Source organism: Rhodococcus sp. IEGM 1381, from assembly GCF_030056795.1.
GTDB lineage: Bacteria > Actinomycetota > Actinomycetes > Mycobacteriales > Mycobacteriaceae > Rhodococcoides.
Window position 1 is genome coordinate 692,060 of sequence record NZ_JASHKQ010000001.1, and the last position, 110,722, is coordinate 802,781.

Genomic DNA, 110,722 nt, shown 5'->3' on the forward strand with positions numbered 1-110,722 from the left:
CCGAACTCGAGAGCGGCTTCGGCGGTGGCGTGCGGAACTGGCCGGGAGTCCGCGTCCGGGGCAGTGCCGGCGGCGACCGAGATGAATCCACCGGCCTCGATCACCCGGTCCAGGGCAGAGCGGTCTACCACCAGGTCGCGCACCACGGGAAACGCGCCGGAACGCAATGGCTCCAGCGTGATTCGGGCGCCATCGGCGAAGCTACGCAGGTGCTGGCGGCAGCTGGGGGTATTGGCCTCCGGTCCGTGCGGACGTCCGTCGACGGTGATGCCGCAGGAGCCGCAGATGCCCTCGCGGCAGTCCGAGTCGAAGACCACCGGATCGGTGCCGGCCTCGATCAGGCTCTCGTTGAGCCGGTCGAGTAGTTCCAGGAGCGACATGCCCGGCATGGCATCGGCGACGACGTACGTCTCGAAACCACCGGCCGCGGCAGTGTCGGCTTGGCGCCAGATTTCGAGCGTGAGTTTCATCGGTAGTCTCTCGTCTGTAGTGGCACGGCTGTGTAGGTCAGTGGTTCCGCATGTCGGATGTGATGCCCGTCGTCCCGGGTCTCCCACGCCGAGGCGAACGCCCAGTGCTCGTCGTCTCGCACCGCCTCGCCGGTGGCGCTCTGGTGTTCGACGCGAAAGTGAGCGCCGCAGGACTCGTCTCGGTCCAGCGCATCGACGCACATGAGCTCGGCGAGTTCGAGGAAGTCGGCCACCCGTCCAGCATGCTCGAGTTCCTGGTTGAGCTCGTTTCCGTCTCCCACGATCCGCAGGTCTTGCCAGAACTGGGCCCGCAACGCTCGGATCTCGCCGATGGCGGTGGTGAGTCCTGCCGCCGAGCGGCTCACCCCACAGCCTCGGTACAGGATCTCGCCGAGCTCGCGGTGGAAGTGACTGGCGCTCGCGGTGCCGTTCACCGCGAGGAGTGCGTCGGTGCGGGTGCGAACCCGCCCGAGCGCGGTCGTGACGGCCGGATCATCCGGTGAGAGTCGTTCCGAACCCAACAGCGGCGCAAGGTAACTCGGGATCGATCGGGGTAAAGTGAACCAGCCGTCCACCGATGCCGAGAGCAACGAGTTCGCGCCCAGTCGGTTGGCACCGTGGTAGCCCCAGCCCGCCTCGCCGCCGACGAAGAGCCCGGGGATCGACGTCATCAGGTCGTAGTCCGCCCACAATCCACCCATGACGAAGTGGGCCGCGGGGGCGATCCGCATCGGGGTGTCCAGCGGGTCGTCACCGGTGGCGTTGCGGTAGGTGTCGAAGATGTTGCCGTAGCGCTCCTCGAGTACCTTCCGGCCGATTGTCGCGACGGCGTCTCGGAAATCGAGATAGACGCTGTTGTGCTGCGGACCGACGCCGTGACCGGAGTCGATCTGCTCGAGTGCGGCCCGAGAGGAGACGTCGCGCGGGGCAAGGTTGCCGTACGCGGGGTATTTGCGTTCGAGGTAGTAGTCCCGCTCCGCGTCGGGCACCGCGGCGGGATCTCGGTCGTCGCCGGCTTCGGCAGGGACCCAGATGCGGGCGTCGTTGCGCAGCGACTCACTCATCAGTGTGGTCTTGGACTGCCAGGGGGAATCGACGGGCAAGGCGGTGGGGTGAAACTGCACGAACGACGGCGAGGCAACCAGCGCGCCGTGTCGATGCGCGCGCCACATGGCGGTGGCGTTGCTGTTCAGCGCCAGCGTCGAATGGTGGTAGACGGTGCCGTATCCCCCGGTGGCCAGTACCACCGCGTGACCGGTGGTGGCGGCGAGCTCCCCGGTGACGAGGTCGCGGGTGACCACGCCTTGCGCTCGGCCGTCGGCGATCACCAGGTCGAGCATTTCCCGTCGGGTGTGCACGACGACGTTCCCCGCGGCGACCTGCCGATGCAATGCTTGCGAGGCAGCCACCTGCAGCTGCTGACCGGTTTGGCCGCGGGTGTAGTAGGTCCGCGAGACCTGCACGCCGCCGAAGGAGCGGGTAGCGAGCTGACCGCCGTACTCACGGGCGAAGGGTGCCCCGATCGCGTCGAGATGGTCGACGACGCGGACCGACTCCTCACCCAACCGGAAGCCCTCTGCTTCACGACCCCGGAAGTCTCCGCCCTTGACGGTGTCGCGGACGAATCGCTCCAGGCTGTCGCCGTCGACCTTCCGTGCGCGGGCCGCGTTGATGCCACCTTGGGCGGCGACGCTGTGTGCGCGACGGGGGGAATCGTGGAAGGTGAACACTTCCACCCGGAACCCCAGCTCACCGAGGGCGGCGGCGCAGGCCGACCCGGCGAGACCGGTGCCGACCACGAGGACGGTGAACTGCTTGCGGTTGGGCGGACTGACCAGAGCGTGATCGAGTTGTCTTCGCGCCCAGGCGGTTGCGGGATCGCCGTCGGGAATGTTGCCCGACAACGGATCTCCGAGGCTACGTAAGGAATCGAGCGTCAGTGGGGATGTCGGTGGTGCGAGCATGTGCGGGGTCGTGGTCATGAGACCACTCCGGTGAGGACGGCGATGGGGATCGATGCGTTGCCGACGAAGATCAGCCCGGCCAGCGTGCCGCCGACTATCGTCGCGGCCCGTCTCCCCCGTTGGCCGGTGACACCGAAATCATTGACCACGCTCCACAATCCGTGCAACAGGTGCAGACCCAGGACCGTCATCGCGAGGAGATAGATCGAGGCGATGACGGGACGGTCGAGGCTCGCGACGAGGTTTTCGTAGGCTGCGCTGGTGGACGTGGTGCCGGGGTCGAAACCCGAGCTCGCGACGGGAGCGGTGCCGGTGGTCAGGTCGAGGATGTGAATGATGATGAACAGCCCGAGCACGATGCCGGTGACCGGCATCGTGCGGGCCGAGAACGTGCGAATGCCCCAGCCGAGGCGGCGACGCTTGAACGGGCCCCGCGCTTTCCTGGCGCGGAGCCACAGCATCACCCCGCATCCGATATGGCCGACCACGCAGAGCGCGAGTATCGCTCGCAGGATCCACAGCACGCCGCTGTACGGAAGCAGGGGTTCGCCGAGAGTCCGCAGCCAGTGCCCGTAGTCGTCGTAGTGCTCCGCGCCGAGGTAGACCTTGAGGTTCCCGAGCAGATGCACGATCACGAAGAGCGCGAACACCGTGCCCGTCGTGGCCATGACGAACTTCTCAGTCACCGTGGACGGCCGTGGCACCGGGCGGTGCTCTCGTGCTGCTGAGCTCCGCGCAGTATCGCGGGTGGGGGCGGACATCTCAGTGGCCTCCGGGGATGTGGGGGTGACGCAACCCGGGTGGCGGCGACGACCTCCCCAGTCAACGGACCTGGTGTGCCCTGCGACAGGGCCTTAGGTCACGTCGATACCGACCATTGGGCTCTGCCGCCGGCCCGTCAGCATCACGCAGGGTCTTGCAATGACCAATACTGTTGCTCCCGCGGTCCCGACCGTCCTCGACCTACCGGTGGGCCTGCACGAGAGGGGAACTCGCACCGAAACCGATCCCATGGGTTCCGTGGAGGTCCCCGCCGACCACTACTGGGGTGCGGAGACAGAGCGCTCGCTGGTGCACTTCGCTATCGGAGGCGACCGGATGCCCGTGGCGGTCTGCCGCGCCTACGGCTCGGTGAAGAAGGCCGCGGCACTGGTGAACGCGCGGCACGGATTGCTCCCGCAATGGAAGGCGGACCTGATGGCGCAGGTCTGCGACGAGGTCGCGAGCGGCGCGCTCGACGAGCAGTTCCCGCTCTACGTCTGGCAGACTGGCTCGGGCACGCAGTCGAACATGAACGTCGACGAGGTCGTGGCCAACCGGTGCATTCAGCTCCTCGGTGGCACGCTCGGCTCGAAGAGCCCGGTGCACCCCAACGACGACGTGAACCGCAGCCAGTCCTCCAACGACACCTTCCCCACCGCCATGCATCTGGCCGTGCTGACCGCCGTTACCGATGAGCTCGATCCCAGCGTCCGTGAACTCCACGCAGCCCTCGACGCCAAGGCGACGCTGTGGGCGGATGCGGTCAAGATCGGGCGGACGCACTTGGAGGACGCTGTTCCGTTGACCGTCGGCCAGGAATGGTCCGGGTACGCCCGTCAGCTCGAAGACGGCATCGCTCGCCTCATGGCTACGCTCCCTGCGCTGCACGAGATCGCGCTGGGCGGAACGGCGGTGGGTACCGGTCTCAATGCGCCGGATGGCTTCGACGTCGACGTCGCCGCGGAACTCGCAGACATCACCGGCTACCCGTTCGTCACTGCGCCCAACAAGTTCGCGGCTCTCGGCGGACTCGATGCGGTGGTGGCCGCCTCCGCGGGAATGCGGGCGCTCGCGGTACCACTGATGAAGATCGCCAACGACATTCGATGGGCCGCGTCCGGACCGCGCTGCGGAATCGGCGAGCTGATCCTGCCGGCCAACGAACCGGGCAGCTCGATCATGCCGGGCAAAGTCAACCCCACCCAGTGCGAGTCGGTGGTGATGGTCTGCATCCAGGTGCTCGCCGACGACACGGCAGTGGCCTTTGCCGGATCACAGGGGAATTTCGAGCTGAACACCATGCGTCCCATCGTGATTCAGAACGTGCTGCATTCGGCTCGGATGCTCACCGATGTATGCCGATTGTTCCGCGAGTATTGCATCGAGGGCATCACCTTGAACCGTGATCGCATCGACGAGGGTGTCGAACGGTCCCTGATGCTCGTCACCGCGCTGTCTCCCGCCATCGGGTACGACGCCGCCTCGCTGGTGGCTCAGCAGGCATCGCGCGACGGCACCACGCTGCGAGAAGCCGCCCTCGCGCAGCAGGTGGTGACGGCGGAGGAGTTCGATCGACTGGTCGATCCACGAGCGATGACCGGGACGACCACCTGACCGCACTCTGATCGGATTCGACGTGCGTGGCCGGACGCAGTGCCACCCAAATATCGATTGGGCCGGGGTGCGGTTCACTCAGCCAGTCGCACGTGTGTCGATCGAGACCCATCTGCCTGCTGGTGTGAGGTCGATGTCACCTTTAACGGGGACGACATGGCGCTGTTTGTCACGGCTCGTTCCTCGGGTGCGTTGGGGGAGAATCGAGTCTCCTGATTCGACTGCGAGCGAGTGGATTTCAGGTGTCACGGTGTGGCCTTGTGCAGCGGAAAGCTCTCGAGACGTAGGGAAGGCCAATCGTTGTCGAACCCTGCAGGCCCAATTCGTCGAACAGTGCGGCGAGATCCTGATCGATGCGGCTTCGCTCAGTGACCGATGCGGTGATGTAGAAACTGCGCGATCGAACCAGGTCGGTCAACAGCGATCGGTTCACCGTGCGAGACCACGCCCATCGTCGCTCTTCGAGATGATCGAAGGGCTCCGCTATCGGCGGCGGACCGTCGTCGAACATGGCCATCGCTCCGCCGCGTAAGACCACGGAGTTGAGGCGTCGAACCCAGGCCTGTGACTCGTCGCGAATGTTCCAGACCAAACCCAGCACACCGCCAGGACGCAGGACCCGTCCGATCTCACGTGACGCGGCCACCGGATCGACCCAGTGCCAGGCCTGTCCGAGCAGCACTCCATCGAGACTCTCGTCGTCTACTGGGAGGGATTCGGCAGTACCGACCAGGGTCGGGACACCCGGCACCGCGATGCGCAGGGCGTCGAGCATGGCGGTATCAGGGTCGACGGCAATGGCGTCGCAACCAGCGGCAACGATGCTGCGCGTGAGCTTGCCCGTGCCGGCACCGACGTCAGCGACTCGTGGCGTTCGACCCGACGCGAATGCAGGCTCCAGCAGCCACGCAACCGAGTCCGACGGGTATTCGGGACGAGCCGATTCGTACACCTCGGCGGCGGTTCCGAACGACGTGGAGCTGTTATCTCGGCTAACCATAAGGTCACGTTACCCGTCCGACTCGAGCTCGAGTTCGTAATAGAGAGCTTTCGGTCCCTCGCCGCGTCCTTCGTGGCAGTCGAAGCCTCGCTTCTCGTAGACATGGCGAGCTGCCTCGTCGTCTTCCGAGGTGTTGAGGTCCATGTAGGTGGCACCTCGGGCGCGGGCATGGTCGATGGCATAGTCGAGAAAGGTTGTGCCGTAGCCCTTCCCGCGATGATCTGGCTGAATGTAGAACTCGGCGAGATAGGCCTCCAGGTCGGCGCTCAGCGTACCGATCCGAAATCTCAGAACGGCCGCACCGATGGCGGGAGCTCCGAAGGTCAGCACGCTGGTGTCACCAGATGTGACCAGCCTGTTCAGATGGGCCGCAAGCCATTCGGGCTCGGGTGCCGGGTCGTCGTACTCGCGATTGAAATCGACCAACAGGTTTGCGGCCTCGAAGAGCCCGTCGGAATCTCTGACGTCACGTGTGCCGGACATATCGACTCCTCGAGCTGTCAATTTTCAGGTTGAACAAGTCTTTTCGCATCGAGCAAGCCGAGACCGGGATGCATTTCACGCAACGAACGAATGGCCTTGACGGTTCTGCCGGATTCTGCGACAACGGCTTCGACATCCTCGGCGGGTACGGACTCGGGTCCGATCTTGTTGGGTACGGGCGAGTGCCGACCTCCTCGGTACCAGAGCGCTGGGGCGGCTACTGCCAGCACCACCAGCTTCGACCAGTTCCAGCCAGAAGGATCGGACACGAGGTCGCTGATCGTCAGGAACGCGAGCGCGGCCAGCAAGGTGACAACCGCGTATCGGGTCCAGGGGCGCTCGCGGAGGTTCATGTCTTTCATGCTGTCATCGCCGGTCCATCGAGACAACGCGTCAGCGTCGCAATTCTGTATCGAGTTGGACGAGAAGTATGCCGAACTTCGTGCGCCCGGCGGCCGGTGACGGAAACCGACGCAAGATCGCTCGCACAATCGCATTGGACTGCGCGTCGATCCATTCGATTTGTTCTGCAACAACTTTGGAGTCCGTCAGCGCCAGATGCACGGCGGATCCAAGAATATGCGTGACCTGATGGGGGCTGTACAGCGGATGGAGGAAGGCGGCACCTGCTGCGTGCATGGCAGCAAGGGCGGCGTCGATCGCCGCGGATTCCGTCACCTCGCGGGCGGCCTTGTGCGCGTCCCAGGCGAGTCTGCGTAACTCCGCCGTTCGGTGGCCGGTCTCGGCGAATGACCCGGCACCGTCGATCGCCGAACGTGGACGGAGATCGTTCGGGTGCGAGGCCTCGAAAATCGGCAAGGCACGACGGGCACAGGTGGCTGCGAACGCCGCCACGTGCCGAATGTCGTCGAGACTCAGCTCCACTTCAGCGGGTTCGCCCACGTCAGGCCTCGCGGGTGCCGTTGCGATTCAACATGAATCCGAATCGTCCGAGAACCAATCCGGTCAGCGCGCCGAGAGCTCCGGTCGCCACCGGGACAAGGTACAGCCACGGAGGGCGAAGGATCAATGGATCGCTGTTGAGATCCCTATCCAAATCGATGGAATAGCCGCGGCTCATCGGCACGCCCTCGAGGGGCTCGTACGAACCTTGATAAACGACGTCGTCCAGGTCGGTGGTCCATTCACCGATCAAGTACCAGGAAAGTGGAGCCAATCCGACGATGAATCCGAACAGAAGCAGAAGGATGACGAGATTGCGCACCGTGTCAGGCTATTGCCCCCGTCAACCGTCGTACACCTCTGTGGTGATGCAGAAGGGGTGTCCGGCGGGGTCGAGGAGAACTCGCCACCGCGGGTCCGGTTGCTCCGCTGCTTCGGTTGCCCCACATTCGATTGCATAAGCGACGGATTCGTCGAGGCTCACTCCCGCAGCGAGATCGAAGTGCACGATGGACGCCGACGGCCATGTGGGCGGGATGTAGTTCGCCACCTTCTGCGCAACGATGTTCAGACCCGACTGCGTGCGAATCCCCGAGCTCGACGTGTTCTCCCACAACAGTTCTCCGCCGAGTAGCGCAAGGTAGAAGCGAGCGAGTTCTACCGGCTCGGGGCAGTCGATCGATATCCCTGCTACGTCGAGGTGTGGGCGCGACATGTCACGAGAATACGGTGGCTCCCAGCGTGACGACGACAATCACGAAGATGACCAGGAGGAGTCAGCCCTCCCAGGTGTGCGGGCTGATTCCCCAGCCGTACCGTTTCGGGCCGAACCACGTTCGGGGTGGATTGAAAGCCATAGCGCCGTCCTGAATGTTCGGAGTCAGGTCCACCCTACGAAAGCACCAGACTATTCGCAATGGTAATGACTTCGTAATGCACTCTCCGACTACGAACCCCGCCGCGAAGTCAGCTGTACAACCGCGCCGTTGCCGTCGCACGCTGAGCCATTTCGTCTCGAATTGTGCTCGGCTGCAGCACTGTTACCGCAGGCGCGCACTGCCACAGGGCTCCCACAGCGTGATTGTGGCCGGAAAACTCGATGACTGCGAGGCGTCGTCCGTCGTCCTGCACTTGTTCGCTGATCACTCGAACGACGTTCTTCGTCAACGAGACCCATGCCGATTCTTCTACGAGGCAGGTGATGTCGATGTGGGTCAAACTTGCGCGAAAGGATGTCCAATGCGCCGTGAATGCCGCTTCCAGATCCACGGCAGCACTGCGATGTGCAGGCTCGTCGAGGACGGTCAGGGTATCTATGCGGGATACTCTATAGACACGTTCGTTTCCCTCTCGGGCGGCGAGCTGGTACCAATGATCGCCGGCATAAACGAGCCCTACGGGGTCTAGGGTTCGATCGGATAATTCACCGCCGCGGTTGCGATACGACATCCGTACGCGCAGACCGTCGATGACGACTCGCTGCAATTCCGGTAGATGGACCTCGGGTTCGTGGGGATAGGCAAACCCGTCGGGTCGGACCAGAATCCGTTGTGATGCAGTGCTTGCCGCCGCTCGGTGAGCGTCGGGTATCGCGGCGACCACCTTGCGCATGGCGCTCGCAAACGCCGGGGTGGCGACGCGTCCCGCGCCGGAAGCGAGCAGTGCCGTCGCCTCGGCCGCCGTCAGACCGGTCAGCTCGGTGCGATAGCCCGGCAGCAGACTGATGCCACCACCGCGACCGCGATCGGTGTAGACCGGAATACCCGCCGAGGACAACGCTTCGATGTCACGCAATACGGTGCGCGTGGACACTTCGAGATGGGCAGCGATGTCGGCAGCATTCAATCTGCCCCGATGTTGGAGCAGCATGACGATGGACAGCAACCGGTCTGCGCGCACCCGAAAAGTCTCTCACCAAAACATGACAGAAGATGTCATGTTCACCCGATTTACTTCTATTCAGCAGGCCACAACCGGCGGCCGCGGAACGGAAGGCTCAACAATGAATACCATCGAGACCACGCAGCAGACGGATCCGCGCGAGGTGTACTTCACGTCCGCCGCATGGGTGAGCGGTCTGATCGGTGCGGTGCGCGCCGACCAACTGGACCTTCCCACTCCGTGCGACGAGTTCGATGTCCGGACGCTGGCCGGTCACCTCGTGGCAACGGTGGCCAGGCTGATTGCGATCGCCGAATTGGGTAGCCCGGACTCGGTCTCGCCGTTCTCTCCTGATCACGACGCCGCATCGTTCGACACTCTGGTGGAGCAGGCGCGCGCGGCCTGGGCCGACGACGCGGTTCTCGACGCCCCGGTCATCGTTCCGTGGGGTGAAGTCCCAGGGCGATCGGCTGTGTGGGGCTATGCGCGGGAGTTACTGGTGCACGGATGGGATCTTGCCGTTGCGACGGGACAACCGGCCCAGGCCGATCCAGCGCTCATCGATCCGGTCGCCGTGGAACTTCGAGCACTGCTGCCGGCGGAGAGCCGTGTTCCAGGAGTCCCCTTCGGGCCCATCGTGGAACCCCGATCCGAGGCAGGGCCGTTGGAACGCCTAGCGAACTTCGCGGGCCGGTCGTCGGACGGTTGGGTGTAGTACGACGCCCTTGACCTCGAGTGCACTCGAGGTTGCAGGGTGGTGTCATGCAGATGACCTTCGACGAGTTACCCCAACTCATGACACTGATGACCGGCGACGAAAAGCACGGTGCCAGTGCCACATCCACGCTGGACGTACTGTGGGTGCTGTACTCCGACATTCTTCGTCTCGATACGGCGAAGCCGGATGATCCCGATCGCGACAGGTTCTACCTCTCCAAGGGGCACGGCCCGATGGCGTACTACGCAGTGCTTGCCGCGCGGGGGCTCCTCCCGCCCAACGAGCTCGCGTCGTTCGGCAGTTACCACTCACCGCTGGGCAATCATCCGGACCGCACGCTGATTCCCGGGGTCGACATCGGATCGGGATCGCTCGGTCATGGTCTGGCGCTGGCAGCCGGAACTGCTGTGGCGCTGCAGATCCAGCGAAGCCAGGCCCAGGTGTTCGTACTGATCGGTGACGCCGAGCTCGACGAGGGCAGCAACATGGAAGCCATCCAATTCGCCGGGCGATCGCAGCTGGGCAACCTGAGCACAGTGGTGATCGACAACGATTCTGCTGGTTTGGGTTGGCCCGGCGGCATCGCATCGCGCTTCGCCGTCGAGGGATGGTCGACATCCGACGTCGACGGACGAGACCACAGTGCGCTCCGGCAGGCGTTTCGCATCGATCACGGCGACCGACCGCACGTGGTGATCGCCCACGTGGAGAAGAAGGAGAACTGAATGACGTCGACGATGAACAGGACCGCGGATCAACGCGAGTCCTTCTACCGGCTGGTGCCGGAGCTGTTGGCGCAGGACGAGCGAATTGTGCTGGTGTTGGCCGAGATCGGCGCTGCTTATCTCGAGCCGTACCTCACTCCTGACATCCGATCGCGGGTGGTCAACGTGGGTATTCGAGAGCAGACGATGATCGGTGTCGCGGGCGGAATGGCGCTCGCGGGCTTGCGTCCGATCGTGCATACCTTTCCGCCGTTCCTGATCGAAAGGCCCTTCGAGCAGGTGAAACTCGATCTGGGACATCAGGATGTAGGCGCGATCCTGGTCAGCTCGGGAGGCTCCTACGGTTGGCCGCAAGGCGGTGAGACGCACTTCGGCCAACGCGATGTCGCACTACTGGACACCCTGGACGGGTGGACGGTGCACGTGCCAGGGCACGTCGACGAGGTCGAATGGATGCTGCGCGGTGCGGCTGAATCCGACGATCGCGTCTACATCAGGCTCGACGGCGTCTCGAACGATCACTCGTACGGTCGACCCGGAGGTTCGATGGCCGTTCTGCAACAGGGTAATTCCGGCACTGTGATCTCGGTCGGTCCGATGACGGACCGGGTCCTGGCCGCGGCCCGTGGACGTGACGTGACCGTGCTGCACGCGTCGACGATCAGGCCGTTCGACGGTACAACTCTCCGAGAGACGCTGACTGCGCCGGACGTCATGATCGTGGAGCCTTACCTCGCGGGAACGTCTGTGTCACATATCGATCGGGTTCTATCGGATGTGCGGCATCGGGTGTTGGGAATCGGGGTGGAACCCGGAGAGCGGAGGAAGTACGGAACGGTGGCCCAACACGACCGAGCCAACGGTCTGGACATCGAGGGGCTGTCCCGGTCGATGGACGACTTCTTCGTGTGATCAGTGTTGGCGGCGCTCGTACCTGGCCTTGGCGACGCCGTAAGCAGACTCGACGAGTTCCCCGATCTGGGACTCGGTCTGCGAAGACGGATTGACCACCGACAACCAGCCCGCCGTGCCGTACTGAGGGTGTGCGGCAAGGGTGTCGTCGGTGTCGGCCTGGGGTGCGTGAGCTGCCTCGCGTGGAGGAACTCCCAGGATCTGCTCGAACTCGTGCTTTGCTGCAACGATATTGACGCGGAACGCGTCGGGCCGGTCCAGCCGGGACAACTCGTCACCCGGATAGTTCTTCGTCACGATGGTTGCGAACGGCTGGATGGACGTGGGAACAGTCCCGTCCGGCGAGTAGTAGAAGAACACATCGCCCCATGCGAGTTCGGGAGTTCCATCACCCTCTCGGGGCCGCTGCGCCAACGTGCCGTCGAAGCTGCCGACCAGATTCACGATGTCGTCGAGTGTCATGCATCGATGCTCACATGTTCGGCCGCTCTTGCCCAGAGTCATATCGTCGAAGTAGCTGTCGCGCGATGGATGATCTGTTCGATTCGATCGGCGTCGTCGGAATCTCTCGGTGCGTACAGGAAGACGTAGGTCTCGGGTAGTCCGAGTACGGGGCGTCCTGCCAGCGGGTGCAGTTCGCCCCATCCTGCGGATATGACGGCCTGCGCATCGTCCGGTTGCAGTACGACGTGCAACGAACCTTCGGTCTCGTGTACGTGCACGATTTCGCCTTTGGTTCGGAAGATCCAGGGCGAAGCAGAGCTGAGATCGGTTAGATAGAGCGCCTCACCTCTACGCTCGAATCGACTGCGCTCCAGATGAAACGGTCCATCCGACAACGCCTCGGCGGTGACGGCAGCAGTCAGCCGTTCGATCAGAGCATGGGTACCCCGATCGGTGAGCTGGCGATGGGGAATCGGGTACGGCGCGATCGACGGCCGTGGTCCGGGGCGATGTTCGAGCTGCCAGTGCAGACCGTTACCGGATGTGCCGTCGACACGAAGTGGGTCGCGTCGCGCAAATGGCCGCAGGGCGGTGGTGATCAGCCAGCCACCGACATTGGCGGGAAGTCCTCCCGGACCCAGTTCCATCCACGCGGCGTAGTCGTTCTTGACCTTCTGCACCGAGTCAATCTAGCTGCTGCGTCGACCTAGCTCGTTGCTGTTCGTCAGGGTCGCGTACATCTGCGGATGTACGGCGAGATACCCGCGCAGACCGATGTGCTGAGGAATACCGACTCGTAGCGTTGGTCAGGTCAACGAAACATCGAACGCGAAGGGACCATCATGCAGGTCGCAACTTTTCTTTCTCAGCAACCGTCGACCACCGAGCAGGTGCTCGGTGTGGGATTGGGAACCCTGGGCCTGGTGATCGCTCTGGTGCTGACGTTCGGTGCGCTGTTCTTGTTCATCGCAGCGCTGATCAGCATCATTCGTTCCCCCAACTACACCGCCGCCGGTCGGGCAGTGTGGATCTTCGTCGTACTGGCGTTCCCTTTCCTCGGTGCCCTGGTCTGGTTCGTGTGGGGTCGCAAGTCGACCTTCGCCATGGATGTTTCCCACAGCCTCAGATGATGGAACCGATCGTGCGCGCAGCATCGGGAAACTCGCCGGGGTTGGGACCGGCATAGTTGAGTCGAAGGTACTTACCGGTGGGTTCGGCGGGAAAGTAGTCGCTCCCGGCACCGACGATGACACCGGCAGATTTACATTGCTGCACAATCTGTTCCAGATCGACATCGTCGCGCAGGCGCATCCACAGATTGAGCCCACCGCGCGGGACGGCATCGAGATGGCCGCGAGGTGCGAACTCGATCAGGGTGTTCGCCAACAAGTCCCGGCGAGAGGCCAACTGTGTACGCAGATGCCGGAGATGGGTACGCCAGGCGGGTTGCGTCACCACGTCCAGTGCGACTGCTTGCAGGATCCCGCTGACGTACATCGACTCGGCACCGGTGTCGGCGAGGATTCGCTCGTGTGCGGGGCCGCGAGCGATCAAGCCTGCCAATCGAACCGACGGTGACACCGTCTTGGTGAGCGATCGTAGGTAGACCACATGCCCGGCGTCGTCCCGTGCAGCCAACGGATTCGGCTCGGCGGTGATACCGAAATCGTGGGCCGAGTCGTCCTCGATCAAGAACGCGCCGTGCCGGCGAACTGTGTCGAGAACCTGCTCGCCCAGCGCCGGCGACCAGTGGGCTCCGGTCGGGCTGGCAAACGTGGGTTGGGCATAGAACGCCCGAGAGCCGGTGCGCGCGAACGCCTGTGCCAGCGCATCGGGGTCAGGACCGTGTACGCCGCTGGGGACGGGTACGACGCGGACGCCCGCCTGGGTGGCAGCGAGAATCGCGCCCCAATATGTCGGAGATTCCATCAGTAGCGGACGGCCTGCACCGACGAGCGCCCGGAATGCGGTACTGAGGCCGGTCTGGCTGCCGGGAATGATGACGACATCGCTCGCCGACGGCGGAGTCACGCCCACTGGCGTCGATGCCCCCAACTCCGCTGCGAACCACGCCCGCAATTCGGGCAGTCCGGCGGTCGGGGGCCGAGCAATCACCGCGTCGGTACGGGATGCGCGAGTGAACGCAGCGTGAACGAGCCTCTCCGGCAGCAGCTCCCGAGCCGGGTAGCCCGAGTGCAGTGCAATCACATCGCTCGACGTGGACTGTAGCGCAGCCGGAAGTTGCAGTCGGTTGCCCGGCGCTCCCAGCGCCGCTGTCTGCCACCCGTAGTCGTTGGGCCGGGCCGTGCGTACCGTCCTGACGAATGTGCCGACACCAGGGCGACTTTCGATGACGCCTTGCGCGGTGAGGGTGCGCAGCGCCTTCTGCACCGTGACCGGACTGGCCGAATGCTGGGCCACCAGGGAGCGGGTGGACGGCAGCTTCGCCTCGGGGGGCGCGGTCGCGATCCACTGCTTGAGTGCGTCCACAATCCGTGAACTGCTATCGTCGGACATGACACAGCATAGTAGCGCTACTCGTTCTGGTGCGAGCCCGCTATCGCGCGCCGGATTGTTGTGGGGCTTGGCGGGCGTCACTGCATTCTCGTTCACCGTTCCGCTCACTCGCATCGCCGTCACCGGAGGCCTGTCACCGCTCTTCGTCGGTACCGGGCGCGCCGTGTTCGCCGCCGCATTGGCGGCAGTCGCGCTGGCGGCGACGAGACAACGGCTCCCCCAGGGTGGGCATTGGGGTCGGCTGGCCATCATCGCGGCCGGTGTCGTCATCGGCTTTCCGGTACTCACTTCCTATGCCCTCACCACGGCATCGGCGGGTCATAGCGCCGTCGTCATTGCACTGCTCCCGGCGGCTACGGCCGTTGTCGCGGTGGTGCGAGAACGGCAACGAGTCCGGCCGGTGTTCTGGCTGGTCGCGGCCATGGGCGCTGCCGTCGCGATCGGATTTGCGGCCGTTCAGGGCGGACGGCTGACCGGGCTCGAGTGGTCGGACCTGTTGCTCCTCGGGGCCGTTGTCGCAGCGGCGGTCGGCTACGCCGAAGGGGGCTTGCTGGCCCGCGAACTCGGGGCCTGGCAAACGGTGTCGTGGGCCCTGGTGGTGAGCATTCCGGTGACCGGTGCGTTGGCCGCTTTCTCGTGGTGGGAGCAGCCGTCGACAGCAGGTGCGCCCGAGTGGGCATCGTTCGCCTACCTGGCGGTGGTGAGCATGTACCTCGGATTCTTCGCCTGGTATCGGGGCCTGGCCATCGGCCCCATGTCCAGCGTGAGCCAGATTCAGCTGATCCAACCGGTGCTCACCATCTGTTGGGCCGCGATCATCCTGCGCGAGGGGTTGACGTGGCCGGTCGTCGGGGGAGGAGCAGCGGTCATTGCGTGTGCAACAGTGGCGGTCCGGACCCGGATGTCGCCGTCCGTTCGACAGGAGGAACTTCCGGCATGACGAAATCGATCGATCAGGCGCGCAAGCTCGAGAATGTTCGCTACGACATTCGCGGACGCATTCTGGACAAGACCGAGGAACTCGAGGAGCAGGGCCACGCGATCCTGCGTCTCAACGTCGGCAATCCTGCCCCCTTCGGTTTCGAGGCACCGGACGAGATCATGATGGCCATTATTCGCAATCTTCCGACAGCACAGGGCTATTCGGATTCCCGGGGCCTGTTCTCCGCCCGAACCGCGGTGGTGCAGTACTACCAGACCAAGGGACTGACCGATCTCGACGTCGGCGATGTCTACCTCGGCAACGGGGTATCGGAACTGATCACGATGACGATGCAGGCACTGTGCAACCCGGAGGACGAGATTCTGATTCCCTCGCCCGATTACCCGCTGTGGACGGGATCGGTAGCGCTCGCCGGTGGCACACCCGTCCACTATCTTGCCGACGAGAGTCAGGACTGGGCCCCGGACTTCGAGGATCTCGAAGCCAAGATCACCCCACGCACCCGTGCGATCGTGGTGATCAATCCGAACAACCCGACGGGGGCGGTGTATCCACGCGAGGCACTCCAGCGGTTCGTCGAACTGGCGCGTGAGCACGATCTGATACTGCTCGCAGACGAGATCTACGAGAAGATCGTGTACGACGGTGCGGAGATGACGAATCTCGCCACTCTGACCGGCAAAGATGTTCTGTGCTTGACGTATTCGGGCCTCTCGAAGGCATATCGAGTGTGTGGATTTCGGGCCGGATGGTTGGCGGTCACCGGGCCGCGTCGACGCGCAGCGAGTTTCATCGAGGGTATCACCCTGCTGTCCAACATGCGGATGTGCGCAAACGTACCGGCGCAACACGCGATTCAGACCGCGCTCGGCGGCAGGCAGTCGATCGAAGACCTCCTTCTTCCGGCAGGGAGGCTGACCGCGCAACGTGACCTCGCGCATCGCATGCTCAACTTGATCGATGGAATCAGCTGCGTCCAGGCAGCGGGTGCGCTGTACATGTTCCCGAAACTCGACACCGACCGCTTCGGGATCGTCGACGACGAGAAGTTCGTGCTCGATCTCCTCGAATCCGAGAAGATTCTCGTCAGTCACGGCCGTGCCTTCAATTGGGATGTGCCCGATCACTTCCGACTCGTCACGCTGCCCAACGTCGACGATCTCGCGACTGCGCTCGAACGTCTCGGCAATTTTCTCAGCTCGTATTCGCAATGACGTTCAGCTCGGATCCGGCTCGAACAACTCCTCGATGGTGCAGTCGAAGGCCGCGGCGAGGCGAAAAGCGACGGGCAGGCTCGGGTCGAATCGCTCCTTCTCGATGGAGATGATCGTCAGGCGCGTGACGTCTATCCGATCGGCCAGTTCGCTTTGAGACCAACCCTTCTGGGTGCGCCGCCGTCGAACGTCGTTCCTCATTCGGACAGGGCTCGGTAGCGCGCGAACGCATACCGCGCGGTGAACGATGCGAACGCAGCCAGCAACAGACCCGTCAGCAGCAGAGTGGCCGGGGGATCGACGCGGGTGATGGCCACCACCGCCAGAGTCAGACCGAGGACGGTCACAAGATCGGTGGCGGTGCCACTCGATGCTGCTGTTGTCCAATGGCTTTCGACGCTGTCACCCGAAGCGTAAGTTTGGTCGGCAGTGACCGGTGCGATAATCAGTATCCAGCCCAGCATTGCACCGAACGGGAGCGCGGTGAACCCGAACACCACCGCCGCGACCCCTGGGGCGACGGGCGAGACCAGCCAGGCGAGCAATGCCGTCGCCGACGCCGTGGCAAGGCCGACAGCGGCGACCGATATCCATCTGAGTGTCACGTGAATGCTCCGATCGTAGGTATAGCTCGCTATACGTATAGGAAACCATACATCGCTCGCCGATGGGTAGTCCGTGACGAGCTGCTGGCGGTATGGTTCGAGAATGTGGATCGCCGGATTTCGGCGTCGTACTCAGCCCTAGGAGCCTGACCGTGTATTCGTCTTCACTCGAAGGTCTGTGATGGCCGGCGGACTCGTAGCTCTGCTCGACGACGTGGCAGCGCTGGCGCGCCTGGCCGCGGCATCCATCGACGATGTCGGTGCCGCTACCGGCAAGGCGACGGCCAAGGCGGCCGGCGTCGTGATCGACGACGCAGCGGTGACGCCGCAATACGTTCGCGGTCTCGCGGCCGAACGTGAACTCCCCATCATCAAGCGCATCGCGATCGGCTCACTTCGCAACAAGCTGCTGATCATTCTGCCGATCGCGCTGTTGTTGAGTCAGTTCCTGCCGTGGCTGTTGACGCCGATTCTGATGCTCGGTGGTTGCTACCTCAGCTACGAGGCGGCGCACAAGATCTGGGGCGCGTTGTTCGGCCACGGAGAGCATCACGAGGCTGCCGAGGACGAACCGCGCGACGAAGACACTGTTGTCTCCGGTGCCGTGCGCACCGATCTCATTCTGTCGGCCGAAATCATGGTCATCGCACTGGACACCATTGCCGGCGAAGGCTTCTGGAGCCGTCTGATCATCCTTGCGGTCGTTGCCGTGGTCATCACGGTCGTCGTCTACGGTGTCGTTGCGCTGATCGTGAAGATGGACGACATCGGTCTGAAATTGGCCGAGGGTTCCACCGGATTCATCGAAAAATTCGGGCGAGGCCTGGTCAAGGGCATGCCCAAGGTCATGTCGGTGCTCTCGGTCGTCGGTACCGCAGCGATGCTGTGGGTCGGCGGGCACATCCTGCTCGTCGGTATCGACGAACTCGGATTCCACCCCATCTACGAACTCGTGCACCACGGCGAAGAAGCGGTGCGCGGCGTGGCAGGTATCGGCGGAGTACTGGCGTGGATCGTCAATACCCTCGCGTCGGCGGTCATCGGTGCAATCGTGGGTGCCATCATCGTGGTCGCGCAGTTGGGAATCTCGAAGATGCTCGCCAAGCGGGCTGCCGCGAAGTAGTGGCAGTATCTGCGACGTTCGCCGTCGTTCATCCGTCCTCGGAACCCGCACTGGACATTCTGTATCTCTACAACGTCGATATCGTCGGTCGGTTCTATGGCCGCGAGGCGTCGGACGAGGAAGTGCGCCGAGTCATGGTCGACGAGCCAAGCGACGATCTTGCCGGGGATTCGGGCACGTTCGTAGTGGCGTATGCGGAGCAGTCCGTCGTCGGCTGCGGTGGAGCACGTTTCATCTCCGGCGACATTGCTGAATTGACGCGTGTCTTCGTGGATCCGATCGGCCGGAGGGGTGGCGTCGGCGCATCGTTGATCGGGTATATCGAGAATATTGTTCGAGAGTCCGGCCGCCGCAGAATCCGACTCGATACCCGAGCCGATCTGGTCGAGGCCCGCCGCTTGTACTCGCGGCTCGGCTATGTCGACGTCCCCGCATTCAACGCCGAACCCTACGCCGAGGTGTGGCTCGAAAAGCAGCTCTTCTGAACGGCTTACGTCACCGACGAGCCAGCTCGAGGACCCGTCGCTCCGACACGGAGACATCGGCGAGCGATGCCGTCAACTCGTCCCACGCCTTCTGAACGCGGAGTTCGTCTCGGCGGAGGCGCTTCTGCGCAGCAGCGAGTCTGCGGCGCTCGGCCAGAAGCATATGCCGATCGCGATCCTGCCTGGCCATGAACAGGTACGTGTGCGGATCGAATGGATACATGCCAACTCCTATGGTGTAGTGGGGAATCCGTGCATCAGCACCATGACGTGTTCACGCTCCCCCGAGGTCGTGTTCTCGCCGTGTCGACGCCACTTATCCACGACAGCACGTAGTTCCGCGTCCATCTCAGCGGTTTCGCTTGCTGTCAGGCGGAGGACGTTGTCGGTGCTGAAGGCACCCGAGACCCATTCTTGCCCCCAGGACTCGGACGTCCGGTCGAAATCACGTAGCCGAGACCACTGGTGCGCCAACCAGGAGTCCTTGGACGCCTTGGCAACCGACAGTGACTCGGGAGAGTCGGCGAAGTCGTTCTCGGACCAGCTGAAGCCCTCCTCGTTGGCCTCCGACCACCAACGTTGGCGCTTGTCCGAGCCGTTCTCGACCTCCTTGACGAATCCGTGCTCGGCGAGTTTGCGCAGGTGATAGCTCACCGAGGCGGGTGACTCGTCCACCAGATCGCCGAGCTGGGTTGCCGTCATCGACTTGTTGGCGCGCAAGGCGTAGAGCAGGCGCAGCCGAATGGGATGCGTCAGCGCCTTCAGCTCGGACATGTCCGTCAGCTTCCGCGGCGTTCGGGGCGGAGGTGGTGGGGTCATGCACCAACCATACCCGAAAGAAATATTTCGCAATAGTCCTTTCGGATTTAGCTGCTGTGCACGGTGACGGCGTATCCATCCGGATCTTGCAGGACGAAGGTCTTTCCGAAGGGTCCGTCGAAAGGCGAGGTGAGGATCGGGACATCGGCCGCAACCAGTGTTTCGTGCAATGCCTCGGCGTCCGTGCACACGAGCCACAGCGCAACCCCGAGGCCGGGCTGCCCGCTGTCGAGATCGGTTCCGGGAGCGGGATTCCGGACAGCGAAAGGGATGGGCGAGGTTGTGAACACCACTGCTCCGGGTGGTGCCTGGGGTGCACGGACGAGGCCGAGTCGGGATTCGTAGAAGTCAGCGCTCGCTTCGAGATCGCGAACCTGTAAGGCGAGAAAGCTGGGGCCGGAGACGGTTGTGTCGTTCATGTCGATTCCTTTCGGTTTTTGTCAAGTTCTTGACGAGAAAGAATGTATGTCAAGCTGTTGACATGAGTCAAGTGGACCTCGACACCTCGATCGGATACGCCCTCAAGCGGGCGACCTCTGCGCTGCGCTCTGCGATGGACGAGCGGCTACGACAGCTGGGCATGACGGTCCCGCAGTATTCGAGCCTCGAACTACTCGCTCATCGCCCGGGGCTGTCCAATGCCGAGCTCGCGCGGGGGGTATTCGTGACCAGGCAGGCGACGCATCAGTTGCTGGCCGGGCTCACGCGCGAGGGGCTGGTGGAGATCGTCGGGACCGGGCGTGCGCAGCGGCTTCATGTGACTGCGCGAGGCGTGGAACGACTCGAACGCGCGTCGGCCGCCGTCGCCGAGGTGGAGCTGACGATGATCGCGTCGCTCTCCGAGCAGGACCGCCAGTCGCTGCGGCAGGGTTTGGCTACGTGCGCCCAGGCTCTGGACGAACACGTTGTGCCGTGACGTCAGTCGATCGAGTCGAGGAATTCCAGCATCGCCGTGTTGAACTCGTTCGGCCGGTCCATGTTCGCGGCGTGACCGCAGTTCTCCAAGACCACCGATCGACCGAGCGGATTGAGCTCCACCGACTCGGAAGCGTGTGCAGCAGGCCAGAACTGGCTGTCACGCCCGGCGACCATTAGGTACGGCCTGCCGGTACCGGCAATGGTTGCACGCCAATCCTGCGCTGCGTGATCGGCGAGCAGCGCCTTCATCGGAGCCGTGTCGGGTGAGGCCATCTTCGGCATCGAACGCAGTGCGAGCACCAGCTTCAGCAGCGACGGAATGGACTTCCACTGGGGCCGTCCATGACCGGTGTCGGGTATTCCTTTGTCGAAGAACGTCTTTCGATGTTCTTCGGTGAGTCCGTAAAAGCCGTTCGGCCAGTCTGCGCTGTTCACCATCTTCGGTGTCTGATCCACCGACACGACAGCCCGTACGTGGTCGGTGCCGAATTGCGAGACGTAGGACCAGACGGTGCTCGCTCCCATCGACCCACCGATCAATACGGCGTCGTCGACGCTCAGCGCTGCCAAAATGTTTGCGACATCACGCCCGTGCCGTTCCATGGATGCGCCGTGGGGCGGTGCTTCCGATGCCCCATGGCCGCGTCGATCGAGAGCCAGCACTCGATACCCGGCCGCCACCAACGCCTTCTGCTGCAGCGCCCAGGTGGTGGCGGGGGCGCAGAATCCCGCGATGAGTACTACGGCCGGGCCGGTGCCCTCGTCGATATAGCTCAGAGTGACGGCGTCGTCGGTGACAACTGTCGGCATAGTGAATCTCCCGTGTAAGAAGAACTCGGTCAGAAGAACTCGATCAGGCGAACTCGGCGTGCATTTCCCAGATCAGGATCTCGCTCGCTGACGATGCTGTCACACGGTGTCCGCCGGTACCGGTCAGTCGAACCGCGTCGCCTCGCGCGAGGTCTCCTATGTCCTCGAACACCGCTGAACCGTCGGCCATGAACACGTGACCGAACGGCGCGTCGGGAACAGTGACGGACTCCCCCGGTGCAAGTCGGGCGACATGCAGCGTGGCGTAGCGGTTACCGATCCGAATGCCGCCCCGGCGCGGCATACAGGATGCCACCGGCACCAGCTCGCCGGTCGCCAGCTGGTCCTGCACGTCCAGCTCTTCGTACGAGGGATCGGTTCCGTCGGTGTCGGGTGGAATCCACATCTGCACGACGCGCAGCTTCTCCCGGCTGGTCAGGCTCGACGCGTTGCGTTCGGTGTGGCGAATGCCGGTGCCGGCACTCATGCGTTGAAGGAGTCCGGGGTAGATGAGCCCCGAATTACCCTCGGAGTCCGTGTGTTTCAGCGTCCCTTCCAGTACCCACGTGATGATTTCCATGTTCTCGTGCTGATGGGAGTCGAAGCCCTCGCCCGGAAACACCGTGTCCTCGTTGTGCACCATGAGCAGCCCATGCGCGTTGGCCGCGAGGTCGTAGTTGCCGGTTGCGGGGAATGACTGCTTGGAGTCGAGCCATTCGTTCCACCAATGATGGCGTTGTTCACCGGGTATGTGAGTCACGGTCACGACGCGTGGTTCCGCATCGCTGTGAAAGTCCGGGTCAGCGCCGGGAGATCGTTCGGGTCCACGAGGTCGAACATGTTCTCTCGCACTGTCTCGACGTGGCCCGGGCTGGCGGCGGCGAGGGTGTTCATGCCGGCTTCGGTGAGCTCGGCGGACATTCCTCGTTTGTCGTCGTCGCATTTGACGCGAATGACCCATCCGTTGTCGACGAGTCGGCTGATGGCCCTGGTGACGCCGCTGCGAGTCGTGGTGACAGCGTCCGCAAGTTCGCTCATACGTCGGCGACGCTCGGGTGCCTCCGACAGAACGACCAGCAACTCGAAGTCGGTGAACGAGATTCCCGAGTCGCGTGTGAGTTGATTGTCGAGGTCGCGAAGCAGCAGCCGCGTCGCATCGAGGTATGCGCGCCAGGCCCGCTGCTCGTCGGTATCGAGCCACCGTGGTGAATCCATACCACCATGCTAGTTGACAACGCAACTAACTGGTGTACTGTTCTCAGTAGTTGACGAAGCAACTACTTGACCGGAGGGTGGAGCGATGACCGAGACCAACGAATTGACTGCCGACGAGGCACGCCGCGCGCAGGAACACGCCGAGCAGCGGGATCGCATTCGTGCGCAGCATCTGAAGCCGGGCGGCGAGCGGCCCGCGTCGTCCGCCCGCGGACTCCATCACACCGCGCTGGTCAGCAGCGACGTCGAAGCAACGGTGCGCTTCTACCAGGATCTGCTCGAATTCCCGCTCACCGAGCTCATCGAGAACCGCGACTACCCGGGCTCCTCCCACTTCTTCTTCGACATCGGCAACAGCAACCTGTTGGCCTTCTTCGACTTCCCGGGCCTCGACGTCGGTCCGTACGCGGAGGTGCTGGGTGGACTGCACCATGTGGCCATCAGTGTCGAGCCCACCCGTTGGGAGCACCTACGCGCCAAGCTGACCGACGCCGGAATCGAGTTGATCGAGCACAGTGACGTCTCGCTGTACTTCCGCGACCCCGACGGTGCGCGGCTGGAACTCATCGCCGATCCGCTCGGTGAGATGTACGGCTCGCACGTTCTCTGAGAACACACCTACTTCGAGATTCGAGGCAATGACATGACCTCTGCAGCAACCACACTCGACATCCGCCGGGCCGACGACAGATTCAAGACGAAGATCGGCTGGCTGGACTCCAAGCACTCCTTCTCCTTCGGCAATCACTTCGATCGTGGCAACACTCACCACGGCGTCCTCATGGTCAACAACGACGACATCGTGACCCCGGGAATGGGATTCGATACTCACCCGCATCGCGATATGGAGATCGTCACCTGGGTTCTGCAGGGATCGCTGGTGCACCAGGACTCGATGGGCCACTCCGGCGTCATCTACCCCGGTCTCGCGCAGCGCATGAGCGCGGGTACCGGAATTCTGCACTCGGAGAAGAACGATTCGTGGCGACTCGGCGATACCGCCGGTTCGTACTCGGGCAAGCACGGCGATCCTGTTCGGTTCGTCCAGATGTGGGTCGTGCCGGACGAGCAGGGCATCACCCCGGGTTACGAACAGCTCGAGATCGACGGCGAATTGCTCAGCGGTGGTTTGGTTCCCGTCGCGTCCGGCATGCCCGACCACGCCGATCATGCGGCCATTCGCATCAAGAACAAGTACGCGGCCATGCACGTGGCACGCCTGCAGGCCGGGCAGGCTCCTGTGGAGATTCCCGACGCACCGTTCGTGCACATCTTCGTGGCGGAGGGTGAGGCGATGCTCGAGGGCGTCGGACTACTGGCCGAGGGCGACGCCGTGCGCGTCAGCGGAGGCGGCGGCCAGAAGCTGAGCACCGCCAGCGGTGCCGAAGTGATCGTCTGGGAGATGCACGCCGCAATCGCCGGATAATCGGTCTCTCGGTGCGGACGGAAGGAGTGCTCCTCGTGGTCGAGTTCGTGCTCGAGGCTGCGCATGCTGTTGTCCGGTAGCCGGCCGGCATCTCGCCAGCACAGTAACTCCTCCCGCTCGACCGCCAGGATGCGTCTGCGGGTACTCATCGCGGCGATCTGCTCCGGTGAGATGACCGAGTCGCCGACCTCGGACTCGTCGAGATGATCGAGTCGGCGGTGGTACCGGTCAATGCGATGCTCCAATTCGTGTCGCAGTATCTCCCGCCCATCGTTGTCGAGATTTTCCTCGTCGGCGATGCGATCGAGCTGTGACAGTGCAGCTTTGGTCGATCCCTCACGTGCTTCGTTTCGCACACGCGCCTCTGCGGCGGGGTCCGCGACGACGTTCAGCTTTCGCACCAGTGGAGCGAACGTCAGGCCCTGTCCGACGACCGTCACCAGCACGACGAGAAATGCGCAGAACAGCAACAGGTCTCGGCTCTCGAACGACTCACCGGAGTCGATCGTCAGGGGCAGGGTGAACACGGCCGCGACGGTGATGACGCCGCGAGTACCGGCCCAGCTCATCACCACTGCCTCGCGTGCGGACAGCCCCGTGGTCAGCAACCACAGCGGCCGGAGCAGCAGGACGCCGGCGAGCGTGACCGTGACTGCGAGGGCGATGGTCGTCCCGGAGTATGCCGACAGGCCGCCGACCACGGTGGGCAACTGCTCGCCGATCAACAGAAACACGAAGCCCTCCAGCAGCAGATCTATCAGCCGCCACACCGCGCTGGTCTGCAGGCGGCTGGCTCCGGAGATGGCGTGGCGAGTGTGATGCCCGATCACCAGCGCCGCGACCACGACGGCCAGAACTCCCGACGCATGAACCTCTTCGGCCGCCAGGTACGCAACGAACGGCGTCGCCAGCGACACGATGTTGAGCAGCAGAGAATCGTGAACGTATCGCTGTACCAACCGGATCAGCAGGGCGACGACCAATCCGACGACGATTCCGCCGACTGCAGCCAACACGAACAATCCGCCGGCGTGAGCGAACGTCATGTCCTGGCTGGAGATAGCGGCGATCGCCACGGTCAGCATCGTCAACGCGGTGGCGTCGTTCAGCAACCCCTCCCCTTCGATGAGGGTGATCAGCTTCGGTGGAATGCCCGCGCGTCGACCGACGGCAAGGGCGGCCACCGGATCCGGCGGTGCCACGGCGGCACCGAGCGCCATACCAGCGGCCAGCGTGATGCCCGGAACGAGCAACCACAGACCGACGCCCACGAGGGCCGCTGTCGCCACCACGAGGGCGACCGACAAACTCAAGATCGTCCACACGTTGCGGCGGATGGCGATCAGTGACGAGTTCAGGGCAGCGCTGTAGAGCAGCGGTGGGATCACCAGGGTCAGAACGACTTCGGGGTCGAGGACGATGTCGGGCAACGCAGACGCGGAGACTGCCAGGCCGGCCAAGGTCAACAACGCTGCCGCGGGCAGCGTCGTCTTCTTCGAAATCACCTGCGCGGCGACGATCAGACCCGTAGCAGCCAGGACCAGGCCGAGAGTTTCTATCACCCGGCTGTATTCCACCAGGTCAGAGGTTCAAACTATCTCTTCAGCCCGAACATCTTCGCGATCGTCTTCTCCATGAACGTCGCCGGCAGCAACCGTCGCGCCAGAAACACGACCGGCGCGTTGCTTCCTCTGGCGTACAAGGGTTTCGGCTTGTCGGCCTCGATGGCCTTCAGTACCACGTCGGCGACGTCTTCGGCGGAGATGCCGGTTCCCTCCTTACGATCCAGGGACGAGATCGCTGTGTGGAAATCGTCTCGGTGGACCGAATCCGCGGCGATGTACTTGGTACGGCGTTCGCTGATTCCGGTGTTGATCGATCCCGGCTCGACGGTGGTCATCCACACGCCGAAGGGAGAGAGTTCCAGACGCGCCGCGTCGGAGAAGCCCTTGATCGCTGCTTTCGTCGACGCGTAGGACGAGCGATAGGCGAGGGGGAAGCTGGCCAACATCGAGCCGACCATCACGATGCGGCCGTAACCTCGCTCGCGCATACCAGGAATGACGTTCTGCGACAGCGTCACTGCGCCGAAGACGTTCAATTGGAAGAGTCGTTCGATGGCGTCGGTCGGCAGTTCCTCGAACGGTCCCGACTGGCTCTCGCCCGCGTTGTTGACCAGAACGTCGACGGCGCCCAGCTCCGCGACGAATGTGCCGATCGACGCGCTGTCGGTCAGATCGAGAGCTCGATATTCGACGCCCGCCGCCCTTTGGGCGTCGGTCATCGAAGCCGGGTTTCGGGAGGTGCCGATAACTCGGTAACCGCGAGCGACCAGCGCCGACGCGACAGCCTTTCCAATTCCTGACGAAGCTCCGGTGACCACTGCGGTGCGATTCATGCCCGAATGGTACCGGTGCGTTCGACCGACACCGCATGACGAATCTGCCCATACCGGTTAGTCTGTTACCTGTGCAAACGAACTCCGCCGCCCTGCTGCTCGAGCACCTGTGCATGGCCTTCGGCCCCAAGCCTGCGGTCGACGACCTGTCCTTGACAGTCCCACCCGGCTCCATGTTCGGGTTGGTCGGACCCAACGGCGCAGGCAAGACGACATCGCTGTCCATGGCCGTGGGGCTGCTGAGACCGCAGTACGGGCGGAGTCTGGTATTCGGCCGAGACGTCTGGGCCGATCCGATCGCGGCGAAAGAACTGCTCGGCGTGCTGCCCGATGGACTGACCTTGCCCTCACAGTTCACCGGCCACGAGCTCCTGACCTATATCGGTCGACTGCGCGCGATGCCGGAGGACGTCATCGCGCAGCGTCGAGACGAGCTGCTGGACGCATTGGACCTGACCGACGCCGGCGGAACCGTCATCGCCGACTACTCCGCGGGAATGACCAAGAAAATCGGGCTGGCCTCCGCGCTGCTGCACGGGCCCCGATTACTGGTGCTGGACGAGCCTTTCGAGGCTGTCGACCCCATCTCCTCCACCACGATTCGAACCATCCTCGTCCAGTTCGTCCGCTCCGGCGGGTCGGTGATTCTGTCGAGCCACGTCATGGCCCTCGTCGAGCAACTGTGCACACACGTCGGCGTCATCACCGGAGGCCGAGTGGTGGCGGCCGGAACCGTCGACGAGGTCCGCGGCGGCGGGACCCTGGACGATGCCTTCGTTCGGCTCGTCGGCACCCGCGATCAGAACCCGGACGGCCTGTCCTGGATGCGCTCGTGATGTCGGTCGGCCGCACGGTCCTGCAGATGCGAATCACGCTCTACCGCAGGCAGTTCAAGGGCGGACAAGCGGTGATCAAAACTGTGTTCGGATTGCTGGGACTGGCCTTCGCGGTTCTCGCATGCGTGATGGCGGCTCGAACCGACGCGTCGCAGGTACTGGTGGGCGGCACCGCAGGCCTCGGACTGACCCTCATGGGCCTGAGTTGGGTTCTCTTCCCGGTGCTGTCGGGCATCTCCGACGACAACATCCAGCCCCGCCACTTCCAACTGCTGTCCGTCGACCCCGTGCGACTGGCCCGTGCGCTGCTGACCACGTCGGTGGTCGGCATAGTGGTTCCACTGACGATCGTCGCGACAGCGTCCATTCCGATCTACGCACTATCCCACTCGGTCGCAGCACTGCCTCTGGCTCTGGTGGCCTGGCCCGCGACGGTGGTGTTCTTCGTGACGCTGTCGAGGGTGGTGACGCTGGCGATGTCGCAGCTGCTCAAAAGTCGACGCAGTCGTGAGTTCGCACTGTTGGCGTTCGGAGCCATCTTCGGTGGCCTGTACTTTCTTCAGTTCCCCATCACTCAGAATCTCGATCGTGTGCTGTCGGGTGAGGTGACGTGGCCGCTCACACTGGCCCATTCGATTCCCTTCAGTTGGGGTATCACCGGCGTCGATGCTGTGCTGGACGGCAATTGGCTGTTGGCGATCGGCGCGGTGGTGGGATTGCTGCTGCTGGACGTCGCACTGGTGTGGGCATGGCAGCGACTGGTGCTACGCCACTTCGAGGGCCGCATCACCACCTCGTCGGGATCGTCGCGAAAGCAGACAATCGCCGACGGCCGCGACGGAGCAACAGGGTGGCGGGTGACGCGAGTAGGCGCGATAGTGACCCGAGAGCTGACCCTGTGGCGCGGCGACATGCGTCGTCGAAGTCAGCTGCTATCGGTCCTGATCTTCTCGGTGCTGGCCGGCATCGGCCCGTTGGTGACCGACTCGATTCCGTTCAGCGCAGCCTGGGGCGCGTGGATCGTGATCTTCATGGCCATGGGTGCGGGATCGAATTCGTACGGTCTCGACGGTAGTTCGATGTGGCACCTGGTGATGATTCCGCAGGCCCTCCCCGACGACATCCGTGGTCGGCAGATCGCCTGGTTGCTGATCGCGGCCCCCTTTGCGATCGTGCCGGTCGTGGTGGTTCGCGTGTTCGGCGACCTCGGGCTCGACCGGCTGGAGATCCCGATCGCCGTGACGATCTCGATGCTCGGAGTCAGCGCCGGTCTGACCGCCCTGAATTCCGTACGCGGTGCCTACCCGGTGCCCGAAGCGACGAAGTCGTTTTCGATGAACACACGAGGATCGTTCACCGGCAATGCATTCGGATTCCTCGTACTCGGAATAATGGTTCTGGCCGTGTCGGTCGTGCCTGCACTACTGCTCGCGCTGCTCCTTCCGGGAGCGTGGGCGTATCTATCGATTCCGGTGGCCGTAGCAATCGGTTGGCTGGGGATGTGGTGGGGCGCGCGGATGGCAGTCTGCGCGCTGGTTCGTGACTCCGACAGAATCTTGAACTCGGTGATCTCACGGTAGCGCGCGGATTGCCCGACAAGGGTTACCCGCAGCAAAGGTGTGCGACGGTACGTCGCGGGTAACGACACTCCCGGCTCCGATCACCGAGTTCTCGCCGATGGTTACTCCCGGGCAGACGATGACACCGCCGCCCAGCCATACGTTGTTCCCAATGGTGATGGGAAGTGCGCTCTCCCAACGCGTCCGGCGAGCTTCGTGATCTTCCATGGGATGCAAGGCAGTCAGTAGTTGCGCGCGCGGGCCGATCGACACGTCGTTACCGATGGTGATGGGTGCGCAGTCCAGCAAAATTGCATCGTAATTGAGGAAGGTGTTCGAGCCTATGGAAATGTATGTGCCGTAGTCACATTGGAATCGGGGCATGATCCACGAATCCGCTCCGATGGATCCGAGCAGCTCGCCGAGCAGTTCACGCCGTTCTTCGGTCCGATCTGCCGCGGTCGCATTGAATCTGTCGAGCAGCTTTCCACACGAGATTCGAGACGCCACCAAGTCGGGATCACTGTCTCGATAGAGCTCGCCGCGCAGCATCCGGTCTCGATTCTCGCCCATACAAGTCACGCTACAAGCCGGTCGAGATCTCGAACAGTGCGACGCTGAACCACGAACTCCCATCGCCGAAATCGCGCCGATCGACGTAGCGAAAACCCTGACGCAAGTAGTAGCTGCGCAGGTCGATGTTGGTCTCTGCGCAGTCCAGACGTAGCAGCGCTCTCCCTTCCTGCCGGGTCCGCTGCGATGCCCACTCGAGCATCGACGTGCCCAGTCCCGTTCCGGATTCGCTTCTGTCGATCACCAATCCATGCACGTAGCCTGCGGCTTCGCCCTGCTCCGGCCAGATGAGAGGGTCGGCCCAGATCAATCTCACCGCACCGACAATCGGGCCACCGGGGTGGCGTCGAGCGATGTAGAACTCTCCTGCGTCTATCTGGGCAGCAACAGTCGACAGAGGTACCTCGCGCGGTGTCCACTGATCGATTCGCCGAGCGGCCAACCAGTCCTCGGCGGCGTGCCGGAGTGCGAGTATCGTTGCTGCGTCGGCGGCAGACGCGAGTTCTACGGTGAGCACGGTGCCATCGTACGGAGGTGGTGATTCCTGTGGTGAACGTGCTTGTAGTCGAAAGTGATTCGGATCGAAAGGCCTTTCCGTCGATTGCTGGAGTCCAGTTCCGGAGCTGCGCGATCGCTGAACTGGCCGATACGGTCTCCTGGGCCGAGGTGCTGCTGTTCCGCACGTTCGAGGCCGTCGATCTCCACACCGTCTGGCCGAATGCCGCCGAGCTCCAGTGGATCCATTCATCCAGCGCGGGGGTGGATCGACTGTTGGACCCCGGTCTGCGCGATGGGCCGTGGCTGCTGACCAACTCGGGAGGCATACTCGACCGCGCGATAGCCGAATATGTCGCAGCAGGAATTCTGGCGTCGGTGAAGAATCTGCCCCTGGCGATTCGCCGTCAGCGCGAGCGAGTTTGGGAGCATCGAGTCAGCAAGGGAGTTCGCGGCGAGCGTGCTCTTGTCGTCGGACCGGGCTCGATCGGACGTGAAATCGGCCGGTTGCTCGGCGCACTCGGTATGCGGGTCGATGCGTCGGGGACGTCCGAACGCCCGGGGGACGCGGAATTCGAGCGAATCCGTCACGTCGAACAATTACGTTCGTATGCAGGCGAATACGCCGTCATCGTGCTCGCTACACCGTTGACCGAGAGAACCCGTGGTCTTGTCGGTTACGAGGTGCTCTCGGCCATGAGTCCGGATGCGGGTTTGGTCAACATTTCGCGCGGTCCCGTTGTCGACGAGCAGGCGCTGTGTGCGGCCTTGGCTTCCGGGACGATCGGGTGGGCGGTGCTCGATGTGTTCGAGGTCGAGCCGCTTCCTGCATCGAGTCCGCTGTGGGACATGAACAACGTGATCCTGACCGCGCACCTGGCTGGGGACGCCGACGACTTCGCCGAGCGGTTGTGGCAGCTGTTCGAGGAGAACTTGGAGAGATATTTGCACGGTTCGCCGCTGGTCAACGTCGTGGACAAGCAGACGGGCTATGTCCAGCGGTAAATCTGACCGTCAAAGTGTGTGTAACAGCGCGTAGCGTGTACTAGGGTGCACGAGTGCGGGTAATCAATCATTCGGCGATCGCGTCGACCAGTCGGGAGGCGGCGTTCGCCTACCTCGACGATTTTCGTAACGTGCCGCAGTGGATGTTCGGCATCACACGGTTCGAGCCGAGGAGCGAGATCACATCCGGTCTCGGAGCCACGTATGACGCGACGATGCAAATCGGCCCCAAAGCGCTCAAATCCGTTGTGCACGTCACCGAATGGGTCCACAACGAGCGACTCACCCTCGAGTCGGTCGAGGGGCTGTCGAACTCGTCGACGTGGTCGTTCGAGGACGCCGGTGACGGCCGAACCCGACTGGTCGTCGTCTTCCGCTACAGCCTGCCCGGAGGTATCGCCGGTAAGGTGCTCGGAGCGGTAGTGGAACCCGTTGTGGGTCAAGCGATCCGGCACACCGAGTCGACCCTGCGGGGTCGGTTGGAAGCGGCCGGTCGGTACTCTGGCTAACATGGCAGAGGATGTGCGACCGGAACGTGGACTGACTTTTGGCCGAGTTGCGGAGGACTACGACCGCGCCCGACCCGGCTACCCCGCCGAGCTGTATGCGGACATCGCGACCGGAGGCAGGCTGCGAGTACTGGAGGCCGGAGCCGGTACCGGTAAAGCCACCGTTGCGTTGGCCGAGCTCGGCGCATCCGTGGTTGCGGTGGAACCGGATTCGGCTATGGCAGAGGTCGTTCGGCGTCGTACCGAGCACCTCGACGTCGAGGTGCAGGTGTCGCGATTCGAGGAGTGCGTAGTCGAGCGGGCGTCGTTCGATGTGGTCGTCGCCGCGCAGGCCTGGCATTGGGTGAACCACGAACAAGGAGCGGCGGTCGCGGCCCGCGCGTTGGTACCGGGAGGCGCACTCCGGCTGTGGTGGAACACGCCGGGCGACCTCGACGGGCCAGCGTGGGATGCCGTCAGAGCTGCCTACGACGCAACCGAACCGGAAGCGGCACCGCTGCTGGCACGTTCCCTCGGTGCGCAATCGGAATCGATCGTGCCTCGCGCCGACGGCTTCGGTCCCTGGTCGTCCTCGACGTACAGGTGGGTCCAGCGCTATACCGCGGACGAATTCTGCGCGATGGCTGCCACGTACTCGGGCCACCTGGTCCTCGACGACACGCGGCGTGCCGAGGTGTTGAACGCGGTGCACACAGCGATCTCCGAGCACGGACACTTGGACTATCACTACGTCACCCAGATGATGACAGCCAGGCGTGACAAAAAAGGCTAGGAGATCGTTGTGGTGCACACGACGAATTGTCTTGCGTCGTAGGCGTACCCACCCTCAGGGCAGTCGTTGGGGTCGGCGGTGCCGGTCTTGATCTCGGTGACCTGTTCGACGTCGGTGGCGCTGGGGTCGCTGCAGTCGACACGTGCGGGCTCGTCGATACCGCCGGTGGGAACACTCATGCATCCGTCGACGACCCAATCGACGTCGAGGCACAAAGCGCCCTGCTCCACACCGTCGAGCGTCTCGTAGTAAGTCTGATTGACGTCGGTGGGGCACTGCTCGTTCTGTTCGGCCTTCGCAATGACCTTGTAGTTCGACTCCATGCTGCCGCACTCGGCGTTGTCGATGGTGGCGGCGGTCATCGTGCCGCCGAGCTGGACGCATTGCCCGATCTCGACATCGATATCGGTGGAACCGCCGGCGTCGATGCCTTCCTGACCGGAGACGTCGTCGGTGGTGCTGGCAGCGGCCGACGTCGAGGACGAGGTGGTGGTGGTGTCTGCGGCAACGGCGTTGCCCGAGTCGGACGACGAGCAGCCTGCGGCGAAGAGCAGCGTCAATGTTGCACCCGCGGCAAGGAACCCTCTGGACAGTGCGTGCATCGTGGCGTGACCTTCTGGACTCATCCAGGCGAAGGAGTGCTCCTTCGTCGGTAACCCCGCGGGCTACCGAAAAAATATTCTTTACTATTCACGGAGATTTTGAAAGTCACGAACGGAACACGATCGACGAAACCCACTTGGTGTTGTGCACGCCCGGCAATGCAGGAACGATCACGCGCGCGGGATAGCCGTGATCGAGCGAGAGATCGACACCGTTGACTTTCAAGGCCAGCAACGAGTCGGGATGTACTGCTTGATTTCCCTGCAGCACTGCGCGCGTGAACGGACCGTTCTGTTCGACCGAGGTGATCTCGGCCGATCGCGGCGCGGGAACTCCGGCGAGGGCGGCGAGTTCGGCCAGTGGGACGCCGGTCCAGGTCTGAGTCGTCGACCATCCTTCGACGCAGGCGATCGGGAGTTCGGCAGTGCGCTGCGACATCGACAGCAGCCTGCCTCGGGTCAGCACCACCGGACCGGCATCGTCGGCTGCGCTGCTGATCGTCAGCTGCCAGTCGGCACCGGTCTGCGCCTCGGTGATCCCCGCCGCCTCGGCCGTTCGATTGACCTGAAAATCGTTGGGTCCGTCGCCGTAGGAGCGCCCGCGCGGCAGCAGAATCGCTGCCTTGCGTAGAACGCCCCCGACCGTCTGGCCGGCTGTCAGTACAGCGACGAAACCCATTCCTGCAGCAACCAATCCGATTGCGCCACGTCGATTCATGGTCGTCGTCGGTGCGTCGGTGGCAGCTTCGTTGCGGGCGCGCAGCACGTCCATCAGAGACTCGGACCGCAGGGTTCGCCACATCAACGGAAGCTTGAGACCGAGGTGGACGAGGAATCCGGCGATGAACACCCAAGCGCCGAAGTAGTGGGCGGCGTAGAAGTCGAAGCCGAACACGTAGTCGTACTGGATGTTCAGAACACCGGTGACGATCTCGAACAGCAGACCGCCGACGAGCGCCAGCAGAGACAGTCGTTCGAGTGCATGTGCAGGCGAACGAACCGGCGGCAATTCGACGAGCTTGGGCATCACCGACCACAGCTTCGCGATCACGAGCGGCACGATGATCAGACCCAACCCGACGTGCAGGCCCTGCGTCAGCTGGTAAAGCCAGGCTGGGTTCGTCGGCCAGTCGAAGAACGGCAATCGCAGCCACCCGACGGCTCCTGGCCTGGCCTGGCCGAACTGGGGCCCGTACGCGCTGTACGAGAGCAGCCCGGTCACGATGACGATCGGTAGAGCGACGAGCAGCACTGCGCCGAACAGTGACGTCAACCACGTCCCGCGCAGCGGACTGCGAAAGCGCACGAGTGAGTTGCGGGCGTCGGCCATGTAGGGCATTCGCTGCCCGGGCAGTATCGGATGTGTCGTGTCCAGCTCCCCTGCCTGTTTCATCGCCTCGAAGAAGGCCTGGGCATCGGCGGCGGTGGATACCTTCGGACGGCCGGATGCCCATCGGTGAAAGAGCTCGTCGTACTTCTCCCCCATCGCCGACGGCACAGCCGGGTACCGAGCCGCGATCTCGGCTGCCCGCTTGCGCAGGAGAGCTGTTCGAGCGGTGTCGATGGTGGCTGCATCGAACCCAGGTGGCAGCGATTCTCCCGCCACGAGCGCACGGATGAGCTCCTTCTGACGGCGTGCCAGGTCCTCGCTCACACCGTCGGACCCAGCACCCGGTTCGGCGTGATTCGTTCCAGGCCCGCCGAATCGGCGATCGCGTCGAGTTCGTTCAGCAGCTCGATCTCGGGTGGGTAGTCACCGTCGCGCTCGAGCATGAGTGGTGTGCGGTGCCCGGCTGCAGCGAACGTTTGGAGTAGCTCGAGTACCTCTTCGGGAACCGCCGCGCTGTGCGAGTCATGGTAGACGCCGTCGCGTACCGTGCCACCGGCAATGTGGCAGTAGGCAATTCGGTCCATGGGTAGCCGGGCCAGTTCGGTCCACGGGTCACGGCGTCGGTTGCGCGCGTTGGCATAGACGTTGGCGATGTCGAGCACCAAGTTGACGCCGGTACGCTCTACCAGCTCGCTGAGGAACTCTCCCTCGGTCAGCTCGTCATCGGGCCAATCGAACAGCGCTGCAATGTTTTCCACAGCCAACGGCACCGAAAGTCCGTCCTGCGTTCGCGCTATGTTGCGGGTCAGAACAGTCAAGGCCTCACGGGTCCGCGGCATCGGGAGCAGATGCCCGGCCTCGATACCGTCGGCACGAACGAATGCGACGTGTTCGCTCACGATCGGTGACCCGAGCAGCGAGGCCACTCGTTCCAGATGCGCTATGCGACGCTCCTCCACCGGCTCGGCACCGCCCAGCGACAGGCTGATGCCATGAGTGACGACGGGGACGCCAAGCGCGGTGAGGCGCTCCGGTGCGTACTCACCGATCGATTCGGCGATCACCTCACAGAACGCTAGCCCTGGCAACGTCGAGATGATCCCCGAAATCTCACTGCGCCAACCGATTCCGAGGCCGGCGGGCAGAGCCTCCACCGTCACCCTCCGCACCCACCGCCGCCCCCGCAGCCTCCACCCCCGCCTCCGCCTCCGTCGCCACCACTGCCACCACCGCCGTCGCCACCGAAACCGAACGACGCAGCTCCACCGGCGTGAGTTGATCCGTAGCTCAGCGCACCCGCCATTGCCGGATCGAGCACCATCAAGGCTCCCGCTCCGAAGAGGGCCGCCGACATGCCCGCGCGTGACGGACCGTACGCGGTGAACGACGGGCGAGCCCGTGGCTCGAGGTAGTTGTTCTCGGCGCGAAGGCGTCGGAGCGCTTCGTTTCCAGGGGCAGTGCGACGTGGTCGGCGAATGACGAACGGAAGCGCGACGTGCAGCAAGACGACGATGACGATGAGAAAACCCACCGGCTTCTCGTTGGCGATGCCTGCAGCAATGCGGGCGATGCCGACAGCCGCGACGAAGAGGATCGGAAACATCCGGGCCAGCATGGGACGCGCGTTCGCGCCGTGCATCAGGCCCTCGTCGACGAGGGCGCTGCGCAGCTGCGCACAAGCCCCGGACATGTTCGACACCAGGCGGGATCGAACCAGGGGTGCCTTTCCGGTGCCGAGTCGTTCGAGGACGGTGCGGGTGAACCAATCCAGCTGCACGCGCTCGGTATCGGTCAGGCCTCGCCGTGCGCGTCCGCTGGAATCGATCACGTTGGCACCGCGCAGGATGGCCAACGACGCCATCACCGCCTGCTCGTCGTTGGTGAGCACCCCGACCTCGGGCGGCGTGAGTACCCGGCCGGTCGGCGAGGCCGCAACGGTCCGGTGTGCGTCGAGCCAGTTGCCCACCAGCGTTGCAGCGACTGCGAGAACGGCTGCGAGCAGATACCACCGCAGGAACTCAGCGCTGGCAATCCCCCAGGTGTCGGTATTCCCCACGGCTGCACCACCCTTCGGTCGAAACCAGTATCTGGTGCAAGTATCGGGCCAAACAGCGAGAAAGCAAGCCCTGAAACGTCCCCCCGGGGACGCAACGTCTCAGCTGCCGCTGCCGCATCCGCCTCCACCGCCGCCTCCTCCACCACCGCCGCAGCCACCACCGCTGCATCCACTGTCGGTGACGCCGAATCCGAACGTACCGCCGAACCCGAACAACTTGGCCTGGCCGACCTGTGCGACGCCGTGACTCAATGCACCCGCCATCGCGGGATCGAGCACCAGCAACGCACTCGTTCCGAACAGCGCGGCTGACAATCCTGCGCGCGATGGACCGTACGCGGTGAATGACGGACGGGCGCTGGGCGCGAGGTAGTCGTTCTCCTCACGAAGTCGGCGAACTTCGGCCTCGCCGAGGGCGGTGCGTCGTGGCCGACGGTGCACGAAGGGGAGCGTCATCAGCAGTAGGACAATGATTCCGACGAGGAGCAGCACCGGGTCGCCGTTCCTGAGACCCTGCGTCACCCGTGCGACTCCGACGGCCACGACGAACAGTATGGGGAACACCCGGATGGTCGACGCGCCGAGCGTCGGCCGGCCGTGGAGCAGCCCCTCGTCGACCAGTCCTCGACGCAGTTTTGCGCAGGCCCCGGACGTGTCGGCGAAGAGTCGGGAGCGGACCAATGGCGCGGTGCCGCTACCGAGTCGCAAGAGGACGATGCGGGTGAACCAGTCGAGCCGGGTGAGTTCGGTGTTCGTTGGGGTTCGAAGGGAACGGCCTCTAGAGTCGATCACATCGGCCCCACGCAGGATGGCCAACGACGCCAGCACTGCCTGCCCGTCACTGGTGAGCGATCCGATCTGAGGTGGCGTGAGCACCCGCCCCGTCGAGGAAGCCGGAACGGACCGATGAACTGCAATCCAATTGCCCAGCACCGTCAGTACGACTGCGAGCACGGCTGTCAGCGAATACCACCGCAGAAAGTCTGCGCCAGCAATCCCCCAGGTATCGGTACCGTCCATTGCCGCACCACCCTCGCTCGGAAGAAGCGTCTGATGTGAGTATCGGGCCCACCGGCCAGAAAGCAAGCCCGAAAGCGTCCCCGCGGGGACGCTTTTGCTGTCTGCAGAAGGTTCTTGTCGGTGCCCCGTCGTATCGTTGTCGAACATGCATTCGATGAATGGGGGCGTTCATGAGCGACATGGCTGAGGCAGGATCGGAGGCGGGGCGGATCGAGATGGAAGAAATCGAGACCGAGATCTGCGCTCTGGCAGGTCAGATCGCTGCAGCGTCGGCGCAGTATCTGATCCTGGTGGGCGAATTCGACTCTCGACGCGGATGGGCGGGGTGGGAAGTGCGGTCTTGTGCGCATTGGTTGTCCGGGCGCGCGGGAGTCGACCTGCATACCGCTCGTGAGCAGGTACGGGTCGCCAAGGCTATGCGAGAGTTGCCGCTGATCACCTCTGCTTACCTGAGCGGCACCGTGTCGTACTCCAAGGTGCGCGCGATGACGCGTGTGGCCACAGCCGAGAACGAGGTATCGCTGCTGCAGAAGGCACTCGATGCACCTGCCGCGCACATCGAGCGCCTGTGCCGTGGTTTGAAGAAGGCGATGCGCCCGACTCGGCGAAACGGTGTGGACTTGGATCCGTGTCTGGGACGGTGGCGCTGGGACGAGGACGACGGCTCGCTCGTGGTCAGCGCGCGATTTCGGCCGGAGGACGGCAAACGGTTTCTGGCCGCGTTGACCAGGGCCGAATACGAGCGGACCCGAACCGACGACGAGGCGGACGCCGATCGGGCCGCCCCTGCGCCGCCCAATCCGGTTCCGGCGATGATCGCGATGGCCGAGATGGTGTGCGCTGCACTGGACTCTCCGGTCGTGTCGCCTGCTGCGGAGGTGCTGGTGCACATCGGTGGTATCGATGAAGCGGCTCACGATCATGCCCATTTCGATGACGGCCCAGCGCTCGATGACGAAACGCTGGCTCAGGTGCTGTGTTCTGCAGTCATGCGCACTGTCGGGCACGGCCGGCTTGGAAAGGTTGTGCGGTGGAGTCCGACTGCCAAAGCCCCGAGTCGAACCCAGTTGCGTCAGTTGATCATTCGAGACCGCTGCTGCGCGGTGCCGGGATGCGGTCGAACCCGCTTCATGCATGCGCATCACGTCACCTATCGCTCGCGCGGTGGTGAGACCACACTCGACAACCTGGTGCTGCTGCGCGGCGAGCATCATCGAGCGCTGCACGACGGTTACTTCTTCATCGAAGCCCTCGGAGATCAACGCTTCTCGTTCCGCCATCCCTCGGGAACCGAGAGCATCCACGCTCCCGCGGTGTCGGGAGACGTCAACGAGATCAGGCGACAGTACGGCGGCATCGCGCCCGACGCCATCGTCCCGAACTGGGGCGGGGAGGGCCTCGACCTCAGCTACGCGACCGACGTCCTGATCACAAATTGGCAGCAGGCTGCATGAAATGGGGTCGTCGAGGGCAAGTTAGTGTGACGAAAAGACTCGGACAAAGAATCGGTAGGGATATGAGCGTCGACAGATCATTCGGGGACGAAAAGCCCTGGCCGGTGGAGCAAGCACCGGGTCGGAGCGACGCGACCAGGCCCGAGGACGATCCGTTCTACGCCGCGCCTGCGGGTTACGAAGCGGCTCTGCCGGGCACGATTCTCAAGGTACGGCCGGTCGAGGTCGCGATGTTCGGTCGCGTACGCCAGCGAGTCGATGCGTGGCAGCTGCTGTACCGGACTGCGGATCTGGGCGGTCTTCCACAGGCCAGCGTCACGACGGTGCTTCGCCCGCGCAACGCCGAACCGGTCCTGCTGTCGTATCAGTGCGCCATCGACGGCGTCGCGTCCTCGTGCTTTCCGTCGTACGCGCTTCGCCGCGGCTCGAAGGCCTTCGGTGCAGCTCCGCAGTTCGAGTTCCTGCTGGTTCTGCATGCCCTGCGTCGTGGGTGGACCATCTCGATCCCGGACCACGAGGGCCCCGACGGGCACTGGGGTTCGCCGCAGGAACCCGGATTCTGCACGCTCGACGCCATCCGCGCGGCGTTGTCGTTCGAGCCGCTCGCGCTGAACGAGACCACGCCCGTTGCGCTGTGGGGTTACTCGGGCGGTGGCCTCGCGACGTCCTGGGCAGCGGAGATGGCACCGGAGTACGCGCCGGAGATCGAGTTGGTCGGTGCCGCGCTCGGCTCCCCCGTCGGCGATCCGGGCTCGGCGTTCATGCGGCTGAACGCGACGCTGCACGCGGCGTTGCCGGCGCTGGTGGTGGCAGGACTGCGGCGGACTTACCCCGAACTGGATCGGGTCATCCGCCAGTACGTCAACGAGGACGGAATGCGCATTCTCGATTCCGTCGAGTCGATGACTACCGTCCGAGCCGTCACCAAACTGGCTCGACACGATCTGGACAACTACATCGACGTTCCATTGGCCGATCTCCTGGCGCTGCCGGAGATCGTTCAGGTGTTTCAGGACATCCAGCCCGGCCGCACTGCTCCGTCGGCTCCGCTGCTGGTGATCCAGTCTGTGCACGACCAGATCATCGCCATCGACGACGTGGACGGGCAGGTCGAGCGGTACAACGAAGCCGGTGCTCACGTGACGTACCTGCGAGATCGGCTGAGCGAACACCTGTCGCTGCATCCGCTCAGTGCGCCCCTCACCCTGGATTGGCTGGCCGATCGATTCGCCGGTGTGCCGGTGCCCGGCCCCTCGACGCGGACGGTGTGGTCCACTGCGTTCTCGCTCGCGGCGGTTCGTGGTTTGGTGTCGCTGACCTGGACGACGCTGAGAGCATTCACCATCGGCGTCCGGGCGTAGCTACTCTCGGACCGATGCAGCGAACCTGGGTACGGATACTCACCGGCACGATCGCGACATTGGGCATCCTCACCGGGCTGGTGGCGATGGGCGTCTACTACACCGACACCCGCGTCAACGTGCTGATCGCACTGGCGTCGTTCGTACCGTTGATGTTCATCGCTGTCGTACTCGGCGCACTCGTGGCGCTGATCGGGCGGCGCTGGATTCTCGCGGGAATCTCGACGCTCGTGCTGGCGGCAGGCGCAGTGTCGTACGCACCGCTTTACGTGGCCGACGCGGCACCGAGCTCCAACGGTGTGCGGCTGCGCGTGATGCAGGCAAATTTGATGGTGGGACGCGCTGACCCGACGGCTGTGGTCGGTCAGGCGCGTGAGAACTCCGTCGACGTCGTCACGATTCAGGAATTGACCGACGCGTCGGCGATCGGTCTGCGTGACGCCGGTATGGAAGAGCTCTTTCCCTACAGTTACCTCCGGCCTTACGTGACGGGCGGCGGCGGGGCCGGCATCTACAGTCGGCTGCCGATATCCGACAGCCGCGAACTCGTCGGGTACGGTCCGGTGAATCTTGCAACCCGAATCGAGGTTCCCGATTCGGAGCCGATCTCGCTGCTCGCCGTGCACCCCGGACCCGCCTACATCACTCCGGCGGAAATCTGGACGGCTGAATTGGATACGCTGCGAGGCGATCTGGAGGCCGTGTCGGGCACCGGACCGGTGATCGTCAGCGGAGACTTCAATACGACCTACTCGCACAAGAAGTTCCGCAACCTCCTCGACGCCGGATACTCCGACGCCGCAGCGCAATTGGGGAAGGGTCTGGTGCCGACGTATCCCACGGACAAGGGCACGCCCGCTGTCGTCGGTATCGATCACATCCTGTCCAACAGCGGACACGCTCGATCACTGGAAAGAATCGATCTCCCCGGATCGGATCATCACGGATTGATCGGGGAGATCGAGTTCGACCGGTAGATCAGCGAAACGAGTGGACGTTGCGCTGTGCCCAGTGCGCGAATGTCGTAGCGGTGCCGGTGAGGTCGGTCAGCGTTCGGTCGACCTGCTGGGGGTTGTGCACCCAGGACTCGAGCCCGTCGACGTAGGTGATCGCAAAGTCCCCCATGCTGGGGGTCAAGTCGTCGATGGTCTCCTGTCGGCTGACCGTTTCGAAGGCCAAAGGGCAGCCGATAGCGTCGGCAATTCTGTCCAATAATTCGACGCGCGTGAGGGTTTCGGGTCCGGTGAGAACATGGGATCTACTGTGATGCCTGTGTTCGTCGATGAGGACGGCCGCCGCCGCCGCGGCGATATCGTCCATCGCTATCGGGGCATTGGCGGCGTCGGGGAACGGCTCACGGACGCAACCGGATTCGATGATTCGCTCCGCCCACATCGTCGAGTTCTCCATGAATTCGCCCGGCCACAGGTGAGTCCAGTGCATCCCGGATTTCTCGACCGCCACGGAGATCGGATACCACCAGTTCTCGGGTGGACCGGCGAGGTCGACGACGTGCCGTACCCCCGCGGCGCGGGCGAGCTCGAGGACCGGTTCGATCGTGCTCGGATACGGAGCCAGATAGATCTGATCGACACCGGCCAGGGCGTCGGGCAGAGAATCCACCCGACCGAGAAACCCCTCGGCGATCTCCACGCCCGCGGGCAACCGGGCGCGTTCGGGATGGTTGGTCAACGCTCGCACGTCGGTTCGTCCCGCAGTCAGAAGGTTGTCGACGAGCATGCGGCCGATATTGCCGGTGGCACCGGTTACCAGAATCGTCATACCGTACAGCGTACGGCATGACGATTCTTCGGAGGTATGCGAAGGTGCGCCGATCAACTCACGCGAGCTGATTGCTTCCGAGACTTGCCGCACTGCAACAGAATTCGCACCGCGGCAGGGGTGCCGTCCAGCGACGTCACGATGTCGTTGCGCGTCTGTGCTGCCGCGGCCGAGACCGTATCGAGTGAAGCCACAGTGGGATCGAGAGTTGCGGTGACCTCGACGACCCGCTCGCCGCGGTCGGACACCGAGCGACCGGATGCGGACACGACACCCTCATGGGCTGCCAAAGATTTCGCTGCACTCTTGGCGGCGGTGGTCAGATCGACACTGAGCCTGCCGTCCACGTCGGAATCCGGTGTGGAGGCGAACGCGACGGTGCCGACCGAACGGCGCGGCAGGTGCGCGAGGAGCCACCAGAGTCCGAGGAGAACGAGGACGATCGCGGCTGCTCCGAGGGCCCAGGGCCACCAGTCTGCATCGACGGTGGTGTCGACGAACGCGGCATCGATACGCTCGCGGCCGGGGAACTTGCCGCGTTCCCATGCGATGGCTCCGCCGCCGAGGGCGATGAGTGCGAGCCCGACGACCGCCGTACTGGTTCGATCGAGGGACGCGGTAGCGCGCTTCATGAGGCTTGTCCTGTCGTTCGCACTCGGGTGCGGACTTTCGGTGCCGACACGAGTGGGCGGAGGGCATCGTCCACGGAGGTGACGATCGAGGATTTCAGGGCCGAAGTGTCGGTGCCGGTCACGGTGGACGCGGCGACGGTGACCTTTTTGCTGCCGGCCTTGGCCGTCGCCGAATCGACTCCGACATTGTCGAGAGCGGCGGCGCGGGCCACTGCGGCGACGTCACCCTTGCGGAGCCAGACATCCTGTTCGGTGAGGGCGCGGTGGGTGCGACGGCGTGGACGTACGGCGACGAAAACAAGGATGAAACCGATGACGACGGCGGCGATCCCGCCGGGCAGCATCCAGCTCTGCGCGGTGAGTCCATCCAGACGCTTAGCTGCGGGGCCGACCCATTCGGAGCCGTCGAGCGCGCCGAGCTTCAGCAACGCCTCGCGGCCGAGGACCACTCCGGCCCCGATGAGGGCGAGTGCGAACAGAACAGCGGGGACAGCGGCGGTAGGGTTTGCTACCGGCTTCTTGCTCGGCTTCTCGCTCATTGCACTCTCCCTTCTTCGACGGTGGCTTCGGCGGGCACACATTGGACGGTGACGTCGACTCGGTCGACGGTGTAGATGCCAAGCTCGGACAGGTCTCTTGCCACTGCCGCGCGGACGTTCGCGGCGACCTTCGCCAGTGGCGACGGCCAGGTGACGGCCACCGCAACCTGCGCACGGACGCGTGTTCCGTTGATCGTCACGTCGGCCTTCGGCAGGTCACGTCCGCCGAGGACGCGCAGCCCGGGGTTGCGGTCGGTGACCGATTCGGTGCCGCGAGCAGCAAGAACGGCTAGGCGCTCGACGGCTTTGTGCTTGATTTCCAGTGAGCCTCGCTCACCGGGCTCCACCGCTGTCTCAGTCACGACCGCGACCACGCATGATCGAGTTCAGGTCCAGTTCGCCGTCGATGTAGCGTCCGACGAAGAAACCGAGGCCGCCGAGGACGATGGCGATGAGGAAGCCGGTGAAACCGCCGGCTGCTGCGGCGATGGCCAGCAGAAGTCCCACGAACAAACCGATGGTTGCAGTGGTCATGGTCTTGATCTCCAGTCAGAGGTATCAGATTCAGCAGTGTCAGATGTCGAAGTAGTTGCGCCGGGTGACGCGCTTGCGGATGCGAGCGATCCGCTTGGGCAAGGTTCGCAGTGGTGACGGGATCGGCGAGGCGCGGAACACGGTCGGCGCGCTGGCAGTATTGATCGGAGCTGACGGAAGAACAGCGAACCTGCGGTCGACCTCGGCGAGTTCGGCCATGTAGCGAGCCGGATCCCCGCCGATATCGGGGTGATGTTCACGTGCCACAGCGCGCCGAGCCGCCTTGTACTCGGCGGCTCGGTTGTGCGCTGGGTGCTCGTTCACCTGGTCAGACTCGCACAATGTCCTCGACGGTGACGTGCACGGGACCGTCGACCATGGCTGCCACTGTGCGACGCACGGCATCGGCGGTCTCGCGGACCGCGACACCGAACTCCAGGGTTACGTGAACCTCGGTTCCGTCTTCACTGCTTCGGACTCCGGAGACACGGCGCCCGGGCAGGTACGTCGCGGCCTCACCGAACATGCCGCCGTGCAGCCCGACGACACCGTCGATCGCCAGAACGGCATCGGCGATGTCCTCGGACTTGTCACGATCCGTCATGTGCGGCTCGGTCACTGCACTCGGGTGGTGGCGGGCTCGGTGGTGGTGTCGTCTTCGTCAGAGCCGTCGTCGAGGTAGATGTCGTGGACGACGATGTTGACCTCGGTGACCTCGAGACCGGTCATGCGCTCGACGGCGTTGATGACGTTGCGGCGGATGCCCGCTGCGAGGTCTGCGATGGACACGCCGTAATCGGCGACAATGTCGATGTCGACTGCTGCCTGACGCTCGCCGACCTCGACCGAGACACCCTGCGACTGGTTGACGCGGGCACCGGGGATGCGCTCACGGAGAGCACCGATCGCGCGGCTGGCTCCGCCGCCGACGGCGTGCACTCCCTGAACCTCACGGGTGGCGATGCCGGCGATCTTGGAGACGACGGTATCGGCAATGGTGGTGCGGCCCTGCGAGCTGACGAGTACGGAATCCGACTTGGTGGTGATGTCGGTCTTCCCTTCGCCTGCTGCGGATACGGTTGCCTTGGTGTCCGTCGTGGAGCTCATGAATGCCTCTCTTCGTTGAGTGTGTGGTGCAGAGTGTGTGTCAGGAGTTGGTCGTAGCTCGATCGGTGAAACGCACGTACAAATAAAGTGACCTACGTCATAGAATACGTTTGGGGGCTAGATGGAGTGGGTTGACGCGTCGGACCGCGTTCTCGTCGGCGCTGCGGCGCTCGGCGAGACCGATGCGTTCGAAGAGATCGTCCGGCGCTACGGCCCGGAGATGTTTCGGTATGCGCGCAACATGTTGTCCGATCAAGGTGCCGCCGAAGAAGTGGTGCAGGACGCCTTCGTGGCAGCGTGGAAGGGCCTCGACAACTTCCGCGGGGACTCGGCCCTGCGAACCTGGCTGTTTTCACTGTTGTCGCACAAGGTGATCGATCATCGACGACGTCGTAGCGTTCCTCCCGCAGAAGATTGGGTATTCGAGCGCAAGAGCACCGGCGCGGGCAGCGATCCCGGGGCGGATGTCGAGGCCGACAGCTTCATGACAGAGCTGGGCACAGCACTCTCCGAGTTGCCCTACCGTCAGCGGGCCTGCTGGCTGCTCAGCGAGGTGGAGGGTCTGACGCACCCGGAGATCGGCGCGATCATGACCCTGTCCGCCGGAGCAGTACGTGGTCAGTTGACCAGAGCACGAGCAACATTGAGCGAAAGGTTGGCAACATGGCGAACCCACTAGAGCCGGATTCGGTTCTCGCGCGTGCTGCCACCGAACTTCGGGACGCACCACAGGAACCGAATTGGGTGGACATCAGTGCGTCCATCCTCACGAAGGTACGCAACACCACCAGACGGACGTGGCCGATCGACAGCGCGTTCCCCTCTGGCTCTGCTGCCGGACCGGCGGACTCACTGCGGGTCAGCGACCACATCGTCAAGACGACGCTTCGTCGCGCACTGGCGGACGTTCACGGCGCACAGCCCACCGAGATCGACCTCGACCTCGACGACCATGCCTGCATCGGTCTGTTCGTCGCGGTGATCGGGGTGTACGGCGACGACCTGCAGGCCGCGGGAGACGAGCTGGCGACCATCGCGATCGATACTGTGTCGGACCTGCTGGGCGTCACCCTCGGGCGCGATGTGGTCGAGATACGCGTCGACGACATCGAGGAGCGCTAGCTGTACCGGCCGGGTGAGGAGACAGACCGTGGCGGACAGGGGTGAGCTGCGGATATACCTCGGCGCGGCACCGGGCGTCGGCAAGACCTTCGCCATGCTCGGTGAGGCCCACCGGCTGAGCAGCCGGGGCTGCGACGTCGTGGCAGCGGTCGTCGAGACACACGGCCGCGCTCGGACCATCGAGGCACTCGACGGTATCGAAGTGCTGCCGATGGCAACCGTCGACTATCGGGGGTCGTCGGCGCAGGAACTCGATCTCGACGCCGTCCTGGCGCGGAAGCCTCAGGTGGTGCTCGTCGACGAACTCGCGCACACCAACACCCCGGGCAGCGTGCACGGCAAGCGGTGGCAGGACGTCGAGGTGCTGCTCGACGCCGGCATCGACGTCATCTCGACCCTCAATGTCCAGCATCTCGAATCGCTCAACGACGTGGTGCAGCAGATCACCGGGGTACCGCAACGAGAGACGGTGCCCGACAGCGTCGTTCGTGCGGCCGACGAGGTGGAACTGGTCGACATCACTCCCGAGGCGCTACGCAGTCGGCTGCGGCACGGCAACGTCTACGCCGCCGAGAAGGTCGACGCGGCACTGAGCAACTACTTCCGGGGCGGCAACCTGACGGCGCTGCGGGAACTCGCACTGTTGTGGATCGCCGATCAGGTCGATGCGGCATTGGTGAAGTACCGCAAGGACAATCGCATCACCGAGACGTGGGAAGCCCGCGAGCGCGTGGTGGTGGCCGTGACCGGCGGACCGGAATCGGAAACCCTGCTGCGCCGCGCCAGTCGCATAGCCTCGAAGTCCAGCGCGGAGCTGATGGTGCTGCACATCGTCCGCGGCGACGGACTGATGGGTGTGTCGGCACCGCAGATGGGTTCGGTGCGCACACTCGCCGCCGGGCTCGGTGCCAGCGTGCACAGCGTCGTCGGCGACGACGTGCCAACGACGCTGCTCGACTTCGCGCGCGGGGTGAACGCAACCCAGCTGGTGATCGGTACCTCGAGACGGTCGCGCGCGGCGCGGATCCTGGACGAGGGCATCGGCGCAGCAGTGGTGCAGAACTCGGGAAAGATCGACGTGCACATGGTCACTCACGCCGAGCAAGCCCGCCGCAGGGGCATTCAGATCGATTCGGGGCGGCGACGCATTCTGGCGTGGGTCGCCGCTGTACTGGTGCCCTGCCTCGCCGCCGCCGTACTGAGCACGGTCGGACCGGACTTCGACTCCAGCGGCGAGAGTGCCCTCTTCTTCATGGTGGTGCTCTGTGTCGCACTGTTGGGAGGGGTTGCGCCGGCGGCACTCTCGGCGTTGATCGCGGGATTCCTGCTCAACTACTTCTTCACCACACCCCGGTACAGCCTGACCATCGCCGAGCCGGAAAACTTCGTGGTCACCGTCGTGCTGCTGCTGATGGCTGTTGCCGTCGCCGCGCTGGTCGATGCCGCCGCCCGGCGGACGCGTCAGGCGCGGAGGGCGACCCAGGAAGCCGAACTGTTGACGCTGTTCGCCGGATCGGTGCTCCGCGGAGCGGACCTGACGGCACTGCTCGAGCGCGCCCGTGAGACCTATCGGCAGAGTGGTGTGGCGCTGTGGGACAACCAGTCTCAGGCGATCGTGGGCAGCGCGGGTGAACAGGCCCCGATCGATCGAACCGGAGCCGATACCGAGGTGGACGCAGGCGACTTCACGCTGTTGCTCGTCGGTGAGCGCACACGCGCCCACGATCGTCGGGTACTCGCAGCGGTGGCGAACCAGGCCGCGGGCATGGTGCGTCAGGCCCGGCTCGCCGAGGAAGCCAGCCGGGCCAATGCGCTCGCCGAGGCCGACGCGCTGCGTCGAGCGTTGCTCTCGGCCGTCAGCCACGATCTGCGGACGCCACTGTCCGCCGTCAAGGCGGCGTCCTCGTCTCTGCGCAGCACCGACGTGCAGTTCTCACCCGAAGACACCGACGAATTGCTCGCCACCATCGACGAATCGGCCGATCAGCTGACCGCTCTGGTGAGCAATCTGCTCGACTCCTCGCGGCTGCAAGCCGGTGTGGTGCAACCGAGTCTGCGTCCTGTCTTCGTCGACGACGTGCTGAGCGGCGCACTGGTCCAAACAGACGATCGCGTGCGGGTCGAGGTGGGTGACGTCGAAGTATTGGCAGACCCTGGTCTGCTCGAACGGGTGCTCGCGAACCTGGTGGACAACAGCGCCCGGTATGCACCCACCGGCGACATCACGATCAGGGCCGTGGTGCACGGCGAGAGTGCAACCATTTCGGTCGTCGATCACGGCCCCGGCATCACCGAGGGAGCCGAGGAAACGATGTTCGACGCGTTCCAACGCCTCGGGGACCGCGACAACTCGGTAGGCGTCGGGCTGGGACTGTCGGTGGTGCGCGGATTCGTACGGGCCATGGGCGGTACCGTCACGGCATCGAACACCGTCGGCGGCGGGCTGACGATGACGGTCGAGCTGAAGGCGGCGAGTAGGTGAAGGTGCGGGTGCTCGTCGTCGACGACGAGCCGCAGATCGTGCGAGCGCTGCGGATCAATCTCAACGTGCGCGGGTTCGAGGTGGTGAGTGCCGCAACCGGCGGTGAGGCGCTGCGGGTGGCCGCGAACTTCCACCCGGACATCGTGATTCTGGATCTCGGCCTGCCCGACATCGACGGTATCGACGTCATCGCCGGTCTGCGCGGCTGGACCGAGGTCCCGATCCTGGTGCTCTCGGCACGGACCGACTCGGCCGATACCGTCGAGGCACTCGATGCCGGTGCCGACGACTTCGTCACCAAACCCTTCGGCATGGACGAGTTTCTGGCGCGATTGCGTGCGGCTCTACGGCGCGGACCGCAGACCGTGACCGAGCCCGTCGTCGAGACCGGGGACTTCACCGTCGACCTGGCCGCGAAAACCGTTGTCCGAGCAGGAGAGAACGTGCACCTGACCCGCACCGAATGGGGCGTGCTCGAACTGCTCGTGCGCAACGAAGGCAAGCTGGTATCGCAGAAGGACATACTGCGCACCGTCTGGGGCCCCGGGCACGAGCGTGAAACACATTATCTGCGAATCTATCTCGGCCAGTTACGGCAGAAACTGGAACGAGACCCGGCGGCTCCGGTGCATCTGATCACCGAAACCGGGATGGGCTACCGCTTCGTCGGCTAACCGCCCAGTACTTCACCCTCACGGCGCGGGTCCGCTCCCCCGATCCAGCCGCCGTCGGTGCGCTGCAATGCGCTCAGTCCGCTCGACTGGTCTGCGACCGAGACCTGATGGCCCATCTCGCGCAATTTCACCACCACGGGATCGCTCTCACCCGTCACGTTCGGATGCTCGCCGCCGTAATTGGTGGACGGGGTGTTGGCCGCACCGAAGTCGACCATCGATACCGCCTGCTGCGGGTCCATTCTCCAATCAAGCAGTCCCACCAACGTTTTGACGACGAACTGAATGATCACCGATCCGCCGGGAGATCCGGCGACAAGGACGAGATCTCCGCGTGCGCCGTCGTCGTCCCGGTCGAACACCAGCGTCGGGGCCATCGAACTGCGCGGGCGCTTCCCCGGCTCGACACGGTTCGCCATGGGAGTTCCGTCCTCGGCCACGGGAGCCGCGGAGAAGTCGGTGAGCTGATTGTTTAGCAGAAAGCCGTCGACCATGTGGAACGAGCCGAAAGCCGACTCGACGGTCGTCGTCATCGAGGCCGCGTTGCCCTCGCTGTCGACGATGGAGATGTGGCTGGTGCCGTGCTCGGGATCGGTGGACGAGGCGAACTGCACTGGGCCGAAATCGCCGGGCTGCGCGGTACCCATCGACTTGGACTCGTCGATGAGTCCTGCTCTGCTGCTCAGATATTCGGGGTCGAGCACGGCGTCGGGCGAACCGCCGGGCAGGGGTACGAAGTCCGGATCGGCAACGTATTTGTCGCGATCGGCGTAGGCCAGTCGCTCGGCCTCGGAGATCAGGTGCACGGCCTCGGCCGTCGGGGTACCGCCGTTGGCGTCCATTCCCGTCGGGGCGTACTGCGCCAGATCGAAGTTCGACAAAATGCCCATAGTCGACGCCACCGCGATACCGCCCGAGGACGGCCCCGGCATGCCGCAGATGTCGTGGTCGCGGTACTCGGTGCACACGGCGGTGCGGGTTTTGGGCTCGTATCCGGCGAGGTCGTCGAGAGTGATCTGCCCCGGGGTGCGGCCGGCGGTGGTATCGGCCGTCGCATCGACGATGGCTTGTGCGATGTCGCCGGTGTAGAACGCGTCGGCACCGTCGGTTGCGATGGTGGACAGTGTCTTCGACATTGCCGGATTGTTCAGCGCCGTCCCGGCGGGCTTTCCGGTGCCGTCGGGCTGCAGGAAGTAGTCCTTGGACGCGGGGTCGAGGGCGAGCTTCGGGGCCGAGTCCGCGATGGACGAGGCCATGCGCGGGCTGATCTCGATTCCGTTGTCGGCGAGACCGATAGCGGGCTGGAAGAGATCCCCCCACGGCTTGTCGCCGTGATCGTCGTGGGCCTGCTCGAGCATGCGCAGGACGCCCGGCACGCCGATCGAGCGACCACTGGACCGTGCATCGGGTTGCGGCACAGTGCGGTTCACATCGTCGATGTATCGCAGGTAGTCGCCGGTGGCGCTCATCGGGGCGGTCTCGCGGCCGTCGTAGCTCTGCACCTCGCCGGACGCGGCGTCGTAGTACATCAGGAAAGCACCACCGCCGATTCCAGAAGACTGCGGTTCGACGAGACCGAGCACCGTCTGCGCGACGATCAGTGCGTCGGCTGCGGTGCCGCCGTCACGCAGCACCTCGCAGGCCGCTTCGGTCGACACCGGGTTCGCCGTCGAGACCGAATACGACGCAGTCTCCACCGGTGCCATGTTCGACCGATATCCGGTCGCGACTTCCGGATTGGTGGAGATGTCGCCCGAACCCGCGCTGGGCGTCGCTCCTACCGGCGTTCCTCCGCTGGCACCGAGAACGCAACTGTTCTCGGCAGCGGATTCGGTGCCGGTGCCGTCATTGCTGCTGCACGCGGCGAGCGGTACCAGCAGGAGGGCACAGGCAAGAGCGGTCGAGCGGAGTGGGCGCATTCCGGTTGCAGACACCGCCCGACGCTAACACCGTGATCACCGTTGCTGCGCCGATTCGAGCAGCCAGTGTGCGATGGGTGCGGGTCTGCCGAACAGAAAGCCCTGCGCGAAGCGGCATTCGAGCGCCTCGACGATGGCGGCTTGTTCTTCGGTCTCGACACCCTCCGCAACCGTTCTCACCGATAGGGCCGACGCCATCGCGGTGATGGCGCGAATGAGCTGATTGTCCCAGTCGGAGTTGCCGATCTCGTGGATGAAGGACTTGTCGATTTTGAGTAGCGCGATCGGCATCGCGCGCAGCCGGTTGAGCGAGGAGTAGCCGATGCCGAAATCGTCGAGCACGACGAGGACCCCCGTGTCGGCCAGTCGATCGAGAACGCTGTTAGCCGTGCCGATGTCGTCGATCAAGACGCTTTCGGTGATCTCGAGGGCGAGGTCGGCTCCGACGAGACCGTACGTGTCGAGTAGTCGTCCGACGATGACCGGCAACGAATCGTCGCGCAATTGCATCGGAGACACGTTCACCGACATCGTGACGTCCTGCCCGTTGGCGCGCAGCGTCACCAGATCGGAGATAGCGGTGCGCAGCACCCATTCACCGATGTCCTTGATGAGGTTCGTCGATTCGGCGATCGGAATGAATTCGTTGGGAGTACGCACTCGCCCCTGCCAATTCCAACGCACGAGTGCCTCGTACACGACGGTTTTGCGAGATTTCGTTGCGACGATGGGTTGGTAGTACACCTCGAGCTCGCCGCGTCTGATCGCACCGCGCAGCGCGGTCGTGGTCTCCATCGCGGAAGTGGCACGTGCGCGCAAGGATTCGTCGAACAACGCATAGCGTGCGGCACCGAGAGATTTGGCGTGATACATCGCGGTATCGGCCTCGCGAATGGCGTCGTGCAATCGGTCTGCATCGGCGATGCCGACCGATGCCGTGACGTAGGCCGTCGCGGCGCTGAGCGGGAAGGGCTCGTTCATTCGGTCGATGATGCGACGGGCCAATTCTTCTGCGCCGAGACGATCACGCCGGGCAAGGACTATGAATTCGTCGCCGGCGTAGCGAACGACGGAATCGGCGGCACCGACGGCGGTGCGGATACGGCGCGCAGCGGCGACGATCAGTTCGTCACCGACGCGGTGGCCGTAGGAGTCGTTGACGATCTTGAAGTTGTCGAGGTCAACGAACAGAATGCAGGTGCGTCCAGGAGTCTGCGAGCGCTCGTGTCGGGCGTATTCCTCGTCCAGCATCGTGCGGTTCGGTAGGCCGGTCAACAGGTCGTGAGCCGCGAGATACTTGGCGTGCTCCTTGCCGAACTGAACTCTGGTGAGTGCGCGTTCGCCGCGTAGGAAGGCACCTACCAAGATCGACGCGAGTAGCAGCGAACGCACGACCAGGTCTCCGGTGGATACCGCCGAGCCCAGCAGGGGCACGGTGGCGCACACGACCAGCAGCGTCACCACGAACACGACCCGACGGTTGCTGTGGGCGGGTGCCGGATCCTGCCGCTGCGAGACGGTGCGCATGGATGGATCGAGCGCTGCCATCGCCAGGGAGAGGTATGCGAAGAGGTAGATACCGTCGAGCAGCCCCGAGGACGGCGCGTCGGCAGTCGTGGCAGCGAATGCGTAGGATACGTCGCCGACGAGCGTCGCAATCAGAGCGATCAGTGCCCACTGCAGCGCCGCTGTGCGGGGTTTGGACGAGTACAACAGGTAGGTGGTCAGCGTGATCAGCGCTGCGTCGATCGCTGGGTACGCGCCGTTCACCACAGTCGATGCCGACGAGTGCGAGGATTCGAGGGCCGGTGAGATGAACAGCAACCACGACAGAAACAGGGTGCCGAGGAAGATCAGGCCCGCATCGACCAGTGGTGTTATGTCGTCGATCGACTGGCGATCTCGAATCCACCGCGACAGTGCGTAGCCGACGAGCAGATACCCGGTGAGGGTGAACAGGTCGGGTAGCAACGTGAAGGAATGGGTCAGCGTGCTGGGATCGCTGCGGAGCGAGACGCCGAACATGAACAGCACCGAGGCTCCGAACAGTGCCCACCAGCACCGAGAGTCGTCGGGACGGTATCGGCGAATGGCTGTGCTGATGGCGAGCACCGAGCCGACGGCGACCGTGGCCAGGACGCCCGCCCGCACGTCGGCGTCGCCGAGAACGAAGAAAGTGGTCGCGATGACGACCACGGCGGCCAGTCCTGCTGTCCGTTTGGACTGGACGGCAAAGGGCGCAGCGACCTTCGTATTCATCGAAGGACCCACTTCCTTCTCGCTCGCGGCCTGCACACCGCTACTTTCTCGACGCCTCCATCGGTGAATATACGTCTTCGGTCAGTGGATTCGGTGACAGAACTGCACTCAGTAGGTCGCGGACGTGCTCCGCTCGACTGCGATGCGGACGTCCTCTTCGATCAGGTCGCCGTTGATCGCAGCACCCGCCTTCACTCCCGCCGCCGCCGCCGCGACCACCGTGTCCATCGGCGCAGCGACGTTCCCGGCCACCCAGACACCGGGAACAGAGGTAGCACCGACGGGGTCTGCCTCGATGTAGGTGCCGAGAACGTGGTCGTTCATCACCATCTCGGTGGTGCCGATTCCGAGCGAGACCAGGATGTCGGCGCGCGAGGTGAAGTTGGGTCCCACGACCACGGCGTCGAGCACGACCTGCCTGCCGTTCACGAGTGTCGCGCCGACGATGGCGTCGTTCTCGACGTCGATCCGAGCCAATGCCTCGTCGACGACGTCGATGCCCCGTGCGGTGAGCCGTTCGAGTTCCGCGGCGTGCAGTACCGGTGCCGTGTGAGCGAACACCGTGACCTGCTCGGTGAGCTGACGCCACATCTGTGCCTGGTGCCCGACCATGGCACTGCCGATGATCCCGATCCTGCGGTCCCGAACTTCCCAGCCGTGGCAGTACGGACAGTGCAGCACGTCGCGGCCCCACCGCTCGGCAAGGCCGGGAATGTCGGGGAGAACATCGGTGAGGCCGGTGGTGACCAACAGGCGACGGCCACGCACGACGGAGCCGTCGCCCAAGGTCACCTCGAAGCCAGATGTCACCTCGAAGCCGGATTCGGTGCGGGTTGCCGACCGCGCGGTGCCCTCGATGATGTGGGCCCCGTAGTGACGTGCCTCCTCGCGGCCGAGCCGTACCAGTTCGAGAGGCGACTCGCCGTCACGGGTGAGGTAGTTGTGCGAATGTGCGGCAGGCGCATTGCGGGGGTCGCCGGCGTCGACGACCACGACCGAGCGTCGGGAACGGCCGAGGGCCACGGCAGCGCTGAGACCGGCAACGCCGCCGCCGACGATGATCGCGTCGACCGGGGGGTGGTGAACAGTGTCTGAAGTCATGTACGAAGTGTGCGGCCGGCGGGCAGACATTGGCAAGAATTATTGCCAATCTGGCAAATTATTCAGGCGAAAAGTACCGATGGTCGTATTTCGGTAGGTCGAACAGGGAAATGGACTGATTCGACTTGGAATGGCCGTCCGCCGTGCTGCCACTGCCGCCGGTAAGCGCGGATGCACCGCTTGAACAGGTAGTTCACTCGAGGTCTACTGGTCGGTAAGAATCGAGCCGGGGGGGCAAATGGGGCATTTCGAGATCGGCGAGACCGTTGTGGCGGTCCGAAATCTCGGGCGCGTGCGATGGCGCAGCGGCATCCCGAAGGGCACCATCGGAATCGTCGTCGGCGTGGATTGGCTCGGCGACGCCCGGGTGAACTTCACCGTCGACGAATCGATGCGTGCCCGAGGAGACACGGTCGAACACATCGTCGCCGACGGCGATGTCCGCACGTTACGGGCCGCACCACGCCGTCTGACCGGCTAGTTGCTGTCGGTGCGCTCGTCCGCGGTCGCGGGGCCGGTTTCGATTGCGCCGCCTTCGCTGGACCAATCGTTGTCTGCGGCGGCCGCGGCCGGGTCTGACGTGACGTCCTTCTCGGCGTCGGGGGCAGAGTTCTCGTCGTGCTTGGGATCAGTCATGGGTGCCGTGTACCCGTGCGGTGTCGGACGAACCGTCGGCACCGCACGGGTGCTCGATCGGCCGCTCTCTACAGGCCGAAGGGCAGAGTGCCCGGGGCCAGCTCGAAGCCGCTGCTGCCTGCGGAGATGGAGCCGAAGCCGCCGAGGATCGCGTTGATGAAATTGGTGATCATGAAATGTTCCTGCCTTCGTTGTGTAGATGTTTCGTGCGAACAACCCGGTCGAGGTTACCGCGAGCTGTAGCGTCGAGGCTGTGAGACGCCAGGGAATCCTCGCCGGTGTTGCTGCGGCTGCCTGTGTGCTCACGGCCTGCACGACGGAATCTCCCGCGCCGACTGCGAGCGCTCCGGCCTCCCTCGACTACGTGGCCCTCGGGGATTCGGCCGCAGCGGGCCCGCGTATCCCCAACCAGGTCGGCGCGCCGGGATGCCAGCAATCCGACTCCAACTACCCGCACGTTCTCGCGGAAGAACTCGCTGTCGCTTCGTTCGTCGACGTCACGTGCTCGGGGGCAGTCACCGAGAACATCGTCTCCACTCCGCAGGGCACGTCCAGTGGGGAGGTTCCGGTGCAGCTCGATGCAGTGTCTGCAGACACCGATCTGGTGACGATCACGATCGGCGGAAACGACATCGGACTGGTGTCGACGGCCGTGGGCTGCCTGACCTTCACGGCGTCGTCGGCCACCAATGTCTGCAAGGACCGGCTCACTGCGGGCGGCGTCGACACCGTCGCCGCCGCCATCGCGGAGAAGACCCCAATCTGGGGAGCCATGCTCGACGCGGTGACCGAACGTGCGCCCGACGCGCGGATCCTGGTCGTCGGTTACGGCACGTATCTGCCGGACGGCGGATGCTTCCCCACTCAGCCGATGCTGCCCGAGGACGCCGACTTCATCCAGGGCAGCATCACCGCGATGAACGAGGCCTTGAAGACGCAGGCCGACGAACACGGTGCCGAGTTCGTCGACACCGAGGCGCTGAGCGTCGGCCACGACGTCTGTGTGGCTCCCGATCAGCGATACTTCGAGGGCGTCGTCCCGCAGAATCCCGCTGCGCCACTGCATCCGACGGCGGCCGGAATGGCGGCGATAGGTGACGCGGTCGCGGAGGCCGTGCGCGCCGGGTAGGTAACCACGACATGGCAACTGGCCATGGAGCCGTAGGCCCCGGTCGCCCATGCTCGACACCATGGTCTCGTATTCCGCTGTCTTCGGGGTGTTCGCGGTGGCTCTGGCGTTGGTTCTGACGCCGGGTCCCAACATGATCTACCTCGTCTCGCGAAGCATCTCGCAAGGCAGGCGGGCGGGAATGGTGTCGCTCGCAGGTGTGGCCGTCGGCTTCCTCGTCTATCTGACGGCCACCAATCTCGGCCTGGCAGCGGTGTTCACGGCCGTGCCCGCGTTGTACACAGTGGTCAAGCTCGCGGGTGCCGCCTACCTTGCCTGGTTGGCGGTGCAAGCGCTGCGCGGGAGCGTCTCGGCATTCGAACCGGCCGAGCTGCAACAGGATTCGACCCAGCGGCTGTTCACCATGGGTCTGGTGACCAACCTGCTGAATCCGAAGATCGCGATCATGTACATCTCCGTCATTCCGCAGTTCGTCGATCCCGCGTCCGGACGCCTTCTGCTGCAGGGCTTCACGCTCGGCGGCGTGCAGATCGCCGTGGCGGTGGCAGTCAACCTGGCGATCGTGGTGCTGGCCGGATCGATCGCCCGATTCCTCGCCGTCCGGCCCACCTGGCTGAAGATGCAGCGCTACCTCATGGGCACCGTGCTCGGGCTACTGGCGGTGCGTGTCGCCACCGATGGCGGCAAGCCCCTTCCCGTCTGAGCCCCGGCATGATTCAGCGCAGTGCAGTAGGCGCGCCAACCCCCGTACTCGGTGATATCGGTTCCTTTCTCGGCCGCATCGTGTGCGCAGCAGAACCCGGTGACCCAGCGTCCGTCCGACAACTCGACCGGCCCGAGGCCCATCGGCGCGGGCAACCCGGCGAGGAAGGTGCCGAGCGCGGCGGCGGACATTCGGTACAGCTCTCCGGCAATGGGTGCGCCGTCCCCTTCCCGCCGCACCAGTCCGGGCTTGGGCGGTGTGGTGTGCAGATCCACCAGTCGATAGTCCGCAGATGTGGTCACCTCCCCGCTGAACCGTGCGCCGCGTTCGGTCAACTGGTGGTGCACCGGAAAACCGCGCAGATGCGCTCCTACGGCCAACACCTCGATACCGTCGTCGATCAGCGACGGAGAAGCACTGCCACCCAGTCGAGCGGCGAGGTCGATCGCGATCTGATCCTCGAAGGCGGGGACGACGAACATGACTCCGAACGGACTGCCGTCGAGCGTCGGGGCACCGGGAACCGCCACCGCTGCCATGTCGAGCAGATTGCAGAAGTTGGTGAACGTACCGAGGCGACGATTGATGCCGATCGGATCCGACTGCACCGCAGCGATGGTCGGGTGTTCGGTCGTCGTGGGCAGCAGCAGACCGTCGACGCCGTTCAGCAGCGCCCTGGCCGCGGTCTCGGCTCTGGCGAGAGCATCGAGATCGTCCACGTACCGGTGGGCGGACGGCCCCGCCGCCGATCCGACGATCGCGGCCACCGTGGGATCGGCCCCGGCCGGAGCGGTGTCGAGGAACTTCCCGACGGCCGAATACCGCTGCGCCACAATGGCTCCGTCGTAGAGCAGCTTCGCCGCATCGAGCAGCCCCGAGATATCGACTTCGACGTGGGTGAAGCCCTTCTCGGCCAGGCCTGCGACCGTCTCCTCGAATGCCCGACGGTACGCCGGGCTCAACGACGCCAAGTCCTCACCTCGCGGGACGGCAACGCGGGGGTTCGGCGCCGCGGCCAGTCGAACGTCGGCGGGCCAGGCCCGGCTACGTGGATCGGTCATCGTGGGACCGGTCATCACCTTCATCGCCGCCGTGGCACTGTCGAGATCGTGAGCCAGCACGGTGACGCAGTCGTAGTCGGCGCACGCGGGAACCACGCCGGTGTTCGGCACGATTCCCAGCGAGGTCTTGATGCCCACCAAGCCGTGGAAAGCGGCGGGGACTCGTCCGGAACCAGCTGTGTCGGTGCCGATTCCGATGTCCACGATGCCCAGCGCCACCGCGGCAGCAGAGCCGGAGCTGGATCCGCCCGAGACCAGCGTGGGGTCCCAGGCGCAGCGCACTGCTCCGTAGGGGCTGCGGGTGCCGACCAGTCCTGTGGCGAACTGGTCCAGGTTGGTCTTGCCCAGCACCAGTGCGCCCTGGCTCGTGAGTCGCTCGATGACAGTGGCGGATTCTGTCGGCGCATAGGCGAATTCGGGGCAGGCAGCAGTAGTGGGCAGACCCGCCACGTCGATGTTGTCCTTGACCGCAACCAGCACGCCCGCGAGCGGCAGATCTGCGTCTGCCTCCAGAGCACGTTCGAGAGCCGTGGCCTCGGCCAGCACGTCGTTCTCGTCGCGCAGGGTGATCCACACCTCGGGGCGGTCCACCTCGGCAATACGTTTGTACGCCAGCAGAACTCGCTCTCGTATCTCAGGCCGCATCGGTTCTGCCCTTCGTCGTATCGAATTCTCCGGCTGCCGACCACGCGTCTCGCTCGGCTCCGAAGGCCACGGACTGCGTCGCGCGGAACTCGGCGATGGACTCGGCGTTGGTCTCGAGGAAGTTCTGGTGCTCGGCGAGTGAGAACTCACCGTCGGTGATCTCCACTCCACCGCCGCGGCCGGCCGCCAGATCGGCGCGCAGGTCCATCAGCTCCTCGGGTTCGACCGAGTACCAGGAGATTCGGTCGAAGAACCGCAACAGCCACGGCGTTCCTTCCTCGAACGGCCCGCCGCTGTACGTGGCACTGTGGTTCCACACCTGCGTGGTTCGGCCGACGAACTGGTATCCGCCGGGGCCTTCCATGCCATAGATGCACAGGTAGGCTCCGCCGATACCGACGGCGTTTTCCGGAGTCCACGTGCGTGCCGGGTTGTACTTCGTCGTCACCAGGCGGTGTCGTGGGTCGAGTGGAGTTGCCACCGGAGCGCCCAAGTACACGTCACCGAGTCCGAGCACCATGTAGTCGGCGGCGAACACGGTGTCGAATACCTCTGCCACGGAATCGAGTCCGTTCATCCGGCGGATGAACTCGATGTTCCAGGGACACCACGGGGCGTCGGCGCGCACACCGTGCATGTATCGCTGGATCGCTTCCCTGGTCGACGGGTCGTCCCACGACAGCGGCAGCCGAACCTGGCGGCTGGGCACCACGAGTTCCGAGGCCGCGGGCAGATCGTCCTCGACCTCGGCGAGCAGTCCCATCAACGAATCAATCGACAGCACATCGGGATTCACCTTGACCTGCAACGAGCGGATGCCGGGGGTCAGATCGATCAGGCCTCGGGGCGCGATGGCCTCGACCCGCTGATGCAGGGCGTGCACCCGGGCTCGCAGAGTGAGGTCGAGCTTCATGTCGCCGTACTCGACGAGCACGTTGTCGTCGCCCGACCGGCGGTAGGTGACGCACGTGTCGGCGTCGCGCCGAGCGATGACGCCGTCGTCACCGTCACCTCCGGCGGAGAAGACCGCGGGCAGTGATGCGCGCCGGGCGAGGCCGAGCGATCCCAACGGCGCGGTGGCCGCGGCCTTCACAGGAACGAAGCGGATGGTGTCGCCGGGGCGCAGCTGGCCGAGCTTCCAGCGTTCGGCCGCGACAACGGTGACAGGACAGACGAATCCGCCCAGGCTGGGGCCGTCGGGGCCGAGCAGGATCGGGGTGTCGCCGGTGAAGTCCAATGCTCCGACGCTGTAGGCGTTGTCGTGGATGTTGGACGGGTGCAGTCCGGCCTCGCCGCCGTCGGCGCGAGCCCACTGCGGCTTGGGGCCGATCAGCCGGACTCCGGTGCGATCGGAATTGAAGTGCACCTCGTAGCGAGTGGCGTAGAGGGTGTCGATGTCGTCGCGGGTGAAGAACTCGGGCGCTCCGTGTGGGCCCTCGGTGACGGCAATGTCCCAGTTGGACGTCAGCACCGGCAGGTGTTCCATGGGGATGGGTCCGAGGACGGCGGAGTTGTCGGAGCGGCCGGCCAGTCCGATGATGTCGCCCTCGCCCAGGACGCCACCGCGATGTCCGCCGAACTTGCCGAGCGTGAATGTTGCTGCGCTGCCAAGGTAATCCTCGACGTCCAGGCCGCCCTGGATCAGTACGTACACCCGCAGTCCGTGGCCGGTGGTGGTGCCCACGTCCAGCTGTGCACCGGCGGGGACCAACACGGGTCGCCACTGCGGCACCGATCTTCCGTCGATGCGCACCGGCACTGCGGCACCGGTGACGCAGACGTAGGTGTCGGCGTCGAAGGTCAAAGCCGGCCCGGCCATGGTGGATTCGAGCCCCGGTGCACCCTCGGGGTTGCCGAGCGCGGTGTTGCCGAGCCGGAACGACAGATCGTCCATCGGTCCCGACGGCGGCACGCCCACCTTCCAGTAGCCGACGCGTCCCGGCCAGTCCTGCACCGTGGTGAGCATTCCAGGCCGCTGCACGGTCATCTTGGCGGCTGTACTCACCGCGTTCATGCCCCCGCCGACTCTCGCGTCACGATCATCTGCACCGCAGTGGGGTCGAACCCGTTGCAGGGGTTGTTGATCTGCGGGCAGTTCGAGACCAACACCAGGGTGTCGATCTCGGCGCGCAGCGAGAGCTTCTTGCCGGGGGCCGACAGACCGTCGACGATTCCGAGGGTGCCGTCGGCATCGACGGGGACGTTCATGAAGAAGTTGATGTTGGGGGCCAGGTCTCGCTTGCCGAGGCCCCACTTGGAACCTTCGATGAGGAAGTTCTCGACGCACGCGTGCTGGTGCTGGGTGTGGTGGCCGTAGCGCAGGGTGTTCGATTCCTTGGAGCACGCACCGCCGACGGTGTCGTGGTTGCCGACCTCGTCCCGGACGATCGTCATCAACGGAGTCGAATCATCGGTGCGCAGAACGGTTCCGGTGGTGAGGAACAGGTTCTGCTGCGCGGTGACCGTCGCTGCTGCGGAGTACCGGAGCGAGTGGTCGTGTGCGCTGTACAGGAGAGTGTCGACGGCCTGATTGCCGTAGAGGTCGACGATGGTCAGGATGTCACCGGCTTCGACGATGGCGGACCAGGGACCGAACGCGGGGGCGATCTCGTCTCGTACGATCGTAGTCTCGAGGGTGCTGGTGGTCATTGCGCTGCCTTCCATGCGTTCTCGGTGTTCTGCACTGCGCGCTGGTATTCCGGTTCTGTGTTGTCGAGGGCGAGTAGCTCTTCGGGTGCCTTCCAGGCCAGTACGTCGAGCGTCGTTGTGGGGTACTCGGGGCTGGGGTCGAGTGGGTGAGCGGTGTTGACGAGCAACACGATCACCGGCAAGTGGATGAGCAGATCCATCGAGCGGCCGGGTCCGGCCGAGCCGGTGCTGACGAGGCTCCCGTCCGCTTCGACGGTGACGCCGTGGAAGAACGACAGTGACGGTGCGACGTCCCGCGGTTCGAGTCCGTGCTTGGCTGCGGCGAGGGTGAACAGTTCACGCCCTGCAGGGGCCGGCGAATGTGGTCCGCTCACTCCGTATTTCGCGGTGTTGGTCGCCGAGGACGTCGTGCCGCACAGTGCGTCGTGGTGGCCGGAGGTGTCGTCGACGATGGTCGCCAGCACGCGGCCCTGGTCCGAGAGCAGGGGATGGCCTGCGCTCAGGTACGCCTGCCACGGAACCTTGACGGTGTCGGCGGTGTTGAGCCGTTCCCACGGCGCGTCGACGCGGTAGAGCAGCAGGTTGGCGCAGGCGTCACCGTCGACGTCGACGAGTCGCAGCCGTGTTCCGCGAGCCAGGACCTTGGTGGTGTAGCTGCCGCCAGGCACCGATTCGGCCCACGTGAGCTCCGAGACACCCTCCGGTGCTGTGGGTGCGGGCGCGACGGTCGCCTGGGATCGTGCGTGTTCCTTGGCGGAATACGTTGTTGCGGTGCTCATGGTTCAGGCTCCGATCGTGACGGGCTTCGGGTGGGCTTTGCCGTGGGGCAGGCAGGCGATACCCACGACGATCACTGCGAGGACGGTCAGTGGTGCGGCCCATCGCAGCAGTGGGAATTCACCCGTGGGGTCGAAGATCTCGGCTCGCGGCCACGACAGGTTGACCACCATGAGTCCGCCGTAGAAAACTGCGGCGATGTTGACGGGCAAGCCGAGTCGGCCGAGTGTGAAGAGCTTCTCGCCGTCGCTGTCCTTCTGCACTCCGCCGTGCGGCCAGCCCTTGAGTCGCTGGATCAGCAGCGGGACGGTCACCATCATGTACGCGAGGTAGATCAGCACGATGCAGACGCTCGAAAGCGTGGTGAAGATCGCGGAGTTGCCGACGTTGACCGCCAGGATCGCGATGCAGGCTAGGCCGATGAGCACCGAGGGTGCGATGGGAGTTCCAGTGCGTGAGTTGACCTTTGCCAAGGCAGCGGACGCGGGAAGGCGACCGTCGCGGGCCATCGAGAACATCAGCCGCGAGGCCGCGGTCTGAATGGCGAGCGTGCAGATGAACACGGCAATGGCGACGTCCACGAGCAGGACCTTGCCCCACGGGGACGTGAGGATCGAGTCGATGACGTACGGAAGGCCCTGGGTCGCAAGCTGACCGTCGGTGAGGCTCGGTGCGGCCATCAGTGCGCCGACGATCATCAGGCCACCGCCGAGTGCCGATGCCGACAGGGCGAGGCGGATGGTGCGCGGTGCGACGCGTCGGGGATTGCGGGTTTCCTCGGCGAGCTCGCCGGCCGAACCGAAGCCGACCATGACGTAGGCGGCCATCAGTCCCGAGACGATCCAGGCCCCGATGTAGCCGGGATCGGCTCCGGCACTTCCGGTGTCGAAGACCACCTGCGGTCCGCGCTCGGCGTGGGTGAAGAACACCAGCACCAGGGCGATGACGCCGGCGATTTCGCAGGTGACACCGATGCTGTTGATGCGCGACATCCAGTTCACACCGATGCAGTTGATGAAGGTGGTGAGTACCAGCAGAATCGACCCAAGCACAACGGCATTCGCCGCACCGCTGGGGGAGGTGAGTGCGGTGTCCTCGCCGATCAGCTGGAACCCGCCCCAGATGCTGGGGAGCACCACCTGCAACGCGATGGCGGCGGCGGAAGCGGTGACGATCTGCGCGATGATCATGAACCACCCGGCGAACCAGCCGACCAGTTCACCGCCCATGCGCCGCGACCAGTGGTAGATGGCACCCGAGATGGGATAGCGGGCCGCGAGTTCGGCGAAGTTGAGGGCCACCATGAACTGGCCGAGGAACACCAGCGGCCAGGTGAGAAAGAAGGCCGGGCCGCCGAAGCTGAAGCCGAGGCCGAAGAGCTGGAAGATGGTGGTCAGAATCGAGACGAACGAGAATCCGGCAGCGAACGACGCGTACTTGCCGAGGCTGCGGTGCAGCTGCTGGTCGTAACCGAGGGCAGCAAGATCCGAATGGTCCGAGGTGCGGACCGGTTCCGAACCCGCGCCGGGGGCCGGCAATGTTGTCGAGCTCATCGTGTCTCCTACTGGCGAGGTGGGTGGTGAGTGACCGCCCGCTGCATCGCCGAGGCGGGTTTCTGTCAGTTGATAGTTTTCTGCACCGCCGTTCCCGCGCGGTGTCCGTCGTGAAACAAGCTCGTTTCGTCTATTTCGATCAGATGACAGAAATCTCACCGTCACGTGGACCTGACAGGATGCAGTCATGACCGGCGCAGGCAGACCACGGCTGAGCACAAAGAAGCGGGCAGGAGACACCGCCCGCGAGGAAATCCTCGACGCAGCGGCCGAGTTGTTCACCACTCGCGGCTTCACCAACACCTCGACTCGCGTCATCGCCGACGCCGTCGGATTGCGTCAGGCCTCGCTCTATCACCACTTCGCGACCAAGGACGACATCCTCGACGCACTTCTCAGCGGCACCGTCGACGCGCCGTTGGCCGTTGCGCAGCGAATCCGTGATTCCGGGGCCGATGCCTCGACCCAGATGTACGCGCTCGCCTACTTCGACGCCGGGCAGCTCGCCGCGTCCACCTGGAATCTGGGCGCGCTCTACCTGCTGCCCGAGCTGCGCAGCGAGCGCTTCGAGACCTTCCGCGACCATCGGTACACGCTGATGAGTCTGTATGCGGCCATCGCGTCGGACACGTTGGGTCAACTCGACTCCGAGCGTCGACCGGGCACGGAAGACCTGCCGTTTCGCCTGGTGGAGACCGTGGTGAACGCGCGTGCCGACCGCGAGAACGGACGCCGCGACCCGACGGCGGATGCGGCGGGGATCGCCGAGGCCGCCCTGCGGGTGCTCGGCTGGACAGGTGATGTCACGGCGCTGCACCGGAGTGCGGAAACCCTGCTCGAGGCGGTCGTCGGAATAGTCGAGGATCGTCGGTCCTTGCATTCGACATGACGTCCATAGCAATAGTCGGAGCAGGTGCAGGTCTCGGAGCAGCAGTGGCGCGTAAGTTCGGCGCGCAGGGCTTCTCGGTCGGTCTCATCTCCCGCAACCAGTCCCGTGTCGACTCGCTCGCTGATCAGCTGGTGGCCGACGGTATATCCGCCAAGGGCTTCGCCGCCGACGTGCGCGACCCGGCCTCGATCGCCGCGGCCTTGGAGCAGGTCACCGAAACGCTCGGCCCCATCGAGGTGCTGCAGTACAGCCCGCTTCCGCAGAAGGACTTCATGCGGCCCGTGCTCGAGACCACCCCGGCAGACATGGTGGGCCCGGTCGAGTTCTCCATCTACGGATCGATCGCTGCCGTCCATCAGGTGCTACCGGGAATGCGATTCCTCGGCAAGAACAAAGGCACGATCCTGTTCGTCAACGGCGGCTCTGCGGTGAAGCCCGGTCGTACGGTCACCGGCACGTCCATCGCGTTCGCGGGCCAGGCCGCATATGCGCAGCTGCTCAACGAGGAGTTGGCCGACGAGGGAATTCAGGTGTCGCAGTTGATCATCGGTGGTGCCATCGATGGCAGCGATCCGAAGAAGAGCCCCGAGGCTCTCGCCGAGCAGCTGTGGAGCCTGCACACCGAACGGGACAGGTTCCGGGTTCAGGTCGCCACGGACTGACTAGGCTTGCCGGCATGACATCGCTGCCCGACTGGGCTCAGGGCCTGGACCTTGCACCCCACCCGGAGGGTGGTTGGTTTCGCGAGACCTGGCGCAGCGAGATCACGATTCCACAGATATCTCTGCCCGACGTTTATCCCGGTCCCCGCGCGGCAGGAACGGCAATCCTGTTCCTGCTGATGCCCGGTCAGCAGTCGGCCTGGCACACCGTCCGCGGCACCGAGATGTGGCTGTACCACCGAGGCAGTCCAGTGAAGCTGGACCTCGGCGGCGCAGGGGACAAGCTGGGTGACGCGACCTCGCTGCTGGTTGCGCCCGAATCCCCGCAGCAGATCGTGCCACCGTTAGTGTGGCAGCGGGCGCAGCCGGTGGGCGACGAGCCGAGCCTGGTGAGCTGCATCGTCACTCCCGGATTCGATTTCGAGGATTTTCGGCTCGTGGACTCCCATGGGTAGGAAGCGCGAGTCCGCTGGAGGCCTGAAGCCCGGACTATTCGAAATCGATTCCGGCACCTGTGAATTGGTCCGCGATACATTCTCCGCCGATGGGTGGGTCGTCAACGTCAACGATGTTCCCAGTTCGCACATCGACATGAACGACCCCACCGTCCTCGAATTCGAGTACATGCGGTGGATTTCGGGACTGGTTCGTGCGCAGTGGGATTCGAGCTTCCCGCTGAGAGCGCTGCATCTGGGCGGCGGAGCCTGCACGCTGGCCCGCTCGTTCACCGCCGAATTCCCCGGTGCGCGTCAGGTGGTGGTGGAGCTCGACGGCAGGCTCTCGGAATTGGTCCGCGAGTGGTTCGACCTCCCGCGGGCACCGCTGCTCCGCATCCGCGTCGGCGAAGCGCGGGCCGTCACCGAGACGCTCAGCGAGAACAGCCGTGACCTGATCGTGCGAGATGTGTTCGCGGGAGCGGTAACTCCAGCCCCGTTGCTCACCGCCGAATTCACCGAGCATGTCCGACGCGTCCTCTCACCCGGCGGCATGTACGTCGTCAACTGCGGTGACCGCCGGGACCTGTCGCTCGCGAAGCAGGAGGCGTCGACCATCGGAAGCATATTTCCTCACACGGCGATCGTCGCGGATCCGGCGATGCTCAAGGGCAGGCGTTACGGCAATATCATCATCGCCGGCAGCGATGTCCCGATCGGGGATTCCCCGGCATTGGCCCGTGAACTACTCGGCGGCGCAGTTCCGGCGCACGTGTGGCTGACCGAGGAAGTGCAGTCCTTCGCTCGTGACGCCAGGGTATTGAAGGATTAGGGCGCTGGAACGTTGCTCGCGAGATCCTTCGCCAGTCGCTCGGCCGCCGAGATCAGCAGCGGTACGAACTGTTCGGCCGATTCGAGGGTGACCCGAGCCGAGGGCCCCGCGATGGACATCGCCGTGAGCGTCGGAGCGCCGAGCACCGGGACGGCGAAGCAGCGCACGCCCACTTCCTGCTCACCGTCGTCGACGGCGTAACCGCGTTCGCGGATCACGGCGAGGTCTGCGAGTAGGGCGTCGAGTGTGGTGATGGTGTTGACGGTCCGCGGGGCCATGCCCAGGCGACCGACGATCGCGCGGACGGCATCGTCGTCCAACTGCGACAGCAGCGCCTTGCCGACGCCGGTGGAATGCGGCAGCACGCGCTGACCCACCTCGTTGAACATCCGCATCGCGTGCTCGGACGGCACCTGCGCGACGTACACCGCCATGTCGTCCTCGAGAAACGCCATGTTGGACGTTTCGTGGGTTATCCGGACCAGCTCCGCGAGATACGGCTTGGCCCATCCACCGATGAGCTTGGAGGCGCTGTCTCCCAATCGAATGAGCTTGGTGCCCAATGCATATCGGCGTGACGGTAAGCGCCTGACGTAGCCCAGGGAGACGAGGGTCCCGATCAGTCGGTGCACCGTGGGCATCGGCAGATCGGTCGCCTCGGCCAGTTCGCTGATCCCGATGGATCCGCCGGAGGCTGCCATGATGTCGAGCAGCTCGAACGCGCGCTCCACGGACTGCACCCCGCCACCTGCCGCCACAGTCCACCTCGCACCGTCGTAGTCGTACCCGTCCCGAAGGACTCTACTGGTGATGCCGGGTCGCCACCGGCGGTGCAGCGGTTACCACCGAGGGTGAGGGCTTCTGGCCCTTCGTGATGACGTTGAACAGGATGTTCAGCACGACGGCAACGATGCTCGCGGCGCTGATGCCCGAGTCGAGCACCACGTGGACCCAGTCGGGGAAGGCCGCATAGAAGCCGGGCACGGCGATGGGAATGACACCGAATCCGATGGCCACCGCCACGATGACGAGGTTGAGGTTGCCGTCGAACTCGACCCTGGACAGCGTCCGGATGCCGCTTGCCGCCACCGAGCCGAACAACACGATGCCCGCACCGCCGAGTACCGGCAGCGGCACCGACGCCACCACGAGCCCGAGAACGGGAAAGAGTCCGAGGAACAGCAGCACCGAGCCGCCGGCTGCGACGACGTAGCGACTCTTGATACCGGTGACGGCCACGAGCCCGACGTTCTGGGCGAACGCACTGGCCGGGAAGGTGCCGAACACGGGAGCGATGGTGGTGGCGACCATGTCTGCTCGCAGGCCGTCGCCGACGCGTCGAGCATCGACGTCGGTGCCCACGATTTCACCGACGGCCAGGATGTCGGCGGTGGTCTCGGTCATGATCACCAGGATGACGACGACCATCGACATGATGGCTGCCATCTGGAATGTCGGTGCTCCGAACGCGAACGGCTCGGGGAAGCTGAAGATGGCACCGTCACTCACACCGGAGAAATCGGCCTTGCCGACCAGGACCGCGAACACCGTGCCGACGATGATGCCGATGAGGATCGACAGGCGCGAGAGCGTGCCCTGTACGAGCCTGCTGACGAGCAGAACCACCACGAGGCTGAATGCCGCGAGACCGATGTTGGACATCGAGCCCCAGTCGGTGGCCTGTTGATCACCGCCCATGGCCCACCGAACCGCAACGGGCAGTAGGGAGATGCCGATGACGGTGATGATCGTGCCGGTCACCACCGGTGGGAAGAAGCGAACGATCTCGCTGAAGAACGGGGTGATGAGGATGCCGATCGCGCCGGCGGCGATGATGGCTCCGAACACCGAGTTCAGCCCGCCCGGGCCGCTCGCGATAGCCACCATAGTCGACACCGACGCGAACGAAATACCCTGTACCAGAGGTAGCTTGGCACCGAAGTACGGCAGTCCCAGCGTCTGAAGCAACGTGGCGGCTCCGCTGACGAACAACGCGGCCGAGACCAGCAGTGCGATCTCGGTGCCGGTCAATCCCGCTGCGCCGCCGACGATCAGGGGTGGTGCGATGACACCGCCGTACATCGTCAGGATGTGCTGCAATCCGTAGACGTACGACCTGCCGATCGACAACCGCTCGTCCTCGGGACGGGCGGGGTCGTGCGGCGCATGAGTCTTGGTCGGCGTGCGTTTCGTCAGCTTCATGTCGGCGCTCCTAGCAGAATCCGGGCACGGTATCCCAGGCGCGGCCTGCGTCCGGGGCATCGTCGCGTTCCACCGTGGCCTCGATCAGACCGTAGGGGCGATCCGCGACGTAGAAGACCTCACCGGGGTTGTCGAGTCCGAACGGCTCGAGGTCGACGAGGAAGTGGTGGATGTTGGGCATCGAGAACTTGATCTCGCCGATCTCCGGGTGTGCTTCGAGAACCTGCTTACCCATCTGGAACAGGCTCTGCTGCAACGCAAGAGAGTGAGTGGACGCGAAGGCGTCGAGCATGATCGAACGGACGTCGTCGAAGGTCTTGTCGAAATCGAGCTCGGTGGTGAGGTACCGCCAGCGGGCGCTGACCGAGGTGGCCAGGATTCGGTCCGTGGTTTCCTTCAGCGTGGTGTAGCGATCGTTCGGGTAACCCCAGAATTCCGACGCCGTCGAGTTGAGGACCACGAGATCGCTGATTCCGGAGACGATGGAGATGTCGTCGCCGTCGACCGTGACGATGGTGTTCCGCTTCTCGTCGCTCGCCTTGACGAAGGAATGGTCGTATCCGTCTTCCCCGTTCGCGATACGCGACCACTGGTACTGCTCGATTCCCCAGCGTCCACCGGTGATCCAATCGAAGTTGCCGGTGAAGTGCGCGCCGAGACGGAGTGCGAAGTTCTCGATCGCGCCGATGCCGTCGCGGGCGAAGGCATAGACGGTGTTCTTCTGGGTGTCGGTCGCGACGACGTGTGCGTTGTCGCCTTCGATGTGGACGGCGTCGAGGTCGCCGCGCAGTTGGGAGGTGACGCTGACGTCGGTGATCCGGTGGCGGGGCGTCTCGCGGTCGATGCGGACGAGTCTGCATTCGGCTTTGCCGTACTGGTTTGCTCCGAGCACGATGGTCATTGTTTCTAGCTCCCTCGATAGGTGGTGAAAGCGAACGGGCTCAACAGAAGTGGGATGTGATAGTGCTGGTCGGGTGCGGTGATCTCGAAGGTGACGACAACTTCGGGGTGAAAGCACGCGGTGTTCTGCGCCGCGAAGTACGCACCGGTGTCGAAGGTGAGGCGATAGGTTCCGGGCGTCAGTTCACTCGGCCCGAGCGAGGAGACTCTGCCCTGTTCGTCGGTGACGGACTGTGCAACCGCGTTGCCGTCAGTATCGTTCAGTTGGATCGAGAGTCCTTGTGCAGGAACACCTCTCGCGGCGTCAAGTACGTGGGCGGTGACATGACTCGTCATTCGTCCAGGCTTCCTGTCGCGCGCAATGCCGCGATCTCTCGCAGTTCGTGCTCGACGACCGCAGCTTCGGTCCGACGATCGTTGCCGAGCCGGCTGTCCAGGGCCTTCAGAACGTCGTGCGCGTCGCGGCCGGCTGCCCTGATCAGGAACACCTGCCCGAAGCGCCTCTCGTAGGCCAGGTTCCCGGCCCGAAGACGTTGTTCGACGCTCTCGTCCGAGACGTCCACGCCGGATTGCTCGGTGCTCGCATGGCGCGCGCTGGCATCGTCACCCTCCGGCCGTTCGCCGATACGGGGATGCACCGCGAGTGCTCGGTGTACTTCGTCGGCCGTCAGTGGAGATGCGGCGTGGGTGATGGCGTGGCGAAGGGACCGGTCGTCGGCGAACGGTCGGTGCCGCAGAACCTCGTCCACCCAACGGGGAACGTCCAGGCAGAGTGACAGTATTCGAGCAGCTTCGGCCTCGGGAGCCTCGTTCAATTCGGTCGTCGCGTCGAGACCGCGTACTTCTAATTCCGCATTACGAAATGTTGATTCCACTAATTGAGCGTGACACCGATCACAACCGGTGTCAAGAGTCGATGTGCAGGCCGCTGCGCGAGGGTGCTGTCGTGTTGCAGCAGCGCCCCTTTGGGCGCACAGGCCCACCCCGGGTCTTGACAGGACCACGTGGCGCACGCCACACTCGGTCGAACAAACGGAATTGTTATTCCGCATTATGGACTTTCAGACGGTTCGCTCGACTCCGAAAGGAACGACTACATGACGGAGCTCTTCTGCAATGGCGGTGCCATGCGCGGCGGCAGCCTGCACCACAACGTCTCCTCGCACCCGTTCGTGGGCACGGTGCGCACCACACCCATCTACCGGTTCTTCTCCGTACGGGACGAATTTCCGGCGCTGTTGCTCGATCACACCGCCGGTGCGGCCATCGAGGGCGAGCTGTACGACATTCCGCTCGACGACATCCGTACGGCATTCCTCCCGGACGAACCGCCGGAGCTCGAGCTCACCGTCGTTGCGCTCGAGGACGGGCGTTCCGTCCTCGGCGTCGGCCTCCGCCCCGGGGTGCTCGACGCGCAACCGGATGAGCTGACCGACATCACCTATGCCGGCAGCTGGCGTCGATACCGCGGACTGCCGCAACCACAGAACTGAAAGGCACTGCGCATGAACCCCTTTGCTGATTCCCGACTTCAGTACACCGTGAACTGTTCCATTCTCTTCACCGATGTGCCTCTGCTCGATCGCCCGCAGCGTGCCCGCGACGCGGGGTTCGACGCCGTCGAATTCTGGTGGCCGTTCTCGAACCCGGTCCCGTCCGATGCCGACGTCGATGCATTCGTCTCGTCCGTCCGAGATGCGGGCGTACAGCTGACCGGATTGAACTTCGCGGCGGGAGACATGCCCGCCGGAGATCGCGGGATCCTCTCCGATCCAGCGCAAAGGCAGGCGTTCCGCGACAACATCGACGTCACCGTCGGAATCGGCGAGCAACTGGGCACCCGGGCCTCCAACGCCCTGTACGGCAACCGCGTCGACGGTGTGGATCCGCTGGATCAGGACGAGGTCGCCATCGAGAACCTGGCCGCCGCAGGCAGAGCTGCAGCGAAGTTCGGCGGCGTCGTGCTGGTGGAACCCGTCAGCGGTGCGCCCGCATACCCGTTGAAGTCTGCCGCCGGTGCCGTCGCAACCATCAGGCGTGTCGCCCGTGAGCAGGACGTATACAACCTGCGCCTGCTCGCCGACCTGTACCACCTCGCCGTCAACGGAGAAGACGTTCCCGCAGCACTCGAGGCCCACCACGCCCTGATCGGGCACGTGCAGATCGCCGACTCCCCGGGCCGCGGTGAGCCGGGAACCGGCAGCCTCGATCTCGGCGGACAGCTCACCGGTCTGGCAGCACGGGGTTACGACGGCTACGTCGGACTCGAATACAAAGCCACCCAACAAGACGCATTCGCCTGGCTCGACTCGGCCCGCGTCACCACTACCAAGTAGGGAATTTTCATGAGCACCATTGCATTCATCGGCCTCGGGATCATGGGCAGCCCCATGTCCGTTCATCTCGCCAAGGCAGGCCACCAGGTGGTCGGCTACAACCTCACGCCCGATCGCACCGGCCCCCTCGTCGAAGCCGGTGGTACCGCGGCCGACTCGATCGCCAAGGCCGTCCACGACGCCGACATCGTCGCGATCATGGTCCCCGACTCTCCGGATGTCCAGGACGTTCTCGCCGGTGAAGGCGGGGTGTTCGACAATGCCCGACGCGACGCGCTGATCATCGACTTCTCGAGCATCCGTCCCGACGTCACCGCCACCTTGGCAGCCGACGCGTCCGCGCGCGGGTTCCGTATCCTCGACGCCCCGGTCTCCGGTGGCCAGGCCGGTGCCGAAAACGCGACTCTGTCGATCATGGTCGGTGGCAGCGCGGACGACTTCGCCACGGCCAAGCCGATTCTCGATGTCGTCGGTAAGACCGTCGTGCACGTGGGTCCGAGCGGATCCGGGCAGACGGTCAAGGCGGCCAACCAGTTGATCGTGGCCGGCAACATTCAGGTGCTCGCCGAGGCGATCGCGTTCCTCGAGGCCTACGGCGTCGATCTGGCTGCGTCGGTGGAGGTTCTCGGCGGCGGCCTCGCCGGTTCGGCTGTACTCAACCAGAAGGCGCAGAAGATGCTGGACCGCTCGTTCGAGCCTGGCTTCCGCATCGACCTGCACCACAAGGATCTCGGAATCGTCACCTCGGCTGCGCGGGAAGCGGGCGTCGTGATTCCGATGGGCGCAGTGCTGGCGCAGCTGATGGCCTCCGCCCGCGCCAACGGCGATGGTGGACTGGATCATTCGGCACTCTATCGTGGTGTCGCTCGGCTCTCGGGTAAGGACAACTGACATGGCCAGGATGCGCGCGGCCGATGCCGCAGTGAAGATTCTCGAACTCGAAGGTGCAACAACCGCATTCGGCCTGCCCGGTGCTGCGATCAACCCGTTCTACGCGGCGATGCGCAATCACGGTGGCATCCGCCACGTGCTGGCCCGCCACGTCGAAGGGGCCTCGCACATGGCGGAGGGCTTCACCCGGGCCGCACCGGGAAACATCGGCATCTGTATCGGAACATCCGGTCCGGCCGGTACCGACATGATCACCGGCCTGTACTCGGCCATGGCCGACTCGATTCCGATCCTCGCCATCACCGGCCAGGCCCCGGTCGCGCGGCTGCACAAGGAGGACTTCCAGGCCGTCGACATCGCGTCGATCGCGGCACCCGTCACCAAGATGGCGATGACGGTGCTCGAACCGGCGCAGGTTCCCGGTGCATTCGCGCAGGCGTTCCATCTGATGCGGTCCGGTCGCCCCGGTCCGGTGTTGATCGACCTGCCCATCGACGTGCAGTTGGCCGAGATCGACTTCGATCCCGACACGTACCAGTCGCTGCCCGTGCACAAGCCCGTCGCCTCGCGTGCTCAGGCCGAGAAGGCCATCGACATGCTCCTCGCTGCCGAGCGCCCGTTGATCGTGGCCGGCGGCGGAATCATCAACGCCGATGCGTCGGACTTGCTCGTGCAGCTCGCCGAGATCCTCGACGTACCGGTCATCCCGACGTTGATGGGCTGGGGCACCATCCCGGACGATCACCGCCTCGCCGCGGGAATGGTCGGTCTGCAGACCGCGCACCGATACGGCAACGCAACGCTGCTGGCCTCGGACTTCGTGCTCGGCATCGGAAACCGTTGGGCCAACCGGCATACCGGTGGACTCGACACCTACCGCAAGGGGCGGAAGTTCGTCCACGTCGACATCGAACCGACCCAGATCGGACGCGTCTTCGCACCGGACTACGGCATCATCTCCGACGCCAAGGCGGCTCTCGAGCAGCTCGTTGCCGTCGCCGAAGAGCGTCGTGCCGCAGGGTCTCTGCGTGATCTGTCCGGTTGGGTCGACGACTGCGCGACGCGCAAGCGCACGATGCATCGGCGCACGCACTTCGACAACGTGCCGATCAAGCCGCAGCGCGTGTACGAGGAGATGAACAAGGTCTTCGATCGCGATACCCGCTACATCAGCACCATCGGGCTCTCACAGATCGCGGGCGGTCAGTTCCTGCACGTCTACTCCCCTCGCAACTGGATCAACTGCGGGCAGGCCGGCCCGCTCGGCTGGACCATTCCCGCGGCACTGGGTGCGGTGGCTGCCGATCCCAAGGCGAATGTCGTTGCACTGTCCGGAGATTACGACTTCCAGTTCATGATCGAGGAGCTGGCCGTCGGTGCGCAATTCAATCTGCCGTACGTGCATGTGGTGGTGAACAACTCGTACCTCGGGCTGATCCGGCAGGCGCAGCGCGCGTTCGACATGGACTTCTGCGTGCAGTTGGGATTCGACAACATAAACCATCAGGACACCGTGGACACTCAGCCCGGCATCCCCAAGGGCTATGGCGTCGACCACGTGCAGGTCGCAGAAGGTCTGGGGTGCAAAGCGCTTCGTGTTACCGAGCCCGAGCTCATCGGTGAGGCGCTCGTGCGGGCCAGGACTCTGGCCAACGAGCACAAGGTTCCCGTCGTCGTGGAAATCATTCTGGAGCGGGTCACCAACATCTCGATGGGTACCGAGATCGACAACGTCGGTGAGTTCGAGGAACTGGCCAACACGTCGGCGGACGCGCCCACCGCGCTACTCCTGCTGGACTAGAGATGACGCGAATTCTGCTGGCTCCCGACAAGTTCAAGGGTTCGCTGTCCGCGGCCGAGGTCGCTCGGGCGTTGGCCGACGGTCTGGTGTCGGTCGACCCGTCGCTCGAGACGGTGTGCCTACCCGTCGCCGATGGGGGTGACGGCACCGTCGATGCTGCCGTCACCGCCGGGTGGGACCGGGTGGCCGTCACGTGCTCGGGACCGACCGGTGAGCCGGTCGATACGTCGTATGCCCGTCGTGGTGATACTGCCGTCGTCGAACTCGCCTCGGCGGTCGGGCTCGAGCTCCTGCCGGGCGGTCGCTCGGATGCGCTGGGAGCCAGCACGTTCGGCCTGGGCACCGTCATCGCGCACGCGCTCGGGTCCGGCGTCGGGTCCGTTTCAGGTGCGCGGCGCATCGTCGTCGGGCTCGGGGGCAGCGCATCCACCGACGGCGGTGCGGGCATGCTGACGGCGCTGGGGGCACGCATCCTCGACGCCGACGGCAACGATGTCGCGCGCGGTGGCGGAGCGTTACGTGGCGCGGTACAGCTGGACGTGTCCGGTCTCTTGCCGTCGGTTCGGAACGCGGTGTTCGAGCTGGCCTGCGACGTCGACAACCCTTTGCTCGGCCGGACCGGAGCAGCAGCGGTCTACGGGCCACAGAAGGGTGCCAGACCGCAGGAATTGATGTACCTCGAACACGCAATGCGGCAGTGGGCGCATCTGGTGCGCAACGCAATCGGACGGGATGCCAGTGGTATCGCCGGCACCGGTGCGGCAGGTGGCACTGCGTTCGGAGCCATCGCTGTACTCGGTGCGGTTGCCAAGCCCGGTATCGACACCGTGCTCGAGCTGATCGACTTCGCCGGTGCCCTGGCCGGAGCAGATCTGGTCGTCACCGGCGAGGGCTCACTAGACGAGCAGAGCCTCTACGGCAAGGCACCCATCGGTGTCGCGCACGCAGCGCGTGAAGCGGGTGTTCCGGTGATCACCGTCGCGGGGCGCAGCGTCATCGGCCTGGACCGCCTGCGCACTCACGGGATCGTTGCCTCCTATGCGTTGTCCGAGCTCGAGCCGGACCCTCGAATCTCCATGCGCGACGCGGCAACTCTGCTCCGCCACGTCGGCCGCAACATTGCCACCACACTCTCCCCTGTTTCGGAAGGACTCTCATGAGCACCACGCACTTCACCTCGCTGACCGATCTCGCGTCCCGAGCCTTCGGCGGCAGCGTCTCGGCCGCGAACGACGAACTGTTCGCCCAGCGCGAGAACCTGATCAAGCCCGACGCTCCGCTGTTCGATCCGGCGGACTTCGGCCACAAGGGAAAGGTGTACGACGGGTGGGAGACTCGACGTCGTCGTGACGAGGGTGGGAACGACTGGGCGATCGTACGTCTCGGCGCGCCGGGCATCGTGCACGGCGTTGTGGTCGACACCGCACACTTCACCGGCAACTACCCGCCGTTCGTTTCCATCGAAGCGGCATCGATCGAGGGCTACCCGTCCATCGACGATGTGCTGGAGGCGGAGTGGCACACCATCGTGGACAAGTCTGCGGCAGTGGGTGATACAGCGAATACCTATGAGGTGGCGGATCGGCACCGGTGGACGCACGTACGTCTGTCCATCTACCCGGACGGCGGTGTGGCTCGGTTCCGCGTGCACGGTGAGGTCGTGCAGGACCCTCGCTTCCTCGGGGGGACCATCGACCTGCTCGCCGCGGAGAACGGTGCCCGGCTGACCGACTGTTCGGATGCCTTCTATTCGTCCCCCGCCAACATCATCCTGCCCGGACGTGCCCGGAATATGGGCGAGGGCTGGGAGAACTCCCGTCGTCGCAACGGCGGCAACGACTACGCGGTCTTCGCACTCGCGGCACCCGGCGCACCCCGGCACGTCGAGGTCGACACGAGCTACTACGTCGGCAACGCACCGGGGTGGGTTCGACTCAGCGCCATCGATTCTCGTCGCCGACACAGCACCGATCCGACGGCGTGGACCGAGATTCTTGCGCGCACCGCGGTGCAGCCGGACACGCGTCACCGCTTCCTGCTGAACGAGACGGAGGCGTACACACACCTACGGCTCGATGTGTACCCCGACGGCGGTTTGTCTCGGTTGCGGTTGTTCGGCGAGCTCGACGCCGACGCCCTCGACGCGGCAGATGTCGCATGGAAGTCCTCCGAGCTCCAGGCTGTCTCCAGTGCAGTCTGATCTGGTTCTTCGCGCCGCTCGCGCCGTGATCGGCGGACAAGAGGTCTCAGCGTCGATCTCTGTCCGGGACGGCCTGATCGTGGCTATCGATTCCTACGATGTGGATGCTTCGGCGGCTGCTGGGACGGTGGTCGAGCTCGGGCCGGACGAGGTTCTGCTGCCCGGGTTGGTCGATACCCACGTGCACGTCAACGAGCCGGGGCGCACCGAGTGGGAGGGGTTCGCCAGCGCTACACGGGCGGCCGCGGCGGGTGGCATCACGACCATCGTCGATATGCCGCTCAACAGCATTCCCCCGACGGTCGATGTTGCCTCTCTGGAGATCAAGCGCCGGGTGGCGGCCGATCAGTCATTGGTCAACGTGGGATTCTGGGGCGGTGCAATTCCCGGAAACGTCGACCAGCTGCGGCCGTTGCACGACGCAGGGGTCTTCGGATTCAAGTGCTTCCTGCTGGCGTCGGGTGTGGACGAGTTCCCGCCGCTGACAATTCCGGAGCTGGAGAAGGCTCTGATCGAGATCGCGTCGTTCGACGGTCTGATGATCGTGCATGCGGAGAACGCCGAGGTCATCGCCGAGGCCCCGTCCGCGGCGGGTCGTGAGTACTCGGGTTTCCTCGAATCGCGCCCTCGGGCGGCCGAGAATCGGGCCATCGAGCAGGTGATCGAGCTGTCCCGTCAGACAGGGTGTCGGGTGCACATTCTGCATCTGTCGAGCGCGGATGCGTTACCGATGATTGCGGCGGCAAAGCGTGACGGCGTGCGGGTGACTGTCGAAACATGCCCGCACTACCTGTGTTTCGACGCCGAGGACGTGCCGGCGGGGGCGACCCAGTTCAAGTGCTGCCCGCCGATCCGCGAGGCCGGCAACCGAGAGGCGCTGTGGCAAGGCCTGCTCGACGGCACGATCGACACCATCGTCACCGACCACTCTCCCTGCACCCCCGACCTCAAGCGGTTCGACACCGGAGATTTCGGCGATGCCTGGGGTGGCATCGCGTCGCTGCAAGTGTCACTAGCTGCGGTGTGGACCGAGGCGCGATCCCGCGGTTGTGCACTGACCGACATCGTGCGATGGATGGCAACCAATACGGCCGACCAGGTGGGCATGACGGATCGAGGGCGCATCGAAATCGGCAGCACTGCAGACCTTGTGGCTTTCGCGCCCGACGAGAAATTCACCGTCGACGTCGCGCAGCTGTACCACCGCAACCCGGTCACTGCTTACGACCGACTGGGCTTGTCAGGTGTGGTGCGACGGTCATGGATCTCAGGTTCGGAATCCTCGACGGGGCGTCTGCTGTCGCGGGACTAGAACGGCGGTGCTGCCGTGTCGTCCGTCTCGGGTTGTTGGTTGTCGGGTGGGTTGGGGTAGGCGATGATGCCGGATCGTCTGGGTTTGGTGGGGATGTGTGGTCTGAGGTCGTTGCCGGCGATGGGTAGTGCTGTTCCGTTGGCGGGCAGGGTGATTCGGGTGGTCTTCGAGGTGGAGGTCCACAGGATCGCGCCGCCGGGCAGCATGACGGCTTTCCAGTAGCCGGCGGTTTTGACGCTGTGGTGGAACTCGCACAGGCATTGAAGGTTGTTGACGGTGCTCCAGCCGCCGCCGAGTGGGTTGGCGTGATCGAACGGGATCACGTGGTCGAGTTGGCAGCGGTCCGCGGGTCGGTGGCAGCCGGGGAAGCGGCAGTGTCGGTCGCGCAGGCGTACTGCCGCGGTGGTGAGTGCGTCGGGTCGGTAGATCAGGGCGCGGTCGGTCAGTGGGTCGCGTGCGACGGATGTGCCGAGGGTGGGGTCGGCGGCGATGGCGGCTTCGAGTGCCGCGGCCAGTGAGGCGTTGCCGAGGTAGATGCCTGCCGGTGTGCGGTGTGAGGGTGTGTGGCCTGCTGTGCGGATCGTCCGGTTGCGCCGGATCGCGGAGGGCAGGTCGAGGGCAGAGCTGTGCCGTGTGCCCTTGCCGACGGGTGTGTGGGTGCAGAACAGGGCTGCTGCGGAAGTCAACGATTCCAGGCGGCGCTGGTGTCGGTTGGTGCTTGCGGCAGCCGCGGCCGCGCCTGTTCCTGGTGCCGGGCCTTGGGCTGACGTTGAACCGGATGCTGCAGAGCCCGATGCTGTGGAGCCGGATGGTGTTGTGGACGAGCGTGATTCCGAAGAGTTCGGTGCGATATCGGGTGCCGGCGATGTCTGTTCCGCAGGTGATCGTGAAGCTGACGCGGGTTCAGGCGGTGCAGCTGCCTCAGGGTCGGTGTGAGACGTTGCCTCCGCTGACGGGTCGGTCACCGGTACCCCTGCGCGTGTTGCTGCGTGCTTCCGCACAGGATTGGCGGCACCTGGGTCGGGAGTTGCCGACGGGTCGGCCGCAGCTATGGGCGCGGCCTCGTCGGCCTCACCGCTTTCCCGGGCATCGTCGACTTCGCCTGTCTCGTCGACCTCATTTGCCGGTGCCGCTGGTGCCGGTGTCGAGATGTTCACCGGTGCACGTGCAGGAGCAGGTGCAGGTGCAGGTGAACTTGCCGAAGTCGGTACGTTCGAGGAATCAGCCTCCGCCCCCGAATCCGCGGCCGACCCAATCCCCTCATCAGCATCAGCATCAGCAGCCGAGTCCGCGTCTTCGTCTTGGTCTCTGTCTGCGTCGGTGTCTGTCGCCGTTCCCGTCTCGCTTCCCGTTCCTTCCCCCGTCTCGGGTCCTGGTGCAGCCCCTGCCGTCTCGCTGGCCGGGCGTCGTTCCCATTCCCCGGTCTCGGGGTCCTGCACAGCCAGTCCGAGTTTCTCGGCCAGGGTCACTGCTTCGGTGAGCAGGATCTGCCAGTGACTGTTGCGCGCCAACTCCCGCGCGAGGTCGGGGTCGATGGATCCGTGACCGGCCAAGTACGCCGGGTTCGCGAGCAGTCCGATGAGGGTGGCGATGTCGACGGTGACCATCGTCAACGGCACCCGCCGATCGGGCAATGCCGCATCCTTTTTCGGGCAGTCATCACGTTGGCACAGGCATGCCAAGCGTGGTTCACCGTGCATGCGGGCCATGAACGCATCGCACAGGCGTTCCTTCTTGCCGCGGGGATCCTTCGAGCAGAGCGTGTCGGCCATCTCCTCGAGCAACTGCCACGCCGCCGCCGCCTCGGGTGCGGTCAATTCCGCTCGAATCCGCGCCAACTCACCGGCCGGGCTGTAGGAAACATGGCGGAATCGTTTCGCGAACTCCCGCAGCGCCGCCGCTTCCTCCGGCGCGACCCGCAGCAGAATGTCCCAGATCTCATTCTCGAGCGGACCGGGCGAATTGCGTTGCGCTGCTTCAACGATCTCGTCCTCGACGGACGTGACGATCTCGTCGGAGAGGTTGTCGAGGATCCGGCACACCGTCCGCACTCGCGGGAGGTCAATATCGCCGGCCTCGAACGCGGTCTTGACCAGAGGAAGTCGGGTGTGCAGGGCAACGCCGACGGACACGTACGATTCGGCGACGGTGGCGGAGCAACCCAACGCGGTTGCCATTTCGGTGCGTCCGTATCGGCTGTAGTGCTTGTGCTTGGTGTCGTGGGTGATCCAGCTCCGATGGACGTCGTAGCAGGCGGAAATCTTGCGGAACGCGTGACGATTTTCTGCACGCGCAGCGGCAGTCAACGCCTCCAACGACACGGTCGGTACTGCCATCCCTTTTCACCCCCCGGTGAGAACAAGTGCAGAACGCATGTTCGAACTGAAGAAAGAGTATCGCGACCCTCCGACAAGAAAGGAAGACCCGCAATCCGAGGCCGCTGAGCTGGCAATGTTCCGTGCAGGGTTCGGCGAAGTGACCCATGTCGAGGGATCAGGTGGAACTCTTGCCCACGCTCTCTACCGTAAGGTGAAGCGCAGGAGGCCGTGATTTCCCGACCGGTGGATGGTGCCGGGCAGAAGCCGACGGGCTATGACCCGGACGTCGTCTTTTCGGACCTCTTCATCGTATTGGTCACGAGGGTGAATCGATCGATCGGCTTCATGCCAAGGACCAACGATCCAGTGCCGACGGTTTGCGAACTCGCGAGGCAATCCGCCCTGACTGCGTCGAACATTGCTCGTGACGAGACTGGGTCGACTACTCGTCCGTCACGATCGACAGCAGGATCCTCCGAAAGTCGGCCCTATCTCGCTCTCCCACCTTGTCCATCATCGCGCCGAACTCTGCAGCGAGAGCAGCAAGCGCTCGCTCCAGGACCACTCGACCCTCCGTCGTTGTCGATAGTCGATGACGACGCAGATCGGTTTCATCGATCTCCCGGGTAACCAAGCCCTTGGCGACAAGTGAACGAAGATAAACGGTGACACTGGCTTTGGGCAACATCAATTGTGCGGCCAACTCGGCGGGGTATTTGCAGTTGTCCACCTCGTCGAGAACGAAGAACTCCTTGGTCTCGATCCCGAGATCGTCGAACTGCGGCGAAGCCGCGTTCATCACTCGCGTCAAGAGCCTGTGGTTCAACTTCCACAACTGCGCCGAATCGGTCGACTCCATACACCCCTCCTCAACTGGTACAGTTTCGTACTAGTTCTATATCGAACAATCACATCTTGCTGACATTGCGAAGCTGAACAAGAGTACGGGAGAAGCTTTTATGATCGAGCACCTATCCATCCCTCGAGGCACCCTCACCCTCGCGGCCGATCTCCACCTACCCAGCAATTTCGATCAGACGCAGCCGCATCCACTCATAGTGCTGTCCACGCCGGGCAGCAGCGTCAAGGAGCAGATCGGGGCCAACTACGCAGCAGGGCTCGCCCGGAGTGGAATCGCAGCCATCACGTTCGACCCCGCCTACCAAGGCCAAAGCAGCGGAGAACCACGCGATCTCGAAGATCCCTACCGTCGGGGCGAGGACATCTCGTACGTGATCGACGAAGTGACAAAACTCGACATGATCGATGCCGAACGCATCGGAACCCTCGGGATCTGCGCTGGAGGCGGATACGCAGTCCACACGGCCCGCACCGACCACCGCATCAAAGCCGTCGGCACCGTCGTCGCGAGCAACATCGGAGCGGCCTGGCGCGCGGGCTCAGCCCCGAACGGCCCAGCCGCAGCCCTCGACGAACTCGCCGCGTCCCGATCAGCGCACGTGGCCGCAGGTACGGTCGAGCGCGTGAACTGGCTGCCCGATACTCCCGAAAACGCAGTTGCACTTGGCATCACAGACATCGACAGCACTCGAGCGATAGCTTTTTACCGCACTCCTCGCGGCAGCCACGAACATTCCACTAACCGCCGACTGTCACGAAGCGATTCACTCCTGATGGGCTACGACGCGTTTCACCTCGTCGATCCGCTGCTAACTCAACCCCTCCAAGTGATCATCGCCGGTCGGAAAGGCAACACCGGACAGTACGAAGCAGGAATAGCGTTGTGGGAAATGGCCCCGAATCCCGTCGACCTGCTCATCGTCGAAGGTGCCGGCCACTACGAAATGTACGACGAGGCGAAGTACGTGCATCAGGCCGTCGACAGGCTCGCAACCTTTTACAACCAGCACCTCTGATCGCTGCGCGGAACCCGAAGGAAAGAGGGACTGGCGTGTAGGGGTACGCGCGCCCACGGCGCGTACGGATGTCGCGAATCAGGAATGGGCCGACCGTCCCTGACGAGAGGGTCGATGAACCGCGGCAGCGATTGTCCAGCAACGAAATCAACCATCATGTCGAACGCGCGTGGGCTATCGTTCTGCCGCCGCGATCGAGCATGTGAGTGGCCCCGAGCCCGACGGCATCGAACTATGCGTATTTGGCATTCGCCCCGTCGTGGTGGATCGGGCCGCCGGTGCGTGTCAGTGGCAGCGCGCTACCCCCGCGTCGCACAGCGACGAATTCCGCCGCGATGGCCAGCGCAGTTTCCTCTGGAGTTCTCGCACCCAAGTCCAAGCCGATCGGCGACTTCAAGCGTGCGAGCTCCTGCTCGGTCAGCCCCACCTCCCGCAACCGGGCCGCGCGATCCTCGTGAGTCCGGCGCGACCCCATCGCCCCGACGAACGCAACAGGCAGTCGCAGGGCAACTTCGAGCAGCGGCACGTCGAATTTTGCGTCATGAGTGAGGACGCAGATCACCGTTCGGGCATCCACCGGCGTCCGCGCCAGGTAGCTGTGCGGCCATTCGGTGACGACCTCGTCGGCGTCGGGAAACCGTGCAGTAGTGGCGAATACGGGGCGCGCATCGCAGACCGTCACGTGATACCCGAGGAACTTGCCCACGCGGGCAAGAGCCCCGGCGTAGTCGATGGCCCCGAAGATCAGCAGCCGCGGCGCGGTGGCGTAAGACTGGACGAACACGTCGAGATCCGGCCTGCACCGCACCGACCGGATGCCGGTGCCACCGCCGTCAAGCATGGCCAGTGCCTCACCGACCACCACGGCGTCGACGTCGGAGAACCCGGTGGTGCCGATCGTTGCGGTGGCGGACACCGCGAGAGACTGCCCGGATCCCGAAAGCATCGTCACCGTGGCCACTGCCGCGTCCGACGCGATGGCGGCGAGCACGGCCCGCGGAGGGCCGAGGGGCACGAACACCTCGATCACTCCTCCGCAGGTCAAGCCAACCGCAAAGGCGTCGATGTCGCTGTAGCCGAACGACTCTCGTTTGGACTCGCCGGTCTCGAGAGCCTCGTGACACAGCTCGTACACGGCACCTTCGACGCAGCCGCCGGAGACGCTGCCGACGGCCTCTCCGTCGGCGCAGACCGCCATCGCGGCACCCGGAAGCCGTGGAGCACTTCCGGATACCGCGATGACCGTCGCCACCGCGTAGGGAACACCTGCGTGGTCCCAGGCAGTCAGACGATCGACGATCTCTTTCACGCTACGAAATTCCCAACGCTTCTTCGATGGGGTGCAGGGCGAAGTAGACCAGGAAGATTCCCGACATCAGATAGAGCAGCCAATGCGTCTGGCGCAGTTTGCCTTTGGCAATGCGGACGAGGGTGTAGGAGATGACGCCTGCCGCGACGCCGACGGTGATCGAGTACGTGAAGGGCATCAGCACGATCGTCAGGAACGCCGGGATCGCGATTTCGGTGTTCTCCCAGTCGATCTTGCGTACATGCGTCATCATCAGCGCGCCCACCAGAACGAGAGCCGGTGCCGCTGCCCCTACCGGGACCACTCCGGCCAGCGGGGTGAAGAAGATCAGGCTGGTCAACAGTCCGCCGGTGACGACGCTCGCGAGACCGGTTCGGGCACCTTCGGTGACGCCGGCAGCGGACTCGACGACGGCAGTGTTGGCGGAGCCGTTGATCGCACCTCCGACGATGGCACCGATGCCGTCGACGGTGAGGATGCGGCTCAGGCCCGGCATCCTGCCCTGCTTGTCCACCAGGCCCGCTTCCTCGCCGACGCCCAGGATGGTGCCCATGGCGTCGAAAAAGCCCGAGAGCACGAGCGTGAACAGCACCACCGAGGCCGTCACGACACCTGCCCGAGCGAACCCGCCGAACAGGTCGACGTTGAACAGCAGGTCGAATTGCGGTGTGGCGACGATGGAATCGGGCACCTTCGGAACAACCGGTCCCCACGCCTCAGGTTCGATGTCGAACACCGAGTTGAGGATGATCGCAAGATTGGTGGCGACGAAGATGCCGATCAGCATCGCGCCGGGAACTCGGCGGACGAACAGCATGATCATCAGGATCATGCCGACGCAGAAGACGAACACCGGCCAGCCGGCGAGCTTGCCGAAGGTACCGAGAGTGACTGCCGTCGAAGCGACCTCGTGGTGACCGACGAACCCGGCGTCGACCAATCCGATCAGAGCGATGAATGCACCGATTCCGACGCCGATCGCCTGTTTGAGCACCAAGGGGATCGCGTCCATGATGAGCTGCCGAATACCGGTGAGGGCGAAGACGACAATGACCACGCCCTCGAGTACCACCAGTCCCATTGCCTGCGGCCAGGTCATGTACGGGGCAGCCTGGAACACCACGATGGGTGTCACGCCGAGGCCCGCGGCCATCGCGAGGGGCGCGTTACCGACAACTCCCATCAGGATCGTCGTCAGGCCTGCGGACAGTGCGACCATCGTCGACAGTTGCGCCGCATCGAGAGTCGCACCCGTGACATCGCGGGCATCGCCGATGATCAACGGAATGAGAACGATCAGGTACGCCATCGCCACGAAGGTGGTGACGCCGCCGCGGATCTCACGCGATACCGAAGAGCCTCGGCCGGTGATATCGAAGAACTTGTCGATCTGAGATCGACCTCGTCCACTCTTGCGAGTACTGGGTGTGTGTACATCGGTCATGATCGGCCCTCCCAGGGCGTGATCAACCTTGTCCGAGCGTGTGACGGTGACCGTGCCGGGGGAGTTGGCCTCGGGTCGCGCTGTGCTGGAGAAGGTCTCATCGAATGAATCAGGGGTTGACGATGTGTTCGGGTCGCACGGGAACTCGGGTCAAGGCGAGTCCGGTGGCGTTGCGGATGGCAGCGACGACGGCGGGTGTCGACGACAGCGTGGGCGGCTCGCCCGCGCCGCGAAGGCCGTAGGGTGCCAACGGATCCGGGTTCTCGAGTATGTCCAGCTTCATGGGCGGCATGTCGAGAATCGTCGGGATGAGGTAGTCGGTGAACGACGGGTTCTTCACCAAACCGTCGACGACGACGATCTCCTCCATCACCGCAAGGCCGAGGCCCTGCGCTGTGCCGCCGTGGATCTGGCCCTCGAGCGAGAGACGGTTGAGGATCTTGCCGACGTCCTGAACAGCGGCCATCTCGACCACCTTCACGAGCCCTAGATCGACGTCGACGTCCACCACAGCGCGGTGGACACACAGGGCGAGCTGGGTGTGGCTCGCGCCCTGTCCGGTCACCGGATCCATTCCGCTGGTGGGGCGATGGTGAAATTCGCGGGTCTGCTCGATGACTCGGTCGCCGAGTACATCCTCGATCGTCGCCAGCACACCGTCGGTGGCCGAAACGATCTTGCCGCCGTCGAGGCTCAGGTCGGCCACTGCACGCCCGAGGTACAGGCCCGCCAAGACGAACACCGCCTCGCGGACGGCCTCGCACGCGGTCTTGACGGCACCACCGGTCATGTACGACTGCCGGGACGCCGAGGACGATCCCGCGTTGCCGACCTTGGTGTCGGCCGGGTGGATGACGACCTTGGTGACGCCGAGTTCGGTGCGGGCGATCTGCGCCTCCAACGTCACCAGTCCCTGGCCCACCTCTGCGGCCGCGGTGTGTACCAATGCCGTTGCCTCGCCGCCGATCACCTCGAGACGGACGCGAGCAGTGGAGTAGTCGTCGTAGTTCTCGGAGAAGCAGATGTTCTTGATGCCGACGCCGTAGCCGATCCCCCGTACGACTCCTTCGCCGTGGGTCGTCTGGGAAGCCCCGCCCGGCAGATTCCGAATGTCCGACGCATCCAGTGGCTCGGGGAGTTCCATCGCCTCGGCTCGGGCGAGCATCTCGGCGAGCGGCGCGGGCGCTTCGATGACCTGACCGGTCGCCAGGATCGAGCCCTGGCTGACGGCGTTGATCTGCCGGATCGCGACCGGTCCGATGCCGCAGGCCTCACCGAGCTTGTCCATCATCGACTCGTACGCGAAACATGCTTGTACTGCGCCGAATCCACGCATCGCGCCGCACGGAGGGTTGTTGGTGTACACCCCGTAGGCATCGATCTCGATGTTGGGAATGATGTACGGTCCGACGCCGAGCGAGGCCGCGTTGCCGACGACGTTCAGGGTGGCCGAGGTGTAGGCGCCGCCGTCGAGGATGATCTCGACATCGGCGAACAGGAGTTTGCCGTCGTGGGTCGCACCGTACTCGTAGTGCATCTGCGCCGGGTGGCGGTGCACGTGACCGAAGAACGACTCGTAGCGGTTGTAGACGATCTTGACGGGCTTGCCGGTGTGCATGGCGAGCATCGCGGCGTGGATCTGCATCGAGAGGTCCTCGCGGCCACCGAATGCTCCGCCGACGCCGGCGAGCGTCATCCGGATCTTCTCTTCGGGCAGTCCGAGGCACGGGCCGATCTGCGCGAGGTCGTTGTGCATCCACTGCGTTGCGACGTAGAGGTCGACGCCGCCGTCCTCGGCCGGTACGGCCAGTCCGGATTCCGGTCCGAGAAATGCCTGGTCCTGGATCCCGACTGCGAAGTCGCTGCTGACGATAACGTCCGCGGTCGCCCGAGCTGCGGCGACGTTGCCGACGCGAACCGGCTGATGCCGCGCCACTCCGCCGCGTTCCTGCACCTTCGGGTAGTCCGGATCCAGGGCTGCGCGGCGGGCATCGGTCAGGGGATCGAGCACGTCGTAGACCACGACGATCTTTTCCATTGCGCGCCTGGCGGTCTCGGGATGGTCGGCTGCGATCAGCGCTATCGGTTCACCCTCGTGCCGCACCTCGTCGAAGGCCAACACCGGCTGGTCCCACGTGTGGTCGAGGCCGAAGCACTTACGTCCCGGAACGTCCTCGTGCGTGAGGACAGCTTCGACGCCGGGTGTTGCCAACGCCTTCGAGATGTCGACGGAGACGATCTTCGCACGGGGATGCGGGCTGCGAAGCGTTGCGCCCCAGAGCATGCCGTCGATGAACAGGTCGGATGAATATGCGAATTCACCCTTCACCTTCAACGTACCGTCGGGCCGAAGCGGACTGTCGCCGACGCGACCGCGTCCCGGTGCGGGGATGTCGGCGGGAGCTTGCCGGGGTGTAGTGGTCGGGGCGCTCACAGCACGTCCTCCGCGAGTTTCATCAGGCGACGGTGCGCATCGGCTCCGGCGCGGCCTATTTCGTCCTGCGGTGCGCTGGTCAAGACATCGTTCTCGACGATCGTTCGACCGCCCACCATCAAGCGAGCCAGCGGAGGTGTCTGCCCGTAGGCGAACGCGACGATCGGGTCGTCCACGGCCGAGTAGAACCCGTCGGTGCGCCAGATCGCGATGTCGGCCAGCTTACCGACCTCGAACGAGCCGATCTCGCTCTGACGACCCAGTACCGTTGCGCCGCCGAGGGTTCCGATCTCGAGTGCCTGACGCGCGGTCAGTGCTGTCGGTCCGTACTTGGCTCGCTGCATGTACATTGCCTGCCGAACCTCTCCGGCCAGCGGCACCATCTCGGCCGAGGCCGAGCCGTCGACTCCGAGGCCGACGGGCGCGCCGGCGGCGAGCAGGTCCGAGATCCGGGCGATACCCGCGCCGAGTCGTGCGTTGGAGCTCGGGCAGTGCGCGGTACCGGTACCGGTGGCCGCCATCTTCGCGATGTCGGAATCGTGCAGGTGGACTGCGTGGGCGAACCACACGTCGTCACCGAGCCAGCCGACCTGCTCCATGTACTCGACCGGGGTGCAGTTCATCTGAGCGAGGCAGTGCTCTTCCTCGTCCAGCGTTTCGGCCAGGTGGGTATGCAGCCGAACGCCTTTGGCGCGAGCAAGCCCGGCCGACTCCACGAGCAGCTCTTTACTGATGGAGAAGGGCGAACAGGGTGCGACCGCGATACGGAGCATGGAACCGAAGGACGCGTCGTGATAGGTGTCGATGGCCTCGGCCGTCGCGGTGAGGATGTCGTCGAGCGACTCGACCACCTCGTCCGGTGGCAGACCGCCGTCGGACACACCCCGGTCCATCGAGCCGCGGCACGGTTGGAATCGGACGCCGATGCGTTGTGCCGCATCGATCTCGGCGGCGAACAGGTCGCCTCGGCCCTTGGGGAAGATGTAATGGTGATCGGTGCTCGTGGTGCACCCCGATTTCGCCAGCCATCCCAGCCCGGCCGCTGCAGCACCGCCGACGACCTCGGCGTCCATCTTGGACCACGGCTTGTACAGTGCAACAAGCCATTCGAACAAGGTGCTGTCCTTGGCGAGACCCTGAGAGGCCCACTGGTAGAGATGGTGGTGAGTGTTCACCAGGCCGGGGGTGACGAGGCAGCCGGACGCATCGATCGTCTCGGCCCCGGCGATGATCGGTGCCGGGCCCGATCCGATGGCGCTGATCGTGGTGCCCTCAACGACAAGGTACCCGTTCGGGATTTCGTCGCCGACGATCGGGGCGATGTACGCACCCGAGATGACGGTGGTCATTTGGCTTCGGCCTTTCGGGTTGCTGCGAGCCGTACCGCGTCCAGGATCTTCTCGTATCCGGTACAGCGGCAGAGGTTTCCGGCGAGAGACTCGCGAATCTCGACGTCCGACGGATTGGGAACGCGCTCGATGAGATCGTGCGCCTGGACTACGAGTCCCGGGGTGCAGAAGCCGCACTGGACGGCTCCGCACTCGACGAACGCCTCCTGCATCGGGTCGAGCTTGTCGCCGTCGGCGAGGCCTTCGACGGAACGAATCTCGCGGCCCTCGACCTGTCCGGCGGCCACCAGGCAGGCGCACGCCGGGATACCGTCGAGATAGACCGTGCACGATCCGCATTCACCTTGTTCGCACGCGTTCTTGGATCCGGGAAGCCCCATGCGTTCACGCAGCAGGTACAGCAGACTCTCGCCCTCCCAGACGTCGTCGGCTTCCATGTCTTTTCCGTTGATGGTGCAGTTGACTCGCATGTTCAGGCCACCTTCCGTGCGGCTGTGAGGTCTCGCCATGCCCAACCCAGCGTGCGCCGGGCCATCACTGAGAGGGCGTGCTTGCGGTAGTCGGCAGTGCCTCGGACGTCGTCGATGGGACTTGCTGCCGCACTGACCAATCGGCCGAATTCCTCGGACACCCGCGGATCGAGGGCACCGTCCCAGTCGAGTTCGGCCGCGAGGTAGTTCTCGGCATCGTAAGCCCGACGCGGCGTCGGCGCAGCGGAGCCGAGACCGGTGCCTACGCGGCCCTCCTGCGGAAACAGTGCGATCGAGAACGAGCAGACTGCAATGACCATCGCGTTGCGAGTGCCGATCTTGGAGAAGTACTGAGGTCCCGCCGCCGGCTTGACGTGGAACGCACGGATCAGCTCGTCGGGCTCACAGCAGTTGCGTTTGACGCCGAGGTAGAACTCGGTGGCGGGGATCATCCGTACGCCGCGTGCCGCCGATTCCACTTCCACAGTCGCGCCTGCAGCGAGCAAGGGTGCGTGCAGGTCACCGGCGGGGGATGCGCCGCCGAGGTTGCCGCCGACGGTGCCGCGGTTGCGGATCTGCGGCGAACCGACGGTGCGGGACGCCTGGGAGATGCCGGGAAGCCGGTCGCCGAGTTCGGCGATGATGCGCACGTACGGCACGCCGGCTCCTACCCGAAGCGTTCCGTCGCGGAGCTGCTGCCACTCGGTGAGTTCGGTGATGGGGTTCAGGTCCAGCAATCCGCCCGGCCGGTGCAGATCGAAGTTCATCTCGACCATGACGTCGGTGCCGCCCTGAATGGGCACCACGTCGACGTCGTCGGCTTTTGCTGCCAACGCGTCGCTCCAGGTCTGTGGTCGCAGGAAATCCATATTCGGTGCTCCGCTCGCTGTCCATATTTCGTGTTCACCCAGTACAGCCGCCGGGTGCGATGCGAACGAGAGACAGGAACGACGAAGTATGACGCCGATCACAGTGTAGGTTTTGGAGGATCATACGAAGAGGAGGTCGATGACAGCGTGAGACTGCGTGATCTGGCCGATCTCCCCGATCTGAAGCTGCAGCCGATCGTGACTCCCGAGCATTTCGACCCGACGATCAGGTGGGTCGTCACCACCGACATGCTCGATCCGAGGCGGTACCTCAGCGGCGGCGAACTGGTGCTGACCGGTTTGATGTGGCGGGCAGGCCCCGAGGATTCGAGAAGCTTCGTCCAGGCGGTGTCCAAGGCCGGAATCGCGGCGCTGGCGGCCTCCGACGGCGGTGTCGTGCCGGACGATCTGATCGATGCCTGCCGCGAACACGGTCTGCCGCTGTTTCGGGTGCCGGCCGACATCGCCTTCGCCACGGTCACCGAAAGTGTCGTCCGGCAGCTCTCGACGGCGCGAGCATCGGATCTGAGCCTCGTGCTGGACCGGCATCGACGCCTGGTGGCAAGTGCCGGACCCGGCGGCGGCCTGGGGCCGCTGCTCGAGATGGTGAGTTCCGATCTGGGTATGAAGTGCTGGGTCGTCACCTCGTCGGGACGCGTTCTCGCCGGATCCGAGAACCCACCCGACACTGCAGCCGTCGCACGAGAGTTCATGACGTCGGTACGTCTGCCGCGGTACTGCCGAACGCAGCGGGTGTCGATCTTTCCGGTCGACGGGGAGGTCACCCCGCGCGTTGTGGACTGGTTCGTCGCCTTCGAAAGCGATTGGCAGACATGGGATGTCCCGAGGATGTCGCTGGCCGGGCAGTTGGCGTCGATCGTCGCAGTCGAACGCGGTCGCGTCGACGAACGCGTGTCCGGATCGGGCATCCTGGCTCAGGAATTCGTCCGCTCCATCGTGGGCGGCGCGACAGCGGCCGACATCCTGGCGCAGATGCACGTCATCGGACTCGATACCGAAACACGCTATGCGGCAATCGTTGCCGCTACGTCCGGCGAGACACTACGGCTCGGTGAGCTCCGGCCGCTGCTGCGAGAGTTGCTGGCACCTCGCGACATCACGTTGGGAGTCGTCGAGAACGAGGCCATCGCTCTGGTGGAGGCACGCACCGACAAGACCGACTCCGTTCGGCGTGCCGTCCAGTCCGTGACTCCGGGATTGATCGGCAGCGGCACCACCATCGGGGTCAGTGCTCCCACCGCGGCCGCCGACATCAGAACCGCAATCGAGGAAGCGCGCTACGCCCGCAGGCTCGCCGAGGGGCGGGGCGCGGACTGCAGTGTCGTCGGACACGACGAATTGGCAACGTTGACAATACTTCTGGCAAACGTTCCCGACGACGTCCGCCGGATGTTCACCTCGAGGCTTCTCGATCCCCTGACGGAGTACGACGATCAGCACAACAGCGATCTCATCGCGACGCTGTCGGTCTACCTCGACACCAACGGTGCGTGGACCCGATGCGCTGAGCAACTACACATGCACGTCAATTCTGTGCGTTACCGAATGCAGCGCATCGAGGAACTCACCGGCCGTGACCTGTCGCGGCTGGAGGACAGAATCGAGTTCTACTTGGCTCTTCGGCTGAGATGACTAGTGTGGAGTCATGGCCCTCATCGCAACACTGGATCTGACGTTCAAGCCCGAATCTCTTGCCGATGCGCGTGCGTTGCTGCGCACGGTGCTTGCCGATACCCGTGCGTTCGAGGGCTGCCTCGGCGTCGAGGTGTGGGTGGACGAGGCCAACGAGGCGCATGTCGTCGCCTACGAGACGTGGGAATCGTCCGAGGCCGATGCGAAGTACCGCGAGTTCCGCGCCGGACCGGGCAAGATCACCGAGTTGCCGCCGCTGCTGGCTGCTGCGCCTGCGCTGACGAAGTTCACCGTCGATTCGTCGATCTGAGTTCACTGCGCGCTAGCGCAACATCACTCGATGATGTTCGCCAACGGAAGTGGTCGGCCGGTGAGGAAGCCCTGCACCATGTCGGCTCCGAGTTCGACCGCGACCTGCAGTTCCGCCTCCGTCTCGACGCCCTCCATGATGACGGTCGAGCCGATCTCGTGTGCAAATCCGATCACCGATGCAGCAGCGGCCCGACGGACCGTATCGGTGTCGATTCCGTGCACCAATGCGTAGTCGACCTTGAGAGTGTCGGGCCGCAATTCGACCACCTGGCGAAGGCCGGCGAAGCCGGCACCGACGTCGTCGACGGAGATCGAGATGCCCGCCACGCGCAAGGATTCGATGGTTCGAGCGACCGCGCGGTAGTCGTCGACCCGCTCGTGCTCGGTGATCTCGATGTGGAACGCTCGGTCTTTCTGGAACGGCCGTAGCTTCGCAGCCAGGTCGGTGGAGCGAATAGTGCCGGCAGATGCGTTGAGGGAGATGAAGATTCCGCGGGGCAGCGACTCGGCGGCAACGAGGGCACGTTCGATCGCCGCGACTTCGAGAAGCGGCCCGATTCCGGCGTTGGTGGCGTCGCGAAACCACATCGTCGGCGAGCCGTAGCCGAACGGGAAGCGCGAGAGCGCCTCGTAGCCGACGACGGTAGTGGTGACGGTGTCGCAGATGGGTTGGAACACCACGTCCGGCCCACCTCGCGAGATCAGACTTTCGATGCGTGCGCGAATGTCGGCTCGCGTTCCGGTGCTGCTGCCGCGCACGCTGCCGTCGTCCTCGGCCAGCCGAGACTTGTTGCGATACATCTCGATATCGGCCAGTGCGATCAGCTTGCGCACGACCGTCGGGGTGACGGGTTCGCTCCCGAGAGTTTCCACGGCAGATCCGAGGCTGGCGGTGAACGGCGGCCCGGAGAACGTCTCGTCGAGACCGCTCCGGATCTTGTCGACAGTCGATTCGATGTCGCCGGGAGAACCGACGTGTACGACCACGAATTCGTCTCCGCTCAGGCGCGAGACCACCGACGTCCGCGGGACCGCGGCGGTCAGTCGCGCTGCGATCTCGATCAACACGGCGTCGCCGGTCGGGTGACCGAACCGGTCGTTGATCTCCTTGAACCGGTCGATGTCGAGAACAGTGACGCCGATGGTTCGATCGGATGCATCGTCGGCGTACGCGATCCCGACGCCGTCGATCGCTTCGAGCAATCCACGCCGGTTGAACAGTCCCGTCAACGAATCGGTGACTGCACCCGACGCCCGAGAACGCAGATATCGAATGTAAGCCCGCATCATCAGTGGGGTGAGGTACAACGTGACGACGGTGACCGCGGTCGCGGCCACCAGCCACGGGTTCGTTCCCTGATTCACCGCGAGGACGGCCAGAGTGATGACCACCGCCATCGAGACGGCGAGGTGAGCCCACATCACTCGATACGAGCTGGCTATGACGGTGAAGACCGCCACGATGGTGAACATCATGCACCCGGTCAGCGGGACGAGGTGGTTCGTGCTGCTGAACAGGGTGGCTACGACGCCGATGTCGGCGTACAGAACGAAGGCGTTGGCCACGCGCGGTGACGGCCACGGCCGCAGGAACCAGGCGATCGCCACCGGAATTGTTGTCAACGAGCCGACGAAGACGAAAAGGTCCAAGCCCTCGTAGTGGATTCCGGTGGGCACCATCAGGACGCCGGATACACCGAACAGGAGCGTGACGAGCCCGATGAAGTAACGCACCCAACGCTCGCGTGCGGTGTTCGCGAAGTAGGTGTAGTCGTCCTCGACACTGTCGAGAGGGGTGCCGATCCCAGGCCTGTACCGCGTACGGCCCTCGGCCGTCACCACGGGTCCCGGTTTGGAAATGGGCATACCTCTCTTGGGCAGATCCCCGACCATTGCGAACGCTACCAGCGCCACCTGTGGCGAGGCCGAAATCAGGCATACACCCTGTCGGCTGGTGGGTCAGACCATGTCTCGCTTGGTGAGCCACCGCAATGTCGGCCACCCCAGAAACACCGGCAGCCAGCAGGTCAGGACGCGGTAGAGCAAGACCGATGGGACGGCGATGGAGGCGGGCACTCCGAAGGCGGCCAGACCGCCGATGAGCGCGGCCTCCACGGCACCCACACCGCCCGGCGTCGGCGCGGCGGAGGCAAGAGTTCCGCCGATCATCGTCACGACCGTCACGGTGACGAACGTCGTGCCGCCGCCGAAGGCCTCGATGCTCGCCCACAATGCGAGCGCGGCGCCCAACGTCGTCGCCGCGCAGCCGAGGATGATGATCGAGAAGCGCTTGGGATCACGCGCGAGCTCACCCAGTTCGGTGAGTACTTCCTTGATCTGCGGCCGGACGGCGACTCGGAGCCACCGGCGTAACTTGGGCGCAAACATGAAAGTTCCGACGACACCGAATGCGGCACCCGCTATCAGATACAGCACGGTGTTGCCGGGCACCATGTTCGACAACCCCGAGGAGGTACCAGCGACGACGCTGAAGAAGATCAACAGGCTCACGTGCGTGATCACCTGCACCGACTGTTGCAGTGCCACAGCCGCCGTCGCGCGAACGGCACCCAATCCGCCCTTCTGCAGGAATCGCACACTCAGAGCCAGCCCTCCGACGCCCGCAGGGGTCGTCGTCGCGGCGAAGGTGTTGGCAACCTGCATGACCGTCAGATTCCAGAAGCTGACCTTGCCGAACGCGCACGCCCACAACGCAGCTCCGGCACCGACGTATGTCAGAGCGGAGACCGCCAACCCGAGCAGAACCCACCACCGGTCCACCGAACCGAGTTCGGTGACGAACGCAGGCACCGCACTGATGAACGGGTACGCGACGTAGACCAATCCGATCAACAACACGAGCGAGATGATCTGGTTTCGGCTGAAGCGGGTGACCTGTTCGGCCTCGATCTTGGCGGCACCGGTCTGCTCCAGTACCTCGAGCCGGACAGCCTTCATCGTCTTGCCTGCATCGCGAACCGATTGGCGAATGCGAGGCGGGATGGCGGACTTGGTCAATCGACCCGAGGCTGCGATCACGGTCTCGAAGCCGAGTACGTCGATGGCGGTCGCGACGGCGCGCTGGGAGCCGAACAGGTCTGCCGTGGTGAGCAACAACTGCGCGACGTCGGATTGCATCTGGGATTCCGACGCACCGAGTTCGGCATGGCCGAAACCGCAGAAGAGGGCATTACCGTCGTGGATCCTCAGATCGCCGCGGTGCAGGTCGCCGTGGGAGATCTGGTTCTCGTGCAGCGTGTTCAGGGCCGACCACAGGGCGCCAAGGGTGGCGTCGTCGTGCTCCGCCTCGATCGGATCACCGATGGGAAGGCTGTGCGCGTACAGGGTCCAACCTCTGTCGAGTGCTGCCACCGCCAGCGGGTGACTGCCCGCCGCACCCAATCCCTTGATGGCCAGGCCCATCAGGGCGCGATGCTCGACTGCCCGGCGCATCGACGCGTGCAGTGGCGCAGTTTCGCTGCCACGCAGCGTGATCCACCGCCAGGACTGGCGCAGGGCACCGCCGCTGCGCTGATTCTGCCCGTACAACTCGACCACCACATCGGCGTCGGGAGTGTGTGCGTTCAACACCAACGGGCCGGGGCCGGCCGGACGGACGACGGTGAAGCTGCGAACGGTGACTCCGCGGCTGTGGAACAGGCGAACCGCCGCGTCGAGCGGAACCTCGAGCGCCGGTGTGCCGACGAGCAACACGATGACGGCTCCGACGAGCCAGCCGACCGCGAGTCCGAGCATCGAGCGAGCCGGGACCACGGTGGAGACGACCAGGTGCATCGGCACGAACGCGAGCAACAGCGTCCACCATGCGCGACGCCACTTCGCGGGTAGACCCGGGCCGGAGACCGTCAGAGCCGCAGCCAGCATCGCGATCCAGCGAGAATCGTCGAGGAACTGCGCGAGGAACGTGTCGAGTCGCTCGGGAACATCGAGGTCCCAGGTGGGAGTGGAGATCCCGGTACCGGTGATCGACAGCGCCAGCGCGGCCAGCAGAGCCGCGGCCGCGTACCCGGCGAGCAGTTTCCACTTGCGGCCCGCGATCAGTCCGATCAGGACGCCGAACGGGAGCGCGAGAATGGCGACGCCGTAGACGATGTAGACGGCATTGGATTGGTCGGGGCTGAGCACGCCGACGATGTTCGATACCGATTCCTCGAGCGCATCCCACTGATTTCTGGTGATCAGCGAACCGGCGATCACCACGCCCAGCAGTGCCGCGGCCGATACGACTCGAATGATGTCGCTGGTTCTCCGCACCAGCGGCTGAAGCAGGTTTCCCGCTACGGGAATGTCCCGCCCATCCACACGCATGGGGTCAACCTACCGTGCGGTACGCCTGCGGAGTTCGTTGCGGACGGTGGGCCATTCGGATTCGATGATCGAGAACACGACGGTGTCGCGCAACGAACCGTCGGACATGCGTTGATGATTGCGCAGAATCCCGTCCTGCTTCGCACCCAGTTTCGCGATCGCCGTCCGCGACTGCACGTTCATCCAGTGGGTGCGAAATTCGACGGCGATGCATTCCCATTCCTCGAATGCATGCGTCAACAGCAGCAGTTTGCTCGCGGGATTGGTACCGGTTCCGTGCGCGGAGCGGGCATTCCAGGTGTACCCGATTTCGACGCGACGGTTGTTCGAGTCGACGTTGCAGAACGTGGTCGAGCCGATGATCTGGCCGGTGTCGTTGCGGCGCAGCGTGAACGGAAGCATGGTTCCTGCTTCGAGCAATCCGAGCCGACGATCGATCTCTGCCGCCATGTCCTCGGGTTTCGGCACGCTGGTGTACCAGAGGTTCCACAACTCGCCGTCGCGGGCGGCGTCGGACAGTCCTTCGAGATGGTCGTGGCTCAACGGCTCCAGAGTCACGAGATCGTCAGAGAGGGTCACCGGTTGCAGAAAGGGCATTCGCCGACGATACGTCGGAACGTGCCGTCCGGGAAAGCGTAATGATTGCCGCTGCGGTGACGGCGACAGTGGCGACGACGAGGACGATCACCTCGGTGAAAGCGGGGGCATAGGCATCGGCGAATCCGGGTTGCCCGGATGCAGCGGCGTCGGCGTCGACCTTGTTCGACACCCGTCCGCGGACGAAGAAGGCCAGTAGCCAGGCATAGCCGGCGACCATGACGGCCTCGCTGCCGATGCGGAACAGATTGAGTACCCCGGCGGCGGTGCCGCTGCTCTGCGGCGGCACCGCGGCGAGTGCCTCGCCGTCGACCAAACCGATGGGGAGCCCGAACCCGAACCCCAACAGAATCATCGGGACCACGACGGCGGCGAGCGAGACGCCTGGTTGCAGGGCCAGCATGCCGAGATTGCCGAGAACGAGGCAGCCCAGGCTCGCGAGAATGACGCGGCTGGGGGTCACGGCGTCGAACATCGCGGTCAGCCTGGCGATGGTCAGTGGGGCGATCAATACCGGGATCGTCATGGCCAGCATGAACAGCCCCGCTTGTCCGGGGGTCAGAGACGCGACTGCGCTGAGCGCACCGGGCAGATAGGTGAGCAGGGTGACGAAGCCGATGGCTCCGGCGACCGGGACCAGGCACAGCGCGAGGAATCGGCGGTTGCGCAGCAGGCCGAAATCGAGCAGACGGTTCGCGGTGGATTGGCTTCGCAGGGCCGGGAGGGCCAGCGTGCCGACGGCCGCGATCAGAAGGACCATCGCCTGAGCGGCGAACACTCCGCGCCAGTCCACCGCGGCGATCAGCAGCCCGGAGATCGTCGGACCCAGTGCCAACCCGAGCCCGTTGACGGTGCCGAACAGGGCGAATGCCGTGGCCCGTTCGGTCCCGTGAAAATGCAGCGACAGGATCGACGTGGAGCCCACCAGAACCGCAGCGGCACCGATACCCGCGACCACCCGCGACGCATCGAGTACGAGCAGAGAGGGCGCGAGTGCGCTCACCAGGCTCGCTGTGGCCGTGACCAGTACGCCGATGCGGAACGACGTGCGGTGGCCGATGCGATCCGACACCGCACCCCAGACGACGGTGAAGAGGGCGAACGCGACGTTGAAGCCGTTGACGACCCACTGCAGTGGCGTGGGATCGGAGCCGAGATCTGCTGCGATGACCGGAAGCGCAATGGCTGTGCCCGAGATCGACATCGGCACGACGAACTGCGCTGCGAGTACGACCGGTAGAACTGCCCTCATGAATCCCCCTGTGCTTAGGTACGATACTTTTCGTACTAGAACAGGTTTTGAGGTACGGCGCAAGTCGTACCTCGATGTGGGAGGAGCTCATGGCAGACGAGAACGGGCATCCGGAGCCCGACGAAATGCAACTCGGTGCGGTGATGTCCGCCCTGGCGGATCCGCTGCGCCGCAAGGTGGTCACCGAACTCGTCGGCGACGACGACGGTGCCGAACGAACATGTACGTCGTTCGAGCTCGGTGTCACCAAATCGACTCTCACGCATCACTTTCGAGTACTGCGAGAAGCGGGTCTGGTCTTCCAGGTGGACCGCGGTAACAGTCGTAAGGTCACGCTGCGCCGTCGCGAGCTCGAGGATCGGTTCCCCGGTCTGCTCGATCTGATCGCCAACGAAATCCGCTAGCCCCCCGGCGGGCATCCGTCGTACGGTGATGCCCATGCACATCGCCATGATCGGCACGACGGCCCCCAGTCACATCTATCCATCACTGGCCGTCGTTGCCGAACTGGTACGACGCGGGCATCGCGTCACCTATGCCGTCGGAGATTCCCTGCGGCACATGGTGGAACCTGCAGGCGTGGAGGTCGTCCCGTTCGAGTCGATGCTGCCCGACGGAGAGGCTTCGTGGCCCGATGATCCGGCGTCGGCGATGCAGGTGTTCCTCGACGAGGCCATTCGGTCCTTTCCAGTACTCACTGCGTTCTACGACGACGATCAGCCGGACCTGTTCCTGTACGACATCGGCGGTATGACGGCACCGGTTCTCGGTGTGCGCTACGGGGTGACTGCAGTGCAACTCTCCCCGACGTACGTGGCCTGGGACGGCTACGCCGAGGATCTCGGTGACGGGATGGCCTCGATCCGAGAGTCTCCGACCGGTGTCGCGTATCGCGACACCTATGCAACCTGGCTGCGAGAGAACGACATCGACGCCGATCCGTGGGAGTGGATCACGTATCCGGCACACTGCCTGTCGCTGATTCCGCGGGTGATGCAGCCGCATGCCGACCGGGTGGCCGAGTCGGTACAGTTCGTCGGACCGTGCCTCGATCCGGTACGCCTCAGCGAACGGAGTTGGACGGCACCCGAAGCGCCGATCCTGTACATCTCGCTCGGTACCGGATACAACGAGCGACCCGAGTTCTACCGCTTGTGCATCGAGGCGTTCGGGAACACGGACTGGCATGTGGTGATCTCGATCGGCCGTCGGGTCGATCCGGCCAGGCTGGGTGTTGTTCCCGCGAATGTCGAAGTACACGAATATGTTCCGCAGCTTGCGGTGCTGGACGCCGCCACCGTCTTCATCACCCACGCCGGAATGGGCGGGTGCACCGAGGCGCTGTGGTTCGGCGTGCCGACCGTGGCGGTACCGCAGGCTGTCGATCAGTTCGGCAACGCCGCGATGCTCGCCGAACTAGGGGTGGGCGTGCACCTGGACTTCGAGAAGGTCACCGCTGTGATGCTGGCAGAAGCTGTCGCCGAAGCCCGCGAATTCGGTGCACGTGCAACAGAACTCGGTGCCGAGATTCGAGCGCACGGCGGCGTCGAACAGGCGGCTGATGCGGTAGAGGCTTTTCTCGCGTGACGGGCATCGACGACGGCTGTAGGGTTCGCTGATGGGGAAGATATTCGAGCGCATCGACGACTCGCTGAAGGCGTGGATCCAGGCCCAGCCGGTGTGGTTCGTCGGGACGGCACCGTTACAGAGTGACGGGCATGTCAATGTCTCGCCCAGAGGGCATGATTCGTTCTCCGTGCTAGGGGAGCACGAAGTTGCGTGGGTCGACTACACGGGTAGTGGAGTGGAAACGATCGCGCACATTCGCGACAACGGCCGAGTCTGCTTGATGTTCTCCTCGTTCGACAGTCGGCCGCGAATAGTACGGCTGCACGGAACGGGATCGGTGTGGCTGCCCGGCGACGCCATGTTCGAGGATGTGGTCGCGCGCCACCCAGCGAATCCGAGTACCCGCGCAGTGATCTCGGTCGACGTGACGAGAATCAGTGATTCCTGCGGTTGGGGCGTCCCGACCATGGATCTGGTAGGCGAACGCGACCTGATCCAACGGCACGCCGAGAAGAAAGGCGTCGACGGCATGGTGAAGTACCGCGCCGAGCGAAACGCAACCAGTATCGACGGGCTGCCCGGGTTTCGGGCTGACTAGCGGAGTGTGGCCGGTCCGCTCATCAGGCTGACGATTTCGGCGGTGTCGAACTCGTTGGGAACGCCCCACTTCGATTCGTAGCCGTACACCTCACGCAGCGAGGTCGCGGACTCGTGACCGTAGAGAATGTCGAGATCATCGGCCGTGATCAACCCCGGGTGTGCGACTCCGCACGCCTCCGATACCTTCAGTAGGTCGCGTCGTAGCGTCCTGAGGTAGTTGGTCGCACGGTCGGCCTTGTTCATCGGGTCGAGACCGTGAGCGAGCCACTTGTCCTGTGTTGCAACGCCGGTCGGGCATTTGTCCGTGTGGCACTTCTGCGCCTGTACGCAACCGATCGACATCATGACCTCACGGGCAACATTGACCATGTCGCAGCCGAGCGCAAATGCCACGACAGCGTTGTCGGGCAGTCCGAGCTTGCCCGACCCGATGAACGTCACGTGATCGGCGACTCCGCTGCGCGCAAACTGCTCGTACACCCGGGCGAAGCCGACCCGGAACGGAAGCGCTACCGATTCGCTGAACAACAAGGGTGCAGCGCCGGTTCCGCCTTCTCCGCCGTCGATGGTCACGAAGTCGACACCGCGTTCGGTGGTGCTCATCAGGTCGACCAATTCGGACCAGAAGTCCATGTTGCCGACAGCGGATTTGATGCCCACCGGCACGCCGGTCTCGTCGGCGATCATCTCGACCCAATCCAACATCGAATCGACACTGTCGAATTCGGAATGCCGGGACGGGCTCGCGCAGTCCTTGCCCACGGGAATGCCTCGGATCTTGGCAATCTCGGGGGTGACCTTCGCACCGGGAAGCAGGCCGCCGAGGCCGGGTTTGGCACCCTGGCTGAGCTTGATCTCGATCGACTTCACCGGGTGCGCTGCAACGAGATCCTTCAGGCGCGCGATGTCGAACCGGCCGTCGTCGTCTCTGCACCCGAAATACGAAGTGCCGATCTGCAGCGTCAGGTCTGCGCCGTGCTGGTGGTGCGGAGACAGTCCGCCCTCGCCGGTGTTGTGCAGGCAACCAGCTGCTGCTGCGCCGCGATTGATGGCCTCGATCGCCGCGGCAGAGAGCGAACCGAAACTCATCGCCGATACATTGACCACCGAGGACGGACGAAACGCACCGCGTCGTTCACGGTGTCCACCGAGCACTTTCGCGGCCGGGACGATGTCACCTGCGCCGGACTGTTGCGCTGTTGCCGGCGAAATGTCGGAGAACGTGCGGTGCTTGATGATCGGGTAACCCTGCGAGAACTCGGTGTCGTTGTCTGCGCCGAACCCGAAGTAGTTGTTCTGCAACTTCGCCGACGAGTAGATCCAGCGGCGCTGGTTGCGGCTGAAAGGTCGCTCCTCGTCATTGCCGCTGACGATGTACTGGCGCAACTCCGGCCCGACCGCCTCGAGCAGGTAGCGGGCGTGACCGACCACCGGGAAGTTGCGGAGAATTGCGTGGCGTTTCTGGGTCAAGTCGTATGCCGCGAGCCCGAGCACGCCCGCAACAGGTAGTGCCGACAGAGCCCGAGCCCATTTCGATGACATGATCCAACACACTGCACTGCCCAGGGTGAAGTGGTCAGGCGGTCAGACGAACAACGAACGACATTTCGGCGTCGAATCAGATCGAATCCGGTGCAGCCAGCCGCGCTGTCGCGGTCCAGCGCGCCCGATTCAGTCCTCGAGAACGCTGACGCTCACGCCGTAGGGCAGGAAGCGGACGCGTCGGCGCGGGTCGGTGTTGTCCTTGTGCGCACGGAGGGCATCGAGTTCGGTGGCGTAGAGCTGGTCGATCTGCGGTGATCCGGCGTCGTCGACGCTGTAGATCGCCCAGACTCCGTCACCTTTCTGACCTGTGGTTTCGGGCTCCGGTGGAGCCTTGGGTGCCCCAACGTTGGAGGCGAACAGCGAACCGACCACCTCGCGCAGTCCCTCGGTTGCCTCACGGGCGAACTTGTCGAAGTCGTCGGATCCGAATCCGAAGGGTCCTTGGTTGGCCATGGCAGTACCTCCTAGGTGAAACTCCAGTATGCGCGTTTTCTCCGAACAGCCGCCGAGCGTCCGCACGCTCACGTTGCCGGGCAGCACCGACCCGGCTCTGGTCTTTCTGCACGGGCTCGGCTCCGCGGGCGTCCCGGCATTCGGTGCCATCGCTGTAGATGCAGCGTTCGAGGGTCGAGAGCGGCTGCTGCCGGATCTGCTCGGCTTCGGATTCAGCGATCGCCCGCTCGATTTCGGCTACTCACTGGACGACCATGCCGCCGCCGTTGCGGACCTGCTCGATCAGCGGAATCTGACGTCTGTCGACCTCGTCGGCCACAGCCTGGGTGGATCGATCGCCACCGTGCTCGCCTACCGCCGACCGGATCTGGTGGGCCGACTGGTCGTGCTCGAACCCAACCTGCTGCCGTGGGACGGCACCGCCAGCGTCGAGATTGCCCGGCAGTCGGAGCCACAGTTCGTCGACACCGGTATCGACCGGTTGATCGCCGGCGCCGATCCGGAATGGGCGTCCACGCTGCGGATTGCCGATCCGATTGCGCTGCATCGCACCGCCGTCGGGCTGTGCGTGGGACCGGATTCGACGGTGCAGGCCATGCTGGAGTTGCTCAGAGTACCGCGGATTTTCCTCTACGGAGAGCGCACCGGCGCGCCGAGCCAGCAGGCCCGATTGGCTTCAGCGGGAGTAGCTTTCGCATGCATCGACAATGCCGGGCACGTCATGATGGCCGACAATTCCGAAGGCGTCGTCGAGGTACTGCGAGCCGGGTTACTGCTGTAGCCGAGCCCCGATGGTGTTGTGCAGAGATCGCAACGAGTTCTGGCCGAGTGAGACCGTCTGAGATTCGATGTGGCGCAACAGATGTGTGTCGTTGAGTACCTTCTCGCTCGACTGGATCAACACGGTGCCGGCACCGGTGAAATCGAACTGACGCTCTTCGCCGCTGTTGGCTCCGAGAAATCCGCGCGCCGCACCGAGGAAGTTCTGCATCCAGTCGGCGTCGAAGTGATGCGACGGTGAGGGGCAATCTGCCCATCCCACAAGCGCTTCCGGGTCGATGCGCAGCGGCGGCTCGGCGAACATGACGGTGCCGTTGGAGGAGGCCAGGAACTTTCCGGTACCGAGCAGCGTCAGAAATCCCGGGACGATGGACTGCTTGAGATCCAGAGTCGGTTCGAACGCAAGCAGATTCGCGGCTCGGATTGTCAGGTTGCCGTCGTCGAGGTCGTAGCTGTTGATGTTGAATCCGCGATCGCCGAGGATCAGCTTGCCCTGACCCTGCGCCAGAACCCAGTCGTTGGAGTACAGCGGAGACGAGAACCGCGCGGCGACGATGGCAGGCATCGACGTTTGCCCGAGCGGCTCGAAGCGAATGTTGCCGTAGTACGCGATCATCGCGCCCTTCGACGTGAACCACGGCTGACCTGCGAGTTCGACGCAGAATGCGTAGTCGTTGCCGGGCACGTTGTCGTTGACCGGCAGGGTGTGCGGGGTGTGGATGTCGAGACCCATAAGGTTGCTCCTCAGAACTTCTGCTCGGAGGCCTGGACCCACACGGTGCCCATACCCGTCATCTTCAGTTGGATTGCCTCACCGCTGCCCTTGCCGACGGCGTCGCGCCAGCCGACATTTGCGGAGATGTCGACGTTGATGTTGCCGATGTGGCAGACGTACGCCTGCGGATCGACCACCACCTGTGGGTGATCGGGCCCGACCTGCAACGGCGTCGCGCCGCCGTGCGACAGGACCGCAACGCTGCCCTGGCCGGTGAGTTGCGTCGTGAACAGACCTTGGCCGGTCATCGCGCCGCGCACTGCTCCGCGGACGCCGCCCTGCGAGGTCAGGGCAACGATGGAACTCTGTAGGTAGCCGTCGTGCACCAGCAGTCGATCGGCTTCGACGGTGAGCATGGACGAACCGTCGAGATGGATCACCTCGATGTACAACCCGGCGTGACCGTAGTAGACCTCGCCCTGCCCCTCGGCGGCCATCATCGCCACGTGCTCGCCTGCCATCATGCGGCCGGCCATTCCCGCGACGCCACTCATGCCGGGCATGGCACCCGCGCCGCCGCCCATGGAATGCGGGACGAAGCGGACGTCGCCGGTGTAGTAGAGCATCGATCCACGGCGCGCGAGCACGTTCTGATTCGGTGCCAGAACGGATTTCACGACTTTGCTGTTGACGAGTTCGAGTGGCACGTCAGCGCTCCTCGGGTTGGATGTACACGACGCCCTGGCCGTCGAAGCGGAGGGAGAACGCCTCGCCGCTGCCGCCGCCGATGGCGGAGCGCCACGTGACGTCGGTGACGAAGCTCTGGTTCAGCTGGCCGCGGTGTGCGACGAACGCGTCGGGATCGACGACGAGTGGGTACTGGGGATCGACGGCGAGGGCGATGATCGGACCACCTTTCGACAGCAGCGCCACGGTGCCCGATCCGCTGACGACCGTGGTGAACAAACCCTGCCCCGACGTTGCGCCGCGAAGACCGGAGAACTTGATGTCTGTCTTCAATTGGCCTGTGAGAGCCAGCAATTGAGACGATTCGACGTGGAGGTTGTCACCCTGTACCTCGACGAGAGTGATGTCCTGGGCGTCGACGGCGAAGTAGACCGTGCCCTTGCCGGACACGTCCATCAACGACAGCGATTCGCCGGACACTTTCTGTTTGAGCGCGGCGCGGAATCCTCCTCCGCCGCCCATCCCGGCGCTCTTGAAGGCGACATCGCCCTCGTACGCCACCATCGAACCCGACATCGCGCGCAGGGAGTCGCCGGTCAGGTCTGCGACCAAGACACGGTGCCCGTTCATCCTCAGCTGAGCCACGGGGGAACTATGCCACTGCTCACGCCGTCGTGGCTACTGCTGGCTGTATACGAGGCACACCACTATCGACGGCGATACAGTCGTTCCGGTCGCCCGGCCCGGCCGTACTGCAACCGAATGTCGAGAATTTCGTGTGTCAAGTAGTGCTCGAGGTAGCGGCGTGCGCTCACGCGTGAAATTCCGACGAGGTCGGCGCACTCGCTCGCCGATAGTTCGGTTCCCGGCGTGATGACGCCCAGCACCGACTTCCCTGTCTCGGCCGACATTCCCTTGGGCAGCTGCACGCGTTCGGCCGCGGCGCTTCCACGACCGAACAGCGCGTCGACGACATTCTGGTCCAGCCGATCCGAGGAGAGAGCCTTCCGGCGCGCCAGAAACGCGTCGAGCTTCTCTCGGAGGTTCACGTACTCGAACGGCTTGATGAGGTAGTCCGTGGCACCACCGGTCAGCGCGGCACTCACTGTGTCCAACTCGCGAGCGGCGGTGATCATGATGACGCCCACGGCGTTGTTCTGCGAGCGCAATGTTCGGAGGACGTCGAGCCCTGATGCGTCCGGAAGATGAACGTCGAGCAGGATCAGATCCGGCTGCAGTTCGGCAGTGGCAGTGAGTGCTTCCGCCGCAGTACGAGCTACACCCACGGACCTGAAGCCGTCCGTTCGGTCGACGAAGCGACGATGAATATCGGCCACCATGAAGTCGTCGTCGACCACGAGGACGCCTGTCGATGTGGTCATCGTTCTCCTGTGCTCTCTCGCTCCGGCAACGGGATTCGCACCCGGAATCTAGCGCCCCCGGCAGCGGCGTCGTCCACAATCGCTGTCCCGCCGTGTTGCGTGCTGACCAATCGGACCAGTGCGAGACCGATTCCGCGCCCGCCGGGCAGGTCGGGTTTCGAGGTCACTCCCCGTGAGAACACCGACTGCCGCATCTGTTCCGGGACCCCTTGGCCCGAGTCGGTGACGTCGATGACCAGGTCATCCAGGTCGACGATGGCGACCGTGATTGCACGCTCACCGGACTCGCGCGATGCGTCGAGCGCATTGTCCACCAGATTGCCCACCACCGTGATCACGTCCGTCGACATCGCGGGGTCGAGCGGTCTCAGGTTGGACGCGGGGTCCAGAGTCAGGCGTACACCGATTTCTGCGGCCAACGACGTCTTCGCTATGAGCAGGGCTGCCACCGCTGGGTCGTGGATGTGTGCGGTGATCGATTCGCTGATCTCCGCGCGCCTGCGGGTGAGAGTGCCGACGAGGGCTGTCACCTCGTCGTAACTGCCGAGCTGGGCCAGCCCGGAAATGGTGTGCAGTTGATTGGCGAATTCGTGAGTCTGAGCGCGCAGAGTGTCGGTGACACTTCGGTGTGACGTCAGCTGGCTCTGCATGGAGGCGAGCTCGGTGCTGTCACGCATCGTGGTGACGGTGCCGATGTGCTGTCCGCGGCTGGTGGCTGTGCGGCGGTTGAGTGCGAGCACCCTGTGCGCGGTCGTGACGATGAAGTCCGCCACCTCTCCGTCGGACTTCAGAACGTCCAGTACTCCGTCGTCGATGCCCACGTTGTCCACCTGCTTGCCGACGACGGTGGGATCGAGCCCGAGGAGTGTGCATGCGCTGTCGTTGATCACGGTGATGTTGCCGTCGTTTCCAATGGCGATCACACCCTCACGAATACTGTGCAACAACGCTTCTCGATGGTCGGCGAGGCTTGCGATCTCTGCTGTCTCCAGGCCGAGTGTGTGTCGCCGCATTCGGCGAGAGAGCAACCACGACCCGACGGCACCCAGGCCGGCGCCGATTGCCAGGTACAAAATCAATCTCGCCCCGGACTCGGACAACAGCGTCCACGTCGACGGGTACCGCTCCGCCACGGTCACGATGGCCAGTACCGAACCATCGGGTGCCAGAACGGGGACGTGGCCGGCAATGGACCGGCCGCCCGCAGACTCGATATCGCCCGACCACCCGCGGCCGTCGAGAACGTCACTGTCTCCCAGTGCGGCTGCACTACCGATTCGGGTGGGGTCGGTGGACACGATCACATCACCGTCGGTGGACACTATTTCCGCCAGTGATGCGCCGGAGAGCGCGACCGCCCGATCTACGTCGGGTGCGAGCACTTGCTCGACCAATGCAGCATCCAGCTGATCACGCACTATCGGAGTCGAGGCCAGATTCTCGGCAACGGAGAGCATCCGGGCTCCGCGCAGGTCGCGAAATTCGTCGGTGGATTGTTCGATCGATATCGCGGCGACGGCACCGAGTACGAGGGTGAGGACGGCGAGCTGCAGCAGCAAGTACTGCCCGGCAAGGGTGAGGGTGTGTCGTCGGCTGACGGCTCGTCGACTCTGTCGTGACCACAAAGAACTTAACTTCCATTGGTTTCTCAAAAGTGACTTGCATCACGTGCGGACTGATACTTGCTACCGATCACAGTCTCACAGAGACCGAACCGAAACGAGGACCGATGCCCAGAAGGCTGACAGTGGTGTTGGCGCTGATCCCACTGCTCGTGCTGGCGCTCGCATCATGTGGCGTCACCCGAGGTGACGAGGGCGAGGGACTGCACCGCATCCGGATGATGGTGCCCAACAGTCCCGGTGGTGGTTACGACCTCACCGCACGAAGCGCAGTGAAGATCATGGAAGAAACCGACATCACCGGCCGCGTCGAGGTCTTCAACGTCATCGGAGCGGGCGGAACCGTCGCCATGGCTCGATTGATGAACGAGGCAGGCAACGACGACCTGATGATGATGATGGGACTCGGTGTCGTCGGCGCGATGTACACCAACGGCTCGACCGATCGAGTCTCCGACGCCACCCCGCTCGCCAAGATCGTCGAAGAGCAAGAGGGGCTTCTCGTCCCCGCGGACTCGCCGTTCCAGACCGTCGGCGACTTCGTCGAGGCGTGGAAAGCAGATCCGTCGTCGGTGACGATCGGCGGAGGATCGTCTCCGGGCGGGCCCGACCACCTGTTCCCGATGGAAACCGCTCGCACGGTGGGCGTGGATCCGACGGCCGTGAACTACGTGTCCTACGACGGCGGCGGCGATCTGTTGACCGCATTGCTGGGCAACAAGATTTCCGTAGGCACGTCGGGGTTGGGCGAGTACGTCGATCAGATCGAGGCCGGACAGGTGCGGGTGCTGGCCGTGTCGGGAGCCGAGCGACTGCCCGACATCGATGCACCGACCCTGACCGAAGCCGGCATCGATTTGCAGTTCACCAACTGGCGCGGTGTTCTCGCACCGCCCGGCACACCCGAAGACGTTCGTGCACAGATGGTTGCGGCATTGACCGAGCTGCACGGCACCGACGAATGGAAGGAAGCGCTCGTGACGAACGGATGGATCGACGCATTCGAGACCGGACCTGCGTTCGAGCAGTTCCTGCGCGATCAGGATGCCCGGGTCGAGTCGACACTCACAGAATTGGGACTCGTATGACCGCCACGGTCGACCGCACCGACGATGGCGGCGAGACCGGGTCGGAGCAGGTCGGTCCGGACCGCGCGCAGCTCCTGGTCTGCGCGGTACTGCTGGTGGTCGGCGTTTTCTTGATCGTCGATGCGCTTTCTCTCACAGCGGAATTCGCCAAGGTCGACCCCGTGGGCCCCAAGCTGATTCCTATTGTCGTCGGGATCGCGATGCTCGTCTGCTCCGTCCTTCTCGCCGTGGCCACTCTGCGAGGGAGTCGAGGCGAACAGGATGGCGGTGAAGATATCGACACCTCGACTCCGGCCGACTGGAAGACCGTCGGACTGCTCGTCGGTCTCTTCGTGGTGACGATCGTGCTGGTGGACACTCTGGGATGGGTCATCATCGGAGCGGTGCTCTTCGGCGGTGCCGCAACGATTCTCGGTAATCGGCATTGGATTCGTAACCTGGCGATCGGGCTCGTTCTCTCACTTCTGAGCTTCTACGCGTTCTATGTCGGGCTCGGAATACCGCTGCCTGCAGGCATTCTGGACGGAATACTCTGATGGACAATCTGAACTGGCTCATGCAAGGCTTCGCCGAAGCCGTGACCCCGATGAATCTGCTCTACGCGTGCATCGGAGTGCTCTTGGGCACCGCGGTGGGTGTTCTGCCCGGGATCGGCCCGGCAATGACTGTGGCACTGCTTCTTCCGATCACCTACAACGTCAGCCCCAGCGCCGCGTTCATCATGTTCGCGGGTATCTACTACGGCGGCATGTACGGCGGCTCGACCACGTCGATTCTGCTCAACACTCCGGGCGAATCGTCGTCGGTGATCACCGCTATCGAAGGCAACAAGATGGCCAAGGCCGGGCGAGCCGCTCAGGCGCTCGCCACGGCCGCCATCGGATCGTTCATCGCAGGCTCCATCGGAACCATGCTGCTGGTGCTGTTCGCCCCCATCGTCTCGCGCTTCGCGGTGTCGCTGGGAGCGCCCTCGTACCTGGCAATCATGTTGCTGGCCTTGGTCGCTGTGACCGCAGTACTCGGCAGCTCGAAGCTGCGCGGATGCATCTCGCTGCTTCTGGGACTTGCCATCGGACTCGTGGGAATCGACTTCCTCACCGGCCAGCCCAGAGCCACTTTCGGTGTCGCGCAGCTCTCCGATGGAATCGACATCGTGGTCATTGCCGTCGCAGTGTTCGCACTGGGCGAGGCACTCTGGGTCGCTGCACATCTGCGCCGCAAGCCCGCCGAGGTGATTCCCGTCGGGCGTCCCTGGATGGGCAAGAGCGATTGGAAGCGATCCTGGAAGCCGTGGTTGCGCGGTACCGCGTACGGATTCCCGTTCGGCGCGTTGCCGGCAGGCGGGGCCGAGCTGCCGACATTCCTGTCGTACATCACCGAGAAGAAGCTCTCCAAGCATCCAGAAGAGTTCGGCAAGGGAGCCATCGAGGGTGTCGCAGGACCGGAGGCCGCCAACAACGCTTCTGCCGCAGGCACTCTCGTGCCGATGCTGTCACTGGGGCTTCCCACCAACGCCACTGCGGCAGTCATGCTCACCGCATTCGTCTCGTATGGAATTCAGCCCGGACCGACGCTGTTCGACAAAGAACCGCTGCTGATCTGGACGTTGATCGCGAGCTTGTTCATCGGTAACTTCCTACTGCTCGTGCTCAACCTCCCGTTGGCGCCGCTGTGGGCAAAGCTCCTGCGCACGCCGCGGCCGTATCTGTACGCAGGAATTCTGTTCTTCGCGGTGCTGGGTGCCTACGCCGTCAATCTCCAGTGGCTGGATCTGGTTCTGCTGCTGATCTTCGGATTGCTCGGCTTGATGATGCGGCGCTTCGGATTACCCGTCCTGCCGCTCATCATCGGAGTCATCCTCGGCCCGCGCGTCGAGCGTCAGTTGCGCCAGACACTGCAGCTCGGTGGCGGCGAATGGAGCAGCATCTTGTCCGAGCCCATCGCCATCGCGGTCTACGTCATCATCGTTCTGCTGCTGGCTGCGCCTTTCGTGGCAAAGCTCGTACGACCCCGTACTGCTTTTAGTGCTCCCACCCTCGAGAAGACGAAGGAAGACGCATGATTGTCGTCGGCTACACCCCTGACAAATTCGGTGCCGCGGCACTCGAACACGGAATCGCCGAGGCGAAGTTTCGCGGCACCGGGCTCAAGGTCGTCAACACCTCCACCGGTGACTCATTGGCCGATCCGCGATTCGCCGATTCCGAAGCCATGACGGAGTTGCACGCCACTCTCGATCGTTCCGGGGTCGAGTATGTCCTGGACCAGGCCGTGGTCTCGGATACCGTCGACGCGCTGCTCACCGTCATGGACGGCGACGATGCCGACGTACTGGTCATCGGGATCAGGCACCGATCAGCAGTGGGCAAATTGCTGATGGGCAG

At 64.4% G+C, this 110,722-nt stretch carries 119 protein-coding genes and 2 pseudogenes (2 of these 121 cut by a window edge); 49 read left to right on the forward strand and 72 right to left on the reverse strand.

The features are described from left to right. The 3 genes in view from QM797_RS03340 to QM797_RS03350 are tightly spaced (each overlapping or abutting the next) and all read right to left on the reverse strand, a layout consistent with a single transcriptional unit that may run on beyond the window. Positions 1-470: the 5' portion of a succinate dehydrogenase/fumarate reductase iron-sulfur subunit gene (locus QM797_RS03340; RefSeq protein ID WP_283273711.1), read on the reverse strand. 280 nt of this gene lie to the left of the window's left edge; 470 of the gene's 750 nt are visible here — the first part of the coding sequence; its start codon is at positions 468-470; its stop codon lies off the left edge, out of view. Beyond that, the gene (locus QM797_RS03345) at positions 467-2,452 is read right to left on the reverse strand and encodes a fumarate reductase/succinate dehydrogenase flavoprotein subunit (RefSeq protein WP_283273712.1); all 1,986 of its coding nucleotides are present in this window, start codon (positions 2,450-2,452) and stop codon (positions 467-469) included. The genes QM797_RS03340 and QM797_RS03345 overlap by 4 nt, the downstream gene beginning before the upstream one ends. After that, positions 2,449-3,120 (reverse strand): succinate dehydrogenase cytochrome b subunit, encoded by a 672-nt coding sequence (locus QM797_RS03350; protein ID WP_283273714.1) that lies wholly within the window; start codon positions 3,118-3,120, stop codon positions 2,449-2,451. Before QM797_RS03350 ends, QM797_RS03345 begins: the two co-directional genes overlap by 4 nt. A 235-nt stretch (positions 3,121-3,355) precedes the next feature. Between QM797_RS03350 and fumC the strand changes: the two genes are divergently transcribed. Beyond that, entirely contained in the window at positions 3,356-4,810 is a 1,455-nt protein-coding gene (gene fumC / locus QM797_RS03355) for a class II fumarate hydratase (protein WP_283273715.1), read from the forward strand. A gap of 238 nt (positions 4,811-5,048) precedes the next feature. Here fumC and QM797_RS03360 read toward each other — a convergent pair whose 3' ends face one another. The 7 genes from QM797_RS03360 to QM797_RS03390 all read right to left on the reverse strand — a co-directional run bounded on the left by QM797_RS03360 (position 5,049) and on the right by QM797_RS03390 (position 9,095). Next, the gene (locus QM797_RS03360) at positions 5,049-5,810 is read right to left on the reverse strand and encodes a class I SAM-dependent methyltransferase (RefSeq protein ID WP_283273716.1); all 762 of its coding nucleotides are present in this window, start codon (positions 5,808-5,810) and stop codon (positions 5,049-5,051) included. A 9-nt stretch (positions 5,811-5,819) separates the two neighbouring features. Then, entirely contained in the window at positions 5,820-6,293 is a 474-nt protein-coding gene (locus QM797_RS03365; RefSeq protein WP_283273718.1) for a GNAT family N-acetyltransferase, read from the reverse strand. Positions 6,294-6,310: 17 nt separating this feature from the next. Beyond that, positions 6,311-6,646, reverse strand: a complete 336-nt coding sequence (locus tag QM797_RS03370; RefSeq protein WP_283273719.1) for a hypothetical protein — start codon at positions 6,644-6,646, stop codon at positions 6,311-6,313. A gap of 40 nt (positions 6,647-6,686) precedes the next feature. Further along, positions 6,687-7,196 (reverse strand): putative immunity protein, encoded by a 510-nt coding sequence (locus QM797_RS03375; protein ID WP_283273720.1) that lies wholly within the window; start codon positions 7,194-7,196, stop codon positions 6,687-6,689. Position 7,197: 1 nt separating this feature from the next. After that, entirely contained in the window at positions 7,198-7,518 is a 321-nt protein-coding gene (locus tag QM797_RS03380) for a hypothetical protein (protein WP_283273721.1), read from the reverse strand. A 21-nt stretch (positions 7,519-7,539) separates the two neighbouring features. Further along, entirely contained in the window at positions 7,540-7,911 is a 372-nt protein-coding gene (locus QM797_RS03385; RefSeq protein ID WP_283273722.1) for a VOC family protein, read from the reverse strand. A 251-nt stretch (positions 7,912-8,162) separates the two neighbouring features. Then, entirely contained in the window at positions 8,163-9,095 is a 933-nt protein-coding gene (locus QM797_RS03390) for a helix-turn-helix transcriptional regulator (protein WP_283273723.1), read from the reverse strand. A gap of 103 nt (positions 9,096-9,198) precedes the next feature. Between QM797_RS03390 and QM797_RS03395 the strand changes: the two genes are divergently transcribed. The 3 genes from QM797_RS03395 to QM797_RS03405 are packed head-to-tail and all read left to right on the forward strand — an operon-like array spanning position 9,199 to position 11,432. Continuing rightward, positions 9,199-9,792 carry a TIGR03086 family metal-binding protein gene (locus tag QM797_RS03395; protein ID WP_283273724.1) on the forward strand — a complete coding sequence of 198 codons (594 nt, stop codon included), beginning with the start codon at positions 9,199-9,201 and terminating at the stop codon, positions 9,790-9,792. A gap of 47 nt (positions 9,793-9,839) precedes the next feature. Further along, a complete protein-coding gene (locus QM797_RS03400) occupies positions 9,840-10,520 on the forward strand; it encodes a thiamine pyrophosphate-binding protein (RefSeq protein WP_283273725.1) in 681 nt (226 codons plus the stop codon). After that, the gene (locus tag QM797_RS03405) at positions 10,521-11,432 is read left to right on the forward strand and encodes a transketolase family protein (RefSeq protein ID WP_283273726.1); all 912 of its coding nucleotides are present in this window, start codon (positions 10,521-10,523) and stop codon (positions 11,430-11,432) included. Here the strand turns inward: QM797_RS03405 and QM797_RS03410 are convergent, their stop codons facing one another. After that, positions 11,433-11,894: a DUF6194 family protein gene (locus QM797_RS03410; RefSeq protein WP_283273727.1), complete on the reverse strand. Its 462-nt coding sequence runs from the start codon at positions 11,892-11,894 to the stop codon at positions 11,433-11,435. Positions 11,895-11,932: 38 nt separating this feature from the next. Beyond that, complete coding sequence (locus QM797_RS03415; RefSeq protein WP_283273728.1) at positions 11,933-12,556, reverse strand: luciferase domain-containing protein; 624 nt, start codon at positions 12,554-12,556, stop codon at positions 11,933-11,935. Positions 12,557-12,718: 162 nt separating this feature from the next. On the opposite strand from QM797_RS03415, the gene QM797_RS03420 reads away from it, so the two are divergent. After that, a complete protein-coding gene (locus tag QM797_RS03420; RefSeq protein WP_283273729.1) occupies positions 12,719-13,006 on the forward strand; it encodes a PLD nuclease N-terminal domain-containing protein in 288 nt (95 codons plus the stop codon). On the opposite strand, the gene QM797_RS03425 is transcribed toward QM797_RS03420, so the two are convergent. Then, positions 12,999-14,393 (reverse strand): aminotransferase-like domain-containing protein, encoded by a 1,395-nt coding sequence (locus QM797_RS03425; RefSeq protein WP_283273730.1) that lies wholly within the window; start codon positions 14,391-14,393, stop codon positions 12,999-13,001. The two genes, QM797_RS03420 and QM797_RS03425, sit on opposite strands and share 8 nt — an antisense overlap. Here QM797_RS03425 and QM797_RS03430 point away from each other — a divergent pair. Continuing rightward, positions 14,392-15,333, forward strand: a complete 942-nt coding sequence (locus QM797_RS03430) for a DMT family transporter (RefSeq protein WP_283273731.1) — start codon at positions 14,392-14,394, stop codon at positions 15,331-15,333. The genes QM797_RS03425 and QM797_RS03430 overlap by 2 nt on opposite strands. Continuing rightward, entirely contained in the window at positions 15,330-16,550 is a 1,221-nt protein-coding gene (locus tag QM797_RS03435) for a pyridoxal phosphate-dependent aminotransferase (RefSeq protein ID WP_283273732.1), read from the forward strand. Before QM797_RS03430 ends, QM797_RS03435 begins: the two co-directional genes overlap by 4 nt. A 3-nt stretch (positions 16,551-16,553) precedes the next feature. Here the strand turns inward: QM797_RS03435 and QM797_RS03440 are convergent, their stop codons facing one another. Together QM797_RS03440 and QM797_RS03445 are read right to left on the reverse strand one after the other, a co-directional pair. Then, positions 16,554-16,751 carry a helix-turn-helix transcriptional regulator gene (locus tag QM797_RS03440; protein ID WP_283273733.1) on the reverse strand — a complete coding sequence of 66 codons (198 nt, stop codon included), beginning with the start codon at positions 16,749-16,751 and terminating at the stop codon, positions 16,554-16,556. Beyond that, positions 16,748-17,155 carry a hypothetical protein gene (locus tag QM797_RS03445; RefSeq protein WP_283273734.1) on the reverse strand — a complete coding sequence of 136 codons (408 nt, stop codon included), beginning with the start codon at positions 17,153-17,155 and terminating at the stop codon, positions 16,748-16,750. Before QM797_RS03445 ends, QM797_RS03440 begins: the two co-directional genes overlap by 4 nt. 181 nt (positions 17,156-17,336) lie before the next feature. Here QM797_RS03445 and QM797_RS03450 point away from each other — a divergent pair, with 181 nt between their 5' ends. Beyond that, a complete protein-coding gene (locus QM797_RS03450) occupies positions 17,337-18,278 on the forward strand; it encodes a DUF808 domain-containing protein (RefSeq protein ID WP_283273735.1) in 942 nt (313 codons plus the stop codon). Next, positions 18,278-18,763, forward strand: a complete 486-nt coding sequence (locus tag QM797_RS03455) for a GNAT family N-acetyltransferase (RefSeq protein WP_283273736.1) — start codon at positions 18,278-18,280, stop codon at positions 18,761-18,763. The genes QM797_RS03450 and QM797_RS03455 overlap by 1 nt, the downstream gene beginning before the upstream one ends. Positions 18,764-18,773: 10 nt before the next feature. Here the strand turns inward: QM797_RS03455 and QM797_RS03460 are convergent, their stop codons facing one another. The 3 genes from QM797_RS03460 to QM797_RS03470 are packed head-to-tail and all read right to left on the reverse strand — an operon-like array spanning position 18,774 to position 20,001. After that, on the reverse strand, positions 18,774-18,986 hold the full coding sequence (locus tag QM797_RS03460; RefSeq protein WP_283273737.1) for a hypothetical protein: 213 nt from the start codon (positions 18,984-18,986) through the stop codon (positions 18,774-18,776). Between the two features lie 8 nt (positions 18,987-18,994). Beyond that, positions 18,995-19,582 carry an ArsR/SmtB family transcription factor gene (locus QM797_RS03465; protein WP_283273738.1) on the reverse strand — a complete coding sequence of 196 codons (588 nt, stop codon included), beginning with the start codon at positions 19,580-19,582 and terminating at the stop codon, positions 18,995-18,997. A 47-nt stretch (positions 19,583-19,629) separates the two neighbouring features. Continuing rightward, on the reverse strand, positions 19,630-20,001 hold the full coding sequence (locus tag QM797_RS03470) for a VOC family protein (RefSeq protein WP_283273739.1): 372 nt from the start codon (positions 19,999-20,001) through the stop codon (positions 19,630-19,632). A 62-nt stretch (positions 20,002-20,063) separates the two neighbouring features. Here QM797_RS03470 and QM797_RS03475 point away from each other — a divergent pair, with 62 nt between their 5' ends. Beyond that, complete coding sequence (locus QM797_RS03475) at positions 20,064-20,498, forward strand: MarR family winged helix-turn-helix transcriptional regulator (protein ID WP_283273740.1); 435 nt, start codon at positions 20,064-20,066, stop codon at positions 20,496-20,498. A 2-nt stretch (positions 20,499-20,500) separates the two neighbouring features. Here the strand turns inward: QM797_RS03475 and QM797_RS03480 are convergent, their stop codons facing one another. The 3 genes from QM797_RS03480 to QM797_RS03490 are packed head-to-tail and all read right to left on the reverse strand — an operon-like array spanning position 20,501 to position 22,525. After that, positions 20,501-21,310: an alpha/beta fold hydrolase gene (locus QM797_RS03480; protein ID WP_283273741.1), complete on the reverse strand. Its 810-nt coding sequence runs from the start codon at positions 21,308-21,310 to the stop codon at positions 20,501-20,503. A gap of 43 nt (positions 21,311-21,353) precedes the next feature. Next, positions 21,354-22,076 (reverse strand): pirin family protein, encoded by a 723-nt coding sequence (locus tag QM797_RS03485; RefSeq protein ID WP_283273742.1) that lies wholly within the window; start codon positions 22,074-22,076, stop codon positions 21,354-21,356. Further along, positions 22,073-22,525 carry a MarR family winged helix-turn-helix transcriptional regulator gene (locus tag QM797_RS03490; RefSeq protein WP_283273743.1) on the reverse strand — a complete coding sequence of 151 codons (453 nt, stop codon included), beginning with the start codon at positions 22,523-22,525 and terminating at the stop codon, positions 22,073-22,075. Before QM797_RS03490 ends, QM797_RS03485 begins: the two co-directional genes overlap by 4 nt. Positions 22,526-22,610: 85 nt before the next feature. Between QM797_RS03490 and QM797_RS03495 the strand changes: the two genes are divergently transcribed. Then, positions 22,611-23,135 carry a VOC family protein gene (locus QM797_RS03495; protein ID WP_283273744.1) on the forward strand — a complete coding sequence of 175 codons (525 nt, stop codon included), beginning with the start codon at positions 22,611-22,613 and terminating at the stop codon, positions 23,133-23,135. A gap of 33 nt (positions 23,136-23,168) precedes the next feature. Continuing rightward, a complete protein-coding gene (locus QM797_RS03500) occupies positions 23,169-23,951 on the forward strand; it encodes a pirin family protein (RefSeq protein WP_283273745.1) in 783 nt (260 codons plus the stop codon). Between the two features lie 41 nt (positions 23,952-23,992). Here the strand turns inward: QM797_RS03500 and QM797_RS03505 are convergent. Both QM797_RS03505 and QM797_RS03510 read right to left on the reverse strand, forming a co-directional pair. Next, positions 23,993-25,528, reverse strand: a pseudogene (locus QM797_RS03505) (Na+/H+ antiporter); the annotation flags it as partial. A gap of 17 nt (positions 25,529-25,545) precedes the next feature. Beyond that, the gene (locus QM797_RS03510) at positions 25,546-26,349 is read right to left on the reverse strand and encodes an SDR family oxidoreductase (protein ID WP_283273746.1); all 804 of its coding nucleotides are present in this window, start codon (positions 26,347-26,349) and stop codon (positions 25,546-25,548) included. A gap of 35 nt (positions 26,350-26,384) precedes the next feature. Between QM797_RS03510 and QM797_RS03515 the strand changes: the two genes are divergently transcribed. Continuing rightward, entirely contained in the window at positions 26,385-27,185 is an 801-nt protein-coding gene (locus QM797_RS03515; RefSeq protein WP_371833808.1) for an ABC transporter ATP-binding protein, read from the forward strand. 26 nt (positions 27,186-27,211) lie between these two features. Then, positions 27,212-28,765, forward strand: a complete 1,554-nt coding sequence (locus QM797_RS03520) for an ABC transporter permease (RefSeq protein WP_283273748.1) — start codon at positions 27,212-27,214, stop codon at positions 28,763-28,765. Here QM797_RS03520 and QM797_RS03525 read toward each other — a convergent pair. Together QM797_RS03525 and QM797_RS03530 are read right to left on the reverse strand one after the other, a co-directional pair. Beyond that, the gene (locus QM797_RS03525; protein WP_283273749.1) at positions 28,757-29,317 is read right to left on the reverse strand and encodes a sugar O-acetyltransferase; all 561 of its coding nucleotides are present in this window, start codon (positions 29,315-29,317) and stop codon (positions 28,757-28,759) included. The two genes, QM797_RS03520 and QM797_RS03525, sit on opposite strands and share 9 nt — an antisense overlap. Positions 29,318-29,327: 10 nt before the next feature. Beyond that, positions 29,328-29,834, reverse strand: coding sequence for a GNAT family N-acetyltransferase (locus QM797_RS03530; protein WP_283273750.1), 507 nt, complete (start codon positions 29,832-29,834; stop codon positions 29,328-29,330). A gap of 32 nt (positions 29,835-29,866) precedes the next feature. On the opposite strand from QM797_RS03530, the gene QM797_RS03535 reads away from it, so the two are divergent. The 3 genes from QM797_RS03535 to QM797_RS03545 are packed head-to-tail and all read left to right on the forward strand — an operon-like array spanning position 29,867 to position 32,098. Next, the gene (locus QM797_RS03535; RefSeq protein ID WP_283273751.1) at positions 29,867-30,817 is read left to right on the forward strand and encodes a D-2-hydroxyacid dehydrogenase; all 951 of its coding nucleotides are present in this window, start codon (positions 29,867-29,869) and stop codon (positions 30,815-30,817) included. Positions 30,818-30,870: 53 nt separating this feature from the next. Then, positions 30,871-31,326 carry an SRPBCC family protein gene (locus QM797_RS03540; protein WP_283273752.1) on the forward strand — a complete coding sequence of 152 codons (456 nt, stop codon included), beginning with the start codon at positions 30,871-30,873 and terminating at the stop codon, positions 31,324-31,326. A gap of 1 nt (position 31,327) precedes the next feature. After that, the gene (locus QM797_RS03545; RefSeq protein ID WP_283273753.1) at positions 31,328-32,098 is read left to right on the forward strand and encodes a class I SAM-dependent methyltransferase; all 771 of its coding nucleotides are present in this window, start codon (positions 31,328-31,330) and stop codon (positions 32,096-32,098) included. On the opposite strand, the gene lppU is transcribed toward QM797_RS03545, so the two are convergent. The 6 genes and pseudogenes from lppU to QM797_RS03570 form a co-directional block, all read right to left on the reverse strand. Then, the gene (gene lppU / locus QM797_RS03550; RefSeq protein WP_502942289.1) at positions 32,095-32,700 is read right to left on the reverse strand and encodes an LppU family putative lipoprotein; all 606 of its coding nucleotides are present in this window, start codon (positions 32,698-32,700) and stop codon (positions 32,095-32,097) included. The two genes, QM797_RS03545 and lppU, sit on opposite strands and share 4 nt — an antisense overlap. A 106-nt stretch (positions 32,701-32,806) precedes the next feature. Then, a complete protein-coding gene (locus QM797_RS03555; protein ID WP_283275257.1) occupies positions 32,807-34,039 on the reverse strand; it encodes a molybdopterin-dependent oxidoreductase in 1,233 nt (410 codons plus the stop codon). Positions 34,040-34,102: 63 nt separating this feature from the next. Then, a pseudogene (locus QM797_RS26285) lies at positions 34,103-34,354 on the reverse strand (SCO6045 C-terminal-like domain-containing protein); the annotation flags it as partial. Beyond that, positions 34,351-35,190 carry an MbnB/TglH/ChrH family RiPP precursor modification enzyme gene (locus QM797_RS03560; protein ID WP_283273755.1) on the reverse strand — a complete coding sequence of 280 codons (840 nt, stop codon included), beginning with the start codon at positions 35,188-35,190 and terminating at the stop codon, positions 34,351-34,353. The gene QM797_RS03560 and the pseudogene QM797_RS26285, both read right to left, overlap by 4 nt. Next, the gene (locus QM797_RS03565) at positions 35,187-36,086 is read right to left on the reverse strand and encodes a TIGR04222 domain-containing membrane protein (RefSeq protein ID WP_283273756.1); all 900 of its coding nucleotides are present in this window, start codon (positions 36,084-36,086) and stop codon (positions 35,187-35,189) included. Before QM797_RS03565 ends, QM797_RS03560 begins: the two co-directional genes overlap by 4 nt. Positions 36,087-36,185: 99 nt before the next feature. After that, positions 36,186-37,106 (reverse strand): TIGR04222 domain-containing membrane protein, encoded by a 921-nt coding sequence (locus tag QM797_RS03570; protein WP_283273757.1) that lies wholly within the window; start codon positions 37,104-37,106, stop codon positions 36,186-36,188. Positions 37,107-37,276: 170 nt separating this feature from the next. On the opposite strand from QM797_RS03570, the gene QM797_RS03575 reads away from it, so the two are divergent. From QM797_RS03575 to QM797_RS03585, 3 genes are all read left to right on the forward strand, one after another. Next, positions 37,277-38,560: an HNH endonuclease signature motif containing protein gene (locus tag QM797_RS03575; RefSeq protein ID WP_283273758.1), complete on the forward strand. Its 1,284-nt coding sequence runs from the start codon at positions 37,277-37,279 to the stop codon at positions 38,558-38,560. A gap of 62 nt (positions 38,561-38,622) precedes the next feature. Beyond that, a complete protein-coding gene (locus QM797_RS03580) occupies positions 38,623-39,921 on the forward strand; it encodes a lipase family protein (protein WP_283273759.1) in 1,299 nt (432 codons plus the stop codon). A gap of 14 nt (positions 39,922-39,935) precedes the next feature. Continuing rightward, positions 39,936-40,898: an endonuclease/exonuclease/phosphatase family protein gene (locus QM797_RS03585; RefSeq protein WP_283273760.1), complete on the forward strand. Its 963-nt coding sequence runs from the start codon at positions 39,936-39,938 to the stop codon at positions 40,896-40,898. Between the two features lies 1 nt (position 40,899). Here QM797_RS03585 and QM797_RS03590 read toward each other — a convergent pair whose 3' ends face one another. Genes QM797_RS03590 through QM797_RS03625 form a run of 8 tightly spaced genes read right to left on the reverse strand, consistent with a single transcriptional unit; the run spans position 40,900 to position 44,515 of the window. Next, positions 40,900-41,703 (reverse strand): SDR family oxidoreductase, encoded by an 804-nt coding sequence (locus QM797_RS03590; protein ID WP_283273761.1) that lies wholly within the window; start codon positions 41,701-41,703, stop codon positions 40,900-40,902. A gap of 53 nt (positions 41,704-41,756) precedes the next feature. Then, entirely contained in the window at positions 41,757-42,335 is a 579-nt protein-coding gene (locus QM797_RS03595; RefSeq protein WP_283273762.1) for a hypothetical protein, read from the reverse strand. After that, positions 42,332-42,874 (reverse strand): DUF6286 domain-containing protein, encoded by a 543-nt coding sequence (locus QM797_RS03600; RefSeq protein ID WP_283273763.1) that lies wholly within the window; start codon positions 42,872-42,874, stop codon positions 42,332-42,334. Before QM797_RS03600 ends, QM797_RS03595 begins: the two co-directional genes overlap by 4 nt. Then, on the reverse strand, positions 42,871-43,236 hold the full coding sequence (locus tag QM797_RS03605; protein ID WP_037152512.1) for an Asp23/Gls24 family envelope stress response protein: 366 nt from the start codon (positions 43,234-43,236) through the stop codon (positions 42,871-42,873). The genes QM797_RS03600 and QM797_RS03605 overlap by 4 nt, the downstream gene beginning before the upstream one ends. Next, on the reverse strand, positions 43,229-43,408 hold the full coding sequence (locus QM797_RS03610) for a hypothetical protein (protein ID WP_027495126.1): 180 nt from the start codon (positions 43,406-43,408) through the stop codon (positions 43,229-43,231). The genes QM797_RS03605 and QM797_RS03610 overlap by 8 nt, the downstream gene beginning before the upstream one ends. A gap of 39 nt (positions 43,409-43,447) precedes the next feature. Beyond that, positions 43,448-43,732 (reverse strand): hypothetical protein, encoded by a 285-nt coding sequence (locus QM797_RS03615; protein WP_283273764.1) that lies wholly within the window; start codon positions 43,730-43,732, stop codon positions 43,448-43,450. A gap of 4 nt (positions 43,733-43,736) precedes the next feature. Then, a complete protein-coding gene (locus QM797_RS03620; RefSeq protein WP_283273765.1) occupies positions 43,737-44,012 on the reverse strand; it encodes an Asp23/Gls24 family envelope stress response protein in 276 nt (91 codons plus the stop codon). Between the two features lie 11 nt (positions 44,013-44,023). After that, a complete protein-coding gene (locus QM797_RS03625) occupies positions 44,024-44,515 on the reverse strand; it encodes an Asp23/Gls24 family envelope stress response protein (RefSeq protein WP_283273766.1) in 492 nt (163 codons plus the stop codon). A gap of 121 nt (positions 44,516-44,636) precedes the next feature. On the opposite strand from QM797_RS03625, the gene QM797_RS03630 reads away from it, so the two are divergent. Genes QM797_RS03630 through QM797_RS03645 form a run of 4 tightly spaced genes read left to right on the forward strand, consistent with a single transcriptional unit; the run spans position 44,637 to position 48,793 of the window. Further along, positions 44,637-45,194, forward strand: a complete 558-nt coding sequence (locus QM797_RS03630) for an RNA polymerase sigma factor (protein WP_283273767.1) — start codon at positions 44,637-44,639, stop codon at positions 45,192-45,194. Further along, a complete protein-coding gene (locus tag QM797_RS03635; RefSeq protein WP_283273768.1) occupies positions 45,179-45,637 on the forward strand; it encodes a hypothetical protein in 459 nt (152 codons plus the stop codon). The genes QM797_RS03630 and QM797_RS03635 overlap by 16 nt, the downstream gene beginning before the upstream one ends. Further along, the gene (locus tag QM797_RS03640) at positions 45,597-48,119 is read left to right on the forward strand and encodes a sensor histidine kinase (protein ID WP_502942256.1); all 2,523 of its coding nucleotides are present in this window, start codon (positions 45,597-45,599) and stop codon (positions 48,117-48,119) included. Before QM797_RS03635 ends, QM797_RS03640 begins: the two co-directional genes overlap by 41 nt. After that, positions 48,116-48,793, forward strand: a complete 678-nt coding sequence (locus QM797_RS03645) for a response regulator (RefSeq protein WP_283273770.1) — start codon at positions 48,116-48,118, stop codon at positions 48,791-48,793. Before QM797_RS03640 ends, QM797_RS03645 begins: the two co-directional genes overlap by 4 nt. Here QM797_RS03645 and ggt read toward each other — a convergent pair. The 3 genes from ggt to QM797_RS03660 form a co-directional block, all read right to left on the reverse strand. Beyond that, a complete protein-coding gene (gene ggt / locus QM797_RS03650) occupies positions 48,790-50,712 on the reverse strand; it encodes a gamma-glutamyltransferase (RefSeq protein ID WP_283275258.1) in 1,923 nt (640 codons plus the stop codon). The two genes, QM797_RS03645 and ggt, sit on opposite strands and share 4 nt — an antisense overlap. Positions 50,713-50,748: 36 nt before the next feature. After that, the gene (locus QM797_RS03655; RefSeq protein WP_283273771.1) at positions 50,749-52,971 is read right to left on the reverse strand and encodes a putative bifunctional diguanylate cyclase/phosphodiesterase; all 2,223 of its coding nucleotides are present in this window, start codon (positions 52,969-52,971) and stop codon (positions 50,749-50,751) included. Positions 52,972-53,079: 108 nt separating this feature from the next. Next, positions 53,080-54,072, reverse strand: a complete 993-nt coding sequence (locus QM797_RS03660; protein ID WP_283273773.1) for an NAD(P)/FAD-dependent oxidoreductase — start codon at positions 54,070-54,072, stop codon at positions 53,080-53,082. 238 nt (positions 54,073-54,310) lie between these two features. Between QM797_RS03660 and QM797_RS03665 the strand changes: the two genes are divergently transcribed. After that, complete coding sequence (locus QM797_RS03665) at positions 54,311-54,553, forward strand: hypothetical protein (RefSeq protein ID WP_283273774.1); 243 nt, start codon at positions 54,311-54,313, stop codon at positions 54,551-54,553. Here the strand turns inward: QM797_RS03665 and QM797_RS03670 are convergent. Next, positions 54,550-54,708, reverse strand: coding sequence for a hypothetical protein (locus QM797_RS03670; RefSeq protein WP_283273775.1), 159 nt, complete (start codon positions 54,706-54,708; stop codon positions 54,550-54,552). The genes QM797_RS03665 and QM797_RS03670 overlap by 4 nt on opposite strands. 253 nt (positions 54,709-54,961) lie before the next feature. Between QM797_RS03670 and QM797_RS03675 the strand changes: the two genes are divergently transcribed. Together QM797_RS03675 and QM797_RS03680 are read left to right on the forward strand one after the other, a co-directional pair. After that, complete coding sequence (locus QM797_RS03675; protein ID WP_283273776.1) at positions 54,962-55,837, forward strand: SGNH/GDSL hydrolase family protein; 876 nt, start codon at positions 54,962-54,964, stop codon at positions 55,835-55,837. A 61-nt stretch (positions 55,838-55,898) separates the two neighbouring features. Next, complete coding sequence (locus QM797_RS03680; RefSeq protein ID WP_283275259.1) at positions 55,899-56,540, forward strand: LysE family translocator; 642 nt, start codon at positions 55,899-55,901, stop codon at positions 56,538-56,540. On the opposite strand, the gene atzF is transcribed toward QM797_RS03680, so the two are convergent. The 5 genes from atzF to QM797_RS03705 are packed head-to-tail and all read right to left on the reverse strand — an operon-like array spanning position 56,465 to position 63,225. Beyond that, entirely contained in the window at positions 56,465-58,246 is a 1,782-nt protein-coding gene (atzF, locus tag QM797_RS03685; protein ID WP_283273778.1) for an allophanate hydrolase, read from the reverse strand. The genes QM797_RS03680 and atzF overlap by 76 nt on opposite strands. Continuing rightward, a complete protein-coding gene (locus tag QM797_RS03690; RefSeq protein ID WP_283273779.1) occupies positions 58,236-60,260 on the reverse strand; it encodes a 5-oxoprolinase/urea amidolyase family protein in 2,025 nt (674 codons plus the stop codon). The genes atzF and QM797_RS03690 overlap by 11 nt, the downstream gene beginning before the upstream one ends. After that, positions 60,257-60,895: an urea amidolyase associated protein UAAP2 gene (locus tag QM797_RS03695; RefSeq protein ID WP_283273780.1), complete on the reverse strand. Its 639-nt coding sequence runs from the start codon at positions 60,893-60,895 to the stop codon at positions 60,257-60,259. The genes QM797_RS03690 and QM797_RS03695 overlap by 4 nt, the downstream gene beginning before the upstream one ends. Beyond that, entirely contained in the window at positions 60,892-61,674 is a 783-nt protein-coding gene (locus tag QM797_RS03700) for an urea amidolyase associated protein UAAP1 (protein WP_283273781.1), read from the reverse strand. The genes QM797_RS03695 and QM797_RS03700 overlap by 4 nt, the downstream gene beginning before the upstream one ends. Before the next feature lie 3 nt (positions 61,675-61,677). Further along, on the reverse strand, positions 61,678-63,225 hold the full coding sequence (locus QM797_RS03705) for an amino acid permease (protein ID WP_283273782.1): 1,548 nt from the start codon (positions 63,223-63,225) through the stop codon (positions 61,678-61,680). A gap of 187 nt (positions 63,226-63,412) precedes the next feature. Here QM797_RS03705 and QM797_RS03710 point away from each other — a divergent pair, with 187 nt between their 5' ends. From QM797_RS03710 to QM797_RS03725, 4 genes are read left to right on the forward strand one after another with little or no spacing between them, the layout of a single operon-like run. Continuing rightward, positions 63,413-64,114: a TetR/AcrR family transcriptional regulator gene (locus QM797_RS03710; protein WP_283273783.1), complete on the forward strand. Its 702-nt coding sequence runs from the start codon at positions 63,413-63,415 to the stop codon at positions 64,112-64,114. Beyond that, positions 64,111-64,776 (forward strand): SDR family NAD(P)-dependent oxidoreductase, encoded by a 666-nt coding sequence (locus tag QM797_RS03715; protein ID WP_283273784.1) that lies wholly within the window; start codon positions 64,111-64,113, stop codon positions 64,774-64,776. Before QM797_RS03710 ends, QM797_RS03715 begins: the two co-directional genes overlap by 4 nt. A gap of 14 nt (positions 64,777-64,790) precedes the next feature. Then, complete coding sequence (locus tag QM797_RS03720; RefSeq protein ID WP_283273785.1) at positions 64,791-65,231, forward strand: cupin domain-containing protein; 441 nt, start codon at positions 64,791-64,793, stop codon at positions 65,229-65,231. Next, a complete protein-coding gene (locus QM797_RS03725) occupies positions 65,224-66,042 on the forward strand; it encodes a spermidine synthase (RefSeq protein ID WP_283273786.1) in 819 nt (272 codons plus the stop codon). The genes QM797_RS03720 and QM797_RS03725 overlap by 8 nt, the downstream gene beginning before the upstream one ends. On the opposite strand, the gene QM797_RS03730 is transcribed toward QM797_RS03725, so the two are convergent. From QM797_RS03730 to uraD, 5 genes are read right to left on the reverse strand one after another with little or no spacing between them, the layout of a single operon-like run. After that, positions 66,039-66,800 (reverse strand): IclR family transcriptional regulator, encoded by a 762-nt coding sequence (locus QM797_RS03730; protein WP_283273787.1) that lies wholly within the window; start codon positions 66,798-66,800, stop codon positions 66,039-66,041. The genes QM797_RS03725 and QM797_RS03730 overlap by 4 nt on opposite strands. A gap of 43 nt (positions 66,801-66,843) precedes the next feature. Then, the gene (locus QM797_RS03735) at positions 66,844-68,244 is read right to left on the reverse strand and encodes a nucleobase:cation symporter-2 family protein (RefSeq protein WP_283273788.1); all 1,401 of its coding nucleotides are present in this window, start codon (positions 68,242-68,244) and stop codon (positions 66,844-66,846) included. A gap of 10 nt (positions 68,245-68,254) precedes the next feature. Beyond that, positions 68,255-69,145: a factor-independent urate hydroxylase gene (gene pucL / locus QM797_RS03740; protein WP_283273789.1), complete on the reverse strand. Its 891-nt coding sequence runs from the start codon at positions 69,143-69,145 to the stop codon at positions 68,255-68,257. A gap of 5 nt (positions 69,146-69,150) precedes the next feature. Beyond that, positions 69,151-69,480, reverse strand: coding sequence for a hydroxyisourate hydrolase (uraH, locus tag QM797_RS03745; protein WP_283273790.1), 330 nt, complete (start codon positions 69,478-69,480; stop codon positions 69,151-69,153). Further along, positions 69,477-70,019 carry a 2-oxo-4-hydroxy-4-carboxy-5-ureidoimidazoline decarboxylase gene (gene uraD, locus QM797_RS03750; RefSeq protein WP_283273791.1) on the reverse strand — a complete coding sequence of 181 codons (543 nt, stop codon included), beginning with the start codon at positions 70,017-70,019 and terminating at the stop codon, positions 69,477-69,479. The genes uraH and uraD overlap by 4 nt, the downstream gene beginning before the upstream one ends. 222 nt (positions 70,020-70,241) lie before the next feature. Here uraD and QM797_RS03755 point away from each other — a divergent pair, with 222 nt between their 5' ends. The 7 genes from QM797_RS03755 to allB are packed head-to-tail and all read left to right on the forward strand — an operon-like array spanning position 70,242 to position 77,684. Continuing rightward, positions 70,242-70,637, forward strand: a complete 396-nt coding sequence (locus QM797_RS03755; RefSeq protein WP_283273792.1) for an allophanate hydrolase-related protein — start codon at positions 70,242-70,244, stop codon at positions 70,635-70,637. A 12-nt stretch (positions 70,638-70,649) separates the two neighbouring features. After that, positions 70,650-71,480, forward strand: coding sequence for a hydroxypyruvate isomerase family protein (locus QM797_RS03760; protein WP_283273793.1), 831 nt, complete (start codon positions 70,650-70,652; stop codon positions 71,478-71,480). A 9-nt stretch (positions 71,481-71,489) separates the two neighbouring features. After that, complete coding sequence (locus tag QM797_RS03765) at positions 71,490-72,371, forward strand: 2-hydroxy-3-oxopropionate reductase (protein ID WP_283273794.1); 882 nt, start codon at positions 71,490-71,492, stop codon at positions 72,369-72,371. A 1-nt stretch (position 72,372) separates the two neighbouring features. Continuing rightward, complete coding sequence (gene gcl / locus QM797_RS03770; protein ID WP_283273796.1) at positions 72,373-74,172, forward strand: glyoxylate carboligase; 1,800 nt, start codon at positions 72,373-72,375, stop codon at positions 74,170-74,172. 2 nt (positions 74,173-74,174) lie between these two features. Continuing rightward, complete coding sequence (locus QM797_RS03775) at positions 74,175-75,332, forward strand: glycerate kinase (RefSeq protein WP_283273797.1); 1,158 nt, start codon at positions 74,175-74,177, stop codon at positions 75,330-75,332. Beyond that, positions 75,329-76,372 (forward strand): allantoicase, encoded by a 1,044-nt coding sequence (gene alc, locus QM797_RS03780; RefSeq protein ID WP_283273798.1) that lies wholly within the window; start codon positions 75,329-75,331, stop codon positions 76,370-76,372. The genes QM797_RS03775 and alc overlap by 4 nt, the downstream gene beginning before the upstream one ends. Continuing rightward, complete coding sequence (gene allB, locus QM797_RS03785) at positions 76,323-77,684, forward strand: allantoinase AllB (protein ID WP_283273799.1); 1,362 nt, start codon at positions 76,323-76,325, stop codon at positions 77,682-77,684. The genes alc and allB overlap by 50 nt, the downstream gene beginning before the upstream one ends. On the opposite strand, the gene QM797_RS03790 is transcribed toward allB, so the two are convergent. After that, positions 77,681-80,020, reverse strand: coding sequence for an HNH endonuclease (locus QM797_RS03790; protein WP_283273800.1), 2,340 nt, complete (start codon positions 80,018-80,020; stop codon positions 77,681-77,683). The genes allB and QM797_RS03790 overlap by 4 nt on opposite strands. 424 nt (positions 80,021-80,444) lie before the next feature. After that, positions 80,445-80,861 (reverse strand): MarR family winged helix-turn-helix transcriptional regulator, encoded by a 417-nt coding sequence (locus QM797_RS03795; protein ID WP_283273801.1) that lies wholly within the window; start codon positions 80,859-80,861, stop codon positions 80,445-80,447. Between the two features lie 100 nt (positions 80,862-80,961). Between QM797_RS03795 and QM797_RS03800 the strand changes: the two genes are divergently transcribed. Next, positions 80,962-81,879 carry an alpha/beta hydrolase gene (locus tag QM797_RS03800; RefSeq protein ID WP_283273802.1) on the forward strand — a complete coding sequence of 306 codons (918 nt, stop codon included), beginning with the start codon at positions 80,962-80,964 and terminating at the stop codon, positions 81,877-81,879. Between the two features lie 232 nt (positions 81,880-82,111). On the opposite strand, the gene QM797_RS03805 is transcribed toward QM797_RS03800, so the two are convergent. From QM797_RS03805 to QM797_RS03830, 6 genes are all read right to left on the reverse strand, one after another. Beyond that, positions 82,112-83,188: an XdhC family protein gene (locus tag QM797_RS03805; RefSeq protein ID WP_283273803.1), complete on the reverse strand. Its 1,077-nt coding sequence runs from the start codon at positions 83,186-83,188 to the stop codon at positions 82,112-82,114. A gap of 1 nt (position 83,189) precedes the next feature. Beyond that, positions 83,190-84,632 carry an NCS2 family permease gene (locus QM797_RS03810; RefSeq protein WP_283273804.1) on the reverse strand — a complete coding sequence of 481 codons (1,443 nt, stop codon included), beginning with the start codon at positions 84,630-84,632 and terminating at the stop codon, positions 83,190-83,192. 109 nt (positions 84,633-84,741) lie between these two features. Then, on the reverse strand, positions 84,742-87,066 hold the full coding sequence (locus QM797_RS03815) for a xanthine dehydrogenase family protein molybdopterin-binding subunit (protein WP_283273805.1): 2,325 nt from the start codon (positions 87,064-87,066) through the stop codon (positions 84,742-84,744). Continuing rightward, on the reverse strand, positions 87,063-88,415 hold the full coding sequence (locus QM797_RS03820; RefSeq protein ID WP_283273806.1) for an 8-oxoguanine deaminase: 1,353 nt from the start codon (positions 88,413-88,415) through the stop codon (positions 87,063-87,065). The genes QM797_RS03815 and QM797_RS03820 overlap by 4 nt, the downstream gene beginning before the upstream one ends. Further along, entirely contained in the window at positions 88,412-88,885 is a 474-nt protein-coding gene (locus tag QM797_RS03825; RefSeq protein WP_283273807.1) for a (2Fe-2S)-binding protein, read from the reverse strand. Before QM797_RS03825 ends, QM797_RS03820 begins: the two co-directional genes overlap by 4 nt. A gap of 2 nt (positions 88,886-88,887) precedes the next feature. Continuing rightward, a complete protein-coding gene (locus tag QM797_RS03830) occupies positions 88,888-89,754 on the reverse strand; it encodes an FAD binding domain-containing protein (protein WP_283273808.1) in 867 nt (288 codons plus the stop codon). 147 nt (positions 89,755-89,901) lie between these two features. Here QM797_RS03830 and QM797_RS03835 point away from each other — a divergent pair, with 147 nt between their 5' ends. Both QM797_RS03835 and QM797_RS03840 read left to right on the forward strand, forming a co-directional pair. Then, positions 89,902-91,407: a PucR family transcriptional regulator gene (locus tag QM797_RS03835; protein WP_283273809.1), complete on the forward strand. Its 1,506-nt coding sequence runs from the start codon at positions 89,902-89,904 to the stop codon at positions 91,405-91,407. Between the two features lie 13 nt (positions 91,408-91,420). After that, positions 91,421-91,717, forward strand: coding sequence for a putative quinol monooxygenase (locus QM797_RS03840; RefSeq protein ID WP_283273810.1), 297 nt, complete (start codon positions 91,421-91,423; stop codon positions 91,715-91,717). A gap of 23 nt (positions 91,718-91,740) precedes the next feature. Here QM797_RS03840 and QM797_RS03845 read toward each other — a convergent pair whose 3' ends face one another. The 4 genes from QM797_RS03845 to QM797_RS03860 all read right to left on the reverse strand — a co-directional run bounded on the left by QM797_RS03845 (position 91,741) and on the right by QM797_RS03860 (position 97,897). After that, entirely contained in the window at positions 91,741-93,585 is a 1,845-nt protein-coding gene (locus tag QM797_RS03845) for a bifunctional diguanylate cyclase/phosphodiesterase (RefSeq protein WP_283273811.1), read from the reverse strand. A gap of 93 nt (positions 93,586-93,678) precedes the next feature. Then, positions 93,679-96,048, reverse strand: a complete 2,370-nt coding sequence (locus tag QM797_RS03850; protein ID WP_283273812.1) for a lysylphosphatidylglycerol synthase transmembrane domain-containing protein — start codon at positions 96,046-96,048, stop codon at positions 93,679-93,681. 9 nt (positions 96,049-96,057) lie between these two features. Beyond that, positions 96,058-96,645 carry a GNAT family N-acetyltransferase gene (locus QM797_RS03855; RefSeq protein WP_283273813.1) on the reverse strand — a complete coding sequence of 196 codons (588 nt, stop codon included), beginning with the start codon at positions 96,643-96,645 and terminating at the stop codon, positions 96,058-96,060. After that, positions 96,614-97,897: an MFS transporter gene (locus QM797_RS03860; RefSeq protein WP_283273814.1), complete on the reverse strand. Its 1,284-nt coding sequence runs from the start codon at positions 97,895-97,897 to the stop codon at positions 96,614-96,616. The genes QM797_RS03855 and QM797_RS03860 overlap by 32 nt, the downstream gene beginning before the upstream one ends. Positions 97,898-97,986: 89 nt before the next feature. Between QM797_RS03860 and QM797_RS03865 the strand changes: the two genes are divergently transcribed. The 3 genes from QM797_RS03865 to QM797_RS03875 are packed head-to-tail and all read left to right on the forward strand — an operon-like array spanning position 97,987 to position 100,064. Next, positions 97,987-98,301: an ArsR/SmtB family transcription factor gene (locus QM797_RS03865; RefSeq protein WP_283273815.1), complete on the forward strand. Its 315-nt coding sequence runs from the start codon at positions 97,987-97,989 to the stop codon at positions 98,299-98,301. Between the two features lie 34 nt (positions 98,302-98,335). After that, positions 98,336-99,484, forward strand: a complete 1,149-nt coding sequence (locus QM797_RS03870) for a macrolide family glycosyltransferase (protein WP_283273816.1) — start codon at positions 98,336-98,338, stop codon at positions 99,482-99,484. Positions 99,485-99,515: 31 nt separating this feature from the next. Beyond that, a complete protein-coding gene (locus QM797_RS03875; protein ID WP_283273817.1) occupies positions 99,516-100,064 on the forward strand; it encodes a pyridoxamine 5'-phosphate oxidase family protein in 549 nt (182 codons plus the stop codon). Here QM797_RS03875 and QM797_RS03880 read toward each other — a convergent pair. Continuing rightward, the gene (locus QM797_RS03880) at positions 100,061-101,608 is read right to left on the reverse strand and encodes an FMN-binding glutamate synthase family protein (protein WP_283273818.1); all 1,548 of its coding nucleotides are present in this window, start codon (positions 101,606-101,608) and stop codon (positions 100,061-100,063) included. The genes QM797_RS03875 and QM797_RS03880 overlap by 4 nt on opposite strands. A gap of 129 nt (positions 101,609-101,737) precedes the next feature. After that, a complete protein-coding gene (locus QM797_RS03885) occupies positions 101,738-102,064 on the reverse strand; it encodes an Rv0313 family protein (protein ID WP_032378612.1) in 327 nt (108 codons plus the stop codon). Between the two features lie 28 nt (positions 102,065-102,092). Here QM797_RS03885 and QM797_RS03890 point away from each other — a divergent pair, with 28 nt between their 5' ends. Continuing rightward, positions 102,093-102,845 carry an alpha/beta fold hydrolase gene (locus tag QM797_RS03890; protein ID WP_283273820.1) on the forward strand — a complete coding sequence of 251 codons (753 nt, stop codon included), beginning with the start codon at positions 102,093-102,095 and terminating at the stop codon, positions 102,843-102,845. Here the strand turns inward: QM797_RS03890 and QM797_RS03895 are convergent. From QM797_RS03895 to QM797_RS03915, 5 genes are all read right to left on the reverse strand, one after another. Continuing rightward, positions 102,834-103,577, reverse strand: a complete 744-nt coding sequence (locus tag QM797_RS03895) for an AIM24 family protein (RefSeq protein ID WP_283273821.1) — start codon at positions 103,575-103,577, stop codon at positions 102,834-102,836. The genes QM797_RS03890 and QM797_RS03895 overlap by 12 nt on opposite strands. An 11-nt stretch (positions 103,578-103,588) precedes the next feature. Then, on the reverse strand, positions 103,589-104,266 hold the full coding sequence (locus QM797_RS03900) for an AIM24 family protein (RefSeq protein ID WP_283273822.1): 678 nt from the start codon (positions 104,264-104,266) through the stop codon (positions 103,589-103,591). Between the two features lies 1 nt (position 104,267). Then, complete coding sequence (locus QM797_RS03905; RefSeq protein ID WP_283275261.1) at positions 104,268-104,876, reverse strand: AIM24 family protein; 609 nt, start codon at positions 104,874-104,876, stop codon at positions 104,268-104,270. 77 nt (positions 104,877-104,953) lie between these two features. After that, positions 104,954-105,628 carry a response regulator gene (locus QM797_RS03910; RefSeq protein WP_283273823.1) on the reverse strand — a complete coding sequence of 225 codons (675 nt, stop codon included), beginning with the start codon at positions 105,626-105,628 and terminating at the stop codon, positions 104,954-104,956. Next, positions 105,625-107,253 (reverse strand): sensor histidine kinase, encoded by a 1,629-nt coding sequence (locus QM797_RS03915; RefSeq protein ID WP_283273824.1) that lies wholly within the window; start codon positions 107,251-107,253, stop codon positions 105,625-105,627. Before QM797_RS03915 ends, QM797_RS03910 begins: the two co-directional genes overlap by 4 nt. 104 nt (positions 107,254-107,357) lie before the next feature. On the opposite strand from QM797_RS03915, the gene QM797_RS03920 reads away from it, so the two are divergent. The 4 genes in view from QM797_RS03920 to QM797_RS03935 are tightly spaced (each overlapping or abutting the next) and all read left to right on the forward strand, a layout consistent with a single transcriptional unit that may run on beyond the window. Continuing rightward, entirely contained in the window at positions 107,358-108,338 is a 981-nt protein-coding gene (locus tag QM797_RS03920; RefSeq protein WP_283273825.1) for a Bug family tripartite tricarboxylate transporter substrate binding protein, read from the forward strand. Beyond that, entirely contained in the window at positions 108,335-108,874 is a 540-nt protein-coding gene (locus QM797_RS03925; protein WP_283273826.1) for a tripartite tricarboxylate transporter TctB family protein, read from the forward strand. Before QM797_RS03920 ends, QM797_RS03925 begins: the two co-directional genes overlap by 4 nt. After that, positions 108,874-110,400: a tripartite tricarboxylate transporter permease gene (locus QM797_RS03930; protein WP_283273827.1), complete on the forward strand. Its 1,527-nt coding sequence runs from the start codon at positions 108,874-108,876 to the stop codon at positions 110,398-110,400. The genes QM797_RS03925 and QM797_RS03930 overlap by 1 nt, the downstream gene beginning before the upstream one ends. After that, positions 110,397-110,722: the 5' portion of a universal stress protein gene (locus QM797_RS03935; protein ID WP_283273828.1), read on the forward strand. 64 nt of this gene lie beyond the right edge of the window; 326 of the gene's 390 nt are visible here — the first part of the coding sequence; the start codon lies at positions 110,397-110,399; its stop codon lies beyond the right edge, outside the window. Before QM797_RS03930 ends, QM797_RS03935 begins: the two co-directional genes overlap by 4 nt.

What these genes read in the sequence shown, in the direction of transcription:
- QM797_RS03490 (WP_283273743.1), bottom strand. Translation starts at nt 22,525, where the DNA reads ATGGATTCACCACGGTGGCTCGATACCGACGAGCAGCGGGCCTGGCGC.
- QM797_RS03435 (WP_283273732.1), top strand. Translation starts at nt 15,330, where the DNA reads ATGACGAAATCGATCGATCAGGCGCGCAAGCTCGAGAATGTTCGCTAC.
- QM797_RS03410 (WP_283273727.1), bottom strand. Translation starts at nt 11,894, where the DNA reads ATGACACTCGACGACATCGTGAATCTGGTCGGCAGCTTCGACGGCACG.
- QM797_RS03925 (WP_283273826.1), top strand. Translation starts at nt 108,335, where the DNA reads ATGACCGCCACGGTCGACCGCACCGACGATGGCGGCGAGACCGGGTCG.
- QM797_RS03370 (WP_283273719.1), bottom strand. Translation starts at nt 6,646, where the DNA reads ATGAACCTCCGCGAGCGCCCCTGGACCCGATACGCGGTTGTCACCTTG.
- QM797_RS03510 (WP_283273746.1), bottom strand. Translation starts at nt 26,349, where the DNA reads ATGAATCGCACCGCAGTGGTCACCGGAGCTTCGTCAGGAATTGGAAAG.
- QM797_RS03775 (WP_283273797.1), top strand. Translation starts at nt 74,175, where the DNA reads ATGACGCGAATTCTGCTGGCTCCCGACAAGTTCAAGGGTTCGCTGTCC.
- QM797_RS03865 (WP_283273815.1), top strand. Translation starts at nt 97,987, where the DNA reads ATGGCAGACGAGAACGGGCATCCGGAGCCCGACGAAATGCAACTCGGT.
- QM797_RS03620 (WP_283273765.1), bottom strand. Translation starts at nt 44,012, where the DNA reads ATGACGGATCGTGACAAGTCCGAGGACATCGCCGATGCCGTTCTGGCG.
- QM797_RS03450 (WP_283273735.1), top strand. Translation starts at nt 17,337, where the DNA reads ATGGCCGGCGGACTCGTAGCTCTGCTCGACGACGTGGCAGCGCTGGCG.
- QM797_RS03660 (WP_283273773.1), bottom strand. Translation starts at nt 54,072, where the DNA reads ATGACTTCAGACACTGTTCACCACCCCCCGGTCGACGCGATCATCGTC.
- QM797_RS03405 (WP_283273726.1), top strand. Translation starts at nt 10,521, where the DNA reads ATGACGTCGACGATGAACAGGACCGCGGATCAACGCGAGTCCTTCTAC.
- QM797_RS03665 (WP_283273774.1), top strand. Translation starts at nt 54,311, where the DNA reads ATGGGGCATTTCGAGATCGGCGAGACCGTTGTGGCGGTCCGAAATCTC.
- QM797_RS03725 (WP_283273786.1), top strand. Translation starts at nt 65,224, where the DNA reads ATGGGTAGGAAGCGCGAGTCCGCTGGAGGCCTGAAGCCCGGACTATTC.
- QM797_RS03640 (WP_502942256.1), top strand. Translation starts at nt 45,597, where the DNA reads ATGTGGTCGAGATACGCGTCGACGACATCGAGGAGCGCTAGCTGTACC.
- QM797_RS03760 (WP_283273793.1), top strand. Translation starts at nt 70,650, where the DNA reads ATGAACCCCTTTGCTGATTCCCGACTTCAGTACACCGTGAACTGTTCC.
- QM797_RS03800 (WP_283273802.1), top strand. Translation starts at nt 80,962, where the DNA reads ATGATCGAGCACCTATCCATCCCTCGAGGCACCCTCACCCTCGCGGCC.
- QM797_RS03710 (WP_283273783.1), top strand. Translation starts at nt 63,413, where the DNA reads ATGACCGGCGCAGGCAGACCACGGCTGAGCACAAAGAAGCGGGCAGGA.
- QM797_RS03920 (WP_283273825.1), top strand. Translation starts at nt 107,358, where the DNA reads ATGCCCAGAAGGCTGACAGTGGTGTTGGCGCTGATCCCACTGCTCGTG.
- QM797_RS03870 (WP_283273816.1), top strand. Translation starts at nt 98,336, where the DNA reads ATGCACATCGCCATGATCGGCACGACGGCCCCCAGTCACATCTATCCA.
- pucL (WP_283273789.1), bottom strand. Translation starts at nt 69,145, where the DNA reads ATGACCATCGTGCTCGGAGCAAACCAGTACGGCAAAGCCGAATGCAGA.
- QM797_RS03430 (WP_283273731.1), top strand. Translation starts at nt 14,392, where the DNA reads ATGACACAGCATAGTAGCGCTACTCGTTCTGGTGCGAGCCCGCTATCG.
- QM797_RS03425 (WP_283273730.1), bottom strand. Translation starts at nt 14,393, where the DNA reads ATGTCCGACGATAGCAGTTCACGGATTGTGGACGCACTCAAGCAGTGG.
- QM797_RS03855 (WP_283273813.1), bottom strand. Translation starts at nt 96,645, where the DNA reads ATGCCCTTTCTGCAACCGGTGACCCTCTCTGACGATCTCGTGACTCTG.
- QM797_RS03735 (WP_283273788.1), bottom strand. Translation starts at nt 68,244, where the DNA reads ATGAAGCTGACGAAACGCACGCCGACCAAGACTCATGCGCCGCACGAC.
- QM797_RS03570 (WP_283273757.1), bottom strand. Translation starts at nt 37,106, where the DNA reads ATGGACGGTACCGATACCTGGGGGATTGCTGGCGCAGACTTTCTGCGG.
- QM797_RS03840 (WP_283273810.1), top strand. Translation starts at nt 91,421, where the DNA reads ATGGCCCTCATCGCAACACTGGATCTGACGTTCAAGCCCGAATCTCTT.
- QM797_RS03790 (WP_283273800.1), bottom strand. Translation starts at nt 80,020, where the DNA reads ATGGCAGTACCGACCGTGTCGTTGGAGGCGTTGACTGCCGCTGCGCGT.
- QM797_RS03860 (WP_283273814.1), bottom strand. Translation starts at nt 97,897, where the DNA reads ATGAGGGCAGTTCTACCGGTCGTACTCGCAGCGCAGTTCGTCGTGCCG.
- QM797_RS03625 (WP_283273766.1), bottom strand. Translation starts at nt 44,515, where the DNA reads ATGAGCTCCACGACGGACACCAAGGCAACCGTATCCGCAGCAGGCGAA.
- QM797_RS03590 (WP_283273761.1), bottom strand. Translation starts at nt 41,703, where the DNA reads ATGACGATTCTGGTAACCGGTGCCACCGGCAATATCGGCCGCATGCTC.
- QM797_RS03520 (WP_283273748.1), top strand. Translation starts at nt 27,212, where the DNA reads ATGCGAATCACGCTCTACCGCAGGCAGTTCAAGGGCGGACAAGCGGTG.
- QM797_RS03930 (WP_283273827.1), top strand. Translation starts at nt 108,874, where the DNA reads ATGGACAATCTGAACTGGCTCATGCAAGGCTTCGCCGAAGCCGTGACC.
- gcl (WP_283273796.1), top strand. Translation starts at nt 72,373, where the DNA reads ATGGCCAGGATGCGCGCGGCCGATGCCGCAGTGAAGATTCTCGAACTC.
- QM797_RS03755 (WP_283273792.1), top strand. Translation starts at nt 70,242, where the DNA reads ATGACGGAGCTCTTCTGCAATGGCGGTGCCATGCGCGGCGGCAGCCTG.
- QM797_RS03585 (WP_283273760.1), top strand. Translation starts at nt 39,936, where the DNA reads ATGCAGCGAACCTGGGTACGGATACTCACCGGCACGATCGCGACATTG.
- lppU (WP_502942289.1), bottom strand. Translation starts at nt 32,700, where the DNA reads ATGCACGCACTGTCCAGAGGGTTCCTTGCCGCGGGTGCAACATTGACG.
- allB (WP_283273799.1), top strand. Translation starts at nt 76,323, where the DNA reads ATGTCGCATGGAAGTCCTCCGAGCTCCAGGCTGTCTCCAGTGCAGTCT.
- QM797_RS03440 (WP_283273733.1), bottom strand. Translation starts at nt 16,751, where the DNA reads ATGAGGAACGACGTTCGACGGCGGCGCACCCAGAAGGGTTGGTCTCAA.
- QM797_RS03670 (WP_283273775.1), bottom strand. Translation starts at nt 54,708, where the DNA reads ATGACTGATCCCAAGCACGACGAGAACTCTGCCCCCGACGCCGAGAAG.
- atzF (WP_283273778.1), bottom strand. Translation starts at nt 58,246, where the DNA reads ATGCGGCCTGAGATACGAGAGCGAGTTCTGCTGGCGTACAAACGTATT.
- QM797_RS03555 (WP_283275257.1), bottom strand. Translation starts at nt 34,039, where the DNA reads ATGCCCTACATGGCCGACGCCCGCAACTCACTCGTGCGCTTTCGCAGT.
- QM797_RS03420 (WP_283273729.1), top strand. Translation starts at nt 12,719, where the DNA reads ATGCAGGTCGCAACTTTTCTTTCTCAGCAACCGTCGACCACCGAGCAG.
- QM797_RS03885 (WP_032378612.1), bottom strand. Translation starts at nt 102,064, where the DNA reads ATGGCCAACCAAGGACCCTTCGGATTCGGATCCGACGACTTCGACAAG.
- QM797_RS03395 (WP_283273724.1), top strand. Translation starts at nt 9,199, where the DNA reads ATGAATACCATCGAGACCACGCAGCAGACGGATCCGCGCGAGGTGTAC.
- QM797_RS03890 (WP_283273820.1), top strand. Translation starts at nt 102,093, where the DNA reads ATGCGCGTTTTCTCCGAACAGCCGCCGAGCGTCCGCACGCTCACGTTG.
- QM797_RS03595 (WP_283273762.1), bottom strand. Translation starts at nt 42,335, where the DNA reads ATGAAGCGCGCTACCGCGTCCCTCGATCGAACCAGTACGGCGGTCGTC.
- QM797_RS03545 (WP_283273753.1), top strand. Translation starts at nt 31,328, where the DNA reads ATGGCAGAGGATGTGCGACCGGAACGTGGACTGACTTTTGGCCGAGTT.
- QM797_RS03690 (WP_283273779.1), bottom strand. Translation starts at nt 60,260, where the DNA reads ATGAACGCGGTGAGTACAGCCGCCAAGATGACCGTGCAGCGGCCTGGA.
- QM797_RS03385 (WP_283273722.1), bottom strand. Translation starts at nt 7,911, where the DNA reads ATGTCGCGCCCACACCTCGACGTAGCAGGGATATCGATCGACTGCCCC.
- QM797_RS03470 (WP_283273739.1), bottom strand. Translation starts at nt 20,001, where the DNA reads ATGAACGACACAACCGTCTCCGGCCCCAGCTTTCTCGCCTTACAGGTT.
- QM797_RS03810 (WP_283273804.1), bottom strand. Translation starts at nt 84,632, where the DNA reads ATGACCGATGTACACACACCCAGTACTCGCAAGAGTGGACGAGGTCGA.
- QM797_RS03480 (WP_283273741.1), bottom strand. Translation starts at nt 21,310, where the DNA reads ATGCCGACAGTTGTCACCGACGACGCCGTCACTCTGAGCTATATCGAC.
- QM797_RS03705 (WP_283273782.1), bottom strand. Translation starts at nt 63,225, where the DNA reads ATGAGCTCGACAACATTGCCGGCCCCCGGCGCGGGTTCGGAACCGGTC.
- QM797_RS03360 (WP_283273716.1), bottom strand. Translation starts at nt 5,810, where the DNA reads ATGGTTAGCCGAGATAACAGCTCCACGTCGTTCGGAACCGCCGCCGAG.
- QM797_RS03830 (WP_283273808.1), bottom strand. Translation starts at nt 89,754, where the DNA reads ATGGATTTCCTGCGACCACAGACCTGGAGCGACGCGTTGGCAGCAAAA.
- QM797_RS03680 (WP_283275259.1), top strand. Translation starts at nt 55,899, where the DNA reads ATGGTCTCGTATTCCGCTGTCTTCGGGGTGTTCGCGGTGGCTCTGGCG.
- QM797_RS03500 (WP_283273745.1), top strand. Translation starts at nt 23,169, where the DNA reads ATGACCTCTGCAGCAACCACACTCGACATCCGCCGGGCCGACGACAGA.
- QM797_RS03515 (WP_371833808.1), top strand. Translation starts at nt 26,385, where the DNA reads ATGACGAATCTGCCCATACCGGTTAGTCTGTTACCTGTGCAAACGAAC.
- QM797_RS03820 (WP_283273806.1), bottom strand. Translation starts at nt 88,415, where the DNA reads ATGACCACCGTCATCTCGGGTGCGTACATCGCCCCGATCGTCGGCGAC.
- QM797_RS03610 (WP_027495126.1), bottom strand. Translation starts at nt 43,408, where the DNA reads ATGACCACTGCAACCATCGGTTTGTTCGTGGGACTTCTGCTGGCCATC.
- QM797_RS03365 (WP_283273718.1), bottom strand. Translation starts at nt 6,293, where the DNA reads ATGTCCGGCACACGTGACGTCAGAGATTCCGACGGGCTCTTCGAGGCC.
- QM797_RS03875 (WP_283273817.1), top strand. Translation starts at nt 99,516, where the DNA reads ATGGGGAAGATATTCGAGCGCATCGACGACTCGCTGAAGGCGTGGATC.
- QM797_RS03465 (WP_283273738.1), bottom strand. Translation starts at nt 19,582, where the DNA reads ATGACCCCACCACCTCCGCCCCGAACGCCGCGGAAGCTGACGGACATG.
- QM797_RS03880 (WP_283273818.1), bottom strand. Translation starts at nt 101,608, where the DNA reads ATGTCATCGAAATGGGCTCGGGCTCTGTCGGCACTACCTGTTGCGGGC.
- QM797_RS03910 (WP_283273823.1), bottom strand. Translation starts at nt 105,628, where the DNA reads ATGACCACATCGACAGGCGTCCTCGTGGTCGACGACGACTTCATGGTG.
- fumC (WP_283273715.1), top strand. Translation starts at nt 3,356, where the DNA reads ATGACCAATACTGTTGCTCCCGCGGTCCCGACCGTCCTCGACCTACCG.
- ggt (WP_283275258.1), bottom strand. Translation starts at nt 50,712, where the DNA reads ATGCGCCCACTCCGCTCGACCGCTCTTGCCTGTGCCCTCCTGCTGGTA.
- QM797_RS03630 (WP_283273767.1), top strand. Translation starts at nt 44,637, where the DNA reads ATGGAGTGGGTTGACGCGTCGGACCGCGTTCTCGTCGGCGCTGCGGCG.
- QM797_RS03600 (WP_283273763.1), bottom strand. Translation starts at nt 42,874, where the DNA reads ATGAGCGAGAAGCCGAGCAAGAAGCCGGTAGCAAACCCTACCGCCGCT.
- QM797_RS03655 (WP_283273771.1), bottom strand. Translation starts at nt 52,971, where the DNA reads ATGAATACGAAGGTCGCTGCGCCCTTTGCCGTCCAGTCCAAACGGACA.
- QM797_RS03825 (WP_283273807.1), bottom strand. Translation starts at nt 88,885, where the DNA reads ATGCGAGTCAACTGCACCATCAACGGAAAAGACATGGAAGCCGACGAC.
- QM797_RS03850 (WP_283273812.1), bottom strand. Translation starts at nt 96,048, where the DNA reads ATGCGTGTGGATGGGCGGGACATTCCCGTAGCGGGAAACCTGCTTCAG.
- QM797_RS03700 (WP_283273781.1), bottom strand. Translation starts at nt 61,674, where the DNA reads ATGAGCACCGCAACAACGTATTCCGCCAAGGAACACGCACGATCCCAG.
- QM797_RS03525 (WP_283273749.1), bottom strand. Translation starts at nt 29,317, where the DNA reads ATGGGCGAGAATCGAGACCGGATGCTGCGCGGCGAGCTCTATCGAGAC.
- QM797_RS03495 (WP_283273744.1), top strand. Translation starts at nt 22,611, where the DNA reads ATGACCGAGACCAACGAATTGACTGCCGACGAGGCACGCCGCGCGCAG.
- QM797_RS03580 (WP_283273759.1), top strand. Translation starts at nt 38,623, where the DNA reads ATGAGCGTCGACAGATCATTCGGGGACGAAAAGCCCTGGCCGGTGGAG.
- alc (WP_283273798.1), top strand. Translation starts at nt 75,329, where the DNA reads ATGAGCACCACGCACTTCACCTCGCTGACCGATCTCGCGTCCCGAGCC.
- QM797_RS03795 (WP_283273801.1), bottom strand. Translation starts at nt 80,861, where the DNA reads ATGGAGTCGACCGATTCGGCGCAGTTGTGGAAGTTGAACCACAGGCTC.
- QM797_RS03575 (WP_283273758.1), top strand. Translation starts at nt 37,277, where the DNA reads ATGAGCGACATGGCTGAGGCAGGATCGGAGGCGGGGCGGATCGAGATG.
- QM797_RS03720 (WP_283273785.1), top strand. Translation starts at nt 64,791, where the DNA reads ATGACATCGCTGCCCGACTGGGCTCAGGGCCTGGACCTTGCACCCCAC.
- QM797_RS03475 (WP_283273740.1), top strand. Translation starts at nt 20,064, where the DNA reads ATGAGTCAAGTGGACCTCGACACCTCGATCGGATACGCCCTCAAGCGG.
- QM797_RS03460 (WP_283273737.1), bottom strand. Translation starts at nt 18,986, where the DNA reads ATGTATCCATTCGATCCGCACACGTACCTGTTCATGGCCAGGCAGGAT.
- QM797_RS03765 (WP_283273794.1), top strand. Translation starts at nt 71,490, where the DNA reads ATGAGCACCATTGCATTCATCGGCCTCGGGATCATGGGCAGCCCCATG.
- QM797_RS03345 (WP_283273712.1), bottom strand. Translation starts at nt 2,452, where the DNA reads ATGACCACGACCCCGCACATGCTCGCACCACCGACATCCCCACTGACG.
- QM797_RS03635 (WP_283273768.1), top strand. Translation starts at nt 45,179, where the DNA reads ATGGCGAACCCACTAGAGCCGGATTCGGTTCTCGCGCGTGCTGCCACC.
- QM797_RS03905 (WP_283275261.1), bottom strand. Translation starts at nt 104,876, where the DNA reads ATGAACGGGCACCGTGTCTTGGTCGCAGACCTGACCGGCGACTCCCTG.
- QM797_RS03895 (WP_283273821.1), bottom strand. Translation starts at nt 103,577, where the DNA reads ATGGGTCTCGACATCCACACCCCGCACACCCTGCCGGTCAACGACAAC.
- QM797_RS03400 (WP_283273725.1), top strand. Translation starts at nt 9,840, where the DNA reads ATGCAGATGACCTTCGACGAGTTACCCCAACTCATGACACTGATGACC.
- uraH (WP_283273790.1), bottom strand. Translation starts at nt 69,480, where the DNA reads ATGACGAGTCATGTCACCGCCCACGTACTTGACGCCGCGAGAGGTGTT.
- QM797_RS03715 (WP_283273784.1), top strand. Translation starts at nt 64,111, where the DNA reads ATGACGTCCATAGCAATAGTCGGAGCAGGTGCAGGTCTCGGAGCAGCA.
- QM797_RS03845 (WP_283273811.1), bottom strand. Translation starts at nt 93,585, where the DNA reads ATGCCCATTTCCAAACCGGGACCCGTGGTGACGGCCGAGGGCCGTACG.
- QM797_RS03695 (WP_283273780.1), bottom strand. Translation starts at nt 60,895, where the DNA reads ATGACCACCAGCACCCTCGAGACTACGATCGTACGAGACGAGATCGCC.